The organism is Pseudomonas sp. 9.1(2019) (genome assembly GCF_009910445.1).
Taxonomy (GTDB): domain Bacteria; phylum Pseudomonadota; class Gammaproteobacteria; order Pseudomonadales; family Pseudomonadaceae; genus Aquipseudomonas; species Aquipseudomonas paraversuta.
In genome coordinates this window covers 400831-514722 of the sequence record NZ_VBWF01000011.1, presented here as the reverse complement: position 1 = coordinate 514722, position 113892 = coordinate 400831, and the positions used below count along the sequence as shown (strand labels likewise).

Annotated in this window: 104 protein-coding genes and 1 pseudogene (2 of these 105 cut by a window edge); 75 read left to right on the top strand and 30 right to left on the bottom strand. The window is 58.6% G+C overall.

Annotated elements, in window-relative coordinates:
- From nagA to FEZ21_RS21275, 4 genes are all read right to left on the bottom strand, one after another.
- Positions 1–722, bottom strand: the 5' portion of a protein-coding gene (nagA, locus tag FEZ21_RS21290; RefSeq protein ID WP_003440214.1) for an N-acetylglucosamine-6-phosphate deacetylase. It extends 376 nt beyond the left edge of the window; 722 of the gene's 1098 nt are visible here — the first part of the coding sequence; the start codon lies at positions 720–722; its stop codon lies off the left edge, out of view.
- Between the two features lie 27 nt (positions 723–749).
- Positions 750–1481, bottom strand: a complete 732-nt coding sequence (locus tag FEZ21_RS21285) for a GntR family transcriptional regulator (protein WP_003440215.1) — start codon at positions 1479–1481, stop codon at positions 750–752.
- Between the two features lie 282 nt (positions 1482–1763).
- Positions 1764–2330, bottom strand: coding sequence for a murein L,D-transpeptidase family protein (locus FEZ21_RS21280; RefSeq protein ID WP_003440216.1), 567 nt, complete (start codon positions 2328–2330; stop codon positions 1764–1766).
- Between the two features lie 35 nt (positions 2331–2365).
- Complete coding sequence (locus FEZ21_RS21275; RefSeq protein ID WP_003440217.1) at positions 2366–2923, bottom strand: NUDIX hydrolase; 558 nt, start codon at positions 2921–2923, stop codon at positions 2366–2368.
- Between the two features lie 144 nt (positions 2924–3067).
- On the opposite strand from FEZ21_RS21275, the gene FEZ21_RS21270 reads away from it, so the two are divergent.
- The 5 genes from FEZ21_RS21270 to purT all read left to right on the top strand — a co-directional run bounded on the left by FEZ21_RS21270 (position 3068) and on the right by purT (position 6375).
- Positions 3068–3670, top strand: coding sequence for a CoA pyrophosphatase (locus FEZ21_RS21270; RefSeq protein ID WP_003440220.1), 603 nt, complete (start codon positions 3068–3070; stop codon positions 3668–3670).
- A gap of 40 nt (positions 3671–3710) precedes the next feature.
- Entirely contained in the window at positions 3711–4232 is a 522-nt protein-coding gene (locus tag FEZ21_RS21265; protein ID WP_003440222.1) for a gamma carbonic anhydrase family protein, read from the top strand.
- Positions 4232–4438 (top strand): DUF1289 domain-containing protein, encoded by a 207-nt coding sequence (locus tag FEZ21_RS21260; protein WP_003440224.1) that lies wholly within the window; start codon positions 4232–4234, stop codon positions 4436–4438. Before FEZ21_RS21265 ends, FEZ21_RS21260 begins: the two co-directional genes overlap by 1 nt.
- A gap of 204 nt (positions 4439–4642) precedes the next feature.
- Positions 4643–5119, top strand: a complete 477-nt coding sequence (locus tag FEZ21_RS21255; protein ID WP_003440227.1) for a VUT family protein — start codon at positions 4643–4645, stop codon at positions 5117–5119.
- Positions 5120–5193: 74 nt separating this feature from the next.
- Positions 5194–6375, top strand: a complete 1182-nt coding sequence (gene purT, locus FEZ21_RS21250; RefSeq protein WP_003440230.1) for a formate-dependent phosphoribosylglycinamide formyltransferase — start codon at positions 5194–5196, stop codon at positions 6373–6375.
- A gap of 71 nt (positions 6376–6446) precedes the next feature.
- Here the strand turns inward: purT and FEZ21_RS21245 are convergent, their stop codons facing one another.
- From FEZ21_RS21245 to FEZ21_RS21235, 3 genes and pseudogenes are all read right to left on the bottom strand, one after another.
- Complete coding sequence (locus FEZ21_RS21245) at positions 6447–7763, bottom strand: MFS transporter (RefSeq protein ID WP_003440231.1); 1317 nt, start codon at positions 7761–7763, stop codon at positions 6447–6449.
- A 278-nt stretch (positions 7764–8041) separates the two neighbouring features.
- A pseudogene (locus FEZ21_RS21240) lies at positions 8042–8731 on the bottom strand (transporter associated domain-containing protein); the annotation flags it as partial.
- Positions 8732–8932: 201 nt separating this feature from the next.
- Entirely contained in the window at positions 8933–9745 is an 813-nt protein-coding gene (locus FEZ21_RS21235; protein WP_003440240.1) for an inner membrane protein YpjD, read from the bottom strand.
- A gap of 208 nt (positions 9746–9953) precedes the next feature.
- Between FEZ21_RS21235 and ffh the strand changes: the two genes are divergently transcribed.
- The 6 genes from ffh to FEZ21_RS21205 all read left to right on the top strand — a co-directional run bounded on the left by ffh (position 9954) and on the right by FEZ21_RS21205 (position 14044).
- On the top strand, positions 9954–11330 hold the full coding sequence (gene ffh, locus FEZ21_RS21230) for a signal recognition particle protein (protein WP_003440242.1): 1377 nt from the start codon (positions 9954–9956) through the stop codon (positions 11328–11330).
- Positions 11331–11579: 249 nt separating this feature from the next.
- Positions 11580–11831 carry a 30S ribosomal protein S16 gene (gene rpsP / locus FEZ21_RS21225; protein WP_003440261.1) on the top strand — a complete coding sequence of 84 codons (252 nt, stop codon included), beginning with the start codon at positions 11580–11582 and terminating at the stop codon, positions 11829–11831.
- A 5-nt stretch (positions 11832–11836) separates the two neighbouring features.
- Positions 11837–12376, top strand: coding sequence for a ribosome maturation factor RimM (gene rimM / locus FEZ21_RS21220; RefSeq protein ID WP_003440264.1), 540 nt, complete (start codon positions 11837–11839; stop codon positions 12374–12376).
- A gap of 2 nt (positions 12377–12378) precedes the next feature.
- Positions 12379–13131, top strand: a complete 753-nt coding sequence (trmD, locus tag FEZ21_RS21215; protein WP_003440270.1) for a tRNA (guanosine(37)-N1)-methyltransferase TrmD — start codon at positions 12379–12381, stop codon at positions 13129–13131.
- A gap of 45 nt (positions 13132–13176) precedes the next feature.
- Positions 13177–13527 carry a 50S ribosomal protein L19 gene (gene rplS, locus FEZ21_RS21210; protein ID WP_003440273.1) on the top strand — a complete coding sequence of 117 codons (351 nt, stop codon included), beginning with the start codon at positions 13177–13179 and terminating at the stop codon, positions 13525–13527.
- Between the two features lie 94 nt (positions 13528–13621).
- Positions 13622–14044 (top strand): acyl-CoA thioesterase, encoded by a 423-nt coding sequence (locus FEZ21_RS21205; protein ID WP_003440275.1) that lies wholly within the window; start codon positions 13622–13624, stop codon positions 14042–14044.
- 38 nt (positions 14045–14082) lie between these two features.
- On the opposite strand, the gene FEZ21_RS21200 is transcribed toward FEZ21_RS21205, so the two are convergent.
- Positions 14083–15882 carry a sodium:proton antiporter gene (locus tag FEZ21_RS21200; RefSeq protein WP_010655981.1) on the bottom strand — a complete coding sequence of 600 codons (1800 nt, stop codon included), beginning with the start codon at positions 15880–15882 and terminating at the stop codon, positions 14083–14085.
- Between the two features lie 120 nt (positions 15883–16002).
- Between FEZ21_RS21200 and xerD the strand changes: the two genes are divergently transcribed.
- From xerD to FEZ21_RS21175, 5 genes are all read left to right on the top strand, one after another.
- Complete coding sequence (gene xerD, locus FEZ21_RS21195) at positions 16003–16899, top strand: site-specific tyrosine recombinase XerD (protein WP_003440282.1); 897 nt, start codon at positions 16003–16005, stop codon at positions 16897–16899.
- A 147-nt stretch (positions 16900–17046) separates the two neighbouring features.
- Positions 17047–17778, top strand: a complete 732-nt coding sequence (locus FEZ21_RS21190) for a thioredoxin fold domain-containing protein (protein WP_003440287.1) — start codon at positions 17047–17049, stop codon at positions 17776–17778.
- 136 nt (positions 17779–17914) lie between these two features.
- Positions 17915–19219 carry a homoserine dehydrogenase gene (locus tag FEZ21_RS21185; protein ID WP_003440289.1) on the top strand — a complete coding sequence of 435 codons (1305 nt, stop codon included), beginning with the start codon at positions 17915–17917 and terminating at the stop codon, positions 19217–19219.
- Positions 19220–19325: 106 nt separating this feature from the next.
- On the top strand, positions 19326–20735 hold the full coding sequence (thrC, locus tag FEZ21_RS21180) for a threonine synthase (protein WP_003440291.1): 1410 nt from the start codon (positions 19326–19328) through the stop codon (positions 20733–20735).
- Between the two features lie 189 nt (positions 20736–20924).
- The gene (locus FEZ21_RS21175) at positions 20925–21329 is read left to right on the top strand and encodes a response regulator (protein WP_238840046.1); all 405 of its coding nucleotides are present in this window, start codon (positions 20925–20927) and stop codon (positions 21327–21329) included.
- Between the two features lie 262 nt (positions 21330–21591).
- On the opposite strand, the gene FEZ21_RS21170 is transcribed toward FEZ21_RS21175, so the two are convergent.
- A complete protein-coding gene (locus FEZ21_RS21170) occupies positions 21592–22374 on the bottom strand; it encodes a TIGR02285 family protein (protein ID WP_160628346.1) in 783 nt (260 codons plus the stop codon).
- A gap of 38 nt (positions 22375–22412) precedes the next feature.
- Entirely contained in the window at positions 22413–23612 is a 1200-nt protein-coding gene (locus FEZ21_RS21165) for a CaiB/BaiF CoA-transferase family protein (protein ID WP_003440296.1), read from the bottom strand.
- A gap of 172 nt (positions 23613–23784) precedes the next feature.
- Between FEZ21_RS21165 and FEZ21_RS21160 the strand changes: the two genes are divergently transcribed.
- The 18 genes from FEZ21_RS21160 (at position 23785) to FEZ21_RS21075 (ending at position 43882) form a co-directional block, all read left to right on the top strand.
- Positions 23785–24327, top strand: coding sequence for a YaeQ family protein (locus FEZ21_RS21160; protein ID WP_003440298.1), 543 nt, complete (start codon positions 23785–23787; stop codon positions 24325–24327).
- Between the two features lie 178 nt (positions 24328–24505).
- Positions 24506–26215 (top strand): single-stranded-DNA-specific exonuclease RecJ, encoded by a 1710-nt coding sequence (gene recJ, locus FEZ21_RS21155; protein WP_003440300.1) that lies wholly within the window; start codon positions 24506–24508, stop codon positions 26213–26215.
- 144 nt (positions 26216–26359) lie between these two features.
- The gene (locus FEZ21_RS21150) at positions 26360–27466 is read left to right on the top strand and encodes an NADH:flavin oxidoreductase/NADH oxidase (protein ID WP_003440303.1); all 1107 of its coding nucleotides are present in this window, start codon (positions 26360–26362) and stop codon (positions 27464–27466) included.
- 36 nt (positions 27467–27502) lie between these two features.
- A complete protein-coding gene (locus FEZ21_RS21145) occupies positions 27503–28222 on the top strand; it encodes a tellurite resistance TerB family protein (RefSeq protein ID WP_010655980.1) in 720 nt (239 codons plus the stop codon).
- Between the two features lie 177 nt (positions 28223–28399).
- Positions 28400–30022: a methyl-accepting chemotaxis protein gene (locus tag FEZ21_RS21140; RefSeq protein ID WP_003440311.1), complete on the top strand. Its 1623-nt coding sequence runs from the start codon at positions 28400–28402 to the stop codon at positions 30020–30022.
- Positions 30022–30537, top strand: a complete 516-nt coding sequence (locus FEZ21_RS21135) for a chemotaxis protein CheW (RefSeq protein WP_003440313.1) — start codon at positions 30022–30024, stop codon at positions 30535–30537. Before FEZ21_RS21140 ends, FEZ21_RS21135 begins: the two co-directional genes overlap by 1 nt.
- The gene (locus FEZ21_RS21130) at positions 30534–31802 is read left to right on the top strand and encodes a protein-glutamate O-methyltransferase CheR (protein WP_127196022.1); all 1269 of its coding nucleotides are present in this window, start codon (positions 30534–30536) and stop codon (positions 31800–31802) included. Before FEZ21_RS21135 ends, FEZ21_RS21130 begins: the two co-directional genes overlap by 4 nt.
- Positions 31799–32485, top strand: a complete 687-nt coding sequence (locus FEZ21_RS21125; RefSeq protein WP_003440318.1) for a chemotaxis protein CheW — start codon at positions 31799–31801, stop codon at positions 32483–32485. Before FEZ21_RS21130 ends, FEZ21_RS21125 begins: the two co-directional genes overlap by 4 nt.
- Positions 32482–34770 carry a hybrid sensor histidine kinase/response regulator gene (locus FEZ21_RS21120; protein WP_010655978.1) on the top strand — a complete coding sequence of 763 codons (2289 nt, stop codon included), beginning with the start codon at positions 32482–32484 and terminating at the stop codon, positions 34768–34770. The genes FEZ21_RS21125 and FEZ21_RS21120 overlap by 4 nt, the downstream gene beginning before the upstream one ends.
- The gene (locus FEZ21_RS21115; protein WP_160628344.1) at positions 34767–35777 is read left to right on the top strand and encodes a chemotaxis response regulator protein-glutamate methylesterase; all 1011 of its coding nucleotides are present in this window, start codon (positions 34767–34769) and stop codon (positions 35775–35777) included. The genes FEZ21_RS21120 and FEZ21_RS21115 overlap by 4 nt, the downstream gene beginning before the upstream one ends.
- Before the next feature lie 52 nt (positions 35778–35829).
- Positions 35830–36831 carry a PleD family two-component system response regulator gene (locus FEZ21_RS21110; protein ID WP_003440323.1) on the top strand — a complete coding sequence of 334 codons (1002 nt, stop codon included), beginning with the start codon at positions 35830–35832 and terminating at the stop codon, positions 36829–36831.
- Positions 36832–37031: 200 nt separating this feature from the next.
- Positions 37032–38127 (top strand): peptide chain release factor 2 gene (gene prfB / locus FEZ21_RS21105; protein ID WP_100917176.1). Its coding sequence is split into 2 segments (ribosomal slippage): positions 37032–37103 and positions 37105–38127, totalling 1095 coding nucleotides; the frame shifts between segments, so codons are not numbered across the junction.
- A gap of 116 nt (positions 38128–38243) precedes the next feature.
- A complete protein-coding gene (gene lysS / locus FEZ21_RS21100; RefSeq protein ID WP_003440329.1) occupies positions 38244–39746 on the top strand; it encodes a lysine--tRNA ligase in 1503 nt (500 codons plus the stop codon).
- Positions 39747–39940: 194 nt separating this feature from the next.
- Complete coding sequence (locus tag FEZ21_RS21095; protein ID WP_003440331.1) at positions 39941–40657, top strand: TetR/AcrR family transcriptional regulator; 717 nt, start codon at positions 39941–39943, stop codon at positions 40655–40657.
- Positions 40658–40669: 12 nt separating this feature from the next.
- Positions 40670–41218: a hypothetical protein gene (locus FEZ21_RS21090; RefSeq protein WP_003440333.1), complete on the top strand. Its 549-nt coding sequence runs from the start codon at positions 40670–40672 to the stop codon at positions 41216–41218.
- Positions 41219–41249: 31 nt separating this feature from the next.
- Complete coding sequence (locus FEZ21_RS21085; RefSeq protein ID WP_003440336.1) at positions 41250–42527, top strand: flavohemoglobin expression-modulating QEGLA motif protein; 1278 nt, start codon at positions 41250–41252, stop codon at positions 42525–42527.
- A gap of 126 nt (positions 42528–42653) precedes the next feature.
- Positions 42654–43565 (top strand): alpha/beta hydrolase, encoded by a 912-nt coding sequence (locus FEZ21_RS21080; RefSeq protein WP_160628342.1) that lies wholly within the window; start codon positions 42654–42656, stop codon positions 43563–43565.
- Complete coding sequence (locus tag FEZ21_RS21075; protein WP_010655975.1) at positions 43562–43882, top strand: hypothetical protein; 321 nt, start codon at positions 43562–43564, stop codon at positions 43880–43882. The genes FEZ21_RS21080 and FEZ21_RS21075 overlap by 4 nt, the downstream gene beginning before the upstream one ends.
- Before the next feature lie 101 nt (positions 43883–43983).
- Here FEZ21_RS21075 and FEZ21_RS21070 read toward each other — a convergent pair whose 3' ends face one another.
- Both FEZ21_RS21070 and FEZ21_RS21065 read right to left on the bottom strand, forming a co-directional pair.
- Positions 43984–44763: an OmpA family protein gene (locus tag FEZ21_RS21070; protein WP_003440342.1), complete on the bottom strand. Its 780-nt coding sequence runs from the start codon at positions 44761–44763 to the stop codon at positions 43984–43986.
- A gap of 64 nt (positions 44764–44827) precedes the next feature.
- Positions 44828–45241 carry a DUF4398 domain-containing protein gene (locus FEZ21_RS21065; protein WP_003440344.1) on the bottom strand — a complete coding sequence of 138 codons (414 nt, stop codon included), beginning with the start codon at positions 45239–45241 and terminating at the stop codon, positions 44828–44830.
- A gap of 271 nt (positions 45242–45512) precedes the next feature.
- Here FEZ21_RS21065 and ppc point away from each other — a divergent pair, with 271 nt between their 5' ends.
- From ppc to FEZ21_RS21040, 5 genes are all read left to right on the top strand, one after another.
- Complete coding sequence (gene ppc, locus FEZ21_RS21060) at positions 45513–48143, top strand: phosphoenolpyruvate carboxylase (RefSeq protein WP_010655974.1); 2631 nt, start codon at positions 45513–45515, stop codon at positions 48141–48143.
- Positions 48144–48428: 285 nt separating this feature from the next.
- Entirely contained in the window at positions 48429–49076 is a 648-nt protein-coding gene (gene adk / locus FEZ21_RS21055) for an adenylate kinase (protein ID WP_003440349.1), read from the top strand.
- 94 nt (positions 49077–49170) lie between these two features.
- Entirely contained in the window at positions 49171–49848 is a 678-nt protein-coding gene (gene tsaB / locus FEZ21_RS21050; protein ID WP_010655973.1) for a tRNA (adenosine(37)-N6)-threonylcarbamoyltransferase complex dimerization subunit type 1 TsaB, read from the top strand.
- A 144-nt stretch (positions 49849–49992) separates the two neighbouring features.
- The gene (locus FEZ21_RS21045) at positions 49993–50289 is read left to right on the top strand and encodes a hypothetical protein (protein WP_003440351.1); all 297 of its coding nucleotides are present in this window, start codon (positions 49993–49995) and stop codon (positions 50287–50289) included.
- 4 nt (positions 50290–50293) lie between these two features.
- Positions 50294–51157: a DUF72 domain-containing protein gene (locus FEZ21_RS21040; protein WP_160628340.1), complete on the top strand. Its 864-nt coding sequence runs from the start codon at positions 50294–50296 to the stop codon at positions 51155–51157.
- On the opposite strand, the gene FEZ21_RS21035 is transcribed toward FEZ21_RS21040, so the two are convergent.
- A complete protein-coding gene (locus FEZ21_RS21035; protein WP_160628338.1) occupies positions 51154–51774 on the bottom strand; it encodes an energy transducer TonB in 621 nt (206 codons plus the stop codon). The genes FEZ21_RS21040 and FEZ21_RS21035 overlap by 4 nt on opposite strands.
- Positions 51775–51867: 93 nt before the next feature.
- On the opposite strand from FEZ21_RS21035, the gene FEZ21_RS21030 reads away from it, so the two are divergent.
- Positions 51868–52650 (top strand): class I SAM-dependent methyltransferase, encoded by a 783-nt coding sequence (locus FEZ21_RS21030; RefSeq protein WP_003440357.1) that lies wholly within the window; start codon positions 51868–51870, stop codon positions 52648–52650.
- An 89-nt stretch (positions 52651–52739) separates the two neighbouring features.
- Here FEZ21_RS21030 and FEZ21_RS21025 read toward each other — a convergent pair whose 3' ends face one another.
- Entirely contained in the window at positions 52740–53378 is a 639-nt protein-coding gene (locus FEZ21_RS21025; protein WP_037001390.1) for a TetR/AcrR family transcriptional regulator, read from the bottom strand.
- 90 nt (positions 53379–53468) lie between these two features.
- On the opposite strand from FEZ21_RS21025, the gene FEZ21_RS21020 reads away from it, so the two are divergent.
- Complete coding sequence (locus tag FEZ21_RS21020) at positions 53469–54569, top strand: efflux RND transporter periplasmic adaptor subunit (RefSeq protein ID WP_003440361.1); 1101 nt, start codon at positions 53469–53471, stop codon at positions 54567–54569.
- 5 nt (positions 54570–54574) lie between these two features.
- A complete protein-coding gene (locus tag FEZ21_RS21015) occupies positions 54575–57634 on the top strand; it encodes an efflux RND transporter permease subunit (protein WP_003440364.1) in 3060 nt (1019 codons plus the stop codon).
- An 87-nt stretch (positions 57635–57721) separates the two neighbouring features.
- Here FEZ21_RS21015 and FEZ21_RS21010 read toward each other — a convergent pair whose 3' ends face one another.
- Entirely contained in the window at positions 57722–58123 is a 402-nt protein-coding gene (locus FEZ21_RS21010) for a YbaY family lipoprotein (protein WP_003440366.1), read from the bottom strand.
- Between the two features lie 86 nt (positions 58124–58209).
- Complete coding sequence (gene plsB, locus FEZ21_RS21005; RefSeq protein ID WP_003440367.1) at positions 58210–60723, bottom strand: glycerol-3-phosphate 1-O-acyltransferase PlsB; 2514 nt, start codon at positions 60721–60723, stop codon at positions 58210–58212.
- 240 nt (positions 60724–60963) lie between these two features.
- Between plsB and FEZ21_RS21000 the strand changes: the two genes are divergently transcribed.
- A complete protein-coding gene (locus tag FEZ21_RS21000) occupies positions 60964–61173 on the top strand; it encodes a cold shock domain-containing protein (protein ID WP_003440369.1) in 210 nt (69 codons plus the stop codon).
- Between the two features lie 110 nt (positions 61174–61283).
- Here the strand turns inward: FEZ21_RS21000 and FEZ21_RS20995 are convergent, their stop codons facing one another.
- From FEZ21_RS20995 to FEZ21_RS20980, 4 genes are all read right to left on the bottom strand, one after another.
- A complete protein-coding gene (locus tag FEZ21_RS20995; RefSeq protein ID WP_003440371.1) occupies positions 61284–61664 on the bottom strand; it encodes a hypothetical protein in 381 nt (126 codons plus the stop codon).
- 80 nt (positions 61665–61744) lie between these two features.
- Positions 61745–62554 (bottom strand): putative RNA methyltransferase, encoded by an 810-nt coding sequence (locus tag FEZ21_RS20990; protein WP_010655967.1) that lies wholly within the window; start codon positions 62552–62554, stop codon positions 61745–61747.
- Positions 62554–63705 carry a succinyl-diaminopimelate desuccinylase gene (gene dapE / locus FEZ21_RS20985; protein WP_003440376.1) on the bottom strand — a complete coding sequence of 384 codons (1152 nt, stop codon included), beginning with the start codon at positions 63703–63705 and terminating at the stop codon, positions 62554–62556. The genes FEZ21_RS20990 and dapE overlap by 1 nt, the downstream gene beginning before the upstream one ends.
- A gap of 98 nt (positions 63706–63803) precedes the next feature.
- Entirely contained in the window at positions 63804–66395 is a 2592-nt protein-coding gene (locus FEZ21_RS20980; RefSeq protein WP_003440388.1) for a glycosyltransferase, read from the bottom strand.
- A 275-nt stretch (positions 66396–66670) separates the two neighbouring features.
- Between FEZ21_RS20980 and tcdA the strand changes: the two genes are divergently transcribed.
- Positions 66671–67480, top strand: a complete 810-nt coding sequence (tcdA, locus tag FEZ21_RS20975) for a tRNA cyclic N6-threonylcarbamoyladenosine(37) synthase TcdA (RefSeq protein ID WP_160628337.1) — start codon at positions 66671–66673, stop codon at positions 67478–67480.
- 176 nt (positions 67481–67656) lie between these two features.
- Here the strand turns inward: tcdA and FEZ21_RS20970 are convergent, their stop codons facing one another.
- The 4 genes from FEZ21_RS20970 to FEZ21_RS20955 are packed head-to-tail and all read right to left on the bottom strand — an operon-like array spanning position 67657 to position 70756.
- Positions 67657–68061, bottom strand: coding sequence for a SufE family protein (locus FEZ21_RS20970; protein WP_003440394.1), 405 nt, complete (start codon positions 68059–68061; stop codon positions 67657–67659).
- On the bottom strand, positions 68058–69263 hold the full coding sequence (locus FEZ21_RS20965) for an aminotransferase class V-fold PLP-dependent enzyme (RefSeq protein ID WP_160628336.1): 1206 nt from the start codon (positions 69261–69263) through the stop codon (positions 68058–68060). Before FEZ21_RS20965 ends, FEZ21_RS20970 begins: the two co-directional genes overlap by 4 nt.
- Before the next feature lie 59 nt (positions 69264–69322).
- A complete protein-coding gene (gene dapD / locus FEZ21_RS20960) occupies positions 69323–70357 on the bottom strand; it encodes a 2,3,4,5-tetrahydropyridine-2,6-dicarboxylate N-succinyltransferase (protein ID WP_003440400.1) in 1035 nt (344 codons plus the stop codon).
- A 36-nt stretch (positions 70358–70393) separates the two neighbouring features.
- Positions 70394–70756 (bottom strand): ArsC family reductase, encoded by a 363-nt coding sequence (locus tag FEZ21_RS20955; protein WP_127196014.1) that lies wholly within the window; start codon positions 70754–70756, stop codon positions 70394–70396.
- A gap of 229 nt (positions 70757–70985) precedes the next feature.
- Here FEZ21_RS20955 and FEZ21_RS20950 point away from each other — a divergent pair, with 229 nt between their 5' ends.
- Complete coding sequence (locus FEZ21_RS20950) at positions 70986–72629, top strand: Na+/H+ antiporter (protein ID WP_003440407.1); 1644 nt, start codon at positions 70986–70988, stop codon at positions 72627–72629.
- Between the two features lie 77 nt (positions 72630–72706).
- Here FEZ21_RS20950 and dapC read toward each other — a convergent pair whose 3' ends face one another.
- From dapC to map, 3 genes are all read right to left on the bottom strand, one after another.
- Positions 72707–73906, bottom strand: a complete 1200-nt coding sequence (gene dapC, locus FEZ21_RS20945) for a succinyldiaminopimelate transaminase (protein ID WP_160628335.1) — start codon at positions 73904–73906, stop codon at positions 72707–72709.
- A gap of 26 nt (positions 73907–73932) precedes the next feature.
- Positions 73933–76635 carry a [protein-PII] uridylyltransferase gene (locus FEZ21_RS20940; protein ID WP_160628334.1) on the bottom strand — a complete coding sequence of 901 codons (2703 nt, stop codon included), beginning with the start codon at positions 76633–76635 and terminating at the stop codon, positions 73933–73935.
- A gap of 67 nt (positions 76636–76702) precedes the next feature.
- Positions 76703–77566, bottom strand: coding sequence for a type I methionyl aminopeptidase (gene map / locus FEZ21_RS20935; RefSeq protein WP_083912784.1), 864 nt, complete (start codon positions 77564–77566; stop codon positions 76703–76705).
- Between the two features lie 291 nt (positions 77567–77857).
- On the opposite strand from map, the gene rpsB reads away from it, so the two are divergent.
- The 22 genes from rpsB to ispD all read left to right on the top strand — a co-directional run bounded on the left by rpsB (position 77858) and on the right by ispD (position 103252).
- Positions 77858–78601: a 30S ribosomal protein S2 gene (rpsB, locus tag FEZ21_RS20930; RefSeq protein ID WP_003440422.1), complete on the top strand. Its 744-nt coding sequence runs from the start codon at positions 77858–77860 to the stop codon at positions 78599–78601.
- Positions 78602–78807: 206 nt separating this feature from the next.
- Entirely contained in the window at positions 78808–79677 is an 870-nt protein-coding gene (gene tsf, locus FEZ21_RS20925; RefSeq protein WP_003440424.1) for a translation elongation factor Ts, read from the top strand.
- A 205-nt stretch (positions 79678–79882) separates the two neighbouring features.
- Positions 79883–80626, top strand: a complete 744-nt coding sequence (pyrH, locus tag FEZ21_RS20920; RefSeq protein WP_003440426.1) for a UMP kinase — start codon at positions 79883–79885, stop codon at positions 80624–80626.
- The gene (gene frr, locus FEZ21_RS20915) at positions 80623–81180 is read left to right on the top strand and encodes a ribosome recycling factor (protein WP_003440428.1); all 558 of its coding nucleotides are present in this window, start codon (positions 80623–80625) and stop codon (positions 81178–81180) included. Before pyrH ends, frr begins: the two co-directional genes overlap by 4 nt.
- 15 nt (positions 81181–81195) lie before the next feature.
- A complete protein-coding gene (uppS, locus tag FEZ21_RS20910) occupies positions 81196–81951 on the top strand; it encodes a polyprenyl diphosphate synthase (RefSeq protein ID WP_003440430.1) in 756 nt (251 codons plus the stop codon).
- Positions 81951–82757: a phosphatidate cytidylyltransferase gene (locus FEZ21_RS20905; protein ID WP_127196010.1), complete on the top strand. Its 807-nt coding sequence runs from the start codon at positions 81951–81953 to the stop codon at positions 82755–82757. Before uppS ends, FEZ21_RS20905 begins: the two co-directional genes overlap by 1 nt.
- Positions 82754–83941: a 1-deoxy-D-xylulose-5-phosphate reductoisomerase gene (gene ispC, locus FEZ21_RS20900; RefSeq protein ID WP_003440436.1), complete on the top strand. Its 1188-nt coding sequence runs from the start codon at positions 82754–82756 to the stop codon at positions 83939–83941. The genes FEZ21_RS20905 and ispC overlap by 4 nt, the downstream gene beginning before the upstream one ends.
- 44 nt (positions 83942–83985) lie before the next feature.
- Positions 83986–85338 carry a sigma E protease regulator RseP gene (gene rseP, locus FEZ21_RS20895; protein ID WP_003440439.1) on the top strand — a complete coding sequence of 451 codons (1353 nt, stop codon included), beginning with the start codon at positions 83986–83988 and terminating at the stop codon, positions 85336–85338.
- A gap of 75 nt (positions 85339–85413) precedes the next feature.
- On the top strand, positions 85414–87762 hold the full coding sequence (gene bamA / locus FEZ21_RS20890) for an outer membrane protein assembly factor BamA (RefSeq protein WP_003440442.1): 2349 nt from the start codon (positions 85414–85416) through the stop codon (positions 87760–87762).
- A gap of 45 nt (positions 87763–87807) precedes the next feature.
- Complete coding sequence (locus FEZ21_RS20885; protein ID WP_003440444.1) at positions 87808–88311, top strand: OmpH family outer membrane protein; 504 nt, start codon at positions 87808–87810, stop codon at positions 88309–88311.
- Positions 88312–88313: 2 nt separating this feature from the next.
- Positions 88314–89369, top strand: a complete 1056-nt coding sequence (gene lpxD, locus FEZ21_RS20880; RefSeq protein WP_003440447.1) for a UDP-3-O-(3-hydroxymyristoyl)glucosamine N-acyltransferase — start codon at positions 88314–88316, stop codon at positions 89367–89369.
- A 109-nt stretch (positions 89370–89478) separates the two neighbouring features.
- Positions 89479–89919: a 3-hydroxyacyl-ACP dehydratase FabZ gene (gene fabZ, locus FEZ21_RS20875; RefSeq protein WP_003440450.1), complete on the top strand. Its 441-nt coding sequence runs from the start codon at positions 89479–89481 to the stop codon at positions 89917–89919.
- Complete coding sequence (gene lpxA, locus FEZ21_RS20870) at positions 89916–90692, top strand: acyl-ACP--UDP-N-acetylglucosamine O-acyltransferase (protein WP_003440454.1); 777 nt, start codon at positions 89916–89918, stop codon at positions 90690–90692. The genes fabZ and lpxA overlap by 4 nt, the downstream gene beginning before the upstream one ends.
- Positions 90693–90694: 2 nt before the next feature.
- Positions 90695–91825, top strand: coding sequence for a lipid-A-disaccharide synthase (lpxB, locus tag FEZ21_RS20865; protein WP_160628333.1), 1131 nt, complete (start codon positions 90695–90697; stop codon positions 91823–91825).
- A gap of 11 nt (positions 91826–91836) precedes the next feature.
- Positions 91837–92460, top strand: coding sequence for a ribonuclease HII (gene rnhB / locus FEZ21_RS20860; protein WP_003440459.1), 624 nt, complete (start codon positions 91837–91839; stop codon positions 92458–92460).
- Between the two features lie 78 nt (positions 92461–92538).
- Positions 92539–96060 carry a DNA polymerase III subunit alpha gene (gene dnaE, locus FEZ21_RS20855; RefSeq protein WP_003440462.1) on the top strand — a complete coding sequence of 1174 codons (3522 nt, stop codon included), beginning with the start codon at positions 92539–92541 and terminating at the stop codon, positions 96058–96060.
- Positions 96061–96244: 184 nt separating this feature from the next.
- Positions 96245–97192, top strand: coding sequence for an acetyl-CoA carboxylase carboxyltransferase subunit alpha (locus FEZ21_RS20850; protein ID WP_003440465.1), 948 nt, complete (start codon positions 96245–96247; stop codon positions 97190–97192).
- A 78-nt stretch (positions 97193–97270) separates the two neighbouring features.
- Complete coding sequence (gene tilS, locus FEZ21_RS20845) at positions 97271–98587, top strand: tRNA lysidine(34) synthetase TilS (protein ID WP_160628332.1); 1317 nt, start codon at positions 97271–97273, stop codon at positions 98585–98587.
- A gap of 272 nt (positions 98588–98859) precedes the next feature.
- On the top strand, positions 98860–100491 hold the full coding sequence (locus FEZ21_RS20840) for a CTP synthase (RefSeq protein ID WP_003440470.1): 1632 nt from the start codon (positions 98860–98862) through the stop codon (positions 100489–100491).
- Between the two features lie 328 nt (positions 100492–100819).
- Positions 100820–102109: a phosphopyruvate hydratase gene (eno, locus tag FEZ21_RS20835; protein WP_003440481.1), complete on the top strand. Its 1290-nt coding sequence runs from the start codon at positions 100820–100822 to the stop codon at positions 102107–102109.
- Positions 102110–102272: 163 nt separating this feature from the next.
- Positions 102273–102551, top strand: a complete 279-nt coding sequence (gene ftsB / locus FEZ21_RS20830; protein ID WP_003440483.1) for a cell division protein FtsB — start codon at positions 102273–102275, stop codon at positions 102549–102551.
- Positions 102548–103252, top strand: coding sequence for a 2-C-methyl-D-erythritol 4-phosphate cytidylyltransferase (gene ispD, locus FEZ21_RS20825; protein WP_003440486.1), 705 nt, complete (start codon positions 102548–102550; stop codon positions 103250–103252). Before ftsB ends, ispD begins: the two co-directional genes overlap by 4 nt.
- Positions 103253–103331: 79 nt before the next feature.
- Here ispD and FEZ21_RS20820 read toward each other — a convergent pair whose 3' ends face one another.
- Positions 103332–104228: a LysR substrate-binding domain-containing protein gene (locus FEZ21_RS20820; protein ID WP_003440489.1), complete on the bottom strand. Its 897-nt coding sequence runs from the start codon at positions 104226–104228 to the stop codon at positions 103332–103334.
- A 108-nt stretch (positions 104229–104336) separates the two neighbouring features.
- Here FEZ21_RS20820 and FEZ21_RS20815 point away from each other — a divergent pair, with 108 nt between their 5' ends.
- The 8 genes from FEZ21_RS20815 (at position 104337) to rpoS (ending at position 111499) form a co-directional block, all read left to right on the top strand.
- On the top strand, positions 104337–105449 hold the full coding sequence (locus FEZ21_RS20815) for an S-(hydroxymethyl)glutathione dehydrogenase/class III alcohol dehydrogenase (protein WP_010655958.1): 1113 nt from the start codon (positions 104337–104339) through the stop codon (positions 105447–105449).
- A gap of 87 nt (positions 105450–105536) precedes the next feature.
- A complete protein-coding gene (gene fghA / locus FEZ21_RS20810; RefSeq protein WP_003440495.1) occupies positions 105537–106382 on the top strand; it encodes an S-formylglutathione hydrolase in 846 nt (281 codons plus the stop codon).
- A 43-nt stretch (positions 106383–106425) separates the two neighbouring features.
- Positions 106426–106899, top strand: coding sequence for a 2-C-methyl-D-erythritol 2,4-cyclodiphosphate synthase (gene ispF, locus FEZ21_RS20805; RefSeq protein ID WP_003440497.1), 474 nt, complete (start codon positions 106426–106428; stop codon positions 106897–106899).
- Positions 106896–107954, top strand: a complete 1059-nt coding sequence (gene truD / locus FEZ21_RS20800; protein ID WP_010655956.1) for a tRNA pseudouridine(13) synthase TruD — start codon at positions 106896–106898, stop codon at positions 107952–107954. Before ispF ends, truD begins: the two co-directional genes overlap by 4 nt.
- Complete coding sequence (surE, locus tag FEZ21_RS20795; protein WP_003440501.1) at positions 107942–108691, top strand: 5'/3'-nucleotidase SurE; 750 nt, start codon at positions 107942–107944, stop codon at positions 108689–108691. Before truD ends, surE begins: the two co-directional genes overlap by 13 nt.
- A gap of 41 nt (positions 108692–108732) precedes the next feature.
- Positions 108733–109368, top strand: a complete 636-nt coding sequence (locus FEZ21_RS20790) for a protein-L-isoaspartate(D-aspartate) O-methyltransferase (RefSeq protein WP_003440502.1) — start codon at positions 108733–108735, stop codon at positions 109366–109368.
- A 192-nt stretch (positions 109369–109560) separates the two neighbouring features.
- On the top strand, positions 109561–110388 hold the full coding sequence (locus FEZ21_RS20785; RefSeq protein WP_003440517.1) for a peptidoglycan DD-metalloendopeptidase family protein: 828 nt from the start codon (positions 109561–109563) through the stop codon (positions 110386–110388).
- Positions 110389–110494: 106 nt separating this feature from the next.
- A complete protein-coding gene (gene rpoS, locus FEZ21_RS20780; RefSeq protein WP_010655953.1) occupies positions 110495–111499 on the top strand; it encodes an RNA polymerase sigma factor RpoS in 1005 nt (334 codons plus the stop codon).
- A 626-nt stretch (positions 111500–112125) separates the two neighbouring features.
- Here rpoS and FEZ21_RS20775 read toward each other — a convergent pair.
- A complete protein-coding gene (locus tag FEZ21_RS20775; RefSeq protein WP_160628331.1) occupies positions 112126–113175 on the bottom strand; it encodes an alkene reductase in 1050 nt (349 codons plus the stop codon).
- A gap of 20 nt (positions 113176–113195) precedes the next feature.
- A protein-coding gene (locus FEZ21_RS20770; protein ID WP_003440525.1) for an MFS transporter crosses the window boundary here: on the bottom strand, positions 113196–113892 show its 3' portion. The gene runs 470 nt beyond the window's last position; 697 of the gene's 1167 nt are visible here — the last part of the coding sequence; its start codon lies off the right edge, out of view — the gene reads right to left on this strand; the stop codon is at positions 113196–113198.

Genomic DNA, 113892 nt, shown 5'->3' with positions numbered 1-113892 from the left:
GGATGTACGTGGAGCAAGTCGGGGATCAGTTCGGCAAAACGCGCATGGGCCAGGGCGGCACCCAGAATGCCGGGCTCGCGGTGATGCAGCGGGCTCATGGCGTTATACAAATGGGTGAAGCTGGTGGCGCCCGCATCCAGTGCGGCCACGCCTTCTTCATAACTGCCCAGGGTATGCCCCAGCTGCATGCGAATGCCCCGGGCGCTCAGGGCGCCGATCAATTCGATATGGCCGGCGATTTCAGGGGCGATGGTGATGACTTTGATCGGCGCCAGACTCAGGTAATCCTCGACTTCGGCCATCAGCGCGGTATGGGCGAAGTTGGGTTGAGCGCCGAGTTTGCCGGGGTTGATAAACGGACCTTCGAGATGCACCCCCAGTACCCGGGCGCAGCCGGCCGGCCGTTGCTGACAAAACTCGCCGAGGGCACCGAGTACGCGGCTGATCTCGTGATTCGGCGCGGTCATGGTGGTGGCCAGCATTGCCGTGGTGCCGAAGCGCAAGTGGGTGCGGGCGATGGTGTCGAAGGCCGGTGCGCCTTGCATGATGTCTTTACCGCCGCCGCCGTGCACATGCAGGTCGATAAAACCGGGCAGCAGGTAAGGCAAGTCGTTGTCGGCCGGGTCACAAGGGCTGCCCTGGATGCCGAGGACTTTGCCGTTCTCGTGCAGCAGGCGGCCGCGGACCCAGCCTTGGGGCGTGAGGATGTTGTCTTCGGACATGTACAGCCCTCCGGGCGTGTTGTCGGGTCAGCGGCGCAGTTCGGCCACAAAATCGTAGAAATCGTTACGGCAGTAGGTATCGGTGACTTCGATGGGGGTGTTGTCTTCGAGGTAGCCGACCCGGGTCATCAGCAGCATGGCGGCCCCGGGTTCGATCCCCACCAGGGCGGCAAACTCTGCGCTGGCGTTGATCGCCTGAATATGTTGCAGGGCGCGGACCACCGGTTTGCCGATGCTGTCCAGATACTCGTAGAGCGAGTCGCCAAGCACCTGCGGCTGCGGGATCAGGGAAGCGGGCAGGGCGCTCATTTCGATGGCCATGACCGTGTCATCGGCTTTGCGCAGGCGCTTGAGGCGCGCGACTTTATCCGTGGGGGACAGCGCCAGGCGGATCAGCTCTTCATGGGTCGGCTGGGTGATTTCCCGCTGTAACCACTGAGAGCCAGGTACGAAGCCCTTGAGCCGGAGCATTTCGCTGAAACTGGACAGCCGCGACAAGGGTTGCTCAAGGCGCGGGGTGATGAAGGTTCCGGAGCCCTGGCTGCGGCGGATCAGGCCTTGTTCGAAGAGAATTTCCAGGGCTTTGCGGGCCGTGACGCGAGACAGGCCCAGTTGTTCGCTCAGGCTGCGCTCCGAAGGCAGCGCCTGCTCGGCTTTCCAGACCCCGGCATGGATCGCGGACTCCAGGTTGCGGGCCAGTTGCAGGTACAACGGCGTGGCCAGACGGTCATCCGGGCGCAGGTCGGCGAGGGTGGTCATAGGGCTGTTCATGGTGGTGGATCCGATGCGGTTATTGGAGTTTTGTCGCCCGGTAATGGCGCGAAAGTAATACCACTTCAATACCAAGTCAACGCATGCACAGGCGTGTTTCCCGCCGAAAACAGGGTGTTTGGCCGTTGTGATTTTATTTGGTGTTTAAGTGGTATTGGGAGTGCGCTGAAGGCGCCGAGATGCTGCGGGCCCGTTCGGGCCCGGCGACAGGTAAAGGTATTAGGAGTAGGCGGGAGGGCGTAACGGGGACAAAAGGTAATTTATTTTTGCTTAAGGCCGGATTTCAACCAGAGTGCCGTCCTTGACCAGGCTCCAGACTTCACGCATTTCGTAGTTTTTCATCGCGATACAGCCATCGGTCCAGTCCAGGGTATGGAACAGCTCTTCGGGATTCTCTTCGGAGTCCGGCGTACCGTGGATCATGATCATCGACCCGGGGTTCAGGCCTTGGCGCCGTGCTTGGGCCGCGTCACTGACGTTGGGGTAGTTGATATGCATCGCCAGGTTGAACTTGTCGCTTTTTTTGCGCCAGTCGACCCAGTAAAGGCCCTCCGGGGTGCGTTTGTCGCCCTCTTGCAGTTTTGGCCCCTTGGGTTGTTTGCCCAATGAAATGCGGTAGCTCTTGATCGGTTTGCCATCGCTGATCAGCTGCAGCTTGCGGGCCGACTTGAGCACCAGGATTTTTTCGATTTTTTGCCCGGCTTTGATCGTCTGTGTTGACTGGGCCGGTTTGAGGACCTGATTTTTATCGACGGGTTTGCCATTCACGGTAATGACAACGGAAGCTTGGCAAGTAACAGCAAACGACAGGCAGAGGGCAGCGAGCAACCAACGCATTAGAGGGATATTCCTGAATTACACGGCAAACAACATTATTGTTGGGGTTTGGTCAGGCCGGCCAGAGGCGCCACGGCCTCGCTGCGTACCGGGTAGAGGTTACCCGGGCGGTCGGCGAAAAAGCATTCTAAGGTACGGCTGACCGTGCGAAAAGCCAGCTCTGACCAAGGGATGTCGGCTTCATCGAAAAGCCGCACCTCAAGGCTTTCTTCACCTGCGGCAAAGTCCGGGGTCAGCAGCTCGGCGCGGTAGAACACATGTACCTGGTTGATGTGGGGTACATCGATCAGGGTATAGATAGCCAGGTTTTCGACCTTGGCACAGGCTTCCTCGAGGGTTTCGCGGCGAGCGGCCTGTTCAACGGTCTCGCCGTTTTCCATAAAGCCGGCAGGCAGTGTCCAGTACCCTTTGCGCGGCTCGATGGCGCGTCGGCACAGCAGCACCTGAGTGCCCCAGGTGGGCAGGCACCCGGCAACAATATTGGGGTTCTGATAATGAATGGTCTGGCAGTGGTCGCAGACATAGCGCAGGCGCGAATCGCCTTGCGGGATATGCTGGCTGACAGAATGACCGCACTGGCTGCAAAATTTCATGCTGGGTTCTCTGATAAGGCGCTTATCTTGAGGCTGAGTCGGGCTGGCGGCAAGTGCCGCGGTGGTTGCTGCGACACTGCGGGGCTTGGGTGCCCGGTGCGATTTGGTGCATGATGCCCGATAAGTGACGGATCGAGATGACCTATGCTGGACGAGCTGCTTGGCCGTGTGAGCCGCTATACCCCACGGACTCTGGAAACAGATCGGCATTTTCCCGAGGCGGCAGTATTGCTGCCGGTGACGCGCAGTGCTGAACCCGAACTGATTCTGACCCTGCGTGCCAGCGGGCTGTCGACCCATGGTGGTGAGGTGGCTTTCCCAGGCGGGCGGCGCGATCCTGAAGACCCGGATCTGATCTTTACCGCTCTGCGTGAGGCCGAAGAAGAGATCGGCCTGCCGCCGGGCCTGGTGGAGGTGATCGGTCCCCTCAGCCCCTTGATCTCGTTGCACGGTATTCGCGTAACCCCCTATGTCGGACTGGTACCTGACTACGTTGAGTATCTGGCCAACGATGCCGAGATCGCTGCGGTGTTCAGCGTGCCGCTGGAGTTCTTCCGCCAGGACCCGCGCGAGCATACCCACCGCATCGATTACCAGGGCCGCAGCTGGTATGTGCCGAGTTACCGTTTTGGCGTGTACAAGATCTGGGGGCTGACGGCGATCATGATCGTCGAGCTGATGAACCTGCTCTACGACGACGTCAATATCAGCCTGCATACTCCGCCTGAACGCTTTATCAATATTTAGAGCTGTCAGCAGACAGCCGCTCAGCCTTGAGGACACTCCCATGAAATATCGCTTGGGCGACTCGCTCGTCGAAACCCATCCCGACAGCTGGACGGCCCCCAACGCCACCCTGATCGGCAAGGTACGGCTGCAAGAGGGTGCCAGCGTCTGGTTTAACGCTGTGTTGCGTGGCGACAACGAACTGATCCTGATCGGTAAAAACAGCAACGTGCAGGATGGCGCCGTCATGCACACCGACATGGGCTACCCATTGACCCTGGGCACCGGTGTGACCATTGGCCATAACGCCATGCTGCATGGCTGCACTGTGGGTGACTACAGCCTGATCGGTATCAACGCGGTGATCCTCAATGGCGCAAAAATCGGCAAGCATTGCATCATCGGCGCCAATTCGCTGATCGGTGAGGGCAAGGAAATCCCCGATGGTTCGCTGGTCATGGGCTCGCCCGGCAAAGTGGTGCGCGACCTCACCGATGAGCAGAAAAAACTGCTGGAAGCCAGTGCGGCGCACTATGTGCACAACGGCCAGCGTTATGCCCGTGACTTGCAGGTGCAAGAATAATGAGTGATACAGAACGCCCGGTGGCCTCACCCTGCGTGAATATTTGCGCGCTGGACGACGATGATCTGTGCACCGGCTGCCAGCGTTCGGTGGCCGAAATTACCCGTTGGAGCCGCATGACCAATCCTGAGCGCCGTGAGGTGCTGGCGTTGTGTCATGAACGCGCGAAATCCAGTGGCATGGTGTGGACGGTGGGCAGCCTGTAGCCCCTGCCGCAGGCTGCGATATACCCTGTGGGCGCTGGCTTGCCCGGGATGCAGGCAATGGGCACTTCGAGGCTGGCTGCGGGGCTGTAAATCCCCGGCAAGCCGGCTCCCGCGGTCGAACTGTCCAGCCTCGGTGTACACGCTACAAAATCAGGCATGACTCAAGTACCCTGTGCGCCTTATTCAGAGGTATCACCAGGTCCCATGTTGTTTCTAATCGCTTATATCGCCAGCGTCGTGCTGATCAACTACGCGTTTTCGACGGCGCCGCACCTCGATATCATCTGGTCGGCCTGGGGCGGGCTGGTGTTCGTGCTGCGGGACATGGTGCAAATCCGCTTCGGCCACGGCGCCATTCTGGCCATGCTGGCGGCGCTGGTGCTGTCGTACGTCACCTCTGATCCCTCTATTGCCCTGGCCAGCGCTACCGCGTTCGCTGTATCGGAGTGTATTGACTGGCTGGTGTTCTCCATCACCAAGCGCCCGTTGCATGACCGGTTGTGGATCAGCTCTGCGCTGAGCATCCCCCTCGATACCTTTATCTTTTTCGGCATGATCGACGCCTTTACCCCGGGCGTGATCCTCACTGCCATGGCCTCCAAGTTCGCCGGTGTCACCTGCGTATGGCTGGCCATGGCCTGGCGTCTGCGCAAAGCCGCTGAGCGCTCGCGGATCATGTAAAATGCCGGCCTTTCTTCCCAGCAGGCGCAAGCGTTGCGAGCGCCTTCGATGATTTGCTTCCTTGAGGACCTGAAATGACCCGTATCGGAACTCCACTGTCGCCTACCGCGACCCGCGTAATGTTGTGTGGCTGCGGCGAGCTAGGCAAGGAAGTCGTCATCGAATTGCAGCGTCTGGGGGTCGAAGTCATCGCTGTCGATCGCTACGCCAACGCCCCGGCCATGCAGGTGGCGCACCGTAGCCACGTGATCAACATGCTGGATGGTGCTGCCCTGCGTGCCGTGATCGAGCTGGAAAAGCCGCATTTTATCGTTCCGGAAATCGAAGCCATCGCCACTGCGACCCTGGTCGAGCTGGAAGCTGAAGGCTTTACCGTGATCCCTACGGCCCGTGCGACCTCGCTGACCATGAACCGCGAAGGCATTCGCCGTCTGGCGGCTGAAGAGCTGGACCTGCCAACTTCGCCGTACCACTTTGCCGACACCTTCGAGGATTACAGCAAAGCGGTGCAGGATCTCGGTTTCCCGTGTGTGGTCAAGCCGGTCATGAGCTCGTCGGGTAAAGGCCAGAGCCTGCTGCGCAGTGCCGACGATGTGAAAACCGCCTGGGACTACGCTCAGGAAGGCGGACGGGCGGGCAAGGGTCGGGTCATCATCGAGGGCTTTATCGACTTCGATTACGAAATCACCTTGCTCACCGTACGCCATATCGGCGGCACCACGTTCTGCGCCCCGGTTGGTCACCGCCAGGAGAAGGGCGATTACCAGGAGTCCTGGCAGCCCCAGGCCATGAGCCCGATTGCACTGGCTGAGTCTGAGCGTGTGGCCAAGGCCGTTACCGAGGCGCTGGGTGGTCGTGGTCTGTTTGGAGTCGAGCTGTTCATCAAGGGCGATCAAGTGTGGTTCAGCGAAGTTTCGCCGCGCCCCCATGACACAGGTCTGGTGACCCTGATTTCGCAGGATTTGTCGCAGTTCGCGCTGCATGCGCGGGCGATTCTGGGGTTGCCGATTCCGTTGATCCGTCAGTTCGGACCCTCGGCTTCGGCAGTGATTCTGGTGGAAGGGCAGTCGACCCGCACCGCGTTCTCCAACCTGGGAGCGGCCCTGAGCGAGCCGGATACCGCCTTGCGTCTGTTCGGCAAGCCCGAGGTCAATGGCCAGCGCCGCATGGGCGTGGCACTGGCCCGGGATGAGTCGATTGAAGCGGCACGGGCCAAAGCGACCCGTTCGTCCAAGGCGGTTGTCGTAGAGCTATAACCCCCCCCGCAACAACCTGCTGTAGGAGCGAGCTTGCTCGCGAGCTTTTTGCACAGCTCGCTCCTACAGGTTTAGATGACCTTGTTCAGGTCTGCCTCTCTGGTTTCCTTCAAGCACAGTACAGCGATCAGGCTGAGCACCGCTGCGCCTGATACATAGCCGCCAACCCAGCTCAGACCGCCCATGCTCACCAGTTTCTGGGCGAAGAACGGTGCGGCCGAGGCGCCGACAATGCCCCCCAGGTTGTAGGCCGCCGATGCGCCGGTATAGCGCACGCGGGTGGGAAACAGTTCAGGCAGCAGGGCTCCCATCGGAGCAAAGGTCACCCCCATCAAGAACAGCTCGATGCACAGAAACAGTGCCACCCCCCAGGTCGTGCCATGGGTGAGCAATGGCTCCATCAGAAACCCGGACAAAACTGCCAGTATGCCGCCGACAATCAATACCGGTTTACGTCCGTAACGGTCGCTGGCCAGGGCTGACAGTGGGGTGGCCGCGGCCATGAACAGCACGGCAAAGCACAGCAGGCCGAGGAACGTTTCGCGGGTGTAGCCCAATGTCGAAACGCCATAGCTGAGTGAAAATACGGTCGAGATGTAGAACAGTGCATAACACACCACCATCGACGCAGCGCCCAGCAGCATGGGTGCCCAGTACTGGCTGAAGAGCTCGACGATCGGCATCTTCACCCGTTCGTGCTGGGCTACGGCCTTGGCGAAGACCGGTGTTTCTTCCAGCTTGAGACGCACATACAGGCCGACCATCACCAGGGCGGCACTCAGCAGGAACGGGATGCGCCAGCCCCAGGAGCGGAACTGTTCATCACTCAGGGTCAAGGCCAGTGCCAGAAACAGGCCGTTGGCTGCGAGAAAACCAATCGACGGACCCAGTTGCGGAAACATGCCGAACCAGGCGCGCTTGCCTTTGGGGGCGTTTTCGGTGGCCAGCAAAGCTGCGCCGCCCCATTCCCCGCCGAGCCCAAGCCCTTGGCCAAAGCGCAGCACGCAGAGCAGGATCGGTGCCCAGGCACCAATGGTGGCGTAGCCCGGCAAAACGCCGATCAGGGTGGTACACACCCCCATCAACAGCAGGGAAGCGACGAGGGTGGACTTGCGTCCTACCCGGTCACCGAAATGGCCAAACAGAAATGAACCCAGCGGGCGTGCGAGAAAGGCTATGCCGAAGGTCAGGAACGCCGACAGCATCTGTGCTGTGCCGGATGTCTGCGGGAAAAAGACCGGGCCGATAACCAGCGCGGCGGCGGTGGCATACACATAAAAGTCGTAGAACTCGATGGCGGTGCCAATAAAGCTGGCTGTAGCGACACGGGCTGTGGAGTTGGCCGGCTTCTCGGGCGAGGCTTCGCTGTAGGTGGTGCTGGTGGTCATGCGCATATCCCTGACAGTTATAAGCTCGTTGACCTTTATCAGCCTTGGCGGCGGACAGGGCAGAGCGTTTTTTATGGTCGTTTGGCCAGTGGGGGCAAATGCCAGTCAGTCAGGCGAGCGCAGTCTCAAGCGGGGAGATAAACCGGTGGGAACTGCTCAGCCAGCTCCCACTGAAGATATGCGGTGTTTTAATCGACTGGCTTTACCCCGCAAGCGGGGTGTAAGCGGAAATGATTATAGGGAGGCCTGTTCGAATGTAACAAGACCTTACGCGGCGATTAAACCGCGGGTTTGACGCTGTTGTGCCAGATCAGTACGCGGCTGACGCGGTTTTCTTCGGTTTCGAGAATTTCCAGGCGATAGCGGCCGATCTTCAGGCAAACAGTGGTTTCGGGAATGGTTTCCAGTGCTTCGGTGACCAGCCCGTTAAGGGTTTTCGGACCGTCGCAAGGCAGGTGCCAGCCCAGGGCCTTGTTCAGTTCGCGGACCGAGACTGCGCCATCAACCACAAAGCGGCCGTCGGGCAGGGGATCGATCAGCGGGTTATCGATGTTTTGCTCGTCCTCGAACTCACTGACAATCTCTTCGAGGATGTCTTCCAGGGTCACGATTCCCAGTACTTCTCCGTACTCATCGACCACGACGCCCAGTCGGCGTTGTTGCTTGTGGAAGTTGAGCAGCTGCAGCTGCAGGGGCGTGCTTTCAGGAACGAAGTAGGGCTCGGTACAGACGGCCAGCAGCGCTTCCTTGGTGAGGCTGGCATCCGTCAGCAGGTGCTGGACGTGGCGGGTATTGAGGATGGCTTCGACCTGGTTGATGTCGTTATGAAACACCGGCAGGCGTGTGCGCTTGGTCTGGCGCAGTTGCTCGATCAGATCTTCGATGGAGTCGTCGAGGTTCAGGCCTTCGACTTCGCTGCGCGGGATCAGGATGTCGTTGACCGTGATGTTGTCCAGCGCATGGATGCCGGAGAGCAGTTGCGGCCGGCTGGCGGAGAGTTCGTCATCTTGCTGGGCAGGTGTGTGGCGCGTCTGCGGCACCTCGGCACGAAGGACCTTCCTGTTGTTTGTGCCCCATAGAAAACCGGCGAACAGCCCGGCTGCTGCGATCAAAAATGCCAGAACTGCCAGCATCGGCCCGGGGGGCAAGCTATCCATAATCATCGCCCGTCAGATATGCAGAATGTATTCACGAACCAGCTTGCTGCCAAAGTAGGCCAGCATCAGCAGGCAGAAACCGGCAAACGTCCAGCGTATGGCTTTGTGTCCGCGCCAGCCGAGGTGGTGACGCCCCAGCAGAAGTACGCTGAATACGATCCATGCCAGGCAGGCCAGCAAGGTTTTATGGACCAGATGCTGGGCAAACAGATTGCCCAAAAACATCCAGCCGGAGATCAATGACAGTGACAGCAGCGACCAGCCGGCCCACAGGAAGCCGAACAGCAGGCTTTCCATGGTTTGCAGGGGCGGGAAGTTCTTGATCAGGCCTTTGGGGTGCTTGTTCTTGAGCTGGTAGTTCTGCAGGGTCAGCAGCAACGCCTGAAACACCGCGATGGTGAACATGCCATAGGCCAGGAGCGATAACAGGATGTGGGCGAGGATGCCGGGTTCTTCATCTATTACCTGAACCGTACCGGGCGGGGCGAACTGCGACAGCAGCACCGTGAGCATTCCCAGCGGGTATAGAAGCAGCAACAGGTTCTCGACGGGGATCCGCACACATGCCACCAGCGTTACGCCAATGACTGCTGCGGCAATCAGGCTGGCAGCACTGAAGAAGTCCAGTTCAAGACCCGCCGGGGTCATCAGGTGGGTGAACAGGCTCATGGCGTGGGCGATTACGGCGAGAATGCCGAGTGTCACCAACAGGCGTTTGTTCGCCTTTGCGCCTTGGCGCAGGCAAGTGCCTTGATAGAGGGTCGCAGCGGCATATAAACAGGCGGCGGCGAGGCTGGGTAGCAAACTCGGTGACAAGGGGAGCATAAATCCTGTTAGGCAAGCCCGAAAGGGCTGAGTTTGGCATACAACCGCCCATGCACGAAAGACTACATAAGCCGACGGCAAGGTGTCGTATGCGGCCAGTCTTCGCTATAATCCGCGACCTGCCCACGCCGCAGGCTCGCCGAGCATCAGTTTTACACGGGCTGGGCCGCAATAACCCCGGTCTACTTTGGGCCTGAAAGGATCGCGCATGTTTGAAAATTTAACCGATCGTCTCTCGCAGACGCTGCGCCATGTTACCGGCAAGGCCAAGCTGACCGAGGACAACATCAAAGACACCCTGCGTGAAGTGCGCATGGCGTTGCTGGAAGCCGACGTGGCTTTGCCAGTGGTCAAGGACTTCGTCAACGCGGTCAAAGAGCGCGCTGTCGGCACTGAAGTGTCGCGCAGCCTGACGCCGGGCCAGGCGTTTGTGAAGATCGTCCAGGCCGAGCTTGAAAGCCTGATGGGTGCTGCCAACGAGGACCTGGTCCTCAATGTCACGCCGCCTGCAGTAGTTTTGATGGCCGGTTTGCAAGGTGCGGGTAAAACCACCACCGCCGGCAAGCTGGCGCGCTTCCTTAAAGAGCGCAAAAAGAAAACAGTGATGGTGGTCTCGGTCGACGTTTATCGTCCTGCGGCAATCAAGCAGCTGGAAACCCTGGCGGCGGAAGTGGGGGTTACGTTCTTCCCGTCCGATATCAGCCAGAAGCCGGTGGCCATCGCGCTGGCGGCCATTGCTGAAGCCAAGCTCAAGTTCATTGATGTAGTCATTGTCGATACCGCGGGTCGTTTGCATATCGACGCCGAGATGATGACCGAAATCCAGGAACTGCACGGCGCCGTCAAGCCGGCAGAAACCCTGTTTGTGGTCGACGCCATGACCGGCCAGGATGCCGCCAATACGGCCAAGGCCTTTGGCGATGCGCTGCCGCTGACCGGTGTGATCCTGACCAAGGTTGACGGCGATGCCCGTGGCGGTGCGGCATTGTCCGTGCGCTCGATCACCGGCAAGCCGATCAAGTTTATCGGTATGGGCGAGAAGAGCGACGCTCTGGAACCGTTCCACCCGGATCGTATCGCTTCGCGCATTCTGGGCATGGGCGACGTGCTCAGCCTTATCGAACAGGCCGAACAGACCCTCGATAAAGACAAAGCCGACAAACTGGCGAAGAAACTCAAGAAAGGTAAGGGCTTCGATCTCGAAGACTTCCGCGATCAGCTGCAACAGATGAAGAACATGGGCGGCCTTGGCGGCCTCATGGACAAGCTGCCGAACATGGGTGGCGTGAATCTGGCGCAAATGGGCAACGCCCAGGGCGCGGCAGAAAAGCAGTTCAAGCAAATGGAAGCCATCATCAATTCCATGACTCCGGCCGAGCGCCGTGACCCTGACCTGATCAGTGGTTCGCGCAAACGTCGTATTGCCATGGGTTCCGGCACCCAGGTGCAGGACATCGGTCGCTTGATCAAGCAGCACAAGCAGATGCAGAAAATGATGAAGAAGTTCTCCGCAAAAGGCGGAATGGCCAAAATGATGCGCGGCATGGGCTCCATGATGCCTGGTGGCGGCATGCCGAAAATGTAAATTACCTGCCTGAGCGCTCGCGCTTGGGCGACTCGCAGTGATGCGAGATACCCGGCAAACCCGCACGTGCGGGAGCCGACCTGTCGCCATTCGTGGCGGCCTTATAGCAAATCTTTATGGCATGTCGACTAGGCGCCAGAAAAAGACATTTGCAAAAGTCCGGATATTCCTTAGAATATGCGGCCTTTCGGGCACCTATGCCCGCTGTGCATTTAGATTTGCAGCACCGACTACAGGAACGATGTTCACATGCTAACAATCCGTCTTGCCCTTGGCGGCTCCAAAAAGCGCCCGTTTTACCACTTGACCGTTACCGATAGCCGTAACCCACGTGACGGTTCCCACAAGGAACAAATTGGCTTCTTCAACCCGGTTGCCCGTGGTCAGGAAGTTCGTTTCTCCATTAAAGAAGACCGCCTCGCCTACTGGTTGGGTGTTGGTGCACAAATGTCTGAGCGCGTTGCTCAGCTTGTGAAAGAAAACGCTAAGGCTGCGGCCTGAGCAATATGAGCGTGACGCCTGATCTTGCTGATGATTTGATCGTTATCGGCAAAATTTATTCAATTCATGGCGTTCGCGGCGAAGTGAAGGTTTATTCCTTTACGGATCCAATTGATAACCTGTTGGACTACAAAAAGCTGACGCTTCGGCGCGGTAATGAAGTACGACAGGCAGAGCTGGTCAGTGGCCGTTCTCATAACGGCAAGTTTCTGGTCGTGAAGCTCAAAGGTCTTGATGATCGTGACGAAGCTGGTCTTCTGCGCGAATTCGAGATCTGCGTGCCACGCAACCTGTTTCCTGAACTGACCGATGGCGAGTACTACTGGTACCAGCTGCAGGGTCTTAAAGTGACCAACCTCGAAGGGCAATTGCTCGGCAAGGTTGTTGATCTGATGGAAACTGGCTCGAACGATGTCATGGAAGTCAAACCTTGCCCAGGCAGCCTGGATGATCGTGATCGCTTGTTGCCCTATACAGAGCAATGCGTGTTGAGCATCGACCTGGAAGCGGGCGAGATGAAGGTGGATTGGGATGCGGACTTCTAAGCGTGGCTAAATTGCGCGTAGAAGTGATCAGTTTGTTTCCCGAAATGTTTTCCGCCATCAGCGACTACGGCATCACTAGTCGTGCGGTGAAACAAGGGCTGTTGCAGCTCACCTGTTGGAACCCGCGTGACTACACAACGGACCGACATCACACTGTGGACGATCGCCCATTTGGCGGTGGTCCGGGCATGGTGATGAAGATCAAGCCTCTGGAAGATGCACTGGTTCAGGCCAGAGAAGCAGCCGGAGAGGCGGCGAAGGTAATTTACCTGTCGCCCCAAGGCCGTCAACTGAATCAGTCGGCGGTACGCGAACTGGCGAATGAGGAAGCATTAATCCTCATTGCAGGTCGCTATGAAGGCATTGACGAGCGTTTTATAGATGCTTATGTCGATGAAGAGTGGTCGATTGGTGACTATGTACTTTCCGGTGGCGAGCTGCCGGCGATGGTTCTGATTGATGCGGTTACACGACTGCTGCCTGGAGCTTTAGGGCATGCGGACTCCGCGGAGGAAGATTCCTTCACGGATGGTTTGCTGGATTGCCCGCACTACACCCGACCGGAGGTGTATGCGGATCAGCGTGTTCCCGACGTATTGCTTAGTGGCAATCATGCACATATCCGGCGTTGGCGTTTACAGCAGTCCCTTGGGCGGACCTTTGAACGACGCGCCGATCTTCTGGAAAGCCGCTCGCTTTCTGGAGAAGAGAAGAAGCTGCTCGAGGAATATATCCGCGAGCGGGACGATAGTTAACAACGTATCGATGGTAGATCAGACGATCTACCTTAGGAGCACAGCATGACTAACAAAATCATCCTTGCACTCGAAGCAGAGCAGATGACTAAAGAGATCCCTCCTTTTGCCCCGGGCGACACCATTGTCGTTCAGGTGAAAGTGAAGGAAGGCGATCGTTCGCGTCTGCAAGCTTTCGAAGGTGTAGTGATTGCCAAGCGTAACCGTGGCGTGAACAGTGCTTTCACTGTTCGTAAAATCTCCAACGGTGTTGGCGTAGAGCGTACTTTCCAGACCTACAGCCCGCAAATCGACAGCATGGCAGTCAAGCGTCGCGGTGACGTTCGTAAAGCCAAGCTGTACTACCTGCGTGACCTGTCCGGTAAAGCAGCTCGCATCAAGGAAAAACTGGCTTAAGTCCAGCTTCCCGATGCAGAAAAAAGCAGCCTTCGGGCTGCTTTTTTGTGCCTGAAATTTGTCAGTTTTTTGTTTGGTTGCAGGTAGTAAAATCATGGCTTCGCGTGAGCAAGAGATTCAACGTCGTACCGAATTGTCCGTAACCCGTATTACTAAAGCGGTATTCCCGTCCACCACCAATCATCACAACACCTTGTTCGGCGGCACTGCACTGGCCTGGATGGACGAGGTCTCGTTTATCGCCGCGACCCGTTTCTGCCGTTTGCCGCTGGTGACTGTGTCCACCGACCGGATCGACTTCAACCACCCGATTGCGGCCGGCTGCATAGTCGAGCTGATCGGGCGTGTGGTTAAAGTCGGCAATACCAGCCTCAAGGTTGAGGTTGAGGTGTATGTCGAAAGCATGAGCTGTGATGGTCGCGAGCTGGCGATCCAGGGCCTGTTCAGCTTTGTCGCCATTGATGATGACAAGCGCCCGGTACCGGTATTGCCAGGCTTTGCCCGGCAAGGCGAGTAATAACCAACACAGGTTGGAGCCAGCCTGGCTCCAACAGGCTAGGCGTCCTGCCTGATCAAGGCCAATAGCGTCCAGCCGGCTCCCGGCTTCAAATCGCTGTCTGGCGTCACCACATGCACCCAACTGTTGTGGTCGCGGGCAAACAGCAGTGTGGCGCGCTCGCCATGCAGGGCCTGGTAATCCTCCCAAGTGAAGTTTTCAGTCAGCTGAGTGCTGTATATCTCGGCACCGTTGTGCAGTTCACTGGCCAGTTGGGTATAGGTCAGGACCGGGTTGCCCAGTGATTGCCCACGATGCTCATGACTGGCGCGATGTTTGTCGGTGCGGCGGATTTCCTGACCACTGGCCAATGTATACAGGCGCCTGGGGCCAAATTCATGGCGAAAGCGGATTGCGGCCAGGGTATTGAGCTCACCCGATGGCGACAGCGCAAGCAGGTGCCCGAGGCCCACCAGGTCCAGATGCACCTCGGCGTGTTGCGAGGCCGGGTTGCCAAAGTAGGTCGGCAGATTCTCCATGCGCGCTGCGCGGATATTTTCCCAGTTGGAGTCGGTCAGCAATACGCGACTGCCCAGCTGTTGCAGGGCTTTGCCAATGGCCCGGGCCGGACCGTTGGCGCCGACGATCAGAAAGCCGCTGGGGGCTGGCTCGGCGACCTTGAGCAGGCGTGCCAGGGGGCGAGCAGTAGCACTCTGCAGCACAACGGTGCCAATGATCACGGCAAACGTCAGTGGCACCAGCAACAGCGCCCCTTCATGTCCGGCCTGATCCAGGCGAATTGCAAAAATGGCCGACACCGCCGCCGCAACAATGCCCCGCGGTGCGATCCAGGCCAGTAGCGTGCGCTCACGCCAGTTGAGTTTTGAGCCGAAAGTCGATAGCAGTACGTTCAGCGGGCGAGCAATGAATTGAATGATCAGCAGCAACACCAGCACCACGGGCCCCAGCGCGATCATGGCATGCAGGTCCAGGCGTGCCGCCAGCAAAATGAACAGGCCCGAAATCAGGAAAATACTCAGGTTTTCCTTGAAGTGCAGAATGTTGCGTACATCAACGCCCTTCATATTCGCCATCCATATGCCCATCAGCGTGACGGCCATCAGTCCTGACTCATGCATCACCGTATTGGAGGCAATGAATATGGCCAGCACTGTCGCCAGTGTGGCCAGGCTGTGCAGGTATTCGGGCAGCCATTGCCGGCGCAGGATATGCCCCATGACCCAGCCGCCCACGATGCCAAACAGGCTGCCGCACACAATCACTCCGCCAAAGGTCAGCAGGCTGTGGCTCAGGCCTTCGCCTGAAGCGCGGGTAATGATGAAGCTGTACACCACCACTGCCAGTAATGCGCCAATGGGGTCGATGACAATGCCTTCCCAGCGCAGGATATTGGCGATCGATGCCTTGGGTCGCACCACGCGCAGCATTGGCACAATCACCGTTGGCCCGGTAACCAGTGTCAGGGTGCCGAACAGCAGCGCCAGCAGCCAGTCAAAGCCCAGCAGCCAATGCGTGGCCAGGGTAATCACCGCCCAGGTCGAGAGGGCCCCGATGGTAACCAGGCGGCGCACTACGCTGCCTATTTCGCCCCATTCGGACAGGTGCAGGGTCAGGCTGCCTTCAAACAGGATCAGCGCCACTGACAGCGAAACCAGAGGCATCAGCAGAGGGCCGAACAGCTCTTGCGGATCAAGCCAGCCCAGAACGGGCCCTACGAGAATCCCGGTCAGGAGCAAAAACAGGATGGCTGGCAGTTTCAGGCGCCAGGCCAGCCACTGAGAGCCCAGGGCGGCGATGCCGATTCCTCCCAACGCCAGCAGAATCTGTTGTTCATTCATAAGGGGCTCCTGTGAGAACCTGTGGTTTATGGCATCAGCCGGCCATGAAAGACTAGCGGCCACTTTTGCAGTTCACCTTTTATTTATGCGCGGCCTGCGGGCTGCGCTTTTCGAGCGCCAATGCCTGCTATAGACAATCCACTTATCGACCGTTTCCTGGATGCCCTGTGGCTGGAAAAGGGGCTGTCGGACAACACTCGTGACGCTTATCGCAGCGATTTGGCGTTATTCAATGGCTGGTTGCAGGAGCGCGGTCTTGAGCTGGCCGGTGCCGGCCGCGAGCTGATTCTGGATCACTTGGCATGGCGCCTGGAGCAGGGTTACAAGCCTCGCTCCACAGCGCGTTTTCTTTCCGGAGCCCGTGGCTTCTATCGCTATTTATTGCGTGAAAAGCTGATTGCAGTCGATCCGACCTTGCAGGTCGATATGCCGCAGTTGGGCAGGCCGCTGCCCAAGTCCCTGTCAGAGGCGGATGTCGAGGCGTTGCTCGCCGCCCCGGATCTGGCAGAAGCCATTGGTCAGCGTGACCGGGCGATGCTCGAGGTGCTTTATGCCTGCGGCCTGCGGGTTACCGAGTTGATCAGCCTGACTCTGGAGCAGGTCAACCTGCGTCAAGGGGTGTTGCGGGTAATGGGCAAGGGCAGCAAGGAGCGGCTGGTGCCAATGGGGGAGGAGGCGATTGTCTGGGTTGAGCGCTACATGCGCGATGCCCGCCATGAGCTGCTGAACGGCCGCCCCAGCGATGTCATGTTCCCCAGTCAGCGCGGTGAGCAAATGACCCGTCAGACCTTCTGGCACCGTATCAAGCATCAGGCTCAAGTGGCCGGGATCGACAAATCCCTGTCGCCCCACACCTTGCGTCACGCCTTCGCGACCCACTTGCTCAACCATGGTGCCGATTTGCGGGTGGTGCAGATGCTGCTGGGCCATAGTGATCTGTCCACCACCCAGATTTACACCCATGTGGCGCGTGCCCGCCTGCAAGAAATGCATGCCCTTCATCACCCCCGTGGCTGAGCTGTTTATAGATGCTTGCGTCGGCTGGAGTCGGCCACGCAAGCCAACTGTGGTAGGCTTTGCCGGTTAATAAAGCGCGCCACCGGAATCCTTTTTTTCAGATCGTGATTTTCCGGTTTGGCCGCTTGTCCGCCCTCAGGAGTTCCCATGCGCGTGACCCGAATTTTTGCCGCCGCAGCCATTGCGTTGGTCAGTACCTTTTCTTTTGCCGATAGCGGTGCCGAACAAGCGATTCGCAAGAGCCTGGAAACGCTGCAACTGGATGTTCCGGTCGAGAGCATCAGCGCCAGCCCAATGGCCGGCCTGTACGAAGTCAAACTCAAAGGCAGTCGCGTGCTGTATGCCAGTGCCGATGGACAGTTCATCGTCCAGGGCTATATGTTTCAGCTCAAGGACGGCAAGCCGGTCAATCTGACCGAGCAGGCCGAACGCATTGGCGTCGCCAAGTTGATCAATGGTATCCCGGTGGCAGAAACCGTGGTTTACCCGGCAATCGGTGAAACCAAGTCGCATATCACGGTCTTTACCGACACCACTTGTCCGTACTGCCACAAATTGCACGCCGAAATCCCTGAATTGAACAAAATGGGGATTGAAGTGCGCTATGTTGCTTTCCCGCGTCAGGGCCTTGGCTCGCCGGGTGACAAGCAACTGCAGGCGGTCTGGTGTTCCACGGACAAGAAAGCTGCCATGGACAAGATGACGGATGGCAAGACGGTAGAGGCGCCTAAATGTGCCAATCCGGTTGCCAAACAGTTCGCCATGGGCCAGTCCATTGGTGTAAATGGTACGCCGGCGATTGTTTTGGCAGATGGCCAGGTCATTCCGGGCTATCAGCCTGCTGCGCAGGTTGGCAAGCTGGCACTCAGTGTTAAATAATCCTGCATCGTCACGGTAAGCCTTTGACGATCATGGCGGGGCGGTTCAGTGGCCCGGCTATTAATAGAGAACCGTGGCAGTCCACGGTTGTTTTCCACGGCCGACCTTGAGTCGGCCGTTTTATGGGGAGTTCAACGTGAATCCGGTCAAAGTAGGTATCTGTGGGCTCGGGACCGTCGGTGGCGGCACCTTCAACGTACTAAAGCGTAACGCCGAGGAGATTGCCCGCCGTGCCGGGCGTGGTATCCAGGTTGCGCAAATTGCCATGCGTACGCCAAACCCTCAGTGCGACATTACCGGTACCCCCATTACCAACGATGTATTCGCTGTTGCGACCAACCCTGAGATCGACATCGTTATCGAGCTGATTGGTGGTTACACCATCGCTCGCGAACTCGTACTCCTGGCCATCGAAAACGGCAAGCACGTGGTTACTGCCAACAAGGCGCTGATTGCGGTTCACGGCAACGAAATTTTTGCCCGGGCACAAGAGAAGGGCGTGATCGTTGCGTTCGAAGCGGCAGTTGCTGGCGGGATTCCGGTGATCAAGGCCATCCGTGAAGGCCTGTCGGCCAACCGCATCAACTGGGTTGCGGGCATCATCAACGGTACGGGCAACTTTATCCTCACCGAGATGCGTGAGAAGGGTCGCACCTTTGAAGACGTGCTGACTGAAGCCCAGGCCCTGGGTTACGCCGAAGCCGATCCGACGTTTGACGTCGAAGGCATCGACGCCGCACACAAATTGACGATTCTGGCTTCGATTGCGTTCGGCATCCCGCTGCAATTCGACAAGGCCTACACCGAAGGCATCACCAAGCTGACCACGGCTGACGTGAATTACGCCGAGGCGCTGGGCTATCGCATCAAGCACCTGGGTGTGGCACGCAGTACTGCCAGCGGTATCGAGTTGCGGGTGCACCCGACACTGATCCCGGCTGACCGTTTGCTTGCCAACGTCAACGGTGTAATGAACGCAGTCATGGTCAATGGTGACGCAGCAGGCTCAACCCTGTTCTACGGCGCCGGCGCCGGCATGGAGCCAACCGCTTCGTCGGTGGTGGCAGACCTGGTGGACGTGGTGCGTGCGATGACCTCCGATCCCGAGAATCGCGTACCGCACCTGGCCTTCCAGCCGGATTCGCTGTCCGATCACCCGATTCTGCCAATCGAAGCCTGCGAAAGCGCTTATTACCTGCGCATCCAGGCCAAGGACCATCCGGGCGTACTGGCCCAGGTGGCCAGCATCTTGTCGGAGCGCGGGATCAACATCGAATCGATCATGCAGAAAGAAGTTGAAGAACATGACGGTCTGGTGCCGATGATTCTGCTGACCCACCGTGTGCTCGAGCAGCACATGAACGATGCGATCGCAGCGCTTGAAGCACTGCAGGGCGTTGTGGGTCCGGTGGTTCGCATCCGCGTTGAGCATCTTATTTAATTAAGCAGCGGCAAGCGCCAGGCTGCAGGCTGCAAGTCAAGCCAATGCGCTTTTACTTGCAGCTTGTCGCCAGACGGCTTGCCGCTCAAACCGAAGGTTTGAAACCATGCGCTATATCAGCACCCGTGGCCAGGCACCGGCCCTGAACTTTGAAGATGTCCTGCTGGCCGGTCTGGCCAGCGACGGCGGTTTGTACGTACCGGAAAACCTGCCGCGCTTTACCCAGGAAGAAATCGCTTCCTGGGCCGGCCTGCCGTATCACGAACTGGCTTTTCGGGTCATGCGCCCGTTTGTCACCGGCAGCATTCCTGACGCCGATTTCAAAAAGATTCTCGAAGAGACCTACGGCGCGTTTTCCCACGCAGCTGTAGCACCACTGCGCCAGCTCAATGGCAACGAGTGGGTTCTGGAGCTGTTCCATGGTCCTACGCTGGCGTTCAAGGACTTTGCCCTGCAACTGCTCGGACGCTTGCTCGACTATGTGCTGGAAAAACGTGGCGAGCGCGTGGTTATTGTCGGCGCTACTTCCGGAGACACCGGGTCTGCGGCCATTGAAGGCTGCAAGCACTGCGAAAACGTCGACATCTTTATCCTGCACCCTAACAACCGGGTGTCCGAGGTACAGCGTCGCCAGATGACCACGCTGTTCGGCGACAACATCCATAACATCGCCATCGAAGGCAACTTCGATGACTGCCAGGAGATGGTCAAGGCCAGCTTTGCCGATCAGGACTTCCTCAAGGGCACACGCCTGGTGGCAGTGAACTCGATCAACTGGGCGCGGATCATGGCCCAGATCGTTTACTACTTCCACGCAGCCCTGCAACTGGGCGGCCCGCACCGCTCGGTTTCGTTCTCGGTGCCTACCGGTAACTTCGGCGATATTTTTGCCGGCTACCTGGCGCGCAACATGGGTTTGCCGATCAATCAGTTGATCGTTGCCACCAACCGTAACGACATTCTGCACCGCTTCATGAGCGGCAATCAGTACGCCAAGGACACCCTGCACGCGACCCTGTCGCCGTCGATGGACATCATGGTGTCCTCCAACTTCGAACGCCTGCTGTTCGATCTGCACGGCCGTAATGGCGCGGCGGTTGCGGGTCTGATGGAAGCCTTCAAGCAAACCGGCAACTTCAGCGTTGAAGATGATCGCTGGACCGAAGCGCGTCGTTTGTTCGATTCGCTGGCAGTCGATGATGAGCAAACCTGCGAAACCATCGCCCAGGTGTTTGCCGAAACTGGCGAAGTGCTGGACCCGCATACCGCTATCGGGGTCAAGGCCGCTCGTGAGTGCCGTCGCAGCCTGGATATTCCGATGGTTATTCTGGGCACTGCGCATCCGGTCAAGTTTCCTGATGCGGTAGAAAAGGCCGGTGTCGGGAAGGCGCTTGAGCTACCAGCGCATCTTGCTGATCTGTTTGCGCGGGAAGAGCGCTACACCGTTCTGGCCAATGACTTGAAAGCCGTACAAGCTTTTGTCAGCCAGCATGGCAATCGCGGCAAGCCACTCTAAGTCTTGCGTATGTTGAAGCCCGTCATTTGACGGGCTTTTTTATTTGTGGCCGATAACGTGCTGCCGGCCCGGTCTGCCACCAAGAAGTTTCCTGTCGGTATTTAGGAATCATCCGATGTTTATTGCTGGCCATCCGCTCTAGAGTCGACTCCCCTGCGCCAAGTACGCGTTATGCTCCAAAGGCCCATGATGCGCTCCCTGAAAGTTTTGATTGTTGACGACAACCCTTTCCAGCTGATGTCGTTGCATCAGATGTTGAATGCCTATCACATATTCGATGTCCTGGCGGCTGACAACCTAGAGTCTGCCCGGGGCTCGCTGGCCAGGCGCGGGGCCATCGATGTGGCCATTTGTGATTTGTATCTGGAAGCCGCCGACGCACTGCAGCTGATCCATGAAATGTCCGCCAAACCTGAGGCGCCGGCACTGATTTTTGTCGGCGGGGCCGAGTCCCATGTCCTGGAAAGTGCGGTAAGCACAGCCCGCAAGGATGGTCTCAGGGTGTTGGGATATTTGCCCAAGCCGGTGACTGTAACCGGCTTGGGGCTTTTGCTGGACTCCTATCAGCAGAGCCGCGCAGTGGCCGGGGCTTGATAGTGCGAATTGATTGCATATGCCGGGGAACCTTTCCCGCAGGTGCTATGTCAGATTCAGCATCAACAGGATCAAGCTTATTGCTCCGATGCTTGTAGCCTGTTGAGTGGGTCTTCATGACCTTGTTAAATCCCGGGTTGTCTCCCCACTGCCCGGGATTTTTTTTGTGCTTTTTTTGTCATTGCCCCTGGCCGTCCCGGGGTTCTGGCAGTCGCCGGTGTGGCCGGCCCCGGGGCATATCCCCGCCGGGGCGCGCAGTCTCTCATGGCCGATCAGCCAGTATGGCGTTGACTCTGCGAATGACTTCGCGCCCTTCAGGGGTATTGGTACAGCCGATGTAAATGGGCTGGTAGGCGGGGGCACCGAGGATGCGGTAGAAAATCAGCGACTCAGGATTGAGCCCTTGTTGTCTTGCCTTGGATTGAATCTCCGGCCAATAGCCCAGCAGTGCCTGAACCCGGCCGGCACTCTGCATGTGCAGCAAACTGCCCAGCGGATCGTTGCCGTAGTGGATGAAAAGCTGGTGTTTGCGGCCCTGTGACACTTGAGCATCAATCCATGGTCCGTAGCTGCGCTTGGCGATGACGCCGAGCTTCAAGGTTTGAGCGTCGAGCATGGCCGTCAGGTCTACCGCCTTGTCGCGGACAAAGGGCTCAATCAGTTTTTGATCTTCGCGTCGAATCACCAGGCCATTGCCATGCAAGCCGATGACCGGGCTGGAATAGACAATTGAGTGGGCGCGCCTGGGGTTCCATACCAGTGCCGGGTCGCAGGCCAGCGAAGCTTCTTCGAGCATCCGAATGGCCCGGGCCCGATTGACCGGCAAGATGACGTGCTGATATTGCGGCATGCCTGTCATCAATGCGGGCATCAGCTGGTCAATCAGCCCCTGACCTTTTTGCGGGCCATCGCGCACCGTCAATGGCGGCAGATCGCGCATCAACCAGATGAACTTTGGTGCCGCCAGAGTCTCTGGGGGCCAGGCAAGCAATGCCAGCGTGACCAGACCTGCGCAAATGCCGCGCCACTTTGAGTGCCGGGTCATGGTGCTGATCTTTTCCCGTAGCAACTAACAATCACCGGTCAAATGGCACCTGCCAGCTTGAGCTCAGCGATGGCTGCAGCGTCGTAGCCCAAACCGCTCAGCACTTCATGATTGTGTGCACCCAGCTCCGGGCCCACCCAGTCGGCGGAACCCGGGGTCTCGGATAGCCGCGGTACGATCCCCGGCATCTTGAAGTCTTTACCGTCAGGCAGTTTGGCTTGCAGAAACATTTCACGGGCCAGAAATTGCGGGTCGGTGAACATGTCTTCTGCCGAAAAAATGCGACTGGCCGGGACCTGGGCAGAGCTCAGTTGTTCGAGCACGGTCTGCAGCGGCAATGAGGCCACCCAGCGATCAATCACGCCGTACAGCTCGTCACGGCGGGCGTCGCGTCCGTCGTTGCCGGCAAGTTCAGGGTCATTGGCCAGGTCATCCCGGCCGATGATGAGCATGAACCGTTTGAAGATGGCATCGCCGTTGGCGCCAATTTGTACGTGCTTGCCGTCCTGGCTGGTGTGGATCGAGGAGGGGGTAATGCCGGGCATGATATTGCCGGTGCGCTCGCGAATAAAACCGAACACATCGAACTCGGGCACCATGCTTTCCATCATTGCGAAAATCGCCTCGTACAGTGCGACGTCAACCACTTGCCCCTGGCCGCCGTTAACCTCGCGATGACGCAACGCCATCAGGGCGCCAATCACACCCCACAGCGCGGCAATCGAGTCACCAATGGAAATGCCGGTACGTACCGGAGGGCGATCCTCAAAGCCGGTGATATACCGCAGCCCGCCCATGGATTCACCGACGGCACCAAACCCCGGCTGGTCTTTCATCGGCCCTGTCTGGCCAAAGCCCGAGAGGCGCACCATCACCAGCTTCGGGTTCAGGGCATGCAGTACATCCCAGCCCAGGCCGAGTTTTTCCAGAACCCCGGGGCGGAAGTTCTCGATCAGGATATCGGCGTCTGCCAGCAATGCCTTGAGCACGTTGAGGCCGTCAGGATGCTTGAGGTTCAAGGTCAGGGATTTTTTGTTGCGGGCCTGGACGAACCACCACAACGAGGTACCTTCGTACAGCTTGCGCCATTTGCGCAGCGGATCACCGCCGTCGGGGGATTCAACCTTGATCACCTGGGCGCCAAATTCGGCGCAGATGCGCGACGCAAAAGGCCCCGCTATCAGGGTACCCAGTTCGACGACTTTGAGGCCTGAAAGGGGTTTGGTGGCGAGTGGCATGGGTAGTCCTTGTCCAGGGCGAGCGAGTAGAGCCTTTTAACATAGGTGGCAGCACCTGTCTTATCTGTGCGTTTAGCCCTCTTGCACAAGCGTGCTCTTACAGTTGAATTGAGCGCAGGCGGGGGTGTATCGGTTAGACTTGGCGCCTTTCTCCGTATCAAGAAGCCCGTTCATGGCCCAGCCGTCCACGACTTACAAGTTTGAACTGAATCTCACCGATCTCGATCGCGGGGTGTATGAAAGCGTCAAGCAGACCATCGCCCGTCACCCGTCTGAAACTGAAGAGCGCATGACCGTGCGTCTTCTGGCGTATGCCTTCTGGTACAACGAGCAGCTGGCTTTTGGTCGTGGTCTTTCGGATGTCGACGAGCCGGCACTGTGGGAAAAAAGCCTGGACGACCGCGTTCTGCACTGGATCGAAGTCGGCCAGCCCGATGCCGATCGTCTGACCTGGTGTTCGCGCCGTACTGAACGTACCAGTCTGCTGGCCTATGGCAGCCTGCGCGTTTGGGAAGGCAAAGTGATCCCGGCCATCAAGAACCTGAAGAACGTCAATATCGCGGCCGTTCCGCAAGAGATTCTTGAAGTCCTGGCCAAAGACATGCCGCGCGTTATCAAGTGGGACGTGATGATCAGCGAAGGCACGATTTTCGTGACCGACGATCGCGGCCAGCACGAAGTCCAGTTGCAGTGGCTGCAGGGCGATCGCGGTTAACAGAGCACATGAAAACTGCTGCGCTCGACAATACTGGGTTAAAGGCAGGCCCGGACTGCTCATTTTCACCCCGTAAACTGCGCGTCCTCGCCTGCTTTTGCCTTGTCTTGCCTTCGCTCGCGACGTTTTCAAGCGACCTGTACAAGTACATTTTTCAATAAGAGCCTCCATCCAGCTTATGCGCATCGAACCTCGTCCACTGCCCGAAATCCTGCCTTTTCTGGGCGAAATGCCGACATTGCTGACGCGTCTTTACGCCGCCCGTGGCGTGCAGTCGCAAGCGGAACTGGACAAGAGCCTGGCGCGGCTGATTCCGTATCAGCAGCTCAAGGGCATCGATGCCGCCGTGGATTTGCTGGTGGTGGCCCTTGAACAGCGCCAGCGCATCCTGATAGTCGGAGACTTTGACGCCGACGGCGCCACGGCCAGTACCGTCGGCATGCTCGGTTTGCGTCTGCTGGGCGCGGCCCATGTCGATTACCTGGTGCCTAACCGTTTCGAATATGGCTACGGCCTGACCCCGGAAATCGTCAAAGTCGCATTGACCCGCACGCCACAGTTGCTGATCACCGTCGACAACGGCATCTCCAGTATCGAGGGTGTGGCCGCGGCGAAAGAGGCCGGGTTGAGCGTTCTGGTTACCGACCACCACTTGCCGGGCAACGAGCTGCCGGCGGCTGATGCCATCGTCAATCCCAACCAGCCGGGCTGCGAGTTTCCGAGCAAGGCACTGGCGGGTGTCGGGGTGATCTTCTATGTGCTGATCGCTTTGCGTGCTCGCCTGAACAGTCTGGGCTGGTATCAAAACAGCAAGGCGCCAAACATTGCCGAGCTGCTGGACCTGGTGGCCCTGGGCAGCGTGGCGGACGTGGTGCCGCTGGACGCCAACAACCGGATTCTGGTGCATCAGGGGCTCGAACGCATTCGGGCCGGGCGTGCGCGGCCGGGGCTCAAGGCCATTCTTGAAGTGGCCAAGCGTGACCACTCGCGTATTACCTCCACCGATCTTGGATTTATTCTTGGGCCGCGCCTGAATGCCGCCGGTCGTCTGGACGACATGAGCCTGGGTATCGAATGCCTGCTCACCGACGACGCCAATGCCGCGCGGGAAATGGCCGCGCAGCTCGACGAAATGAACCAGGATCGCAAGTCCATTGAGCAAGGCATGCAGCGTGAAGCGCTGGCCCAACTCAAGGAGCTGCCGGTTGAAAGCATGCCGTTTGGTTTGTGCCTGTTCGATCCGGAGTGGCACCAGGGGGTGATCGGGATTCTGGCTTCGCGCCTCAAGGAGCGTTACTTCCGCCCGACGTTCGCGTTTGCCGATGCGGGTGACGGCATGCTCAAGGGCTCCGGTCGTTCGGTGGCGGGCTTTCATATCCGCGATGCGCTCAGCGTGGTGGCTGCCCAGCACCCGGACCTGATCAGTAAATACGGCGGCCACGCCATGGCCGCAGGCCTGACCCTGCCCGAAGCGAACTTCGCGGTGTTTTCCCGTGCGTTCGATGCCGAAGTGCGGCGTCAACTGCGTGAAGAAGACCTGACGGGGCGATTGATGTCGGACGGCAGTCTGGCGGTAGAAGAGTTCCATCTGGAACTGGCGCGGGCCCTGCGCAATGCCGGGCCATGGGGGCAGCACTTCCCCGAGCCGCTGTTTCATGGGGTGTTTCAGTTGGTGGAGCAGCGAATTGTCGGGGAGCGCCACTTGAAAGTGGTGCTCAAAACCGAGTGCGGCAGCGTCAAGCTGGACGGCATTGCCTTCGGAGTTGACCGCGAAGTGTGGCCGAATCCGACCATTCGCTGGGTTGAACTGGCCTACAAACTCGACCTCAACGAATTTCGCGGCAACGAAACCGTACAACTGATGATTGCCCACATCGAACCGCGTTAACCCCGGCGCTCAACCCTTGCGGGAGCTGGCAAGCCAGCTCCCGCAATCTGTACAAAAGATGAACCCCACCTCTTGCAGGGTTGTCGACTAGGCTCTAGGTACGCTTGTTCCCTGGAGCCTGCCCACTGTCATTAGAGGTGACCCATGAGTCTGCTGCTAGAGCCCTATACCCTGCGTCAACTGACCCTTCTCAACCGCATTGCGGTCTCGCCAATGTGTCAATACTCCAGCGTTGACGGGCTGGCCAATGACTGGCATCTGGTGCATCTGGGCAGCCGTGCTGTTGGCGGCGCCGGTCTGGTTTTTACTGAAGCTGTGGCGGTAACCCCTGACGGGCGTATCACCGCGCAGGACCTTGGCTTGTGGAACGACGAACAGATCGAGCCCCTGCAGCGCATTACCCGCTTTATCCGGGCCCAGGGTGCCGTGGCCGGTATTCAGCTGGCCCATGCCGGGCGCAAGGCCAGCACCTATCGTCCCTGGCTGGGCAAGCAGGGCAGCGTCAAAGTGGAAGAGGGCGGCTGGGTGCCGGTCGGTCCTTCGCCCATAGCCTTTGACCCGCGGCACACTGCCCCGACCCAGCTCGACGAAGCCCAGATCAACGACCTGATTCAAGCCTTTGTCGATGCCGCCAGGCGGGCACTTGTGGCTGGTTTCTCGGTGGTTGAAATTCACGCTGCCCATGGCTACCTGCTGCATCAATTCCTGTCCCCGCTGAGCAATCAACGGCGCGACCAGTACGGTGGCTCCTTCGACAACCGTATTCGCCTGGTGCTGCAAGTCACCAAGGCCGTACGTGACATCTGGCCTGAAGAGCTGCCGCTGTTTGTCCGGGTATCGGCGACCGACTGGGTGGAAGATGGCTGGAACCCGGACGAAACCGTGGAGCTGGCGCTGCGCCTCAAAGCGCTGGGGGTCGATCTGGTGGATGTGTCTTCGGGGGGCACCGCCGCCAATGCCGAGATCCCGGTCGGGCCGGGGTATCAAACCCGTTTTGCCGAGCGTGTACGCAAAGAGGCAGGCATCGCCACCGGCACTGTAGGCATGATTACCGAGCCGGCTCAGGCAGAACATATTCTGCGTACCGGTCAGGCCGATTTGATCCTGCTGGCCCGCGAGCTATTGCGTGACCCCTACTGGCCGCTGCACGCCGACGATGATCTGGGCGGCCAGAAGGCGATTTGGCCAGCCCAGTACCAGCGTGCCACTCACCGCGACCAACCGATACACGAGTCGGATCTGCGCGACTGAGATTCTCCCCTGCCACCCATTTACGAGAGGTGTTTAATGAATACGCGTGGATTGCTCGATCAGTTGCTCAAGTCCGGTCAACAGATGTTGCAGAATAAAACCGCGGGGCAAAGCACCCCCTCCGGCTCAGACAAAGGTGGACTGGGCGGCCTGCTGGGAGGCTCCGGCGGGTTGGGCGGGTTGCTTTCAGGTGCCGGTGGCGGTGCGCTGGCGGCAGGCGTGCTGGGGATGTTGCTGGGCAACAAGAGTGCCCGCAAATATGGCGGGCAGGCCCTGAGCTATGGCGGTCTGGCCGCGTTGGGGGTACTGGCCTACAAAGCCTACGGCAACTGGCAGGCCAACCAGGGTACGGCGCCGCAAACAGAACCGCAGACGATCGACCGGGTAGCGCCCCAGCAGGTAGAGCAACACAGCCAGGCGATTCTCAAGGCGCTGGTTGCAGCGGCCAAAGCTGATGGTCATATCGACGAGCGTGAGCGCCAGCTGATTGATGGCGAGTTCAGCAAGCTGGACGGTGACCCGGCCCTGCAGCAATGGCTGAAAACCGAAATTGACAAGCCACTGGACCCGGCTGAAGTGGCGAGTGCTGCCAGCACCCCGGAAATCGCTGCCGAAATGTACATCGCCAGCCTGCTGCTGGTGGATGAAGAGAGCTTTATGGAAAAGGCCTATCTGCAAGAACTGGCCAAGCAACTCAAGCTCGATCCGGGCCTGAAGGCTGAGCTGGAGTCCCAGGTTAAACAGGCGGCGGAGTAACCCTTTACTGCAGGAGCGGGCATTTTCAAATGCCGGACAGCTCGCGATCAAGCTCGCTCCTGCAGCTTTATGAATATTTTTGCAGATTGCTGTGAGATCAGTCTCAGCGCCCATACGAATCCTCGCGTACCCTCGGCTATACTCCCCATCATTTGAATGGCTCCCCGAGGATTGACTGTGAAGAACTGGACGTTGCGCCAACGCATTTTGGCGAGCTTTGCGGTAATCATCGCCATCATGTTGTTGATGGTCGTCGCGGCTTATTCTCGCCTGCTTTCAATCGAAAGCAGCGAAGAGACAGTCCGCGCCGACTCGATTCCCGGGGTCTATTACAGCTCGATGATTCGCAGTGCCTGGGTGGACAGTTACGTCTTGACCCTGCAACTGGTGGGGTCGTCCAACCAGCGCGACCTGAACAATGAAGACCGCAAACTGTACGCCAGCTACGAAGAACGCCTGAAGCTTGAGCTGGAGAACTATCGCGGCACCATTTTCGATAAAAACGATCGCGCCGCGTTCGATGAGTTTGAGCGGCTGCATCAGCAATACGCGCAGATTCTGGCGAACGTGCTTGAGCTGTACCAGGCCAAGCAATTCGCCCAGGCCCATACCATGGTCACCGAGCAATTGGCGCCGGCCTGGATGGCTGGACGCAAACAGCTCAACAGCGTAATTGACGCCAATCGCTCCTCGGCTTCCGAAGCCACCGAAAACATTGCTCATTCAGTCATGACCGCCAAAGTCAGCATGCTGGTCTCGCTGCTGATTGCCGTACTCGCCGCCGCCCTCTGCGGCTATCTGTTGCTAAAAGCGATCATGTCGCCCATGAAACGTATTGTTTCGATTCTGGAAGTGATGCGTTCCGGTGACCTGAGTTCACGCCTGAACCTGGAGCGTAAAGACGAGTTCGGCGCGGTAGAAACCGGCTTCAACGACATGATGACCGAGCTGACCTCTTTGGTGTCACAAGCCCAGCGCTCCTCGGTGCAGGTCACCACCTCGGTCACCGAAATTGCCGCGACCTCCAAGCAGCAACAAGCCACCGCGACTGAAACCGCGGCCACCACCACGGAAATTGGCGCGACTTCCCGCGAAATCGCAGCCACTTCCCGTGATCTGGTACGCACCATGACCGAAGTCACCTCGGCTGCCGATCAGGCGTCGATCCTGGCCGGCTCCGGGCAGCAGGGTCTGGCCCGCATGGAAGAAACCATGCATCAGGTCATGGGCGCCGCCGATCTGGTCAACGCCAAACTGGCGATCCTTAACGAAAAGGCCGGCAACATTAACCAGGTGGTAGTGACCATTGTTAAAGTGGCCGACCAGACCAACCTGTTGTCTCTGAACGCTGCCATCGAAGCAGAGAAGGCCGGTGAGTATGGCCGTGGCTTCGCCGTGGTCGCCACTGAAGTCCGCCGCTTGGCCGATCAGACCGCCGTGGCCACTTACGATATCGAACAGATGGTGCGCGAGATTCAGTCAGCGGTCTCGGCTGGCGTAATGGGCATGGACAAATTTTCGGAAGAAGTCCGCCGCGGCATGTTCGAAGTGACCCAGGTGGGTGAGCAGCTATCGCAGATCATCCATCAGGTTCAAGCGTTGGCCCCGCGGGTGCTGATGGTCAATGAGGGCATGCAGGCCCAGGCCACAGGCGCGGAGCAGATCAACCTTGCACTGGTACAACTGGGGGATGCCAGCAGCCAGACCGTCGAGTCTCTGCGTCAGGCCAGCTTTGCGATCGATGAGCTCAGCCAGGTTGCCGTCGGGCTGCGCAGCGGCGTTTCGCGTTTTAAAGTCTGATGAGCGATCCTCGGGCCAAATCCAGCGGTGGGGGAGCGCCGAACAATCGCCTGTTCCTGGTGTTTCATATCGGCGATGAACGTTATGCCTTGCCGGCCACCGATGTGGTCGAAGTGCTGCCGCTTCTCCCGCTAAAACCTATTGCCCATGCCCCGGCATGGGTGGCTGGCGTGTTTACCCATCGCGGGCAGGTGGTGCCGGTGATCGATATCAGCGCCATGACGTTCGGCCAGGCCGCTGTGGCCCGCACCAGCACCCGGCTGGTGCTGGTCAACTATCGCGGGCAAGTACTGGGTTTGATGCTTGAGCAGGCCAGCGACACGTTGCGCTGCAACCCCGCGGACTTTCAGCCCTATGGCCTGGATAACCGCGATGCGCCGTATCTGGGCCCGGTGCGCAGTGACCAGCATGGGCTTGTGCAATGGATCAGTATCGATGAACTGCTGAGCCCGGCGGTTTCTGCGCTGATCTTCGCCGCGCACCCGGATGACACCGGCCCACAGGTGTACCCATGAATGCCGATCAGCGGTTTTTCGATTTTTTGAAGAAATGCATCGGTCTGGATGTGGCTTCAGTAGGTCCGGCCATCATCGAACGTGCTGTTCGTCAGCGCTGCATGGCGTTGAACATGCTTGACCATGATGATTACTGGCAGCGTTTGATCAGCTCCCAGGATGAACAGCAAGCCCTGATCGAATCGGTGATCGTGCCCGAAACCTGGTTCTTCCGTTACCCCGAATCATTTTCCACCCTGGGGCGCCTGGCCAGAAAGCGCCTGGCCGAAATCGGCAGTCGCCGGACCCTGCGTATCTTGAGCCTGCCCTGTTCAACCGGTGAAGAGCCCTATTCGATTGCAATGGCGCTGTTTGATGCCGGTTTTGCCGCGTATCAATTCAAGGTGGACGCGCTGGATGTCAGCCCGCTTTCGGTGCAGCGGGCTCAGTCTGCGCGGTACGGAAAAAACTCATTTCGCGGGCAGCAAACGGATTTCCGCGAGCGCTATTTCAGCCTTGTGGACGACGCTTATCAACTGTCGAGCAGGGTCTGCGAGCAGGTCAGTTTTCACGTCGGTAACTTGCTGGACCCGGCCCTGCTGGCCAGTTACCCACCCTATGATTTTGTGTTTTGTCGCAACCTGCTGATCTATTTCGACCTTAAAACCCAGCAGCAGGCACTGGATGTGCTCAAGCAATTGACCCGTACCGATGGCGTGCTGTTTATCGGTCCGGCCGAGGGCAGCCTGCTGGGCCGGATGGGCATGCGCTCGATCGGTGCGCCGCAGTCGTTTGCTTTTTGCCATAGCCACGAGCCATTACCCGCGGCCCGCCCGGTGCTGGCCGAATTCAAGCCGCTGGTCCGTCCGCAACCGCCAGCGGCGCCACCGGTCATCCGGCCATTTGCCCCGCGCCCCCAGTCCTTGGCCCCGCGCCAAACGGACTCGCAGGCTGCTGAGCCCAAGGCCCTGCTTGAACAAATTGCACTGCTGGCCAATGCCGGCAAGAGCAGCGAGGCCCGTGCTGCCTGCGAGCAATTACTGCAATTGCATGGCCCGCAGGCCCAGGGCTATTACTGGCTGGGTTTGCTCAGTGACGTCCAGGGCCAGACGGCCCAGGCCCAGGGGTTTTATCGCAAGGCGTTGTACCTGGAGCCCCAGCATGCAGAAGCCCTGGCACACCTGGCGGCCTTGCTGGCCTCACAGGGTGATGTAACAGGCGCTCAACGCTTGCAGGAGCGCGCGGCCCGTAATGAGCGATCCGTTCACAGTGAGCGTAAACAATGAGCGGTTTAACAGCCCAGAACTTGATCCACTCCGAAGCGCAGGACATTGATGACTGCTGGAACCGTATCGGCATCTTCGGCGATAAATCCTGTGCGCTGCTGGCTGAACATATCCATTGTCGTAACTGTTCGGTGTATTCGGCTGCGGCCACCCGCTTGCTGGACCGCTACTCGTTTGAGCAGGAACATGTGGCCCAATACTCCCCCCGGGAGCTTGAGCGAAAAGTGGCGACCCGCTCGCTGATGATTTTTCGTCTGGGGGATGAATGGCTGGGACTGGCGACGCGCTATCTGGATGAAGTGGCCCCGCTGCAGTCGATCCATTCACTGCCGCACCAGCGTTCACGTGCGCTGTTGGGGGTCGCCAATGTGCGCGGCGCCCTGGTGCCCTGTTTGTCCCTGGTCGAGCTACTGGGCCTGGACCCGACATTGGCGGGGCCGGCATCGCTGCGGATCATGCCGCGCATGCTGATCCTGGCCGCACAAGGCGGGGCAGTGGTATTGCCGGTGGATGAAGTGGATGGCATCCACAACATTGAAGAGTCTGTTTTGAATGGCGCGTCACTCTCGGGCGAGCAGGCCAGTGCCAAGTACACCCGTGGCGTATTGCTGTGGAAAACCCGCAGCCTGCGCTTGCTTGACGAAGAGCAATTACTGGGCGCGATCGCCCGGAGCCTGACATGACCCCCGAGCAAATGCGTGACGCCTCGTTGCTTGAGTTGTTCAGTCTTGAGGCCGAGGCCCAGACCCAGGTCCTGAATGCCGGCCTGTTGGCGCTGGAGCGTAACCCGACTCAGGCCGACCAGCTCGAAGCCTGCATGCGCGCGGCCCACTCCCTCAAGGGGGCGGCGAGAATTGTCGGCGTGGATGCCGGGGTCAGCGTTTCCCATGTCATGGAGGATTGCCTGGTCAGTGCCCAGGAAGGCCGTCTGTACCTGCAGCCCGAGCATATTGATGCCTTGTTGCAGGGCACTGACTTGTTGATGCGTATTGCCACACCAGGCAGTGCCAATGTCGGCCCGGCCGACATTGATGCCTATGTCGGGCTGATGAACCGCTTGCTTGATGGCGGCGACAGCCATGTCTCGGTGGCGCCCCCGGCGTTCGACGTGTCGCAGCTGTTGCTGCCCCCGGAGCCGGCCGTGCCTGTGGTTGAGCTGGCGCTCGAGGCTGACACCGCTCCGGAGCCTGGTCTTCGGTCCCGGCGCCGTACTGATACTGGCGAACGGGTGTTGCGGGTCACCGCCGAGCGGCTCAACAGTTTGCTCGATCTGTCCAGCAAGTCATTGGTCGAAACCCAGCGGCTCAAGCCTTATCTGGTGACGTTGCAGCGCCTCAAGCGCATGCAAAACAGCGGTCTGAAAGCATTGGACTACCTGCGCGACCAGCTCAAGGTGCTGGATCTGAGCCATGAAGCGCAAGAGGCCTTGTCTGATGCGCGGCGGATACTGGCTGAGTCCCAGCACTTGCTGAGTGAGCAGACTGCCGAACTCGACGAATTTGGCTGGCAGGCCGGCCAGCGCGCGCAATCGCTGTACGACACCGCGCTGGCGTGCCGCATGCGGCCATTTGCCGATGTGCTGGTCGGTCAGGAGCGCATGGTCCGTGATTTGGGGCGCGCCCTGGGCAAACAGATCCGCCTTGAAATCGATGGCGAGAAAACCCAGGTCGACCGTGATGTACTGGAAAAACTCGAAGCGCCGCTCATCCATTTGCTGCGCAATGCCGTCGATCACGGGATAGAAACGCCGGAACAGCGGCTGCTGGCCGGCAAGCCTGCCGAAGGCCTGATTCGTTTGCGCATCTCCCATCAGGCAGGTTTGCTGGCGCTGCAGTTGAGCGATGACGGCGCGGGTGTTGATCTTGAACGTTTACGCCAGACCATCGTCGAGCGCCAGTTGTCGACGGCTTCCACCGTGGCACAGCTGAGCGAAGAGGAACTGCTGGCCTTTCTCTTTCTGCCGGGCTTCAGCCTGCGCGACACCGTGACCGAAGTCTCCGGACGCGGCGTCGGGCTGGATGCGGTGCAACACATGGTGCGCCTGCTGCGGGGCGCAATCGTCCTGGAGCAGACTTCGGGGCAGGGCAGTCGTTTCAGTCTGGAAGTGCCGCTGACCCTGTCCGTGGTACGCAGTCTGGTGGTTGAAGTGGCCGACGAAGCCTATGCCTTTCCACTGGCGCACATCGAGCGCATGCGCGACTTGATGCCCGATGAAATCGTGCAGCTCGAAGGTCGCCAGCATTTCTGGCACGAAGGGCAGCACGTGGGGCTGGTGGCTGCCAGCCAACTGTTGCAGCGCCCTCCAAGCCAGAGCGAGGATGAAACCCTCAAGGTGGTGGTCATTCGCGAGCGTGATGTGGTGTATGGCGTGGCCGTCGAGCGTTTTATCGGTGAGCGCACGCTGGTGGTTCTGCCCCTCGATCCGCGCCTGGGCAAGGTGCAGGATATTTCGGCCGGAGCCTTGCTCGACGACGGGTCTGCGGTACTGATTGTGGATGTCGAAGACATGCTGCGATCCGTGGACAAACTGCTCAATACCGGGCGTCTGGAGCGAATTGACCGGCGTAACCGCCACGCCGCGCAACTGACCCGCAAACGCATTCTGGTGGTGGATGACTCGCTGACGGTACGCGAGTTGCAGCGCAAACTGCTGATCAACCGGGGCTACGAAGTGGCCGTGGCCGTTGATGGCATGGACGGCTGGAACGCCTTGCGGGCCGAGCACTTCGATTTATTGATCACCGACATCGACATGCCGCGCATGGATGGCATCGAACTGGTCACGCTGTTACGACGTGACAACCGTTTGCAATCAATGCCGGTGATGGTGGTTTCGTATAAAGATCGGGAAGAGGACCGCCGGCGCGGACTGGATGCCGGGGCCGACTATTATCTAGCGAAAGCCAGTTTCCATGACGATGCTCTGCTTGATGCAGTGGTTGAGCTCATTGGAGGAGCTCAACCATGAAAATTGCCATCGTTAACGACATGCCCATGGCAGTTGAAGCCTTGCGCCGGGCGCTGGCTTACGAGCCTGCCCATCAAGTGCTCTGGGTGGCCGCCAACGGCCTGGAAGCCGTGCAACGCTGTGCCGAGAACACCCCGGACCTGATCCTGATGGACCTGATCATGCCGGTGATGGACGGCGTCGAGGCTACGCGGCGGATCATGGCTGAAACCCCGTGCGCCATCGTCATAGTGACGGTTGACCGTGAACAGAATGTCCATCGCGTGTTCGAGGCCATGGGCTTTGGCGCGATGGATGTAGTGGACACTCCCGTGCTGGGAGGAAGTAACCCCAAGGAAGCGGCCGCGCCCTTGCTGCGCAAGATCCTCAATATTGGCTGGTTGATCGGGCAAAGTGAAAAAAGCGTCACCCCGGTTTCTGCCCAGCCCCGGATCTCGGGTGTTCGGGGCGGGCTGGTGGCTATCGGTTCGTCGGCAGGCGGCCCGGCCGCCCTCGAAAGCCTGCTCAAGGGGCTACCGAGGAACTTTGCGGCGGCCATTGTGCTGGTCCAGCATGTTGATCAAGTCTTTGCGGCCGGGATGGCCGAGTGGTTGAGCAGCTCGTGCGGTCTGGACGTGCGCCTGGCGCGACACGGTGAGACGCCACAGGCGGGGACGGCTCTGCTGGCCGGGACCAACCACCACATCCGGTTGTTGAAGAACGGCACCCTGGCCTATACCGCCGAGCCGGTAAACGAGATTTATCGACCCTCGATCGATGTATTTTTTGAAAGTGTTGCCAGGCACTGGCATGGTGATGCGGTGGGTGTTTTGTTGACCGGCATGGGGCGTGACGGGGCTCAAGGGCTCAAACTCATGCGCCAGCAAGGTTTTCTCACCATCGCCCAGGATCAACTGAGCAGTTCGGTGTATGGCATGCCCAAAGCGGCAGCCGCCATCGATGCCGCGGTTGAAATTCGCCCCTTGGACATGATTGCGCCACGCTTGCTGGAGATATTTGCCAAATGACTGGTAAAACCCCGCTGGACTGGCTTGAAGGTGGTAATTCAGGTGAACGCGCATGAGTGACTTGCAGTTGGACGACGTTAAAACTGACGAAAACTCGGCCATGGTGTTGCTGGTAGACGATCAGGCGATGATCGGCGAAGCCGTACGTCGCGGGCTGGCGCTGGAGCAGAACATAGATTTCCATTTCTGTGCCGATCCCCATCAGGCCATTGCCCAGGCGATCCGCATCAAGCCGACGGTGATCCTGCAGGATCTGGTCATGCCGGGGCTTGATGGCTTGACCTTGGTGCGCGAATACCGCAACCACCCGGCCACGCAGAATATCCCGATCATCGTGCTTTCCACCAAAGAAGACCCGTTGATCAAAAGTGCGGCCTTCGCGGCCGGGGCCAATGACTATCTGGTGAAACTGCCCGATAACATTGAGCTGGTGGCCCGTATTCGCTACCACTCGCGCTCTTACATGACGTTGTTGCAACGTGATGCTGCATACCGGGCGTTGCGGGTCAGTCAGCAGCAATTGCTGGATACCAATCTGGTATTGCAGCGGCTGATGAACTCCGACGGCCTGACCGGGCTGTCCAATCGCCGGCATTTCGATGAGTACCTGGAGCTGGAGTGGCGCCGCGCCTTGCGTGAGCAGACCCAGCTGTCCTTGTTGATGATCGACGTCGACTATTTCAAGTCCTATAACGATAGCTTCGGTCATCTGGATGGCGACGAAGCATTGCGCAAAGTGGCCGCGGCCATTCGCGATGCCAGTAGCCGTCCTTCCGACTTGCCGGCCCGCTATGGGGGTGAAGAGTTTGCCATTGTGTTGCCCAACACCTCCCAGGGCGGTGCCCGGCTGGTGGCGGAAAAACTGCGCCAGGCGGTGCAGGGGCTAATAATCCCGCATATATCGCCTGCTCCCGGCAGCAGCCTGACCATCAGCATTGGTCTGGCTACCCTTACCCCGCAGCAGGGCGGCACCTGCCGTGAGCTGATTTCCGCAGCGGACAAAGGGCTGTACCTGGCCAAGAACAACGGTCGTAACCAGGTAGGAATCTCGTAGCCGCTGCCGCAGGCTGCCAAGGGTTGCGTAGCAACCCGTTTCCTTGAGGCCCACCGCGGCCTCGTCGCAGCCCGACAGCGACTACAGATGATCCAGAGCTGAATTCATCGAGCCTTAACCCCGCCAGACGGGCTGCTGATACGGGCTGTTTCCGGTATACTCCCCGGCTTTGTAAAAATCGCCTACGAGTGCCGCCAGCCATGGAAATCAACCCGATCCTTAACAGCATCAAGGACCTGTCAGAGCGCTCCGAAACTATTCGGGGGTATCTTTGACTACGATCAAAAGCATGAGCGTCTGACCGAAGTCAATCGCGAGCTTGAAGATCCGAGTGTCTGGAACAACCCTTCGTACGCCCAGGAGCTGGGGCGCGAGCGCTCCCTGCTGGCGCAGATCGTTGAAACCCTCGATGAGATGCACACAGGTCTGGCCGATGCCAAAGACTTGCTGCTGATGTCCGCCGAGGAAGAAGATCAGGCCGCTGTCGATGACGTTGCCGCAGAAGTCGAGCGTCTGCGCGAAGCCCTTGAAAAACTCGAATTCCGCCGCATGTTCAGTGGTGAGATGGACGCCAACAACGCTTACCTGGACATTCAGGCAGGCTCTGGCGGTACCGAAGCGCAAGACTGGGCCAATATCCTGTTGCGGATGTATTTGCGCTGGGCCGACAAGCGCGGCTTCGATGCCACCATCATGGAACTGTCTGCCGGTGAAGTGGCCGGGATCAAAGGCGCAACTGTACACATCAAGGGCGAATACGCATTTGGTTGGTTGCGCACCGAGATTGGCGTCCATCGTCTGGTCCGTAAAAGCCCCTACGATTCGGGCAACCGTCGTCATACCTCGTTCTCGGCCGTATTCGTATCGCCGGAAATCGACGACAACATCGAAATCGACATCAACCCGTCAGACCTGCGGATCGATACCTATCGTTCCTCCGGTGCCGGTGGTCAGCACGTAAACACCACCGACTCGGCCGTTCGTATTACCCACGTTCCGAGCAACACCGTGGTGTGCTGCCAGAACGAACGATCCCAGCATGCGAACAAAGACACCGCGATGAAAATGTTGCGGGCGCGTCTTTACGAGCAGGAAGTGCAGAAGCGTAATGCTGCCTCTCAGGCCCTGGAAGATACCAAGTCGGATATCGGCTGGGGACACCAGATCCGCTCGTACGTACTCGACGCCTCGCGGATCAAGGATTTGCGTACCAACATCGAGCGCAGCGATTGCGACAAGGTACTCGACGGCGATATCGACGAATACCTGATTGCCAGCCTGAAACAAGGGCTGTAAGTCGCGCAACAACACGTAAAGTGCGCAGCCGGTGCGATGCCTTCAAGGCGCGCCAAAGCCCGCTTCCCCCTGTCGCAAGGCGGGGGCAACGAACCTGTGATGGAATTTTTTAAGACATGAGCGACCAACAACTCGACCCGCAAGACCTGCAACAGGAAGAAAATACCCTGATCGCCCTGCGCAAGGAAAAACTTGCAGCCGAGCGCGCCAAGGGCAATGCCTTCCCGAATGACTTCCGTCGCGACAACTACTGCGCCGATCTGCAGAAGAAGTACGCCGACAAGACCAAGGAAGAGCTGGCTGAAGCCGGTATTCCGGTCAAGGTTGCCGGTCGCATCATGCTTAACCGTGGCTCGTTCATGGTGATCCAGGACATGACCGGGCGCATCCAGGTCTACGTCAACCGCAAGACCCTGCCGGAAGAAACCCTGGCCGCCGTGAAGACCTGGGACCTGGGCGACATCATTGCCGCCGAAGGCACCCTGGCCCGTTCCGGCAAAGGCGACCTGTACGTTGAAATGACCAATGTGCGCCTGCTGACCAAATCCCTGCGCCCGCTGCCGGACAAGCACCACGGTCTGACCGACACCGAGCAGCGCTACCGCCAGCGTTACGTTGACCTGATTGTCAACGAAGAAGTGCGCCACACCTTCCGTGTGCGTTCCCAGGTGATTGCGCACATTCGCAGCTTCCTGATGCAGCGCGACTTCCTTGAAGTGGAAACGCCGATGCTGCAAACCATCCCGGGTGGTGCAGCGGCCAAGCCGTTCGAGACCCATCACAACGCTCTGGACATGGACATGTTCCTGCGCATCGCGCCTGAACTGTTCCTCAAGCGTCTGGTGGTTGGCGGTTTTGAAAAAGTGTTCGAGATCAACCGCAACTTCCGTAACGAAGGTGTCTCGACTCGTCACAACCCAGAATTCACCATGCTGGAGTTCTACCAGGCTTACGCCGATTACGAAGACAACATGGACCTGACCGAAGAGCTGTTCCGTGAACTGGCTCAGCTGGTTCTCGGGACTACCGACGTGCCGTACGGCGACAAGGTGTTCCACTTCGGCGAGCCGTTCGTGCGTCTGTCGGTGTTCGACTCGATTCTCAAGTACAACCCCGAGCTGACCGCCGATGACCTGAACGACATCGACAAGGCTCGCGCCATTGCCAAGAAAGCCGGGGCCAAGGTGCTGGGCTTTGAAGGTCTGGGCAAGCTGCAGGTAATGATTTTCGAAGAGCTGGTCGAGCACAAGCTGGAACAGCCGCACTTCATTACCCAGTACCCGTTCGAAGTGTCGCCGCTGGCCCGTCGTAACGACGACAACCCGAACGTGACTGACCGTTTTGAACTGTTTATCGGTGGCCGTGAAATCGCCAACGCTTACTCCGAGCTCAACGATGCAGAAGACCAGGCCGAGCGCTTCATGGCCCAGGTAGCTGACAAGGACGCGGGCGATGACGAAGCCATGCACTACGACGCCGACTTCGTACGCGCACTGGAATACGGCATGCCGCCGACTGCCGGTGAAGGTATCGGCATTGACCGTCTGGTGATGCTGTTGACCAACTCACCGTCGATTCGCGATGTCATCCTGTTCCCGCACATGCGGCCACAGGCGTAACGCTAGAAAATAAAAAGCCGCCGACTGAGGCGGCTTTTTATTGCCTGACACCCGGTGATGCGCCGATTCTGGGAGCTGGCTTGCCAGCGATGCAGGGAACATGGTGTTTAGTTGATGTAATCGCCGGCAAACCGGCTTCCACAGCCATCCAGTCTCGTCAGTGGCACCATTGTCTTCAACACAAGGAGTCTTTCGTGAACCTAGCCAGGGCTCAAGAAGGGGCGGCGCATGTCGCTACGGCGGTAGCCGAAAGTGTTCAGTATCAAGGGCGCAAGGCCAGTCGCCACGGCAGTGAGCAGCGCCGCCAGCAGATTCTCGATGCGGCCATGCGCATTGTTGTGCGTGACGGCGTGCGTGGCGTGCGGCACCGGGCGGTTGCGGCTGAAGCAGGGGTGCCGTTGTCGGCGACCACCTATTACTTCAAAGACATCGATGACCTGCTTAATGACACCTTCGCCCAATATGTCGAACGCAGCGCAGCCTTTATGGCCAAGCTGTGGCTGAGCACTGAAGGCCAACTGCGTGAACTGGTGGCCTATGGCGATGGCAGCCCGCAATCGCGCGCGCAACTGGCCGATGAAATCGCCCGCATGGCCGCCCACTATATCCAGCACCAGTTGCTTACCCGTCGCGAGCACCTCATGGCGGAACAGGCTTTCCTCCAGGCGGCGTTGCTCAACCCGCGCCTGGCGGTTCTGGTCAGGGCTCATCAACAGATTTTATGGCAGGGTACGTGCCAGATATTACAGGTACTGGGCTCGAAACAACCGCAGCAGGACGCCAATGTCTTGACGGCGATAATCGGTCGGATGGAATATCAGGACCTGCTTAACGGTGCGCAGCCAGAGGCCGATGCTGGCCGACTCGCTACTCTCACGCGTTACATGCACTTGGTACTGGCCGCTCTATAGAAGGATGCAGGCATGAAAGCTTGGCGCGTAATGCTTATGGCACTGTCGTTTTTAATGTTGAACGGTTGTCTGGTGACCTTTAACGAGGCACCGCTGGTGGCCGAGACAGCGCCCCGGCAGTTGCTGGGAAAATGGGTCAGCAAGGATGCCTGGGGGCAGGCGCGCAACCTGTTGATCAGCGCCATCGACAAACAACACTATCAGGCAGTGGTCTACCCCGCGGGTGAGCCCAAGGCCCAGGAACGCTACAGGTTCATCGTCGCTCGTCATGGCAGCCGCTGGTACGCATCGGCCGCGCTGCCGGCAAAGCTGGGTGGCCACTACACGCTGAGCGGTTTTGAACTGACCGACAGCAATGAACTGGTGGTCTACGATCTTGATCTGGACCAGATCAAACAGGCCATTGGCCAGTCGGCGCTGAGCGGTGACGCCATCGAAACCGCCGAAGGCCCCGGCGCATTGATCAACAGCCCGTCGGCCAAGGTCTTTGCCTACCTGGATGATCCGGCCAACTCCGACGTATTCGTGGAAGCTGCCCGCTATCAACGTGTGGTCAAGTAACCCAACATTCAGCCCATTCAAGGAGCACCGGGTGGACGACTACCAGCGCACGATTCGCACATTGTCAGACCGTATCGTACTGGCGCAAACACCGATCCGCGTACTGGATGCGGTGAAGTGGGACGACAGCATCCGTCAGGGTTTCTTCAAGGCCAAGGGCAAGGAAATGCCGGCGGTCAATCGCGACTATTACCTGGGGCGGCCGCTGTCCTTTGACTCCGGGGCGGTAAAGCTGGAGTTCCAGAACATCGAGCGCGATATCACCCGCCAGCTGGGGCAATTCAACCCGGTCGGGCAGATCATGCGCCGCATGTGCAAAGAGTACCGCATGGTGGTGCGCATGCTCGAAGCCCGTGGCACTGAAGACTTCGGGCTGATTTCCCAGGAGCTGTACGGGGCTGCGTCCGACGCCTTCCATGCCGGCGACCCGACGCTGGCCGATCTGGGGCTGATGATGTCCGATTACCTGGACAACATCGACGGGCGCGGCGACCTCAAGGACGAAGCCAAGACCCTGACCGCCAAAGATGCCGTGGGCCTGCTGCAAAGTCGCTTGAACAAGGTGTTTGGCGAGGCCGAGGAAACCATCCGGGTATTTGAGTCCGACGGTATTGTTGCGGACGCCGCGGCGGGGGCGGATTACATCAAGATTCGCGCCGACGCGATGTTCAACGAGCGCGACGTGCGGGCGCTGGAGGTGCATGAGGGGCTGGTGCATGTGGGCACTACGCTCAACGGGCAGAACCAGCCGATATGCACCTTCCTCGCCAAAGGCCCGCCATCCTCGACGGTGACCCAGGAAGGCCTGGCGATCTTGATGGAAATCATCACCTTTGCCTCCTACCCGAGCCGCCTGCGCAAACTGACCAATCGCACCCGCGCTATCCATATGGTGGAAGAGGGCGCCGACTTCATGCAGGTTTACGAGTTCTTCCGTGAGCAAGGCTTTGAAATGTCGCAAAGCTATGGCAATGCCAGTCGGGTTTTCCGCGGCTCGGTGCCAAATGGCCTGCCATTTACCAAAGACTTGTCCTACCTCAAGGGCTTCATCATGGTTTACAACTACATTCAGCTGGCCGTGCGTAAAGGCAAGCTGGAGCAAGTACCGTTGTTATTCTGTGGCAAGACCACCCTGGAAGACATGCGAACCCTGCGCCAACTGGTGGATGAAGGCCTGGTGGTAGCGCCCAAGTACCTGCCCGAACAGTTCCGTGACATGAACGCACTGGCGGCCTGGATGTGCTTCTCCAACTTCCTCAACCATCTGAGCCTGGACCGGATTGAAGCGGATTACTCCAACATCCTGTAACCCTTGAACAGCCGGTAGTCGCTGACCCAGGCTGCGAAGGAGTGCGAAGCAATCCGTTATTCTGAAAACCATACGCACGGACCTCATCGCAGCCTTGGGCAGCGACTACAAATGGTGACTTGTTAGATGAAAATCCTGGCTGCCCTCTGCCTGCTGTTGACCCTCAGCGGATGCAGCTCATTGCTGTTCTACCCCGAACCCGGCCAGCCGATTACGCCAACTGCCGCGGGTTTGAAATATCGTGATGTAACCCTCACCGCCGCCGATGGCACGCGCCTGCATGGCTGGTGGCTGCCCGCCAAAGCCGGGGTGCCGCTCAAGGGCACGGTGCTGCACCTGCATGGAAATGGCGGCAACCTGGCCTATCACCTGGGCGCCACTGCCTGGTTACCCGAGCAGGGTTATCAGGTGTTGATGCTCGATTATCGCGGCTACGGCCTGTCCGCGGGCGAACCCGGTTTGCCTGCGATCTATCAGGACATCGACGCCGCTTTCGAGTGGTTACAGCAACAACCCGAAACCCGGGATCAGCCACTGATCGTGCTGGGGCAAAGCCTGGGCGGGGCGATGGGTGTGCATTACCTGAGCCGGCACCCTGAGCAGCGGGCCCGGATCAAGGCCATGGTGCTCGATGGAGTACCGGCCAGCTATCGTGAAGTGGGGCAATTTGCCTTGAGCACTTCGTGGCTGACCTGGCCCCTGCAAGTCCCTTTGTCATGGCTGGTGCCCGATGCAGACAGCGCCGTGTATGCCATGCCGGAAATGGGCGGGGTACCGATGCTGATCTTCCACAGCATGGATGACCCGATCGTGCCGCTTTCCAATGGTCTGCGACTGTATCAAGCTGCGCCCCCGCCCAAGGTGTTGCAACTGACGCGCGGCGGTCATGTACAGACGTTTGCCGACCCGACCTGGCGTCAAGTGATGCTGCGTTACCTGGATGACCCGCAACACTTCAATGGCGTACGGCGCTTGGGCGAAATCCCCAATTACCCCGCCTCACCCGATTCGATTAATGCTGCAGAGAGCCCGCAATGAGTGAAGAACGCAACGCCATCCCCCTGATCATTACCGGTATTTGCACCATCATCGGCACCGTGGGGGCCCTGTGGTACTACGGTTACCTGCACTTTGCCAAACCCGAAGACGCACTGCTGCTCAGCGACTTCACCATGCTCAAGACTATCCCCGGGGAGGACTACAAGGTGTCCCTGACGCCGGCCAATCAGGTGGCGCAGTGCATCGATGGCATCGTCGTACTGTTCGACACCGAGCAAAAAGGTCTGACCGGGGTGCTGGTCAACAACAAGAAACAAGCGGTGCACTGTCTGGTCCAGAAGGCCCCGCAACCCTAAGAGCGAACGCTTGAACAGCCTGCTCCTGCAGGATTGCAGTTGCTCACAAAAAAGCCCCGCCTGATTGCTCAGGCGGGGCTTTTTATTTTGCGCTTACAGACTTACTTCATCGACGAGCGCGGAGCTACCGGCTGGTTGTCGTTGGAGATGGTCACTTCAACCCGGCGGTTCTGGGCACGGCCCGAGTTGCTGTTGTTGTCAGCCACCGGATATTCCTTGCCGTAGCCCTGGGCGACGATGCGCGTAGGATCTACCCCGGCACGCACCAGCGCCGCCTTGACGGCGTTGGCACGACGTTCAGACAGGTTCTGGTTGTACGAAGCCGAACCCTTGCTGTCGGTATAACCTTCAACAATCACCTTGCGGTCCGGGTTTTTGATCAGGTAGTTGGACAGTGTGGTGATGCTGTCACGGCTATTGGGCTTGAGGCTTGCCTTGTCGAAATCAAACAGCACGTCACCGAAGGTCACCAGAGTGCCGCGTTCGGTCTGCTTGGCGTTCATGCCTTGCAGTTGCTTGATCTGCGCATCACGGGCGTCCAGCAGTGCTTGAGAACGGGCCGCTGCGGAGTTGTTCAACTGGTTTTCAGCAGTACGCAACGCGATGGTCTGCTTGGCCACTTCAACCCGCTGGTTGGTCAGGTAGGCCAGCTGGTCCACTTTGCTGTCATCCTCTTTGTCCATGTAGGCCTTTTGCGCCTTGTCCAGCCATTCGCTGGCATCCTTGGTTTCCAGCGCGGCTACCTTGGTGGCTTGCGGGTTGGCCTGCAGGGCCGAGAAATTGGTCTGGGCATTTTCCAGGTTGACGTTCGGCTGGTGGGAGCATGCAGCCAGGCCAACGCTTAGAGCCAGCAGGGCGGGGATCAGTACTTGATTACGCATAATGTTTGTCCTTTATTTCGATTAGGAATGCTGTGTCTGGGCCAGAGGCAAAAAGGGGCAGCGCTTATTGAACGCTGCGCATACCTTCCTGACGCAGTTCCTGGACGGCTTTCTGAGCATCCTGTACGGCCTTCTCGGCTTTTGCGGCCTGGGCTTTGCGCTCTGCTACGCGGGCATCCCATTCCGCTTGTTCAGACAGACGACGGGCGTCTTTGTAGTTCTTGTCATGCATGGCCATCTCGGCCTGCTTGAGCTTGTCCTGTGCCGACTTCATTTCTACCGGAGCGTATTCAGTGCCACCAGCGCTTACGGCGTTGTTGACCGCCGCCTGGGTCACTGCGTACTGCTCCGACGGAGGATTGCCAGCGCAACCGGCCAGAACGAAGCTGGCACCGAGTGCCAGCGCGGCCAGTTTTAGCCCGCGCAGGCGAGGCGAGTTGGTTTTGACAGTGCGGGTCATCATGGTCTTCGACTCCATTGGGAAGCTCCTTATAAAAATCAAGTTCCATCACGACTAAGGCATCACACGGGAGTGTTGGAACACAGGTGCAAGAGGTGATGGTTATTGGCTGTGACCCGAACGATTTTTGAATAGTTCAAATTAAATGGTGGCGCATTGCCTAAAAAATTCTGACCGTTTGGTCAGGCGTTTTTTACAGGCTTTGGCACGGGATCTCTTGTCAAAAGCAGTCCTCGCAACGCACTCTTGGGCAGGAGCTGGTCCCCGGAATCTGCTGGAGAAATTGCTGATGACCGATATTGATGCACGCTTGCGCGATGATGTTCACCTGCTGGGTGAACTGTTGGGAAATACCATTCGTGACCAGTACGGCGAAGCATTTCTCGCCAAGATCGAGCGTATCCGCCAAGGGGCCAAGGATGACCGGCGCGGCACCACGGGCGAGGAGCTGAGTGCCATTCTGGATGCCCTGGGCGACGATGAAGTTCTCCCCGTTGCGCGGGCGTTCAACCAGTTTCTGAACCTGGCGAACATCGCCGAGCAATACCAGCTGATTCACCGTCGCGAAGAAGGCCAGCCGCAACCGTTCGAGTCGCTGGTGCTGCCCACCTTGCTGACCCGGCTGCTGGACGAAGGGCATGACCCTGACACCCTGGCGCGGCAAATCGGTCGTCTCGACATCGAGCTGGTGCTCACGGCCCATCCCACTGAAGTCACGCGCCGTACCCTGATCCAGAAGTACGATGCCATTGCCGAACAACTCGCAGCCCAGGACCATCGCGACCTGACCCAGGCCGAAAAGTCCCGGATCGAGCAGCGTCTGCAACGCTTGATAGCCGAGGCCTGGCACACCGAAGAAATCCGCCGTACCCGACCCACCCCGGTGGACGAGGCCAAGTGGGGCTTCGCGGTCATTGAGCACTCCTTGTGGCAAGCCGTACCGCATATGCTGCGCAACGCCGATCAGGCGCTGCACGCGGCCACTGGCCTGCATTTGCCTTTGGAAGCGGCGCCTGTACGTTTTGCTTCCTGGATGGGCGGCGACCGTGACGGCAACCCCAATGTCACCGCCAGTGTGACTCGCGAAGTGCTGTTGCTGGCGCGCTGGATGGCGGCTGACCTGTACCTGCGTGATATCGACAAACTGGCTGCCGATCTGTCGATGCAGCAAGCCACTGCCGAACTGCTGGCGGTAGCCGGGGATGGCGCCGAACCGTATCGCGCGGTCCTCAAGCAGTTGCGTGAGCGGCTGCGGGCGACCCGCAACTGGGCGCATAACGCCTTGAGCAGCGCCCAGCCTGCACCGGACGGGGTGTTGCAGGACAACCGCGATCTGCTGGCACCGTTGCAACTGTGCTACCAGTCGTTGCATGCCTGCGGCATGGGGGTAATTGCCGACGGGCCGCTACTTGATTGCCTGCGTCGTGCGGTGACGTTTGGCTTGTTTCTGGTGCGCCTCGATGTACGCCAGGATGCGGCCCGCCACGCCTCGGCCATGACTGAAATCACCGATTATCTGGGCCTGGGCCGCTATGAAGACTGGGACGAAGATGCACGTCTGACCTTCCTCAACCGCGAACTGGCCAACCGTCGACCGCTGTTGCCGGGTTACTTCAAACCCGGGGCCGACACCGCCGAAGTGCTGGCCACCTGTCGCGAAGTGGCTGCAGCACCGCAGGCTTCGCTGGGCTCCTATGTAATCTCGATGGCGGGGGCTGCCTCTGACGTGCTGGCGGTGCAACTGCTGCTTAAAGAAGCAGGGCTGGAGCGCCCGATGCGCGTGGTGCCGTTGTTCGAAACCCTGGCCGACCTCGACAATGCAGGGCCGGTGATCGAACGCCTGCTGCTGTTGCCGGGGTACCGCGCACGCCTGCATGGCCCGCAGGAAGTGATGATCGGTTATTCCGATTCGGCCAAGGATGCGGGCACCACCGCAGCGGCCTGGGCGCAATATCGGGCCCAGGAAAAACTGGTCAATATCTGCCGCGAGCAAGAGGTTGAACTGTTGTTGTTCCATGGTCGCGGTGGCACCGTGGGCCGTGGCGGCGGTCCTGCCCATGCGGCGATTCTGTCGCAGCCGCCGGGCTCTGTGGCGGGGCGATTCCGTACCACCGAGCAGGGCGAAATGATTCGCTTCAAGTTCGGTTTGCCGGACATCGCCGAGCAAAATCTCAACCTCTATCTGGCCGCAGTGCTGGAAGCCACTTTACTGCCGCCGCCGTTGCCCGAGCCGGGCTGGCGGGTGCTGATGGACGAGCTGGCTGGCGATGGGGTCGAGGCTTACCGCGCAGTGGTGCGGGACAATCCGCAGTTCGTTGAATACTTCCGCCAGTCCACCCCCGAGCAGGAGCTGGGCCGCTTGCCGCTGGGCAGTCGTCCGGCCAAGCGCCGGGCAGGGGGGATTGAAAGCCTGCGTGCCATTCCGTGGATTTTTGGCTGGACCCAGACCCGTCTGATGTTGCCCGCATGGCTGGGTTGGGAGACCGCATTGAGCCGGGCGCTGGAACGGGGGGAGGGCGAACAGCTGGCACAAATGCGCGAGCAGTGGCCGTTCTTTCGGACCCGTATCGACATGCTGGAAATGGTCCTGGCCAAGGCCGATGCCGACATCGCACGGCTCTATGACGAGCGTCTGGTAGATCAGGAACTACTGCCATTGGGTGCGCATTTGCGCGACTTATTGTCGCAGGCGTGTTCGGTGGTGCTAGGTTTGACCGGTCAATCGCAATTGATGGCGCACAGCCCGGACACTCTGGAGTTCATCCGTTTGCGCAACACCTATCTGGATCCCCTTCATCTATTGCAGGCAGAACTTCTGGCCCGTTCAAGGCGCCAGCAAGCGGCCCAGGACAGCCCTCTGGAACAAGCGTTGCTGGTAACTGTGGCCGGGATTGCTGCCGGCTTGCGTAACACCGGTTAAGCCAAAAGCAAGACGGGTTGTCGTGCAACGGGCCCGGGAGCTCTGAAGATTTGCTGCGGATCCCCGGGCTCGCACGACACTTTATTGTAGGGTTGCGAGCTGCGACACCTGGCCGCAAGTGCGCGTTTGCTAGAGATTATTCCTGGTTTGGCCTGCTTGTGTGGGCCGGGCCTGCTGTGTATCTTGATCAGCCCTTGGCCGTTTTGACGGCCATAACCCGATTTTGAGATTGGCCCAAAGAGGCGAGTCTGTTGTCATTTAAATAAAAATTTGAGGAGCATATCGATGCGCGTAATTCTGCTGGGAGCTCCCGGGGCCGGTAAAGGTACTCAGGCAAAGTTCATCACTGAAAAATTTGGCATCCCGCAAATCTCCACCGGCGACATGTTGCGTGCAGCGGTAAAGGCCGGCACCGAACTGGGTCTGATCGCTAAGAGCGTGATGGACAGCGGTGGTCTGGTATCTGATGACCTGATCATCAATCTGGTTAAAGAGCGTATCAGCCAGCAAGACTGCAAAAACGGTTTCCTGTTCGACGGTTTCCCGCGCACCATTCCGCAAGCCGAAGCACTGGTTAAAAACGGCGTCGAGCTGGATCACGTGATTGAAATCGCGGTTGACGATGAAGAAATCGTTCAGCGCATTGCCGGTCGTCGTGTTCACGAAGCCTCTGGCCGGGTTTACCACACCATCTACAACCCGCCAAAGGTTGAAGGCAAGGACGACGTAACTGGCGAAGAGCTGATCCAGCGCAAGGACGACACTGAAGAAACAGTTCGTCATCGCCTGTCGGTTTACCATTCGCAAACCAAGCCGCTGGTAGCCTTCTACCAGAACCTGGCTGAGACTCAAGGCAAGCCGAAGTACAGCCACATCGAAGGTGTAGGCTCGGTTGAAGCCATCACCGGCAAGGTACTTGAAGCGCTGAGCTGATCGTCGAATTGCTCTGATACAACAGCCCGCTTGCGGGCTGTTGTTGTTTATACTGCTGCACTTTTTTCAATTCTCAATTCTGACGGGAACACCGATGAGCACCTTGCTGGCCCTGGATACCGCGACTGAAGCTTGCTCTGTTGCCCTGCTGCATGATGGCAAGGTCACGAGCCACTACGAGGTGATCCCGCGCCTGCATGCGCAAAAGTTGTTGCCGATGATTAAAGACCTGCTGGCTGAGGCCGGGGTTGAACTGTCAGCGGTCGAAGCCATTGCTTTCGGGCGCGGGCCGGGAGCCTTTACCGGGGTGCGGATTGCCATTGGCGTGGTGCAAGGTCTGGCCTTTGCCCTGGAGCGCCCGGTGTTGCCGATCTCCAACCTGGCGGTATTGGCCCAGCGTGCCCATCGCGAGCATGGCGCGACCCAGGTGGCGTCGGCCATTGATGCGCGCATGGACGAAGTGTATTGGGGTTGCTACCGCGAGCAGGCGGGTGAAATGCGTCTGGAGGGTGCTGAAGCCGTATTGCCACCGGAAGTGGCCGCCTTGCCTGCCGGTGCCGGCGGTGACTGGTTTGGCGCGGGGACCGGTTGGGGTTATGCCGAGCGTTTGAACGTCAAACCCTACGCGATGGATGCGGGCATGTTGCCCCATGCTGAAGACCTGCTGACCCTGGCCCGCTTTGCCTGGGAGCGCGGTGAAGCCATCGCCGCCGACCTGGCGCAGCCGGTGTACCTGCGTGACAAGGTAGCCACTCCAAAAGCAGAGCGTTGATCGGGACAGGCAGCACAGCCCATTCCCTGTAGGCGCTGGCTTGCCAGCGATACAGGCAACGCGGTTTATCAGGCAGGGCGGCGGGGATTTGCTTACTTGGCCCAACGTCGCTAAATTGCCTTTATCGCTACCGAGCAAGCAGCCATGCGCATAGACGGCTTTTCCTCCCGGTCCTACCCCGTCAAGCGCAAGCAGCGTAAAGATCAGGCGCTGGTTGATGAGTCGGTGGAGGACAGCGAAACCACGTTCGAAAGCGCCCCCCAAACTGCTCGCACGCCACCCTCAGGTGAGCGTATCAACTCGTTCCCCGTCCGTTCTCAAGACATGATCTTCCAGCGCTCCATGAGCAAAAGTGCGGCCAGCGCCCTGGCCAGCTATTTGACGACTGCCGGCTTCGTCGATTGGGAAATAGAAGAGCAGGTGCTGGACCTGTACATTTGAGCCCATGAAAGATCTTCCTTACTACCTGGGTTGCCCGTCCTGGAGCGAAAGCGCCTGGCGCGAAGGGCTGTACCCGCAGAATGCCCGGCCAGCGGAATTTCTGGGCCTGTACGCTCAGGTCTTCAACGCTGTCGAAGGCAATACCACTTTCTATGCCCGTCCCGCGCCAGCCACTGTCGAGCGCTGGGCACAAAGCCTGCCCGGACATTTTCGCTTTACTGCCAAGTTCCCCAGGGATATCAGCCACGGCGGTGATCTGCGTGAACAAAATCATGCGGCCGAAGATTTCCTGCAGTTGTTGCGACCTCTTGGGGCGCGCGTAGCGCCACTTTGGCTACAACTCCCGGCCAGCTTCGGGCCTCAGCGTCTGGCAGAGCTGGCGAGCTTCATGGACGCTCTGGAGCGCCCGTTAGCGGTGGAAGTGCGCCACCCTGAGTTCTTCGCCAAAGGGGATAGCGAACGCTTGCTCAATCGCTTGCTCAAAGATCGCGGGGTGGAGCGTATTTGCCTGGATCCGCGGGCGCTGTTCAGCTGCAATTCGACCGATCCGGCGGTGCTCCACGCCCAGGCGAAAAAGCCCAGGGTGCCGCCCCGTCCGGCAGCCTTCACTCAATTCCCGCAAGTGCGTTTTATTGGCCGGCCGGAGCTGCAAGCCAACGACCCGTATTTAGTGCCCTGGATTGACAAAGTCGCGGGCTGGATCGAGGAAGGGCGCACGCCTTACGTGTTTCTTCATACGCCGGACAATCACCGCGCTCCGGAACTGGCGCGGCGCTTTCATCAACAGTTGAGCGAAAGGTTACCGGGGTTGCCCGCATTACCCGAGTTGCACCAACCCCAGGCGACAGAACAACTGGGACTGCTTTAAGCCGCCAGGCGCATATTGTTGATGACCAATGGTCTGGCCCAGCCAAGATCGAAGTCCATGGCCCGTTGTTGCTCGATCAGGGTCAGGGGGTCGAACGGCTCGGCAGGCTTGTCGAGCAAGTCCATTTCAAACTCGGCAATCGGCAGATGCAACGGCCGTGGTTCAGGCCCCGGGCCCGGAACAGGCAGCGGATGGCCGAAAGCCATAACCCTCGGGCGTACCCAGGTGGTTTCGAAGTCCTGTTGATGCTGCTGTGCACTCACTTGTTCTGCGGCAAAGGGTGTGGCGGGCGGTGGCAGCAAATCCGGATCGAACTCGGCAATCGGTAAAAACAACGCTTCAGGGGGCTGCAGTTCGGTGTCCTGCACCTGGCAATGTCGCTGGGTCACGATATTGCCCAGCAGGTCGCTGCCACCCCGGGGCTCAACCTGCTCCTCCACGGCCTGCGGGGTTGCTTCAATCGCAGGGAACTCTGACGTCGCGCATTGTTCGGCCAATGCCTGGGCGTAAAAGTCCTTCCACAGGTGGTTGACGCTACCCGTGATCTGCGAATTGTGCCGGCCAAAGTCGCCAATTGGGGCGATAAAGCCGATGGATGTGCAATGAATGTCTGACATAGCTCTCGGTCGACGCCCGGCTCTGGCAAAATGCCGGATATTTCATTTATCGGCAGCCTTTGCCGATCATTAAATTTTTGAGCGTGTTTTTAGATGAGTGAGCAAGCAGCAGGCTGTCGTATCAAAGTCGAAGCATTGGGCGAGGCCTATCAGGCCCTGGCCGGGCAATGGGCTGAACGTCTGGGTCTGCCTCTGGCCGAGCCCGAGGCTGAGTTCGCCTTGCAAGTGGGCGCGCAGGGGTTGCAGCTGCAACAACTGGGGCCGGACGCCCCGGGCCCGGTGCGGGTCGACTTTGTAGAGGGAGGGGCGGCCCATCGACGTTTGTTTGGTGGCGGTACGGGGCAGATGATTGCCAAGGCGGTCGGCGTACAGCAGGGCGTGCGTCCGCGGGTACTGGACGCCACGGCGGGTTTGGGCAAAGACGCGTTCGTGCTGGCGAGCCTGGGTTGTGAAATGAGCCTGATCGAACGTCAGCCGCTGATCGGAGCGCTACTTGAAGATGGCCTGGCCCGCGGCCTGGACGACTTTGAGGTGGCGCCGATCGTGTCACGCATGCACTTGCTCAAGGGCAACTCGATTGAGGTGATGCGCAACTGGGAAGGCGAGCCGCCGCAAGTCATCTACCTCGACCCTATGTTTCCGCACCGTGAGAAAACAGCCTTGGTGAAGAAGGAAATGCGCCTGTTCCGGCCATTGGTGGGTGATGACAATGATGCTCCGGCCCTGCTTGAAGCGGCGTTGGCACTGGCCAGCCACCGGGTAGTGGTCAAGCGCCCGCGCAAGGCACCGTGCATTGCCGGGCCCAAGCCGAGCCATGCGCTGGACGGCAAGTCGAGCCGTTACGATATTTATCCGAAGAAAGCGCTAAAGCCCTGACCCCGATCTTCCTGCAGGAGCGAACTTGCTCACGATCTTTCAAGCGCAAGAGATCGCGAGACAAGCTCGCGCCTACAGGGGCGGTGTGATCAGAGCGGGCGATACGCACGCATGAAAACCCCCACCACTTCCTGCACGTGCGCCTCGGCGCCCGCATCGTCCAGCGGCTCGCCGCAGCCATAGAGCAGGCGAAAATTGGGTGAGCCCTTGAGCATGCAAAAGAAGTGCTCCGCTGCGTAGTGCGGCTGATCAATCTGCAATTCACCGGTGCGGTGGATTTTTCCCAGCAGACGCTCCATCTCCAGCACCACTCGCTCCGGCCCCGCCTCAAAGAAAATTTGCGACAACTTAGGGTCCTGGCTGCCTTGGGTCATCATCAGCCGATGCAGGTTGAGTGACTCCTGGCTGTTTATCAGGCTGTGGAAACCCCGGGCAATGTTCAGCAGCACCGCCTCGACCGGTGCGCCGCCAGGCAATTCAAAAAACAATTCCGGCAACTGATCTGTGCACTTGGCCATGATCGCCGAAGAAAAGAGCGTCTCTTTGTCGGTGAAATGGCTGTAGACGGTGAGTTTTGACACGCCTGCCAGGCCTGCGACCGCGTCCATGCTGGTGCTGGCATAGCCCTTGGTCAGAAACAGGGTTTTCGCCGCGTCAAGGATCGCCTGGCGTTTTGCCATGTCCTTGGGACGCCCGAGCGCATTGGGGGGTAAAGGATTGTCAGACATTCTCGTTTATTACTGGACTGGTGAGTTTGGTATTAATAACATGCCGCCCAGTATAAATATTCCAAGCCCTATTAGCGAAAGGTCATCTCCATGTTGCGCCATGCCTTGCCCCGCGCTGTGCCTGTGTGTCTGGTGTTTTTGTTATCCGCGTGCGGCCATGAAGAGCCTGCTCAAATCAGCATCAGCCCGGCAATGGTGGAGCAGCCACAGCCTTCTGCGCTGGCGAGCCAAAGCTATCCGGGTGAAGTCCGGGCCCGGTTCGATCCGCAACTGGCGTTCCGCATTGGTGGCAAAGTGACCCGACGCCTGGTGGATGAAGGTGAGCGGGTCAAGGCCAATCAGCCGCTGGCTGAGCTGGACCCGCAAGATGTGCGCCTGCAACTGGAGGCGACCCGGGCCCAGGTTGCAGCGGGGCAGGCCAACCTGAATCTGGTGCGAGCGGAACGTGACCGCTACAAAACCCTGCTCGACCGGCAGATGGTCAGCCGTTCGCAGTTCGACAATGCCGAAAACCTCTATCGCTCGGGTGAAGCCCGGCTCCAGCAGCTCAAGGCCGAGCAGGACGTGGCCAGCAATCAGGCCAGCTACGCCGTGTTGCGCGCGCCCCAGGACGGGGTGATCGCCCAGCGCCAGGTTGAGGTCGGCCAGGTCGTGGCCGCAGGGCAAACGGTGTTTACCCTGGCTGCCGACGGCGAGCGTGAAGTGCTGATCAGCTTGCCGGAGCAAGCCTTCGGCCGTTTCAAGATTGGCCTGCCGGTTTCGGTTGAACTGTGGTCGCAGCCCGATCAACGCTTCAGCGGGCGCATTCGCGAACTGTCGCCTGCGGCTGATCCCCGGTCGCGGACCTTTGCCGCCCGTATCGCCTTCACTTCCGGCAAGGTGCCGGCCGAGCTGGGGCAAAGTGCCCGGGTCTTTATCCAAAGCGAAGGCGTGAGCCCGTTGTCGGTGCCGCTGTCGGCATTGAGCGCTGAAAATGGCGCGACCTATGTCTGGCGTGTCGGCCCGGGCAACAAGCTGGAGCAGGTTCCCGTGCGTACCGGGCCCTTTGGCGAGAAAAACGTGCCGGTGCTTGAAGGTCTCAAGGCTGACGACTGGATTGTCTCGGCCGGGGTGCACGTGTTGCATCCTGGGCAGCAAGTGCGGCCGGTTGATCGCTCCAACCGAACGATCAATGTTGCGGTGAAGGAGTAATCCCGATGGGTTTCAACCTTTCCGCCTGGGCGTTGCGCAATCGTCAAATCGTACTGTTTCTGATGTTGTTACTCGCTATCGTCGGTGGGCTTTCCTACACCAAGTTAGGGCAAAGTGAAGACCCGCCGTTCACCTTCAAGGCCATGGTGATTCGCACGTTGTGGCCGGGTGCCAGCGCCGAGGAAGTCTCGCGCCAGGTGACCGAGCGCATCGAAAAGAAGCTGATGGAAACCGGCGATTACGAGCGGATTGTTTCGTTCTCGCGACCTGGCGAGTCACAAGTGACCTTCATGGCCCGTGACTCAATGCCTTCGGCGCGGATTCCGGAGCTGTGGTATCAGGTCCGAAAAAAAATCAGCGATATTCGTCAGAATCTGCCGCCGGATATTCAGGGACCATTTTTCAACGATGAGTTCGGCACTACTTTCGGCAATATCTACAGCCTGAGTGGCGAAGGCTTCGACTACGGGGTGCTTAAAGATTACGCCGACCGCATCCAGATCCAGCTGCAACGGGTCAAGGATGTGGGCAAGGTCGAGCTGCTGGGGCTGCAGGACGAGAAAATCTGGATCGAACTCTCCAACCTCAAGCTCGCCACTCTGGGCCTGCCGCTGGCGACTGTGCAACAAGCCCTCAAGGAGCAGAACGCAGTCTCTACCGCCGGTTTCTTCGAGACCCCGACCGAGCGTGTTCAATTGCGCGTGAGCGGCAATTTCAAAACCGTTGAACAGATCGAGGGGTTCCCGATCCGGGTGGGGGAGCGCACCTTGCGGATCAGTGATGTGGCGGACGTACACCGCGGCTTTAATGATCCTCCGGCACCGCGCATGCGCTTCATGGGGCAGGATGCCATTGGCCTGGCCGTGGCGATGAAAGACGGCGGCGATATTCTGGTACTGGGCAAGGCGCTGGAAACAGAGTTCGAACGACTCCAGAAAAACCTCCCCGCCGGGATGCAACTGAGCAAGGTGTCGGATCAACCGGCGGCGGTGAAAAGCAGCGTCGGTGAATTCGTCCAGGTGCTGGTGGAAGCACTGGCAATCGTGTTGCTGGTGAGCTTCTTCTCGCTTGGGGTGCGCACCGGCCTGGTGGTGGCGCTGACGATCCCGCTGGTGTTGGCGATGACATTTGCCGCCATGTACTACCTGGGCATAGGCCTGCACAAAATCTCCCTGGGTGCGCTGGTGCTGGCGCTGGGGCTGTTGGTGGATGACGCGATCATCGCCGTGGAAATGATGGCGATCAAAATGGAGCAGGGCTACGACCGGCTCAAGGCGGCGAGTTTTGCCTGGACCAGCACCGCGTTCCCGATGTTGACCGGCACCCTGATTACGGCAGCGGGTTTTCTGCCGATTGCCATGGCGCAGTCGAGCACCGGTGAGTACACCCGCTCGATCTTCCAGGTGGTGACCATTGCGCTGCTGGCATCCTGGATTGCCGCGGTGGTGTTCGTGCCGTATCTGGGGGCATTGCTGCTGCCGGATCTGGCGAAGATCCATGGGGCCAAACACGGCAGCGCGACGCCCGACCCCTACGGCACCCCGTTTTATCAACGGGTACGACGGCTGGTGGAGTGGTGTGTGCGTCGGCGCAAGACCGTGATTGTACTGACGGTGCTGTTGTTTTTAGGGTCGGTGGTGCTGTTCCGGTTCGTTCCGCAGCAGTTTTTCCCGGCTTCGAGCCGCCTGGAATTGATGGTCGATTTGAAACAGGCAGAAGGTGTCTCGCTGAGCAACACCAACGAGCAAGTCAAACATCTGGAAAGCTTGCTCAAGGATCATCCCGGGATTGCCAACTATGTGGCTTACGTGGGGACCGGTTCGCCACGTTTTTACTTGCCACTGGATCAGCAGTTGCCGGCGGCCAGCTTCGCCCAGTTCGTGGTGCTGGCCAAGAGCATCGAGGAGCGTGAAACCCTGCGCACCTGGTTGATCGAGACCCTTGATCAACAGTTTCCGGGGGTTCGCTCGCGGGTTACCCGCCTTGAAACAGGCCCGCCGGTTGGATACCCGGTGCAGCTTCGGGTGACTGGCGAGCATATAGAAGAGGTACGGGCCCTGGCGCGCAAGGTAGCGGCCAGGGTTCGGGAGAATCCCCACGTGGTCAATGTTCACCTGGACTGGGAGGAACCGAGCAAAGTGGTGTACCTCAATGTCGACCAGGACCGGGCGCGGGCTTTGGGCGTGAGTACGGCGAACCTGTCGCACTTCCTGCAGAGCACCTTGCTGGGCTCCTCCGTCAGCCAGTACCGGGAAGACAACGAGTTGATCGAAATCCTGTTGCGCGGCACCCCCCATGAGCGCACCGAACTTTCGTTGCTGCCGAGCCTGGCGGTACCGACCGACAATGGTCAGAGTGTCGCCCTGTCGCAAATCGCGACCCTGGAATATGGCTTTGAAGAAGGCATTATCTGGCACCGCAACCGCCTGCCGACCGTGACCGTGCGCGCCGATATTTATGGCAAGGAACAACCGGCCACGCTGGTGCAGCAGATTCTGCCGACATTGCAGGATGTGCGGGCAGAGCTGCCGGACGGTTACCTGCTGGAAGTGGGCGGCACGGTTGAAGACTCCAGCCGTGGGCAGGACTCGGTGAAAGCCGGTGTACCGTTGTTTATTGTGGTGGTGCTGACCCTGTTGATGGTGCAGCTGCGCAGCTTCTCGCGCATGGTGATGGTGTTTTTGACCGCGCCGCTGGGGTTGATCGGGGTGACCCTGTTCTTGCTGGTGTTCGGCAAACCTTTCGGCTTTGTTGCGATGCTGGGCACCATTGCCCTGTCCGGGATGATCATGCGCAATTCGGTGATCCTGGTGGACCAGATCGAACAGGACAAAGCCGCAGGGATGGACCCCTGGCAGGCGATTATCGAAGCGACGGTACGCCGGTTCCGGCCGATTGTGCTGACTGCCCTTGCCGCGGTGCTGGCGATGATCCCGCTGTCCCGTAGCGTGTTCTTCGGGCCGATGGCGGTAGCGATCATGGGCGGGCTGATAGTGGCGACGGCCCTGACTCTGCTGTTCTTGCCGGCGCTGTATGCGGCGTGGTTCAGGGTGAAGAAGGTTTAACCCTGGCCTGAGGTGGGGCATTGTTGAAGTGGGGGCTGGCTTGCCGGCGATGCAGGCAACTCCAGCCCCTACAGGATCATGCGCTGTTTATTGTTGAACCTGATCAACCCGCAGGCGAATCGGTTGCTGGGTTTTGGCATTCAGGTCGACGCTGTTGCGCTCAGTGGTGATGAACAACAACTGACCGTTATCTTCAATCCGTGCACTGACTGCATAGGTGTGGCCCGGTTTGACTTCAGCCGGGTCATAGCTCAGGTGGAAAGGCAGCGGAACCTGGCCTTTGACCGGGCCGCTTTGTTTGGCCAGGGTGACTGCCGGAGCGTCGGCCAGTGACACATCCTGCAGGCTCACTTCAAGGGTGGCGCCAGGCGGCAGGGCGATACGTTGCAGGTAAAACACTTCGCCATCGAGAGCGGCTTGCGGGGCAGGTGTCATAGAGCTGCAGGCTCCGAGCAGGGCAGTCAGGCTGAGTAAAAGGACTTTTTTCATGCGGGAGGCTCCATAGGGCAGGCATTAACGCCATGCGTTGAGAGGGCGCCTGCCAGACAAATGTTCAATCTGGCAGGCGCTTTTGCTTATTTAAGCGGTTTTTCCAAAGACAGCGGCGCTTGATCTGCCGGGTCTTCGCTGCGGTGCAAGGCCACCTGACGGATCGACAGGCGGATCTCGGCGGGCAGCACGCGTTTGGCCGCGCCTTCAGCCAGTTCGCCAAGCAGCTCGTGATAGCTCAACTTGCCGTTGGCGTCGCGACGCAAGACGTCTTCTTCGAGCAAGCTCTGGATAAAGTGGCGGAACAGGCTCTTGTCGAAGAACTCCGGGGCATTGAGGCCATGCAGGATCGACAGGCGCTGGGCCATCATGGTGCACAGGTCTTCCAGCTCTTCGGCGCTCAAGGTGTTCTGGCCGCTGTTGAGCAGCAACGAGATGGCCATGTAGAAGCGCTGCAGGGTTTGCGCAATGCTCCTGGACAGTAGCGTCAGCAGCACAAAATGCCGCGAGCTCGGGGCCGGGCGCAGGTACACAGCGTTTTCAAAGCGCAGCAAACCCTGTTCGACAAACGCCTCCAGCCACTGATCCACCACGCCGTCCAGCTCATCCTCGGACCAGCGGATAAACAGTTCCGATTGCAGGTACGGATACAGGGCGTGGGTGTAACGCAGGATTTGCTCGCGGGTCATGCGCGAGCTGCTCTGGAAGAAGCTGGCCAGCAACGCCGGCAGGGCAAAGATATGCAGCACGTTGTTGCGGTAGTAAGTCATCAGGACGGCGTTTTGCTCATCCAGATACAGGACCTTGCCCAGTGCATCGCTCTGCTCGGAGAGCAGGTCCATGCTTTTCACGTGTTCGATCAGTGCCTGACCGTCACCTTCAGGCACGGTGGTGTGGGGTGAATAGGGGACGCGGCGCAGCAGGGCCAGATACAGGTCCAGCACGCGGGCCATGGCCCGGTCATCCAGCGCCAGTTTGCTGGTGGACAGGAGCACCAGCGCCACCAGGTTGACGGGGTTGATGGCTGCGGCTTCGTTCAGGTGCCGGGCGACTTTCTCCCCCAGCCGGTTAGTAGCCCCGTGCAACCACTCAGGCCGGTACGACGGAGCCAGTTCCTGCTGGCGCCAGCCCGGTTGTTCCCCATCGAGAAACTCGGCGAGTTTGATCGGCTCGCCGAAGTTGACCGCCACCTGGCCAAACTTCTGTTTCTTGAGTGCGCCGATGACTTTGAAAATATCGAATACCGATTCTTTTTTCTTGCTCGCCCCGCGCAGCTCTCCGAGGTAGGTGCGGCCCTCCAGCACCCGCTCGTAACCGATGTACACAGGTACAAAGACGATCGGCATGCGCGATGAGCGCAGGAAGCTGCGGACGGTGATGGCCAGCATGCCGGTTTTCGGTTGCAGCATGCGCCCGGTGCGCGAGCGGCCGCCTTCGACGAAATACTCCACCGGGAAGCCTTTGGTGAACAGGGTATGCATGTATTCGTTGAACACCGAGGTGTACAGCGGGTTGCCCTTGAACGTGCGGCGCATGAAAAAAGCCCCGCCACGGCGAAGCAAGCGCCCCATCAGCGGCATATTGAGATTGATCCCGGCAGCAATGTGCGGCGGAGTCAGGCCGTTGCGAAACAGTAGATAAGACAGCAGCAGATAATCGATATGGCTACGGTGGCATGGCACGTAGACGATTTCATGGCCCTGGGCCACGTTCTGCACGCCCTCGATGTTGTGGATTTTGACCCCGTCGTAAATCTTGTTCCAGAACCAGCTCAGTATCACTTCAAAAAAACGGATTGCCGTGTAGGTGTAATCCGAAGCGATTTCGTTGGCGTAGCGCAGCGCCAGGGCTTTGGCTTTGTCCGCAGAGATATTCTCGCGCTCGGCTTCATCCACAATCGCCTGGCGTACGGCCGGCTCCTTGATCAGACCTTTGACCAGGTTGCGGCGGTGGGACAGGTCGGGGCCGATGGTGGCGGTTTTGAGGTTGCGAAAGTGCACCCGCAAAATGCGCTGGGCCATGCGTACCGTGCGCTCATGGCCCTTGTTGTGGTCAATCAGTTCGCGCAAATGAATCGGCGCGGAAAACTGCACGCGGGTCTTGCGCCCCAAAATAAGAATGCGCAGCAAGCGGCGCAGGCGCCCGGTGACTGCCCAGCTGTCGGCAAACAGCAGCTTCCAGGGGCTGGACTCGCTGTCGGGGGACTGGCCCCAGAACACGCTGACCGGGATGATTTGCGCGTCCTCGCCCGGGTTGAGGGTCAAGGCGTCTACCAGGCGGGTCAGCGCAGGAGGGGCGCCGCGCTTGTCCTGACGTCCCAGCCAGTCGGGCTCGGGGGTCAGGTAAAAGAACGCTTCGGGCTCGATCATGCTGCCAACGGCGACCGGCAGCACGGGGCGCGGCAAGCCGGCCTTGGTGCACTCGGCGTCGACCACTGCCAGTTCGGTCAGTGAGGGCGATTGCAGCACGTAGAACACCGGCCGGCTGCGATCCAGATTCAGTGTCAAGGACGACTGATTGATCGTTTCCGAGCGCACCCACAGGTACAGCAAGCGACGCAGCGCGCCAAATACAAGACGACGGAATGGGGAGCGGGTCATACGGCTTCTGCGTTAGTGGATTAAAACGAGTGTTTACTCGTGCCGGTAGTGTGCCGTATCTCTGGAAAATCGGCAAAAAAGCAGCGAACTAATATTGATTGAGTGTTTTTTTTGCTGACTTATACTCGGGGGTCTTTCGCCATGCTGCACAAGACCCAGTCTGCAAAAACCAGGTTCGAGCGAAAGTTCTCAAAGGGCTGATGGTAGAGCCCGATCAATAATAAAAAGGGGGAAGGATTCATGAGTACGCGCGTAACAGGCAGTGTGAAGTGGTTCAACGACGCCAAAGGCTACGGCTTTATTCAGTGTGCCGATGGTGCCGATGTGTTCGTGCATTACCGTGCCATTCGCGGCGAGGGGCATCGTTCCCTGGCCGAGGGACAGCAGGTCGAATACACCCAGGTCAAGGGTGACAAGGGCTTGCAGGCTGAGGATGTGGTGGGGTTGTAGGCAGGCCCTGTAGCCGCTGTCGCAGGCTGCGATAAGGGCCGCCGGCCCTTCGAACAGCAGGGGTGCTGCGCACCCCGTCGCAGCCTGTGTCAGCGGCTACATGTTTCACTTCAGGCCCCGGTTTTCCAGGTGATTTCTTCCTGACCGTCTTCGCTGATACGAATCCAGCGATCAGCGTCAGCTTCGCCCTGTTCCTCTTCCCACGTGCCCGGTGCGCAACGCACTTCGACGTTCAGCGCTTTGAAAGCGGCCTGGGCGCAGGCAATGTCGTCATCCCACGGGGTTTTATCGCTGTCCAGAAACAGGCTGTTCCATTTGCCGACGGCATTTGGCATCCAGGTCACAGGTATGTCGCCGGCGGTGCATTTCCACACCTGGCCTTTCTTCACCCAGGGGGTGCAGGGGCCCAGGGCCTCGCTAAGCCATGTAACGACGTGTTCATGACCGGCTTTGGCTTCTTTCAGGTAAATCTCAATATCGGGCTGGCGCATGGATGTCCTCACTGCGTATCTGAAAAATCCATTCGCGGATTAGTCGGGCCAGGGGCGGCTGCCCCTGGCCGTAAAGTGGGTTATTGAAGAATGAAGTAATCGTAGCGCATCGACACAGTGACCACTAAAGGCTGCGGGTGGTCGATGACCTGGGCCCGACGTTCGGCACTGGCACGCCAGCCATGGGGGGTCATGGCCAGCAGGTTGGCGCGGTCCTTGGGTTCACTCAGGCTGAGCACGAACTCCAGGGTTTCACTGTGCTGCAACTGCATGCCTTCAGGCACCAGCGCCAGGTGTTTGTCGTCAGCGTAGTCGCGTACTTCGTCGTACAGCCGTTCACGCAGTTCCATCAGGTGTCCGCGGGTCGGGCCTACGCGCATCAGGCCGCCGCCGGGGCTGAGCAGGCGTTTGGCTTCGAGCCAGTCCAGCGGGCTGAACACGCTGGCCAGAAACTGGCAGCTGGCATCGGCCAGTGGCACCCGGGCCATGCTGGCGATCAACCAGGTCAGGTGCGGGTTGCGCTTGCAGGCACGCTTGACGGCTTCGCGGGAGATGTCCAGCGCGTAGCCGTCGGCGTTGGGCAGCGCCTCGGCGATTTGCGCGGTGTAGTAACCCTCGCCGCAACCGATGTCGAGCCAGCGCTGGGGTGCGCGTTCGGCGGCCAGTTCAGCCAGTCGCTTGGCCACAGGCGCGTAGTGACCCGCGTTGAGGAAATCGCGACGGGCTTCAACCATGGCCTGGTTGTCGCCAGGGTCGCGGCTGTTTTTGTGCTGCACGGGCAACAGGTTCAGGTAGCCCTGACGGGCGCGGTCAAAGCGATGGCCCGTCGGGCAGGCCACGCCATTGTCGACTGCGCTGAGGGGTTGCGAACAGATAGGGCAGGCAAGCATCAGGCAAGCAACCTGATCAGGGTCTGGTAGTAGATTTCGGTCAGCACGTCGAGATCGCTGGCCAGAACCCGCTCGTTGACCTGGTGGATGGTCGCGTTGACCGGGCCCAGTTCAACCACTTGGGTACCCAGGGTCGCGATGAAGCGTCCGTCCGAGGTGCCGCCGCTGGTGGAGGCTTTGGTTTCGCGGCCGGTCACCTGTTTGATGCTCGACGACACCGCATCCAGCAGTGCGCCCGGCTCGGTCAGGAATGGCAGGCCGGACAGCGCCCAATCGATGTGCCAGTCCAGGCCGTGCTTGTCGAGGATGTCTGCGACACGCTTTTGCAGCCCTTCAACAGTGGACTCGGTGGAGAACCGGAAGTTGAACACCGCCACCAGATCGCCGGGAATCACGTTGGTGGCGCCGGTGCCGGAGTTCAGGTTGGAGATCTGGAAGCTGGTTGGCGGGAAGAAGGCGTTGCCGTTATCCCAATGCTCGGCGGCCAGTTCGGTCAGTGCGGGCACGGCCAGGTGAATCGGGTTTTTGGCCAGGTGCGGGTAGGCCACGTGACCCTGTACCCCGCGCACGGTGAGTTTGGCGCCCAGGGAGCCGCGACGGCCGTTTTTAACCACGTCGCCCACCAGAGTGGTGCTCGACGGCTCACCGACGATGCACCAGTCCAGACGCTCATTGCGGGCCTTGAAACGCTCGATCACGGCCTTGGTGCCGTGATGGGCCGGGCCTTCTTCGTCACTGGTGATCAGAAACGCCACCGAACCCTTGTGGTCCGGGTAGTCGGCGACGAAGCGTTCGGCGGCAACCAGCATGGAAGCAAGACTGCCTTTCATGTCTGCAGCGCCACGGCCGCAGAGCATGCCGTGCTCATCGATCAAGGCGTCGAATGGATCGTTTTGCCAGGCCTGCACCGGGCCGGTGGGTACCACATCGGTATGGCCAGCGAAGCACAGCACCGGGCCTTCGTTTTTACCGTGGGTGGCCCAGAAGTTGTCTACGTCTTCGATGCGCATGGGTTCCAGCTTGAAGCCGGCATCACCCAGGCGCTGCATCATCAGCTTCTGGCAATCGGCATCGATCGGGGTCACTGAAGGGCGACGGATCAAATCGCAGGCAAGTTGCAGGGTCGGCGAAAGGTCGGCGTGGGCCGTCATGGGGTGGACTCCGAAGCTGAGCGTGGCAGGGCACAAAAGGGCGGTTATCTTAAAGCAAAACGGCGACCAGAGGCCGCCGTTTAGTGGTTGCAGTCAATTTATACAGCCGGGTGCTCTTCTGGCGCTTCCACCGGTTTGGGCAGTGAAGACAAGAAGGCCATGATCAGCGCCGCCAGATACGGCAGCGACTGCACCAGCAGCATGACCACCCAGAAACGCATGTCGTTGCTCGGCAGGCCCTGGACCAGGAAGATCCCCAGTGCCGCGCCCCAGAGCAGCAGCATGATGAACACCTCTTCGCGGGCTTCCGAGATGGCGACCCAGAATCCGTGATTGTCGGCGTTTTTCGGGGTACGGAAGAACGGAATGCTGGTGGTGAAAAATCCGTACAGCACCGCTTTGGCGATGGTATGGGACAGGGCCAGACCTGCCAGGGCCGCGGCAAACGCGTCCTTGAGGTTGACCCCCACGGCGCGGCGGTACAGGAAGATGATCTTGCCTACCTTGAACACAAACAGGGCCAATGGCGGGATGGCGAAAATCAGCAGCGGCGGATCAACCCGCGTCGGCACAATGATCATCGCCGCCGACCACAGCAGGGCGCCCACGGTGAAGAAGATGTTCATGCCGTCGGCTACCCACGGCAACCAGCCCGCGAGGAAGTGATAACGCTGGCCACGGGTCAATTGCGTATCTTTGCCGCGCAGCAGGCTGGAGGCGTGACGCTTGATAATCTGAATCGCACCGTAGGCCCAGCGGAAGCGCTGTTTCTTGAAGTCGATAAAGGTGTCGGGCATCAGCCCTTTGCCGTAGCTATTGTGGGAGTAGGCAGCGGAATAGCCTTTTTCGAACACGCGCAGACCCAATTCGGCATCTTCACAGATACACCAGTCTGCCCAGCCAAGCTCCTCGAGCACGGAACGCCGGGTCATGGTCATGGTGCCGTGCTGAATGATCGCGTCGCGGTCATTGCGGGTGACCATGCCGATATGGAAGAAGCCCTTGTACTCCGAGTAGCAGAGCTTCTTGAAGGTGCTTTCGTTCTGATCACGGTAGTCCTGGGGCGACTGCACGATGGCGATTTTCGGATCGGCAAAGTGCGGCACCATGTGCTTGAGCCAGTTGCGATCGACACAGTAATCGGAGTCGATCACGGCAATCACTTCGGCATCCGGCGCGGTGTGCGGGATCAGATAGTTCAGCGCGCCGCCCTTGAAGCCGGCCAGCGGGGCAACATGGAAGAACTTGAAGCGCGGGCCAAGGGTTGCACAGTAGTCGCGCACCGGCTCCCAGACCGCCGGATCCTTGGTGTTGTTGTCGATAATCAACACTTCGAAGTCCGGGTAGTCGAGGTTCGCCAGTGCATCGAGGGTCTGTTTGACCATCTCTGGCGGCTCGTTGTAGCACGGCACGTGGATCGACACTTTTGGCCGGTAGGCGTCCTCGTGTTCAACCGGCAGAAACTCGCGCCGCCGCTTGCGAATCCATACGGCCTCGGCCAGTTCATGGGCCTCGGTCAGCAGTACGATAAACACCCCGAACGCACCGAGCCCGAGCAGGATGCCTACGGTCAGACTGAACCAGGTGCTGTATTGCTGGCTGTAGTCGTAACCGATCCACACCAGCACCGACCCGCACAGGAACGCGGTGAAGGTCAGGAAAGTGCGGCCACGCTGACGCAGGGCGGAACCGTCGATCAGCAGCAAGGCCAGCGACAGCAGGCCCATGACTACTGAGCCAATGGCCAGTACCCGCCACTGCGGGATAGCCACTACCGGGCCTTCAAAGTTGAATTTTTGCTGGCGCGCGGCGTTGTACACGCCCCAGTACGCGCCTACCGAGCCTTCGTCACTGGCTTTCCAGGGTTGGTCGAAGGCTTCGATCACAAAGTAGTTGTAGCCGCGACGGTTAAGCGTATTGACCAATGTGCGCAGGTAAATGGCCTGGTCGGCCGGGGTCGCATCGGCGCCACCGCGCATGCGGCCGTTGCTCGGCCAGCCAACCTCCGAGAGCAGCAGCGGTTTTTTCGGGAACATTTTTTTCAGGTCGCGGGCACGGTCCAGGACGAACTCCCCGGCCTTGTCCACGGGGATAAACTCCCAGTACGGCAAAATGTGCGCAGCGATCAGGTCAACGTGCTTGGCCAGTTGCGGGTATTTCTCCCAGATATGCCACTGCTCGGAGGTGGTGACCGGCACCTTGACGGCTGCCCGCACCCGGTCCAGCAACACGATCAAGTCTTCCGGGGTGATCTCTTCACGGAACAGGGCTTCGTTACCCACCACAACCCGCACTACGCTGCGCGAGTTATTGGCCAGTTCGATGGCTTTCTGGATTTCGCGCTCATTGCGCTCAAGGTCCGGACTGATCCAGATCCCGATGGTGACCCGCAAGCCGAACTCTTCCGCCAACTTGGGAATATCGCCCAGGGTGCCGTCGACCGAGTAAGTCCGGATGTTGTCGGTCAGCTTGCTGATGATTTCCAGATCGCGACGCATTTCGTCGTCGGTCGGGTACTGGTCTTTCTGCGGGTACTGGCCTTGCTGAAACGGCGAGTAGGAAAAGCCCGAGATTTGCTCGGGCCAGTTAGGCGCAGAAACCGGGCGATTGATCAGCGCCCAGAAGCCGGTGAACAGGGCGGCGATGGCCAGCACCACCACCAGGTTGAGTCCAAATTTACGCGATGACATAACTATTTCGGGTTCCAAAGGGAGTGGAACGAAGATCGTTCGGCAGTTACCAAGCGGCGCGCATCCTACACCGCGCTCTGACCTACCGTACAGCGCACGGAATCAGGTCCGGCGTTTGGCAGCGGCGGCCGATTTAAGTTCTTGCATTATTATTTGCAGCTCTTGCCTCGTTGTACCTCCAGGTATTAAAGCAGGCTTGGTCGCGCAGCCTCCAGGAAAGATACAAAACCCCGGGTCATGCCCCTATAATGCGCGCCGGTTTCAGGGTGATGGTCATGAGTACAGAAGATCCACGGTTTGCCGGTGTAGCCCGGTTATATGGCATAGAAGGCCTGGAGCGGCTGCGCGCGGCCCATGTAGCAATCGTCGGTGTGGGCGGTGTCGGGTCGTGGGCGGCAGAAGCCATTGCCCGTTGTGGCGTAGGTGAAATCTCGCTGTTTGATCTGGATGACGTGTGCGTCAGCAACAGCAATCGCCAGTTACACGCCTTGAGCACGACCATTGGTCGAGACAAGGTGGAAGTGATGGCCGAGCGTCTGCGTCAGATCAATCCTGACTGCAAGGTGCATGCAGTGGCTGACTTCGTGACTCGCGAAACCATGGCCGAATACATCACCCCCGATATCGATTGCGTGATTGACTGTATCGATAGCGTGAATGCCAAGGCAGCGCTGATTGCCTGGTGCAAGCGGCGCAAGATCCAGATTATCACTACCGGTGGTGCGGGGGGGCAGATTGACCCGACGCTGATCCAGGTCTGCGATTTGAACCGCACCTTCAATGATCCGCTGGCTTCAAAAGTGCGTTCGACCTTGCGCCGCGATTATGGCTTCTCGCGCACCATGACCCGTCATTACAGCGTGCCTTGCGTATTTTCCACCGAGCAGCTGCGCTATCCGAAGCCTGACGGCAGCATTTGCCTGCAGAAAAGCTTTGTGGGTGACGGGGTCAAGCTTGATTGCGCCGGTGGATTTGGCGCGGTGATGATGGTGACGGCCACTTTTGGCATGGTCGCGGCCACCAAGGCCGTGGACAAGATCGTGGCGGGCGTGCGGCGGCCCTCGGAGCGGGTGAAGCCTACCTGATCGGCCCCGTTAATCGTCCCGAAGCCATCGCTGGCAAGCCAGCTCCCACACTGTTTTTGTAGGCGCTAATACCCCGTGGGAGCTGGCTTGCCAGCGATGGGGGTTTAGCCTGCCAGCTCCCACACTGTTTTGTAGGCGCTAATGCCCTGTGGGAGCTGGCTTGCCAGCGATGGGGTTTAGCCTGCCAGCTCGCGCATCCGCTGCAATACGGCATTCAGCCCATTACTGCGCGACGGTGACAGCTGCCGGCTCAAGCCCAGCTGGTTGAACCACTCGGGCAAATCCACCTGTTGCAGCTGTTCGCCGGACAAGCCATTGACCCGTGCCAGCAATAGGGCGACCAGCCCGCGGATCAATCGTGCATCGCTACTGGCTGCAAACTGCCAGTGACCGTCGCGCAGCTCACCCAGCAACCACACCTGACTTTCGCAGCCATGCACGCGGTTGGCTTCGTTTTTGTCTGCCAGGTCAAGCTCGGGCAGGCGTTGCCCCCATTGCATCAGCAAGCGCGCGCGTTGTTCCCAGCCTGTGCAGTGTTCAAAACTGTCGAGGGCAGCCTGTGCATCGGCGGGCAAGGTCATTGCAGCAACTCCAGCGCCTGGTCCAGCGCCTCGAAAAAACGCTGTAAATCGTCGGAGTCGTTGTACAGCGCCAGCGACACGCGGATAGCTCCGGCCAGACCGAAGCTTTTGAGCAGCGGCATGGCACAGTGATGACCGGCCCGCACAGCGATGCCTTGCTCAGTCAGCAGATGTGCCAGGTCGGCATTGTGCACGCCATCGACCACAAAGCTCACCAGCGCCAGCTGTGGCGAACCCAGCAGGCGAACCCCCTGGCGTTGCGTCAAGCCGTCGATCAGCAGGCTGTGCAATGCGGCTTCGTGGGCTTCGACGGCTGCTTGATCCAGAGTGGACAGATAGCTGAGGGTTGCGCCCAGACCGATCACGCTGGCAATCGGCGGAGTACCGGCTTCAAAGCCCAGCGGTGCCGGGCGAAAGGTTGCGCTCTGGTAGTCAGCGTCTTGCACCATCTCGCCACCGAACTGCCAGTGCTGCAGGCGGGCCAGCGCGGCGTGGCGGCCAAACAGCACGCCCAGCCCGTCCGGGCCGTACAGTTTGTGGCTGGAGAAGACGTAAAAGTCGCAGCCCAGCGCGTTCACGTCATGCCGGCCATGGACGATGCCCTGGGCGCCATCAACCACGGTCAGCGCATTTTGCGCTTTAGCCAGAGCCAGCAGCTCAGGTAACGGCTGCCATACACCGAGCACATTGGATAACTGGCTGACAGCCAGCAGGCGGGTGCGGGGGGTGATCAGGCGGGCGGCGGCATCGAGGTCGATCACGCCGTCGGCATCCAGCGGCAGTATCACCAGAGTCAGTTTTTTACGCTTGGCAAGCTGTTGCCACGGCAGCAGGTTGGCATGGTGTTCCAGGGCGCTGATAACGATCTCGTCGCCCTGGGTAAATTGGTGTTCCAGCCCATAGGCCAGAAGGTTCAGCGCCGAGGTGGCGCCGTGGGTGAAAACAATTTGCCCGCAGTCGCTGGCGTTGAGCCATTGCGTCACTTTCTGACGGGTGTTTTCAAACGCCTGGGTCGCATGGGCGCCCGGCAGATGCTGGGCGCGGTGCACATTGGCTGCGCCATTGGCGTAGTAATGCTGCAGTGCGTCGAGCAGGGCCTGGGGTTTTTGTGTGGTTGCAGCGTTGTCCAGATAGGTCTGGTCCTGACGTTGCATGGCGGCGATGGCAGGGAAGTCAGCGCGCCAGGGGGAAGGCAAAAGCATGGTGTTCAGGGCTCTGTTGACGGGACCAGAGGCTGGCCCCGTCAGTGGCAGACAGACGCTTAGTTGTGAGCGTGCAGTGCTTCGTTCAGCTCGATGGCCGACTTGTGGGTTTTGCATTCCACAGCGCCGGTTTCCGAGTTGCGGCGGAACAACAGGTCTGGCTGGCCGGCCAGGTCACGGGCCTTGACCACTTTGACCAGCTGGTTGTTCTCGTCCAGCAGCGCGACCTTGGTGCCGGCGGTTACATAAAGGCCGGACTCAACGGTGTTGCGGTCGCCCAGCGGGATACCGATACCGGCGTTGGCGCCGATCAGGCAGCCTTCGCCAACCTTGATCACGATGTTGCCGCCGCCCGACAGGGTGCCCATGGTGGAGCAGCCGCCGCCCAGGTCCGAGCCCTTGCCGACGAATACGCCCGCCGAGACGCGGCCTTCGATCATGCCCGGGCCTTCGGTGCCTGCGTTGAAGTTGACGAAACCTTCGTGCATCACGGTGGTGCCTTCGCCGATGTAGGCGCCCAGACGGATCCGCGCGCTGTCAGCGATACGCACGCCGGCCGGAACCACGTAGTCGGTCATTTTCGGGAACTTGTCGACCGAGAACACTTCCAGCAACTCGCCACGCAGGCGGGCTTCGAGCTGGCGCTCGGCCAGTTCGCCCAGGTCGATGGCACCCTGGCTGGTCCATGCCACGTTCGGCAGCAGCGGGAACACGCCAGCCAGGCTCAGGCCGTGGGGCTTGACCAGGCGATGGGACAGCAGGTGCAGCTTGAGGTAGGCCTCGGGGGTGGAGGTCAGGGCTGCATCTTCGGCCAGCAGGGTGGCGACCAGCGGCTTGTGGCTTTCAGCCAGACGGGTCAGCAGGGCGGCCTGGGCGGTGTCGATCGGTTTGGCGATTTCGGCCATTTGTGCAGCTTGCGCGGTGCTGAAGGTGATTGCCTGGTTGCCGCCGGTGTAGCCCAGGATCGGGGCGATGGCTGCGATCAGCTCGGCCGACGGGTTAAGCAACGGTTGGGCGTAAAACACTTCCAGCCATGCGCCTTGACGATTCTGGGTACCAACACCAAAGGCCGCGCTGAATAGGGTAGTAGACATGCAATTACCTCTTGAACATAAATAAATGGGCGGGCTTTAAAGAAGGGCCGCCGCATAAAGATCTGGCTTGAAGCCAATCAGGGTTTTGTCTCCGAGATCGAGCACCGGGCGCTTGATCATCGAGGGTTGGGCAAGCATCAGTTCAATGGCTTTCGCCTGGTCGAGATCGGCTTTGCGTTCGTCGTCGAGTTTGCGAAAGGTTGTACCGGCGCGATTGAGTACCACTTGCCAGCCGTGCTCGTTGCACCATTGGGTCAGGTGCTCGCGGTCAATACCGCTGGCTTTGTAATCGTGGAAGTCGTAGCGCACGGCATGCTCATCCAGCCAGGTGCGAGCCTTCTTCATGGTGTCGCAGGCCTTGATGCCGAAAAGGTGCAACGTCTTGTTCGAATCGGTCACTGGATTGCCCCTCCTTTGAATACGCCGGGAAATGATCGGTGGCGGATTATGCCATGAGCAGCGGCCTTGGGCTCGGCCGGGTGCAAGCTTGGCATGTACGTGTGACAGGTCGTCGCATTGCGACTTTTGTTCAGCGGTCAGAGCCCGGGCTTAAAGGCTACTATGGTACGCAATGGGGAAATTGTTGCCTCATATGTTTTAAGGCTTATTGTTCGGGAATCCTGTTGATATGCAAACTGCCTATACCGTCCTCATCTTGCTGATGCTGGTGGGCGTCTCGCGTTTATTGGGGCGCGTGATTCCGCTGCCTCTGCCCCTGGTGCAGATTGCTGCCGGTGCAGTGCTGGCGTGGCCAACCCTGGGCTTGCACGTGGCGCTGAACCCCGAGTTATTCCTCTTTTTGTTTTTGCCGCCGTTGTTGTTCTCGGACGGTTGGCGTATGCCAAAGCGCGAATTCTGGCGCCTGCGGGGGCCCATTCTGACGCTGGCCGTCGGCTTGGTGCTGTTCACTGTCGTGGGGGCCGGCTACTTCATTCATTGGCTATTACCGAGCATTCCTCTACCCGTTGCGTTTGCCCTGGCCGCCGTACTGTCGCCGACGGATGCGGTGGCGGTATCGGCCATTGCCCAAAACCGGCTGCCGGCACCCCTGATGCATATGTTGCAGGGCGAGGCGTTGATGAATGACGCGACCGGCCTGGTGACCTTCAAGTTCGCCCTGGCGGCAGCCATCACCGGGGTATTTTCCCTGGCCAATGCCAGCGTGACTTTTTTGCTGGTGGCTTGTGGCGGCCTGGCGATAGGTGTGGCATTGAGCTGGGTTGTAGGGCGCATGCGCTCGTGGATGATCACGCGGGGCTGGGATGATCCGGCCACGCATGTGGTGTTCATGCTTCTGCTGCCGTTTGCCGCTTATGTACTGGCCGAGCGCCTGGGGGCTTCGGGTATTTTGTCGGCGGTAGCGGCGGGGATGATGCAGAGCTGGCTGGATTTGTTGCCGCGGCAAACCAGTACCCGGTTACTGAACCGCAGCGTGTGGTCGCTGCTGGAATTTGCCTTCAATGGCCTGATTTTCTTGCTGTTGGGCCTGCAGTTGCCGGACATCATCAAAGCCGTCGTCAGACTGGAGCCCACACTGTGGCCGACCCTGATGTATCGCTGCCTGGATGTAGTGGTGATCTTTCTGGTGCTGTTGGCGTTGCGTTTTATCTGGGTGCAGAGCATCTGGCGCTTGTCCGGCCTGTTGCGCCGCTGGCGCGGCAAGGGCGAGTTGACCATGGTGCCGACTGCACGTTCCTGCTGGTTGCTGACGGTGGGCGGGGTGCGTGGGGCCGTGACGCTGGCGGGTGTGATGTCGGTGCCGCTGTTGATCAGCGAAGGCCTGGATTTTCCGGAGCGCGAACTGTTGATCTTCATTGCCGCCGGGGTGATTTTGCTGTCGTTGATCGTGGCCTGCATTGCCTTGCCCCTGTTGTTGCGCGGTATCCCCAAGAGTCAGGACGATGCCATGCGGGCTGAAGTGCGCGAAGCGTGGCGGCGCACGGCGGAAGCGGCGATTCATGCGCTGGAGGCTGAAGAGGTGGTCGAGCCCGAGAAACAGGATGCTGCGCTGGCGGCATTGGCGGCTGAATTGAAGGCGCGGATCATGTCCGAGTACCGGCATCAGCTTGAGGTGTTCAATGACTCGGCGGAAGCTCAGGCGCTGGCTTCGCAGATGGACCATCTGGAAAGCCGTTTGCGGCTCAAGGCGCTCAGGGCGCAGCGGCTGGAGCTGTACAGCTTGCGTCGCCACCATGAAATCGGTGATGACGTACTCAGTGAAGTCCTGCGGGATCTGGACTTGAGCGAGGCCAACCTGGGAACCGTGAAGTAGCCCGACATCTGCAGCAGCGAGCTCGCCTCATGATCTTTAAAGATCGCGGGGCAAGTTCGCTGCTGCAGGTCTGGAGGTTATTTGCGGCGCAGAATGAACTCGCGAATCCGTTCTGCGGCTTCTACGCATTCTGCCAGCGGCGCTACCAGTGCCATGCGCACGCGGCCGGCGCCGGGGTTGAAGCCGTCGACTTCGCGGGACAGGTACGAGCCCGGGACCACAGTCACCTGTTCTTCGGCGAACAGGTCGCGGCAAAAGTCTGCGTCATCCCCTTCAACTCTGGGCCACAGGTAAAAGCCGCCGTCCGGGCGCTGTACGTCGAGGACCGGGCCCAGAATTTCCAGCACCGCATCGAACTTCTCGCGATACAGGTCGCGGTTGGTGCGCACGTGGGCTTCGTCGTTCCAGGCCGCAATGCTGGCCAGCTGGGTTTGAACCGGCATGGCGCAGCCGTGGTAGGTGCGATACAGCAAAAATGCCTTGAGGATCTCGGCGTCACCGGCCACGAAACCCGAGCGCAGGCCCGGCAGGTTGGAGCGCTTGGACAGGCTGTGGAATACCACGCAGCGTTTGAAATCTTCACGACCCAGGTCTACGCAGGCGCTCAGCAGGCCGACGGGCGGTGTCTGCTCGTCGAAGTACAGTTCGCTGTAGCACTCGTCGGCGGCAATCACGAAGTCATGTTTGTCAGCCAGGGCGATCAGTTTTTTCAGGGTGTCGAGGGGGATCAGCGCGCCCGTCGGGTTGCCCGGTGAGCACAGGAACAGGATCTGGCAGTTGTCCCAGGTCTCGGCCGCTACGGCGTCGAAGTCCGGGTTGAAGCCATGCTCTGCCAGGCACGGCAGGTAGTGCGGTTTGGCGCCGGCGAGGAACGCCGCGCCTTCGTAGATCTGGTAGAACGGGTTCGGGCTGATCACCAGCGCGTCGTCGCCACGGTTGACCACGGTCTGGGTGAAGGCAAACAGCGCTTCACGGGTACCGTTGACCGGCAGGATGTTGCGCGCCGGGTCGAGCCAGCCTTTTGGCACCTGGAAACGTCGCTCGGCCCAGCCGCCAATGGCTTCGCGCAGGGCCGGGATGCCGAGGGTGGTCGGGTAGACCGCCATCTGGTCCAGGTTGTCGGCAAGGGCCTTGGCCACGAAATCCGGCGAGCGGTGTTTGGGTTCGCCAATGGACAACGCAATCGGGCGTTTGTCGGTGTTGGGCTGCACGCTGCCAAGCAGGGCGCGCAGTTTTTCGAACGGATAAGGCTGAAGCTGGTTTAGAGCGTTGTTCATTGGATGCGGGTCTCGCTCGGCGGCGCTTAAATGCTCAGGCGCCACGGTTCAGGGGTTGAGTCTTTGTCGACGGTCAGCTGTTCAACGATGGCTTCCTGCAAACGCATGCACAGCTGCGGATCGGACAGCGGCTGATTGTTTTCGTCAGTAACGAAAAACACGTCTTCGACGCGCTCGCCCAGGGTGGCAATTTTGGCGTTCTGCAACGACAGGTCGAACTCCAGAAAAATCATCCCGATACGGGCCAGCAGCCCGGGCCGGTCGGGTGCGCTGAGTTCCAGTACGGTCACCGGGCGCTGCGCGTCATTGTGAATCGTCACCTGGGGCGGGAAAGCAAAATGCTTGAGCTGGCGGGGAACCCGGCGCTGGATGATGTTGGGGTAGTCATCGGGGTTGCGCAGCGCTTCAGTCAGGCCCTTGCGGATTCTCTCGACGCGGGCCGGGTTATTGCCGATCGTTTCGCCGTCGTTGTCGAGCACGATGTAGGTATCGAGGGTGAACTTGCTGCTGGAGGTGATGATTCGCGCGTCATGAATGTTCAGGTTGAGCTGATCCATCGCGGCCACGGTTACGGCAAAGAAGTCATGCTGGTCGGGCGCGTAGATGAAAATCTGGGTGCCGCCTTCGAACTCACGCTGGGTGGTTTCCTTGATCAGTACCAGCGGGCCGCCATCGGCCGGTTGTTGCAGGATGGCCTCGGTGTGCAGGGCCACATCGGCCGAGGTATGGCGCAGGAAGTAGTCGTCGCCAAGCTGGGACCAGAGTTGTTCCACGTCGTCCTGGTCGTTGCCGTTGCGCACCAATATGTCCAGCGCGGCACTCTGGGTCTGGCGGATCTGCTCTTCGCGATCAACCGGGTTTTCCAGGCCGCGACGCAGTGCGCGCTTGGTTTCGGTGTAAAGCTGGCGCAACAGGCTGGCGCGCCACGAGTTCCACAGGGTCGGGTTGGTGGCATTGATATCGGCCACGGTCAGGACGTACAGGTAGTCGAGACGGGTTTCGTCGCCCACGATCTGGGCGAAGTCATGGATGACCTGGGGGTCGGACAGATCCTTGCGCTGGGCGGTGGTCGACATTACCAGGTGATTTTGCACCAGCCACACGATCAGGCGTGTATCCCACTGCGGCAACTGGTGGCGGATGCAGAACGCCTCGGCATCTTCCGCGCCAATCTCGGAGTGGTCGCCATGCCGGCCTTTGCCGATATCGTGATACAGGCCGGCCAGGTAAATCAGTTCGGGCTTGGGCAGCTTGGCCATCAGCTTGCTGGCCAGCGGGAATTTCTCTGACACCTGGGTGTACTGCAATTTACGCAGATGTTTGATCAGGTTCAGGGTGTGGGCATCGACGGTATAGATGTGGAACAGGTCGTGCTGCATTTGCCCGACGATAAAGCCGAATTCGGGCAGGTAGCGTCCGAGAATGCCGTAGCGGTTCATCCGGCGCAGGTTGCGATGGATGCCGATCTTGCACTTGAACAGCTCGATAAACAGGCTGGTGTTGCGGATGTCTTTACGGAAGTCGTCGTCGATCAGGTAGCGGTGTTCGCGCAACAGACGAATGGTATCGGCCCGCACGCCCTTGATCTCGGGGTGCTGGGCCATCAGCAGGAAAATTTCGAGCATGGCAAACGGCGTGCGTTTGAACACATGGTCGCTGGTGGCCTCGATGTAGCCATCGTGCAGCTGGAAGCGCGAGTTCAGCGGGGCAGGCGGCGCGGCGTCGTCGGGGGCCAGAATCACTTCTTCGAAGTGCTGGATGATCAGGTCGCTGAGCTGGGCGATGCTCATGACCACCCGGTAGTACTGCTGCATGAAGTTTTCGATGGTCTGTTTGGTATCTTCGCCGGTAAAGCCGAGCAACTCGGCGATGCTGCGTTGATGATCAAACAGCAGGCGGTCTTCAGCGCGGCCGGCGAGCATGTGCAGGGCGTAGCGGACTTTCCACAGGAACTCTTGCGAGGATGCCAGCAGGGCGTGCTCGCTCTCGACCAGGAAACCTTCACCCGCCAGGGCGCGCAGATTGAGGGTGCCGTACTGACGTCGGGCCACCCACAAAATGGTCTGGATATCGCGCAGGCCGCCCGGTGAGCCTTTGACGTTGGGCTCCAGGTTGTATTCCGTGTCGTTGTATTTGTGGTGACGAGCTTTCTGCTCGGCACGCTTGGCCAGAAAGAAATCCTTGCTGGGCCACATGTGGGCGGTATTGGTGACGTCCAGCATGCGCTGGCGCAGGCGCTCAGGGCCGGCCACGGTACGGCTTTCCATCAGGTTGGTGATGATGGTCAGGTCGGCGCGGGCCTGCTCGGCGCATTCGTCCACCGAGCGTACGCTCTGGCCAACTTCGAGACCGATGTCCCAGAGCAGGGTCAGAAAGCGTTCGATGGAGTCGCGGAAAATTTCGTGATCGGCGTTGTCCAGCAGGATCAGCAAATCGATGTCGGAGTAGGGGTGCAGTTCGCCACGGCCATAGCCGCCGACGGCAACCAGGGCGATATCGGCCTGGTTGCTCCAGCTGAACTGATCCCACGCCTGTTGCAGGATATTGTCGACGAACCAGGCGCGATCTTCGATCAGGCGTCGAATATCGCGGCCACTGCGAAAGCGTTCGTCCAGAGCCTCTCGCGCCTGGCGGATGGCCTTTTTGAAAGCGGCAATGGGGCTTGCCTTCAACGCCAGTTCGGCCTGGAACTGGCCGCGGTCAAAAAGTTCGGGATCCACCTGCGGCATCGATTGGCTTTCCTATCGCTGTAAAGCTTTTATATAGGGAGAATCTATATAGAGACTGCTTGAGGTATCAGGCCGAAACGCGAGGGATGGTGTCATCGCTGCGCAGGGTGAAGATCTCGTAGCCCGTCTCGGTCACCAGCAGGGTGTGTTCCCACTGCGCTGACAGCTTGCGGTCCTTGGTGATTGCGGTCCAGCCATCACCCAGAACCTTGGTATCGGCTTTGCCCTGGTTGATCATCGGCTCGATGGTGAAGGTCATGCCTGCTTTGAGTTCCATGCCGGTGCCGGCGCGACCGTAGTGCAGGATTTGCGGCTCTTCGTGGAAGACCTTGCCGATGCCGTGGCCGCAGAACTCGCGAACTACCGAGAAGCCGTTCTTTTCAGCGTGCTTCTGGATCACTTCGCCGATGTCGCCCAGGCGGCAGCCCGGTTTGACGATTTCGATGGCCTTGTACATGCATTCCTGGGTCACTTGCGACAGGCGCTCGGCCCAGACCGGTACCTTGCCGACGTGGAACATGCGGCTGGTATCGCCGTGGTAACCGTCCTTGATGACGGTAACGTCGATATTCAGGGTGTCACCGTCTTTCAGCACCTTGTCGCCCGGGATGCCGTGGCACACCACATGGTTGATCGAGGTGCAGATGGACTTCGGAAAGCCTTTGTAGTTGAGCGGAGCGGGGATGGCCTGCTGCACGTTGACAATATAGTCATGGCAGATGCGGTCCAGCTCTTCGGTGGTAACGCCGGGCTTGACGTGCTCGGCAATCATTTCCAGGACTTCGGCGGCCAGTTTGCCGGCGATACGCATTTTTGCGATGTCCTCGGGGGTTTTGAGGGTGACGGTCATTCGGGCTCTCTTCGCGCGTTGGCGCTCATCATCAGGATTGCGGGGGTGCTTTGCTGCTGCACACCGCCATAAAAATGCGATTCTAACAGACGGTCGGCGATAATCATGGGCCTCTCGCCATCGCTTCTCTTAATAGAATGGGGCATTCTGGCTCTATTCCAGACCCTGCGCAAAAGGGCGAGGAAGAAAGTCTGATTCCGTGTTTCGTTTTTTGCGCATCTTGTGGTATAAAATGCGCCGCTTTCCGGGTATAGCCCGCTAAGCACAAACCCACACACGTATCGACACGATGACCTGGGTGCCTTCAGCTCGAAGCTGCTGGTTGGTCGTTGGGATACGTGGAGGCCTAACCCGACTTACTAAGGAACTACCATGTCCCAAGTCAACATGCGCGATATGCTGAAGGCCGGTGTGCACTTCGGTCACCAAACCCGTTACTGGAACCCGAAGATGGGTAAATACATCTTTGGCGCGCGTAACAAGATCCACATCATCAACCTTGAAAAAACCCTGCCAATGTTCAACGAAGCTTTGACTTTCGTAGAGCGTCTGGCCCAGGGCAAAAACAAGATTCTGTTCGTCGGCACCAAGCGTTCCGCTGGCAAGATCGTTGCTGAAGAAGCAACCCGTTGCGGTTCGCCGTACGTTGATCACCGCTGGTTGGGCGGCATGCTCACCAACTTCAAAACCATCCGTGCTTCCATCAAGCGTCTGCGTGACCTTGAAATCCAGGCCGAAGACGGTACTTTCGCCAAGCTGACCAAGAAAGAGGCGCTGATGCGTACTCGCGATCTGGAAAAGCTGGATCGTAGCCTGGGTGGTATCAAGGACATGGGCGGTCTGCCAGACGCACTGTTCGTTATCGACGTTGATCACGAGCGTATCGCGATCACCGAAGCTAACAAGTTGGGTATCCCGGTTATCGGCGTTGTCGATACCAACAGCAGCCCAGAAGGTGTTGACTACATCATCCCGGGTAACGATGACGCAATCCGCGCTATCCAGCTGTACATGGGTGCGATGGCTGATGCTGTGATCAAAGGCCGTAACCACGTTGCTGGCGGCACCGACGTTTTCGTCGAAGAAGCTCCGGCTGCAGCGGTAGTTGAAGGCTGAGTAATTAACGCCTAGCGTTTACTCAGTACGCAAAAAGGGGGCTTGGCCCCCTTTTTGCCACCTCGAAATCCATTTGTTGGAAGTTGCCCTGGCGTTGCTGTATCAGATTACGGCTGGCAGGGTTGTATCGAGGCATGCTTCACACGAATTGAACGCCCGTTCGGTCGGGTGGAATGGTTGAAAACCTATCCAAGAGGAATTTTGAAATGGCAGAGATTACTGCAGCGTTGGTTAAAGAACTGCGTGAGCGTACCGGCGAAGGCATGATGGATTGCAAGAAAGCCTTGACCAAGGCTGGCGGCGACATCGAAAAAGCCATTGATGACATGCGTGCTTCGGGCGCCATCAAGGCTGCCAAAAAAGCAGGCAACGTTGCTGCTGAAGGCGCTATCGCAGTTAAAGTTGCTGAAGATGGCAAATCTGCCGTTATTCTTGAAGTTAACTCGCAAACCGACTTCCTGGCTCTGCAAGACGACTTCAAAAAATTCGTTGCTGACAGCGTAGAAAAAGCTTTCGCTGAGAAGCTGACCGACGCAGCTCCGCTGATCGCTTCGCAAGAAGCTGATCGTCTGGTTCTGGTTGGTAAAGTAGGCGAGAACGTAAACATCCGTCGCCTGGCCCGCATCGAAGGCGACGTTGTTGATGCTTACCTGCACGGCAACAAGATCGGTGTTGTAGTAGCTCTGAAAGGCGGCAACGCCGAGCTGGCACGTGACATCGCCATGCACGTAGCTGCAAGCAACCCTGAGTTCCTGCTGCCATCGCAAGTTTCCGCTGACGCTATCGAACGCGAAAAAACCGTGTTCATGAGCCTCAACGAAGACAAGATCAAAGGCAAGCCAGCAGAAATCGTTGAAAAAATGGTTGCCGGTCGTATCAGCAAGTTCCTGGCTGAAGCCAGCCTGGTTGAACAAGCTTTCGTTAAGAACCCGGAAATCAAGGTCGGCGAACTGGCCAAGAAAGCCGGCGCTGAAATCGTTTCCTTCACCTACTTCAAAGTAGGCGACGGTATCGAGAAGCCAGTTGATGACTTCGCTGCTGAAGTTGCTGCACAAGTGGCTGCAAGCAAGCAATAAGACGGTTCTAAACTGTCGACCCGAAGAGGCTGCCCGCTCACGCGCGCAGCCTCTTTTCAAATGGGTGGGGATTTTCCCTTCCCGGCGGAACCGGTTTACAAAATAGTGTTCCGATGGTGCTGCTGTGCAGTGCCAGCTAGAGTAAGCGCGGGCTGTAAACAGCCTCGCACAGATTTTTTATAAAACGCGGCAGGAGAGATTCGCAATGGCTCAGCAGGGCAGTGGTTATCAAGCTCGCTATAAACGCATTCTACTCAAGCTAAGCGGCGAAGCCCTGATGGGCTCTGAAGAGTTCGGGATCGATCCCAAAGTTCTCGACCGCATGGCGCTGGAAGTCGGCCAGTTGGTTGGTATCGGTGTTCAGGTAGGGTTGGTGATTGGTGGTGGCAACCTGTTCCGTGGGGCTGCGCTGAGTGCTGCAGGTATGGATCGCGTTACAGGCGACCATATGGGCATGCTGGCAACCGTGATGAACGCCCTGGCCATGCGCGACGCGCTGGAACGTGCGAATATCTCCGCCATCGTAATGTCGGCCATTTCCATGGTGGGCGTGACTGATCATTACGATCGTCGCAAAGCCATGCGTCACCTGAACGCCAAGGATGTGGTGATTTTTGCTGCAGGTACTGGTAATCCATTCTTCACTACGGATTCGGCTGCCTGTTTGCGTGCCATTGAAATTGACGCTGATGTGGTGCTCAAGGCAACCAAGGTCGACGGCGTGTACACCGCAGATCCATTCAAAGACCCGCATGCCGAGAAGTTCGATCATCTGACTTACGATGAAGTACTGGATCGCAAGCTGGGCGTAATGGACCTGACGGCTATCTGCTTGTGCCGCGACCATAAAATGCCATTGCGTGTATTTAACATGAACAAGCCCGGCGCCCTGCTTAATATTGTCCATGGCGGCGCTGAAGGCACTCTGATCGAGGAAGGTCAACAATGATCAACGAAATCAAAAAAGACGCTCAAACGCGCATGCAGAAATCGCTGGAATCTCTGTCCCATGCATTTGGCCAGATCCGTACCGGCAAGGCTCACCCGAGCATTCTGGGTAGCGTGATGGTGCCTTACTACGGCTCGGATACTCCGATCAGCCAAGTGGCCAACATCACTGTCAAAGACTCCCGTACCCTGCAAGTCGTAGCGTTCGAGCGCAATATGCTCGGTGCGGTAGACAAGGCAATCCAGAGCGCCGGTCTGAACCTCAATCCGACCAACCTGGGCGAATTGCTGCTGATCTCCATGCCTGCCCTGACTGAAGAAACCCGCAAGGTGTTCGCCAAGCAGGCCCGTGACGCAGCTGAAGATGCCCGCATTGCTGTGCGTAATATTCGTCGCGATGCGTTGAGCCAGTTGAAAGATCTGGTCAAGGAAAAAGAAATCAGCGAAGACGAAGAGCGTCGTGCTGCTGATGATATTCAGAAGCTGACCGACAAGGCTGTAGCTGATATCGAAACTGCCACCAAGCAGAAAGAAGCTGACCTGATGGCCGTATAAGGGTCTGGGCGTTTTATGGAAATGACCAAGCAGGCTGAGCCGTCATCGGTGCCGCGACACGTCGCCATCATTATGGACGGTAATAATCGCTGGGCGAAAAAACGCTTTATGCCGGGTGTTGCCGGGCATAAAGCGGGAGTGGATGCGGTTCGCGCAGTGATTGAAGTGTGTGCCCAGGCCAAGGTCGAGGTACTGACGCTGTTCGCGTTCTCCAGTGAAAACTGGCAGCGCCCGGCAGCAGAAGTCAGTGCCTTGATGGACTTGTTCTTCCGGGCACTGCGTCGTGAGGCCAAGCGCCTCAATGAAAACAACATCAGTCTGCGGATCATTGGCGACCGCTCACGCTTTCATCCCGATTTGCAAATGGCGATGCGTGAAGCGGAAGCAATGACTGCGGGTTCTGAGCGCTTTGTGCTGCAGATCGCCGCTAACTACGGCGGTCAGTGGGACATCGCCCAGGCCGCTCAGCAGTTGGCGCGTCAGGTGCAGGCAGGGCATTTGCAGCCTGAAGACATCACCCCTGACGTGTTGCAAGCCTGTCTGGTAACGGGTGATCTGCCTTTGCCTGATCTGTGCATTCGCACCGGTGGCGAGCATCGCATCAGCAATTTTCTGCTGTGGCAGCTGGCCTATTCCGAGTTGTACTTCTCCGACCTGTTCTGGCCGGACTTCAAACACGAAGCCATGCGTCATGCATTGGCTGATTTCGCTTCTCGCCAGCGCCGCTTCGGTAAAACGAGCGAGCAGGTTGAGGCTGGAGCCCGGGTTTAATGCTTAAACAACGAATCATTACTGCTCTTATCTTGCTGCCAATTGCCCTGTGCGGTTTTTTCCTGCTTGAGGGGGCCGGCTTTGCGCTGTTTATTGGCCTGGTCGTGACCCTGGGGGCCTGGGAATGGGCACGCCTGGCGGGCTTTGAAGCTCAGCCGGCCCGCGTTGCCTTTGCTGCGGTTGTAGCCTTGCTGCTGTTTGGCCTGCACATATTCCCTGATCTGGCGCCATGGGTGCTGGGTGCTGCGGTTCTATGGTGGGCAGTGGCAACTTACCTGGTGCTGACCTTTCCGCAATCATCGGTGCACTGGTCAACGACTGCGACCAAACTGGTCATCGGCCTGTTGATTCTGTTGCCGGCCTGGCAGGGTCTGGTGCTGATCAAGGCGATGGCGCTGGGTAACTGGTTGATCATGGCAGTGATGGTTCTGGTGTGGGGTGCCGATATCGGCGCCTATTTCTCGGGGCGTAAATTCGGCAAGCGCAAGCTCGCACCGAAAGTCAGTCCGGGCAAAAGCTGGGAGGGTGTATTTGGCGGCTTGTTGCTGAGCTTGCTGATCACCGCTGCGGTCGGTGTGGTGCGTGGCTGGAGCGCCTCCGAGATGTTTGCCGCACTGGTCGGTGCTGGCGTGATCGTATTGATTTCGGTGGTGGGTGACCTCACCGAAAGCATGTTCAAACGCCAGTCCGGGATCAAGGACAGCAGTAACCTGCTGCCTGGCCATGGTGGTGTTCTGGACCGCATCGACAGTTTGACTGCGGCGATCCCGGTATTTGCTGTATTGCTGTGGATGGCGGCGTCATGAGCCGTCCACAACAGATTACTGTTCTGGGGGCTACGGGTTCGATTGGCCTGAGCACCCTGGATGTTGTTGCCCGTCACCCTGATCGCTATCAGGTGTTCGGTTTGAGCGGTTACAGCCGTCTCGCCGAGCTGCTGGCGTTGTGCATTACCCACAAGCCAAAGGTTGTGGTCGTGCCGGATGATCGTGCGGCCAGCCAGTTGCTGGCCGGCCTGCGCTCGGCAGGGCTCGGTGTCGAGGTCCTGGTGGGTGAGGAAGGCCTGTGCCAGATTGCTTCGGCGCCCGAGGTTGATTCGGTCATGGCGGCGATTGTTGGTGCTGCGGGCTTGCGTCCGACACTGGCAGCGGTCAATGCAGGCAAAAAAATCCTGTTGGCGAATAAAGAAGCGCTGGTGATGACCGGCGACCTGTTTATGCAGGCTGTTCGCCGCAGTGGTTCGGTGCTGTTGCCCATTGATAGTGAGCACAACGCCATTTTCCAGTGTCTGCCGCAGGATTTCGCCCGAGGCCTGACTAATGTTGGCGTTCGCCGGATTCTGTTGACGGCGTCTGGCGGACCTTTTCGCCAGACCCCCCTGGCGGAGCTTGAGCACGTTACGCCGGATCAGGCCTGTGCCCATCCCAACTGGTCGATGGGGCGCAAGATTTCCGTAGACTCTGCCAGCATGATGAACAAGGGCCTGGAGTTGATCGAGGCTTGCTGGCTGTTTGACGCCAGACCGGACCAGGTCGAGGTGGTCATCCATCCGCAAAGCGTGATTCATTCGCTGGTCGATTATGTGGACGGTTCGGTGCTTGCCCAGCTGGGTAATCCGGATATGCGCACTCCGATTACCAATGCCCTGGCATGGCCTGAGCGCATTGATTCGGGGGTCGCGCCGCTGGATCTGTTTGCAGTTGCGCGTCTTGATTTCCAGCGCCCGGATGAGCAGCGCTTTCCCTGCTTGCGCCTGGCCCGTGAAGCGGCCATGGCGGGCAACAGTGCGCCGGCGATGCTGAATGCGGCGAACGAAGTAGCGGTTGCGGCCTTTCTTGATGGCCGAATCCGTTACCCGCAAATTGCCCGTATCATCGAAGACGTTTTGAACAGTGAGCCAGTGGTTGCAGTAGACGAGTTAGAGGCGGTCTTCGCCGCCGATACCAAGGCGCGAATGCGGGCTGAACAGTGGTTGAGTCGTAACGGCTGATAAGTGGTGCTTGCCGGAACCGGACAGGATCGCGGAGAAAGTAGATGAGTGCGCTATATATGATTGTTGGCACCCTGGTGGCATTGGGTGTGCTGGTCACTTTTCATGAATTCGGTCACTTTTGGGTGGCGCGCCGTTGCGGCGTCAAGGTTCTACGTTTCTCCGTGGGTTTCGGTACGCCTTTGCTGCGCTGGCATGACCGCAAGGGTACCGAGTTTGTCATTGCAGCCATCCCGTTGGGTGGCTACGTGAAAATGCTCGACGAGCGCGAAGGCGAGGTTCCCGCCGATCAGCTGGATCAGTCCTTCAATCGCAAGACCGTTGGTCAGCGCATAGCCATTGTCGCCGCCGGGCCGATCGCTAACTTCTTGTTGGCGATGGTGTTTTTCTGGGTGCTGGCGATGATGGGCAGCCAGCAGGTGCGGCCTGTAATCGGTGCCGTAGAAAGCGCCAGCCTGGCAGCTCAGGCCGGCCTTGTGGCCGGCCAGGAAATCGTTGCCATCGACGGCGAGCCGACCGTTGGCTGGTCGAACGTAAACCTGCAACTGGTCCGCCGTCTGGGTGAAAGCGGTTCTATCCAGATCGCAGTACGCGGGCCGGGCTCGGATGTCGAGACTTCGCATCAGTTGATCCTGCATGACTGGCTCAAGTCTGCTGACGAGCCGGATCCGATCAAGTCGCTGGGTATTCGCCCGTGGCGCCCCGAGTTGCCGGCAGTGCTGGCAGAGCTTGACCCGAAAGGCCCGGCACAGGCTGCCGGACTTAAAATCGGTGACAAGCTGTTGGCCATCAACGATCAGGCCATCAACGACTGGCAGCAGGTGGTTGACTGGGTTCGCGTGCGGCCGGACTCCCGTGTTGTGTTGCATGTCGAGCGCGACGGGGTTGCGCTTGATGTCCCTGTTACCCTGGCGGCTCGCGGCGAAGGTAAGGCGGCAACCGGCTATCTGGGGGCGGGGGCCAAAGGTGTCGATTGGCCACCGGCAATGATTCGTGAGGTCAGTTACGGCCCGCTCGCCGCAATCGGGGAGGGTGCAAAGCGTACGTGGACCATGAGCGTATTGACTCTCGATTCGCTGAAGAAAATGTTGTTCGGTGAGCTCTCGGTAAAAAACTTGAGTGGACCGATAACCATTGCTAAAGTGGCGGGCGCTTCTGCCCAGTCGGGCGTCGTGGATTTCCTGAGTTTCCTGGCTTATCTGAGTATTAGCCTTGGGGTTCTGAATTTGTTGCCCATCCCTGTACTGGATGGGGGGCATTTATTGTTTTATCTGATCGAGTGGGCGCGTGGTCGTCCCTTGTCGGATCGGGTGCAGGGTTGGGGGATGCAGATCGGTATCAGTTTGGTGATCGGGGTGATGTTGCTTGCTCTGGTCAACGATCTGGGACGTCTGTAAACACTTCGCTGAATTGCGAATCTGCCGCATTTTGCGGCAGTTTGTTTATTGCCAGTTGGAATAAGAAAGGACTTCATGAAACGTCTGCTGCTAACTGCGGTTCTCGCCGTACTGATGATCGCCGAAGTTCACGCCGAGTCCTTCACTATCTCTGATATTCGTGTCAACGGGCTGCAGCGGGTTTCCGCCGGTAGCGTGTTTGGTGCGTTGCCTCTGAACGTGGGTGAAGTAGCGGATGACCGCCGTTTGGTGGAATCCACTCGTGCGTTGTTCAAAACCGGTTTCTTTCAGGATATCCAACTGGGTCGTGATGGCAATGTGCTTGTCATTACGGTTGTCGAACGTCCATCCGTCTCCAGCATCACCATCGACGGTAACAAGGCGATCTCCACTGATGACCTGATGAAAGGGCTCAAACAGTCGGGCCTGGCCGAAGGTGAAATCTTCCAGCGTGCAACCCTTGAGGGTGTACGCAACGAGCTGCAACGCCAGTATGTTGCCCAGGGCCGCTACTCGGCCACGGTTGACACCGAAGTGGTGCCCGAGCCGCGTAACCGCGTTGCCCTGAAGGTCAACATCAATGAAGGCACGGTTGCTGCTATCCAGCACATCAACGTGGTGGGCAACACCGTCTTCCCTGAAGAAGATCTGGTTGACCTCTTCGAACTGAAAACCACGAACTGGCTGTCGTTCTTCAAGAATGACGACAAGTATGCTCGTGAAAAACTGTCGGGTGACCTTGAGCGTCTGCGCTCTTACTACCTCGATCGCGGCTATATCAATATGGATATCGCTTCGACCCAGGTATCGATCACCCCCGACAAGAAGAACGTCTACATCACGGTCAACGTGAATGAAGGCGAAAAATACAATGTCGGCGAAGTGAAACTGAGCGGTGACCTCAAGGTTCCTGAAGATCAGATCAAATCGCTGTTGCTGGTTCAGCCAGGGCAGGTGTTCTCGCGCAAGCTGATGACCACTACCTCCGAACTGATTACCCGTCGTCTGGGTAACGAGGGCTACACCTTCGCCAACGTGAACGGTGTGCCTCAGCCAAACCCTGAAGATCACACGGTAGCCATCACTTTTGTGGTTGATCCGGGCAAGCGTGCTTACGTGAACCGCATCAACTACCGCGGCAACACCAAGTCTGAAGACGTGGTTCTGCGTCGCGAAATGCGCCAGATGGAAGGTGGCTGGGCTTCGACTTACCTGATTGACCAGTCCAAGGTTCGCCTTGAGCGTCTGGGCTTCTTCAAGGAAGTGAACGTTGAAACTCCGGCTGTGCCAGGCACTGACGACCAGGTTGACGTGAACTACGCCGTAGAAGAACAGGCTTCGGGTTCGATCACTGCCAGCGTCGGTTTTGCCCAGAGCGCCGGTTTGATCCTGGGTGGCTCGATCACGCAGAACAACTTCCTGGGTACGGGTAACAAGGTCAGCATTGGCCTGACCCGCAGCGAATACCAGAGCCGCTACAACTTCAGCTACGTTGATCCGTACTGGACTGCAGATGGCGTAAGCCTGGGCTACAACGTGTTCTACCGCACCACTGACTACAAAGATCTGGACGTTGACGTTGCCAACTACTCCGTTGACAGCCTGGGTGCAGGCGTCAGCATGGGCTACCCGATCAGCGACACCTCGCGTCTGACCTATGGTCTGACCGTGCAGCAGGATGAAATCAGTACCGGTCAGTACACCGTTGACGAGATTTTCGACTTCGTAAACCGTGAAGGCACCAAGTACCTCAACTTCAAGGCATCGGTCGGCTGGTCTGAATCGACCCTGAACAAAGGTGTACTGCCAACACGCGGCAGCTCGCAGAGCCTGGTGCTTGAAAGCACGATTCCTGGCAGCGACCTGCAGTTCTACAAGCTGGACTACCGTGCCCAGTTGTTCCAGCCGTTGACCGACACCTACACCATGCGTCTGCACACAGAGCTGGGCTATGGCGACGGTTACGGTTCGACTGAAGGCCTGCCGTTCTACGAGAACTACTACGCCGGTGGTTTCAACTCGGTACGTGGTTTCAAGGACAGCGCTCTGGGCCCTCGCAGCACGCCTAGCTCGGGTAAAAACCCGGGCACCATCGCTGACCCTGATCAGGATCCGCTACCATTTGGTGGTAACGTGCTGATCCAGGGCGGTGTGGAAGTTCTGTTCCCGATGCCGTTCGTCAAAGATCAGCGCTCCCTGCGGACCTCTGTGTTCTGGGATGTTGGTAACGTGTTCGACACCAACTGCAAGGGCGATACCAAGGATTGCGACATCAGCTTTAGCAATATGGCCAGCTCTGTCGGTGTTGGCGTGACCTGGGTGACTGCACTTGGCCCGCTAAGCTTCAGCTTGGCAATGCCGGTCAAGAAACCGGATGACGCAGATACCCAGGTATTCCAGTTCTCCCTCGGCCAGACTTTCTAAAAGCCTGACTTTAGACACAGACAACAGATTTTTTAGGAGTGCATCGTGCGCAAGTTGACTCAATTGGTTCTCCTGGCTTCGGTCCTGGTCGCTGGCCCAGCCTTTGCTGATATGAAAATTGCCGTACTGAACTATCAGATGGCATTGCTGGAATCTGACGCTGCCAAGCGTTATGCCGTGGATGCCGAGAAGAAATTTGGCCCGCAACTGACCAAGCTCAAAAGCCTGGAAAGCAGCGCCAAGGGTATTCAGGATCGTCTGGTAAAAGGCGGCGACAAAATGCAGCAGGGCGAGCGTGAGCGTCTGGAGCTTGAATTCAAGCAAAAGGCCCGCGATTTCCAGTTCCAGTCCAAGGAACTGAACGAAGCCAAAGCAGTTGCTGACCGTGAAATGCTGAAACAGCTCAAGCCAAAACTGGACAGCGCTGTTGAAGAAGTCATCAAGAAAGGTGCCTTTGACCTGGTATTCGAGCGTGGTGCTGTGATTGATGTCAAACCTCAGTACGACATCACTCGCCAGGTTATCGAGCGCATGAATCAGCTGAAGTAATTATGACTGCGACTATAAAACTCGGCCAATTGGCCGAGTTCCTCGGTGCCACCTTGCGTGGCAGCGCGGAGAAAGAAATTACTGGGCTAGCCACTTTACAAGAGGCTGGCCCAGCTCAGTTGAGCTTTCTGGCCAATCCCCAGTACCGAAAATTCCTTGTCGACTGTCACGCGGGAGCTGTATTGCTCAAGCCGGACGATGCCGAGGATTATGTCGGTGATGCGCTATTGGTACCTGATCCTTATCTGGCATATGCCCGAATTTCCCACTTGTTCGATCCCAAGCCCAAGGCGGCGCCCGGCATTCACCCGACGGCAGTCATTGCTGTTGATGCGGTGATTGATCCGCTGGCCAGCATTGGTGCTTTTGCAGTGATTGAAAGTGGTGCTCGAATCGCTGCCGGCGTCACGGTCGGTCCCCACTGCTTTATCGGGGCCCGTTGTGAAATCGGCGAGGGCGGCTGGCTGGCACCGCGGGTAACGCTTTATCACGACGTACGCATCGGCAAGCGCGTGGTGATTCAGTCGGGTGCTGTGCTGGGCGGTGAGGGTTTTGGTTTCGCCAACGAGAAGGGTGTCTGGCAAAAGATCGCGCAGATCGGTGGGGTAACCATCGGTGATGATGTCGAAATTGGCGTCAACACCGCCGTCGACCGCGGTGCTTTGGCCGACACGGTGCTGGGTAATGGCGTCAAGCTGGATAACCAGATCCAGATCGCCCATAACGTTCAGGTCGGTGACCATACGGCCATGGCTGCCTGTGTGGGTATTTCCGGTAGCACTAAAATCGGCAAGCACTGCATGTTGGCGGGTGGTGTCGGTTTGGTGGGGCACATTGAAATTTGTGACAACGTGTTCTTGACTGGTATGACGATGGTGACTCACTCGATTACCAAACCAGGCGCCTATTCTTCAGGGACCGCCATGCAGCCGGCGGCCGAATGGCGCAAGAGCGCGGCACGTATTCGTCAGTTGGACGATATCGCCAGACGGCTTAAACATCTGGAAAAGCACGTCGGGGAAGTGACCCCGGACGGTAAAGCTTCTTCAGAGGGCTAATACATTTTCCATATCAAGTGTGCATAGCCACTGGTTTGCTTCCTTGATTTGCTAGAGGAGCGCGCCTTAGTCGCGCGCGCCCAATCTTTATTACAGGCTTCCCCACGAAATGATGGACATCAACGAGATTCGCGAATATCTGCCCCACCGTTACCCGTTCCTGCTGGTGGATCGCGTAGTGGATCTGGATATCGAGAACAAGCGCATTCGTGCCTACAAGAATGTCAGCATCAATGAACCTTTTTTCAACGGTCACTTTCCGGCGCACCCAATCATGCCCGGCGTTTTGATCATTGAAGCGATGGCTCAGGCAGCTGGTATCCTTGGCTTCAAAATGCTCGACCTCAAGCCTGCCGACGGCACGCTTTACTATTTCGTGGGCTCCGACAAGCTGCGCTTCCGTCAACCGGTCACCCCGGGTGATCAACTGATTCTTGAAGCCAAATTTCTAAGCTGCAAGCGTCAGATCTGGAAGTTCGAGTGCCAGGCGTCGGTTGATGGAAAGCCGGTTTGCTCGGCTGAAATTATCTGTGCGGAACGCAAACTATGAGTTTGATTGACCCTCGCGCAATCATCGATCCGACGGCCATATTGGCCGACGACGTCGAGGTCGGCCCATGGTCGATCATCGGCGCAGGTGTGGAAATCGGCGAGGGGACAGTGATTGGGCCGCATGTGATTCTCAAGGGCCCAACCAGGATCGGTAAGCACAATCGTATCTACCAGTTCTCTTCGGTAGGCGAGGACACACCTGATCTGAAGTACAAGGGCGAAGAAACCCGCCTGGTGATCGGTGACCACAACGTCATTCGTGAAGGGGTCACCATTCATCGCGGTACCATTCAGGATCGCGCCGAAACAACCCTGGGCGATCACAATCTGGTCATGGCTTATGCCCACATCGGCCATGACAGCGTGATCGGCAATCACTGCATTCTGGTCAATAACGCTGCCCTGGCGGGCCATGTGCACATGGGTGACTGGGCGATCCTGTCCGGTTTTACTCTGGTTCATCAGTTCTGCCATATCGGCGCCCACAGCTTCTCGGGCATGGGCACCGCCATTGGCAAGGACGTACCGGCATTTGTGACGGTGTTTGGCAGCCCTGCGCAAGCCCGCAGCATGAACTTCGAAGGCATGCGCCGTCGCGGTTTCAGTGAAGACGCCATTCACGCGTTACGCCGCGCCTATAAAGTGGTGTACCGCCAGGGCCTGACCGTTGATCAGGCCCTGGCCGAGCTGGCTGAGCCTGCTGCGCAATTCCCTGAAGTTGCAATGTTTGTTGAGTCGATTCAATCCTCCACCCGCGGCATTACGCGCTAGTCATGGCTAGATTGCGTATCGCGCTGGTGGCAGGGGAGGCTTCGGGCGACATTTTGGGCTCGGGGCTGATGCGGGCACTCAAGGCACAGCATCCGGATGTCGAATTTATCGGCGTCGGCGGCCCATTGATGGAAGCTGAGGGCATGAGCTCTTACTTCCCGATGGAGCGACTGTCGGTCATGGGGCTGGTTGAGGTGCTGGGTCGTTTGCGCGAATTGCTCAAGCGCCGCAAGCTTCTGGTCCAGACCCTGATCGCAGAAAGGCCCGATGTCTTTATCGGCATCGATGCGCCTGACTTCACGCTCAATATCGAACTCCAGTTACGTCGTGCCGGGATCAAAACCGTGCACTACGTCAGCCCTTCCGTGTGGGCGTGGCGTCAGAAGCGAGTGCTGAAAATCCGCGAAGGCTGCGATTTGATGCTGACCTTGCTGCCGTTTGAAGCCAGGTTCTATGAAGAGCACGGTGTACCTGTGCGTTTCGTCGGACACTCTCTGGCAGACACCATCCCGCTTGAGGCCGACAAAGCCGGTGCGCGTGCCGAGCTGGGGTTGCCTGAGGGGCCGCTGGTCGCTTTGATGCCGGGCAGTCGCGGTGGCGAAGTGGGTAAGCTGGGCGGGCTGTTTCTGGATGCTGCGCAAAAAATTCTTGAAGCACGACCTGATGTGCGGTTTGTCCTGCCTTGCGCCAATGCGGCGCGCCGGGCGCAAATCGAACAGTTGCTGGTCGGGCGTGATCTGCCCCTGACCTTGCTCGACGGCCGCTCGCATCTGGCCTTGGCGGCATGTGATGCGGTATTGATTGCATCCGGTACGGCCACCCTGGAAGCGCTGCTGTACAAGCGCCCGATGGTGGTGGCTTATCGTCTTGCAGGTCTGACCTACTGGATTCTCAAGCGTCTGGTCAAAAGTCCCTACGTGTCATTGCCCAACCTGCTGGCTCAACGGATGTTGGTGCCTGAACTGTTGCAGGATGCGGCTACCCCGCAAGCATTGGCGCAAACCCTGCTGCCCTTGCTGGACGGTGGCGAAGAGCAGACCCGGGGCTTTGACGAGATTCACCGTACATTGCGTCTCGACGCTTCCAATCAGGCCGCCAAAGCGGTGCTGGATCTGATTGCGCAATCCAAATGAGTAAAGTAACCATGCAAATCGGGCTGGACTTCAATCTGGTCGATCTGGCCGAAGACCTTGTGGCCGGAGTCGATGAGGTGGGCCGCGGGCCGTTGTGCGGCGCGGTAGTGACCGCAGCGGTAATTCTTGACCCTGCGCGTCCCATCGCCGGGCTCAATGATTCGAAAAAGCTCACCGAAGCGCGGCGTGAAAAGCTTTACGACGAAATCTGCGAAAAAGCCCTGAGCTGGTGTATTGCCCGGGCCGAAGTTGAAGAAATCGACGAGCTGAATATTTTGCACGCCACCATGCTGGCCATGCAGCGGGCTGTCGAAGGCCTGAGCATTACCCCCAAGCTGGCCATGATCGATGGCAACCGCTGCCCTAAACTGGCGATGCCGGCTGAGGCCGTGGTTAAAGGCGACAGCAAGGTTCCGGCGATTGCAGCGGCTTCGATTCTGGCCAAGGTCAGTCGTGACCGGGAGATGGCCGCCTTTGAGTTGATCTATCCCGGCTATGGCATCGGCGGACACAAGGGTTATCCGACCCCGGTACACCTCGAGGCGCTCGAACGCCTTGGTCCCACACCGATACACCGGCGTTCGTTTGGTCCGGTGCGTCGGGCCTGGGAAGCCCGCGAGGCGACCGAGATTTAGCCCCAAGGCTGATGTTTTTGCCAAGGCCCGGTACAATCCGGGCCTTGTTGTTTCTCAAAGCTTAAAGACAGGATCACCATGCCGGCTTCATTCGTTCACCTGCGCCTGCACACTGAATACTCCCTGGTCGATGGCCTGGTGCGGATCAAACCGCTGATCAAAACCCTGGCCGGGATGAATATGCCCGCCGTGGCGGTGACCGACCAGAACAACATGTGTTCTTTGGTCAAATTCTATAAAGCGGCCATGGGCGGCGGGATCAAGCCGATTTGCGGGGCTGACCTGTGGTTGTCGAACAAAGACCCGGAAAACCCGGTGAGTCGCCTTAGCCTGTTGGCGATGAATGGCGTCGGCTACCGCAATCTGACTGAACTGATCTCCCGTGGCTTTATTGATGGCCAGCGTAACGGCCAGGTCATTATCGAGCGCGAATGGGTAGCCGAGGCTGCGGAAGGCCTGATCATGCTTTCGTCAGCCAAGGAGGGTGAAATCGGCATCGCGCTGATCAGTGGCAACACTGAAGAGGCCGAGGTTCTGGCCCGCGAATGGATGACCGTATTCCCTGACCGGTTCTATCTCGAGGTTCAACGCACCAAACGTCCCAATGACGAAGAGCACCTGCATGCAGCGGTAGCGCTGGCAGAGACAGTCGGCGCGCCACTGGTGGCGACCAACGATGTGCGCTTCATCAGGCAAGAAGACTTCGAAGCCCACGAAACCCGTGTCTGCATCGGTGAAGGCCGGGCGCTGGACGACCCGCGTCGCTCGAAAAACTACAGCGACCAGCAGTACCTGAAAAGCGCCGAAGAAATGGCCGAGCTGTTCAGTGATTTGCCAGAGGCGCTGGTGAACTCGGTTGAAATCGCCAAGCGCTGCAACATCGAAGTAAAACTGGGCAAACACTTTTTGCCCAACTTCCCGATTCCCGATGGCATGACCATCGATGAGTATTTCCGCAAGGTGTCCTTTGACGGTCTGGAAGATCGCCTCAGCGTTCTGCTGCCTAAAGACACCACCGAAGACTATGACGCCAGGCGCCAGGTGTATGTCGACCGGCTGAATTTCGAGCTGGATATCATCATCCAGATGGGGTTCCCCGGTTACTTCCTGATCGTAATGGACTTTATCCAGTGGGCTAAAAGCAACGGCGTACCCGTTGGCCCGGGTCGAGGGTCGGGTGCCGGGTCACTGGTGGCCTATGTGCAGAAGATCACCGACCTTGATCCGCTGGAATACGACCTGCTGTTTGAACGATTCCTTAACCCGGAACGGGTATCGATGCCCGACTTCGACGTCGACTTCTGCATGGATGGTCGAGACCGGGTCATTGAGTATGTAGCCGAAAAGTATGGTCGCAACGCGGTAAGCCAGATCATTACCTTTGGTTCGATGGCTGCCAAGGCGGTAATCCGTGACGTGGCCCGGGTCCAGGGCAAGTCCTACGGCCTGGCGGACCGTCTGTCGAAGATGATTCCGTTCGAAGTCGGCATGACCCTGGAAAAAGCCTACGAGCAGGAAGAAATCCTGCGCGACTTCATCAAGGTCGATGAAGAAGCGGCCGAGATCTGGGACATGGCCCGCAAGCTCGAGGGCGTAGTCCGTAACGTTGGCAAGCACGCGGGTGGCGTTGTAATCGCGCCGACCAAACTTACCGACTTTTCGCCGATTTACTGCGACGAAGAGGGCGGCGGCCTGGTAACCCAGTTCGACAAGGACGACGTTGAGTCGGCCGGTCTGGTGAAGTTCGACTTCCTGGGGCTACGGACCCTGACAGTCATCGACTGGGCGCTGAAAACCATCAACCGTGATCGCGCCAAGGTAGACGAGCCGCCTCTGGATATCGCCTTCATTCCGCTGGATGACAAGCCGACCTATCAGCTGCTGCAAAAGGCCGAAACCACTGCAGTGTTCCAGCTTGAGTCGCGGGGCATGAAGGAGCTGATCAAAAAGCTCAAGCCCGACTGCCTGGAAGACTTGATCGCACTGGTGGCCCTGTTCCGTCCGGGGCCGCTGCAGTCAGGCATGGTTGATGACTTTATCAACCGTAAACACGGTCGTGCCGAACTGGCGTACCCGCACTCGGACTACCAGTACGAAGGGCTCAAGCCGGTATTGGCCCCGACATACGGCATCATTCTGTATCAAGAACAGGTGATGCAGATTGCCCAGGTCATGGCCGGCTACACCCTGGGTGGTGCCGACATGTTGCGCCGGGCCATGGGCAAGAAAAAGCCCGAAGAAATGGCCAAGCAACGCGGCGGCTTTATCGAGGGTTGTGCCAACAACAATATCGATGGCGACCTTGCCGGTAACATTTTCGACCTGGTAGAGAAATTTGCCGGTTATGGCTTTAACAAATCCCACTCTGCCGCCTACGGTCTGGTGTCGTACCAGACGGCATGGCTGAAAACCCATTACCCGGCGCCGTTCATGGCTGCGGTACTGTCGGCGGATATGCACAACACCGACAAGGTCGTGACCTTGATCGAAGAAATTCGCACCATGAAGTTGCGTCTCGACGCACCGGATGTGAATGCTTCGGAGTTCAAGTTCACGGTTAACGATGAAGGGCGGATCATTTACGGTCTGGGTGCGATCAAGGGCGTAGGCGAGGGGCCAGTAGAGGCCATCACCGAAGCTCGCCAGGACGGTCCGTTCACCGATTTGTTCGATTTCTGCGCCCGGGTCGACCTCAAGCGCATCAACAAGCGAACCCTGGATGGTCTGATCCGTAGCGGTGCGCTGGACCGTCTGGGGCCGTTTTTCCATGATGAACCCAAGGCCTGGCAGGCGAGTATCGACCAGAATCGCGCGGTATTGCTGGCTGCGATGGAAGAGGCGATCAAGGCTGCCGAACAAACTGCCCGCACCCACGACAGCGGGCACGCCGATCTGTTTGGCGGCCTGTTTGTCGAGGCGGATGCCGACGTCTACGCCAATCACCGCAAGGCCAAGGAACTAACGCTCAAAGAGCGTTTGAAGGGCGAAAAAGACACCCTGGGCCTGTACCTGACCGGCCATCCGATTGACGAGTATGAAGGCGAGATCCGCCGTTTTGCCCGTCAGCGGATCATTGATCTCAAGCCGGCCCGGGATACTCAAACGGTCGCCGGCATGATCATCGCTTTGCGGGTCATGAAGAACAAAAAAGGCGACAAGATGGGCTTCATCACCCTCGACGACCGGTCGGGACGGATTGAAGCCTCACTGTTTGCCGAGGCATTCCATTCGGCGCAATCGCTGTTGCAGACGGATGCGATGGTGGTGGTCGAAGGTGAGGTCAGCAATGACGACTTCTCCGGCGGCCTGCGCCTGCGGGTCAAGCGTGTGATGAGCATGGAAGACGCCCGAACCAGCCTGGCCGAAAGCCTGCGTCTGAAAGTTGTACAGTCCGCGCTCAAAGGTGATCAACTGCGCTGGCTGGGCGATTTGTTCAAGAAACACCGCGGCGCATGCCCGATCACCATGGAATACACCGGAGTGGGGGCCAAGGCGACGCTGCAGTTTGGCGAGACCTGGAGAATCGATCCGGCTGACAGCTTGATTCAAGCCTTGCGTGACCAGTTTGGGCGAGACAACGTCTTCCTCCAATACCGTTGACGGTCAGGGGTGCGAGAAGCGCCCTGACCTCGACCCGAATTTTTAATCTCGACCTGAGAGCGCCTGTCCCTTAAGGTAGGCGCGATACAGATCAACCGGCTGCCCCAGTTCGGTTAAAAGCACCAGCAAATGCTGGGTTTTAACTCTTCTGGCATGCTTTGCCGCCGACCCAAGACGGATGCTTATGAACCCGAATTTTCTTGATTTCGAACAGCCGATTGCTGACCTGCAAGCCAAAATCGAAGAGTTGCGCTTGGTTGGTAACGACAATTCGCTGAACATCAGCGATGAAATCTCTCGTCTGCAAGACAAAAGCAAAACGCTGACTGAAGATATTTTCGGCAAGCTGACCAGCTGGCAAATTGCCCGTCTGGCCCGTCACCCGCGCCGTCCTTACACCCTGGACTACATCGAGCACATCTTCACCGAGTTCGATGAGCTGCACGGCGACCGCCATTTCTCGGACGACGCTGCCATTGTTGGCGGTATTGCCCGTCTGGACGATCAGCCAGTCATGGTGATTGGTCACCAGAAGGGCCGTGAAGTGCGTGAAAAGGTACGCCGCAACTTCGGCATGCCGCGCCCGGAAGGCTACCGCAAGGCTTGCCGTCTGATGGAAATGGCCGAACGTTTCAAGATGCCGATCCTGACCTTCATCGACACCCCTGGCGCTTACCCGGGGATTGACGCTGAAGAGCGCAACCAGAGTGAAGCAATCGCCTGGAACCTGCGGGTGATGTCGCGCCTCAAAACCCCGATCATTGCCACTGTTATCGGTGAAGGTGGTTCGGGTGGTGCGCTGGCAATCGGCGTCTGCGATCAGTTGAACATGCTGCAGTACTCGACCTATGCGGTGATTTCGCCGGAAGGTTGTGCATCGATTCTGTGGAAAACCGCCGAAAAGGCGCCGGATGCTGCCGAAGCGATGGGCATTACTGCCGAGCGTTTGAAAGGTCTGGGTATTGTTGACAAGGTCATCACCGAGCCATTGGGTGGCGCGCACCGTGATCCGGTGGCGGCTTCCGCTTCGATTCGTGCCGAGCTTGCCTCCCAGCTGGACATGCTCAATAAACTCGATCACGAAGCGTTGCTCAAGCGTCGCTATGAGCGACTGATGAGCTACGGTCTCTGACAGGGGCATTGTAGGAGCCAGCTTGCGCGCGAGCTCTTCGTTGCTGCGTTGTAAGGCTAGCTCCTACAGGATTGTGCGATGTCCAACCTCTCAATCCTGCTCCTCAAAGCCCTCGAGCCCTGGCGCAATGCCAGGGCCTGGCATGTAGCGCTCTCCGGCGGTCTCGATTCGACCGTGTTGCTGCATGTTCTCGCTCAACTTCGTCAAACCCGTTCTCTGCCTCCTCTGAGCGCCATCCATGTCCATCATGGTCTTCAGGCTGCGGCAGACGCGTGGCCGGCCCACTGCCAGGCACTCTGTGATGCGCTGGGGGTGCCGCTGCAGGTTGTACACGTGCATGTGCAGGCCGGAGCAAGTCTTGAGCGTGCGGCCCGTGAGGCTCGCTATCAGGCGTTCGTGACGCTTACGCGAGCGCAAGAGGTGCTGCTTACCGGTCAGCATCGCGACGACCAGGCGGAAACCCTGCTGTTTCGTCTGCTGCGCGGGGCCGGAGTGAGCGGCCTGGCTGCGATGCCGCGTCAGCGTCGGCTGGGTGAAGGCAATTTATGTCGACCTTTGCTGGATGTGTCGCGCACCGACCTGGAGGCCTACGCGCGGGAACACAGCCTGAGCTGGATTGAAGATCCGTCCAATCAGCAGACCGACTTTTCGCGAAATTATTTGCGCCATGAGATTTTTCCGCTGCTGACCCGGCGCTGGCCGCAAGCAGCCGCCAGCATGGCGCGCAGTGCGGCCCACTGTGCCGAGGCGCAGGGCCTGCTCGATGACCTGGCCCGGCAGGACCTGCAAGCTGCGGGGGCGGTCAGCGAGTTCGACTGGCTCGGCTTGCCCTCGCTGGAGCTTGCGCCGATCACCTGCCTGTCACCGGCCCGGCAACGCAATGCGTTGCGTTACTGGCTGGCGGCATTCAGTCAATTACCGGATACCGATCATTGGGCCGGTTGGGATGCCTTGCGCGATGCCCGGGGCGACGGGCAACCGCTCTGGAAACTTGCCGAAGGCGAGTTGCACCGTTCAGGCGGGAGGATCTGGTGGCTGGCCGGTGACTGGTTGTGCCAGCCGCCAGCTTCTGTGCAATGGCACAACCCGCATCAGCCACTGATATTGCCCGGCAACGGTCAGTTACGTCTGTCGGGGGATATACCCGATGGCTCCGTGCAAGTGAGCTATCGTCAGGGGGGCGAGGTGATGACGGTGAAAAACCGTGGTCATCGTGACCTGAAGCGACTGCTCAACGAGCAGGGGTTGCCATTATTTGTCCGTGGCAGATTGCCGCTTTTGTATGTAAACGGGCAGTTATTGGCAGTGGCAAACCTCCCGGGACTGGACTGCGGCCCCTGTGGACGCTGGCAATTGCACTGGCTGCCAACTAAGAGCGATCAAGGTTTGAGCTGAAAGGGTGTTTCCGGTAGACTACGCTCCCTTCTTGATACAACTTCTGTAGATTCACCAGAATTGCAGATGTTGCCGATTACCAAGCAGTCTTTGCTGGGCGATTTTAAAAAAATGTGTGGCTTGTATCGAACCGTTGGTTTCCATCGGTCTGTTTCAACGCAGCAGTTTTTCGAAAGGTGCACTGTGACTAATGCTGGTGATTGGGGGCTTCGGCCTTCCTTCGCTTTCCCCGGCGGCTCTGACCGCTTTAACGCAGACTTCTAGGGTTTTTCATGACGCGCTACATCTTCGTCACGGGCGGTGTTGTTTCTTCATTGGGGAAAGGCATTGCCTCGGCTTCATTGGCAGCCATCCTGGAGGCGCGGGGACTTAAGGTCACCATGCTGAAGCTGGACCCCTACATCAACGTTGATCCGGGCACCATGAGCCCGTTCCAGCACGGTGAAGTGTTCGTCACACACGACGGCGCAGAGACCGACCTGGACTTGGGTCATTACGAGCGGTTTATCCGCACGACCATGACCCAGAACAACAACTTCACCACGGGCCGTGTCTACGAACACGTCCTGCGCAAGGAGCGCCGTGGTGATTACCTGGGTGCAACCATCCAGGTAATTCCGCACATCACCGACGAGATCAAGCGTCGAATCATCAAGGGCGCCGGCGATGCCGACGTAGCGATGGTTGAGATTGGCGGCACTGTGGGTGACATTGAGTCGCAACCGTTCCTCGAGGCAATCCGTCAGCTGCGCATCGAAGTAGGCGCCAAGCGCGCCATGCTGATGCACCTGACTCTGGTTCCGTATATCGCCACTGCTGGCGAAACGAAAACCAAACCAACGCAACACTCGGTTAAAGAATTACGTTCCATCGGCCTGCAGCCAGATGTTCTGATCTGCCGTTCCGATCACCATGTCGATATTTCCTCGCGTCGCAAAATCGCGTTGTTCACCAACGTTGAAGAGCGTGCGGTGATTTCGCTGGAAGACGCCGACACCATCTACCGTATCCCGGGCATGCTGCACGCTCAGGGTCTGGATGATTTTGTCGTTGAGCGTTTCGGTCTGGAATGCAACAGCGCCGACCTGTCCGAATGGGAACAAGTGGTCGACGCCAAGCTCAATCCTGAGCACGAAGTCACCATCGCCATGGTCGGCAAGTACATGGAACTGCTGGATGCGTACAAGTCGCTGATTGAAGCGATGAGCCACGCCGGTATTTCCAACCGTACCAAGGTCAACCTGCGTTATATCGATTCTGAAGACATCGAAAACAAAGGTACTGAACTGCTGGAAGGTGTCGATGCCATTCTGGTCCCGGGCGGCTTCGGTCTGCGCGGCGTAGAAGGCAAGATCACTGCGGTTCAATATGCTCGCGAAAACAAGGTGCCATACCTGGGTATCTGCCTGGGCATGCAAGTGGCGGTTATCGAGTTCGCACGTAACGTGCTGGGCTGGAAAGACGCCAACTCCACCGAGTTCGATCGCAACAGCGGCCACCCGGTTGTGGGCCTGATCACTGAGTGGGAAGACGCCACCGGTGCTGTTGAAACCCGTACCGAAACTTCGGATCTGGGCGGCACCATGCGTCTGGGTGCACAGGACTGCCAGCTTACCGCCGGCTCTCTGGTTCACGACTGCTATGCCAAGGACGTGATCGTTGAACGTCATCGCCATCGCTATGAAGTGAACAACAACCTGCTGCCTCAACTGATGGAAGCCGGCCTGAAAGTAACCGGTCGTTCCGGTGACGGCGCGCTGGTAGAAGTGGTTGAAGCACCGGATCATCCTTGGTTCGTTGCTTGCCAGTTCCACCCGGAGTTCACCTCCACGCCACGTGACGGTCATCCGTTGTTCACGGGTTTCGTCAAGGCTGCACTGGCTCAGCACGAAAAAAACGCTTAAGCAGCAGGGTGTAATGGAAAGTCCGCGCAGGTTCTGGCGGACTTTCCAGAAGATCACCCTGGTTTTTGCGTGCTACCGACTACCGACGACCACGTGTTTGCCTTGGCAGCCGCGGTCGCCGATGTCCGCGGCAGACACTTCTGTGAAGAGTTTTCCGACAATAGAAACCGCATCACCCTCGTTTCTCCGGTAAAGTACCGCACGATTTCTCGGACCCCTGGCTCCGAACCTTATCGTCCTCAAGGCTGCCTGCAGATTGGCCCTTGTCGATGATGACAAAATTTCCCTCAGCTGCGTCGTTTTCGTCAACTTTGGAGTGTTTACAACAATGGCAAAAATCGTCGACATCAAAGGTCGTGAAGTTCTCGACTCCCGTGGCAACCCCACCGTGGAAGCGGACGTGCTTCTCGACAACGGCATCATCGGCAGTGCTTGCGCGCCTTCCGGTGCTTCCACCGGTTCCCGTGAAGCGCTGGAACTGCGTGATGGCGACAAGAGCCGTTACCTGGGCAAAGGCGTTTTGAAAGCCGTTGCCAACATTAACGGCCCGATTCGCGATTTGCTGCTGGGTAAAGACCCGGTTGATCAAAAAGCGCTGGACCACGCGATGATTGCGCTGGACGGCACTGAAAACAAAGGTTCCCTGGGCGCTAACGCCATCCTCGCTGTATCCCTGGCAGCTGCCAAGGCTGCGGCTCAGGACCAGGACCTGCCGCTGTACGCACACATCGCCAACCTGAACGGCACCCCGGGTGTTTACTCGATGCCGGTACCGATGATGAACATCATCAACGGTGGCGAGCACGCAGATAACAACGTCGACATTCAAGAGTTCATGGTGCAGCCGGTTGGCGCCAAGACCTTTTCCGACGCGCTGCGCATGGGTACTGAAATCTTCCATCACCTTAAAGCTGTACTCAAGGCTCGTGGCCTGAGCACTGCAGTGGGCGATGAGGGTGGTTTCGCACCTGACCTGGCTTCCAACGAAGATGCACTGAAAGTGATCTCCGAAGCTGTCGCCAATGCCGGTTACACCCTGGGCACTGACGTGACCCTGGCTCTGGACTGTGCGGCCAGCGAATTCTACGAAGACGGCAAGTACAACCTGTCTGGTGAAGGCCAGGTGTTCAACTCCGAAGGTTTCGCCGAGTACCTCAAAGGTTTGACTCAGCGCTACCCGATCATCTCCATTGAAGATGGCCTGGACGAGTCTGACTGGGATGGCTGGAAAATCCTGACCGACAAAGTCGGTGAGAAAGTTCAGTTGGTAGGGGACGACCTGTTCGTAACCAACACCAAGATCCTGAAAGAAGGCATCGATAAGAAGATCGCCAACTCGATCCTGATCAAGTTCAACCAGATCGGCACCCTGACCGAAACCCTGGAAGCTATCCAGATGGCCAAGGCCGCTGGTTACACTGCAGTGATTTCGCACCGTTCCGGCGAAACCGAAGATTCCACCATTGCCGATCTGGCAGTGGGTACTTCGGCTGGCCAGATCAAGACCGGCTCTCTGTGCCGTTCGGATCGCGTGTCCAAGTACAACCAATTGCTGCGTATCGAAGAGCAATTGGGCGCAAAAGCCAAGTACAACGGTCGCAGCGAGTTTCGCGGCTAAGCAGTTGGTGGTAAAAAGACAGCAGGTTGTGTCGGAATTTTCGCTTAGACGAGTTTTTTGACACTAATCTGAATCTGTACAAGCCTGGGTTCTCCAGGCTTTGTACTATTGGTTGTTTACGTTTTTCGGCATGGCTGTCTTTTCACTGGATACCTGATATTCGATGCGCAGTCCTAATTGGTTGTTTCTCATCTTGCTCTTGCTGCTGGCTGGCCTACAGTATCGCCTGTGGGTGGGGAATGGCAGTTTGGCGCAGGTTACCGACCTGACCCAGCAAATCGCCGATCAGCATGCTGAAAACGAAGTATTGCTGGAGCGCAACCGTGTGCTGGATGCGGAAGTTCTGGAGTTGAAAAAAGGCATGGAGACCGTTGAAGAACGCGCTCGCCATGAGTTGGGCATGGTCAAGGAGGGCGAAACCCTCTACCAGTTGGCCCAATGAGTTCCCTGTCACCGGCCTTCTGGGCCGTGATTCCTGCCGCGGGCGTTGGTGCCCGTATGGCCGCAGACCGTCCCAAGCAGTATTTGCAGTTGGGCGGGCGCAGTATTCTGGAACACAGCCTCGGCTGTTTTCTTGACCATCCGGGCCTCAAGGGGCTGGTGGTCAGCATTGCTTCTGATGACCCTTTTTGGCCTTCCTTGCCCTGTGCCGCCGATCCACGGATCGCCCGGGTAGAGGGCGGGCGCGAGCGTGCCGATTCGGTGCTCAATGCGTTGCTGCATCTGCATGCACTGGGCGCGTCTGATGACGATTGGGTGTTGGTTCACGATGCCGCACGCCCGAACCTGTCCCGTGAAGATCTGGACAAATTGCTGCGCGAACTGGCCCTCGACCCGGTCGGTGGCTTGCTGGCGGTTCCTGCGCGGGACACGCTCAAGCGCGTCGACAAGCATGGCCGGGTGGTTGAAACCGTCGATCGCAGTCTGATCTGGCAGGCGTACACGCCGCAGATGTTCCGTCTGGGAGCATTGCACCGGGCCCTGGCTGATAGCCTGGTGGCAGATGCCAAAATCACTGATGAATCCTCAGCCATGGAGTGGGCGGGCCTCGCGCCGCGCCTGATCGAGGGTCGCTCGGACAACATCAAGGTGACCCGCCCCGAGGACCTCGAGTGGCTGCGGTTGCGCTGGGTCAATCGTTGATCCCTCTGTAGCAGCGAGCTTGCCTCGCGATCTTTTAAAAGATCAAAAGATGGCGAGGCAAGCTCGTTGCTACAGGTTTCTAACCCAAATACTCCTCACGCTTTGCCAATCCTTCCTTCAGATAGTCCACCAGCTTCCTGACCTTTGGCGACAAGTGCCGTTGCTGCGGATAGAGCGCCCAAACCGCGGTATTGGGTGGCTGATGAGTTTCTAGCAAAGACACCAGAGCCCCGGTCTTCAAATGCTCCAGCACATAATAGTCCGGTAGCTGGCACAGCCCGACCCCCAGCAGGGCTGCATCCAGTACTGCCTGCCCGCTGTTGCAGCGCCAGTTGCCTTGCACCCGCTGCGAAAATTCGCGCCCGTCCTGCTGCAATTGCCATAGATCTGAGCTGCCAATCAAACAGTTGTGACGGCTCAATTCCGACAGGCTATGGGGGCGGCCGTAATGTTCCAGGTATGACGGCGATGCACACAGATACATACGTCGTGGTGCCAGGCGGGTGGCCACCAGTCGTGAGTCCTGCAGCCGGCCCAGGCGGATGGCCAGATCAAGGCTCTCGTGCACCAGATCCAATGGACGATTGCTCAGTTCGATATCGACCCGTAACTGCGGGTACAACCCCATAAAACGTGTCACCAGCGGCACGATAAAGCGTTCGCCGTAGGCCACTGCGCAGGTCATTCGCAGCATGCCTTTGGGTTCGCTGGCCAGGTCGCCGACTGCACGCAGGGCTTCTTCGCGGCCGTCTTGCAAGCGCTGGCAGTGCTGTAAAAATGTCTGACCGGCCTCGGTCAGGGTTACCCGGCGCGTACTGCGATAAAACAGTCGGGTTTGCAGGCGTTCTTCGAGTCGGGCGACCTGGCGGCTTATGTGCGATGACGACACGCCAAGGCGTTCTGCAGCAGCGGTGAACTGGCCGCATTCGGCCACCGCAACAAACTCATCAATGCCTTCCCAGCGGCTCTCATTCACAGTTGATTATCCCTGTATGGCAATAATGTTTTGCTTTTGTCCGGATTATTAATCAGTCAGCGCTGATTTACACTTCTGGTCTTGTTTTAACTTTGCTGGAGTCGATTGATGATCAAGTCACGTGCTGCCGTAGCCTTCGAGGCCAAGAAACCGCTGGAAATCGTCGAAGTTGACGTTGCGATGCCCAAGGCGGGTGAAGTGTTGCTGCGGGTGGTGGCTTCGGGTGTATGCCATACCGATGCCTACACCTTGTCGGGGGCCGATCCGGAGGGCATCTTTCCGTCGATTTTGGGCCATGAAGGCGGCGCTGTAGTCGAGGCGATCGGCGAAGGTGTTACCTCCGTCGCAGTGGGCGATCACGTCATCCCGCTGTACACGCCGGAATGCCGCAAGTGTAAATTCTGCCTGTCAGGCAAAACCAACCTGTGTCAGGCGATTCGTGCCACCCAGGGTAAAGGCCTGATGCCGGACGGCACCACGCGCTTCTCCTACAAAGGGCAGCCAATTTTCCATTACATGGGCACCTCTACCTTTTCGGAATACACCGTGTTGCCGGAAATCTCGGTGGCCAAGATTCAAAAAGACGCACCGCTGGAGAAGGTCTGCCTGCTGGGTTGTGGTGTCACCACGGGTATTGGTGCCGTGATCAATACTGCCAAGGTCAAGCCGGGCGACACCGTAGCCATCTTCGGCCTGGGCGGCATTGGCCTTTCAGCGGTGATCGGCGCAGTAAAGGCCAAGGCCGCGCGGATCATTGCCATCGATATCAACCCGGGCAAGTTTGAAATCGCCAGGCAACTGGGCGCGACCGATTGCGTCAACCCGAAGGACTTTGATCGCCCGATTCAGGAAGTGATAGTCGACATGACTGACGGCGGCGTCGATTTTTCTTTCGAGTGCATAGGTAATGTGCAACTGATGCGTGCGGCACTGGAGTGCTGCCACAAAGGTTGGGGCGAGTCCGTCATCATCGGTGTCGCCGGTGCCGGTCAGGAAATTTCGACCCGTCCGTTCCAGTTGGTCACCGGCCGAGTCTGGCGTGGATCGGCCTTTGGTGGCGTGCGTGGGCGCACTGAGTTGCCAAGCTATGTCGACATGGCGCAAACCGGTGAAATCCCGCTGGACACTTTCATTACCCACACCATGGGCCTGGAAGACATCAACAAGGCTTTCGACCTGATGCACGAAGGCAAAAGCATTCGTACTGTAATCCACTTCTGACGAAGAGCTGCAAGCTACAAGCTATAAGCGGGAGAAACACATGCCCGCTTCTACTTGTGGCTTGCAGCTGAAAGCTTGGAGCTGTCCATGACACTGGAAAATATTTCCTGCCAGAAAAGCTTCGGTGGCTGGCACAAGCGCTACCGGCACCGTTCTGAAGTACTGGGTTGCGACATGGTATTTGCCGTGTACTTGCCGCCCCAGGCCGAGCAGGGCGCCAGGCTGCCGGTGTTGTACTGGCTGTCGGGTTTGACCTGTACCGATGAAAACTTCATGCACAAGGCCGGCGCTATGAAAATGGCCGCCGAGCTGGGGCTGATTATCGTGGCGCCGGACACCAGCCCCCGTGGCGACGGGGTTCCGGATGATCCGGATGGCGCCTGGGATTTCGGCCTGGGTGCAGGTTTTTACCTGAACGCAACGCAGCAGCCTTGGGCTCAGCATTACCGCATGCATGATTATGTGGTGCAGGAATTGCCGGCATTGGTTGAAGCGCATTTTCCTGCCTCGCAAAAACGCGGGATCAGCGGACACTCCATGGGTGGCCACGGAGCTTTGGTTTGTGCGCTGCGCAATCCGGGGCGCTATCAGTCGGTGTCCGCTTTTGCGCCGATCAGCAACCCGATGGATTGCCCGTGGGGGCAAAAGGCCTTCTCCCATTACCTGGGGGATGAGCGCTCGCGGTGGCGTGAATGGGACGCGTGCATTTTGATCAGCGAGGCCCGTGAAAAGCTGCCGCTATTGGTGGATCAGGGAGATCGGGACGACTTTCTGAGTGTGCAGCTCAAGCCCGAGGCACTGCAGCAGGCTGCGAAACTGGCGGGTCATCCGTTGAACTTGCGTCTGCAGCCGGGCTACGACCATAGCTATTTTTTCATCGCCAGCTTTATTGACGACCACTTGCGTCACCACGCGAGCGCACTAAGCGCTTAATAGTGGGTAGAATCACGCCCTGACTTAATCGGGGCGTTTTTTTATGCGTATTGGCCACGGCTATGATGTGCACTGTTTTGCTGAAGGCGATTTTATAACCCTGGGCGGCGTGCGGATCTCCCACAAATTCGGGCTGTTGGCCCATTCTGATGGCGACGTGCTGTTGCACGCACTCAGCGATGCTTTGCTGGGCGCTGCGGCGCTGGGCGACATCGGCAAGCACTTTCCTGATACCGACCCGACTTTCAAGGGCGCAGACAGCCGCGTCCTGTTGCGTCATGTCGTCGGGCTGATCCATGCCAAAGGTTGGAAAGTCGGCAATGTCGACAACACCATCATTGCCCAGGCGCCAAAAATGGCGCCGCATATTGAAACGATGCGCGCGCTGATTGCGGCGGATCTAGAGGTTGATTTGGACCAGGTAAACGTAAAAGCCACCACCACCGAAAAGCTCGGCTTTGTCGGTCGTGAAGAAGGCATCGCTGTGCATTCCGTCGCGTTGTTGGTTCGCGGATGAACGAGTTTGATCTGCTGGGGCCGCTGGCTTACGGCGAGCCTTTGGGGACCGCGGTGCTCAAGGCCACGGCTGAAGACTTCCAGGTTGATGAAGTGCTGGATATTCCGTTGTCCGGTGATGGCGAGCATCTGTGGTTGTGGGTCGAGAAGCGGGGGCTGAACACTGAAGAAGCCGCACGGCGGATCGCCAAGGCCGCAGGCGTGCCGCTGCGTACGGTCAGTTACGCAGGCTTGAAAGACCGTCAGGCCCTGACGCGCCAGTGGTTCAGCGTGCAGTTGCCGGGCAAGGCCGATCCTGACATGTCGGGCGCTGAAAACGACACCCTGCGAATTCTCAAAAGCACACGCCACAAACGCAAGTTGCAACGCGGCGCCCATGCTGCCAACGGTTTCACCCTGCGCCTGACGCAACTGGCCGGGGACAAGGAAGCGTTGGCGCAACGTCTTGAACTGATCGCCAAACAGGGCGTACCGAACTATTTCGGCACCCAGCGTTTCGGCTGGCAGGGCGGTAATTTGGGTGAGGCCCGTGACTATGCGGCGCGCAAAGCCTTGCCGGAGCAGCGCAATGTGCGCTCGCGGCTGTTGTCCACCGCTCGCAGTTATCTGTTCAATCAGGTGCTGGCGGCGCGGGTAGCCGATGGTAGCTGGCAACGTGCACAGGTTGGCGATTTACTGGCCTTTACCGACAGTCGCAGTTTCTTTGCGGCGGGTGAGGCTGAATGCAGCGACCCGCGACTGAGCATTCTCGACCTTCATCCCACCGGTCCCTTGTGGGGCGAGGGCGAGTCGCCGACCACCGGTGCAACCCATGAACTGGAACAGTCCATTGCCGGGCGCGAAGCTGATTTGCGTGACTGGCTGGTTCGAGCAGGCATGAGCCATGAACGGCGTATCCTGCGGCTGCCCATTGGCCGGTTGACGTGGCATTATCCGGAGCCTGACATTCTGCAACTGGAATTTGTTCTGCCGGCCGGATGCTTCGCTACTGTCCTGGTGCGAGAACTTGTTGATCTGGTGCCTTTGGGTCAAACGGACAGCCTATGCGTATTCTGATTTCAAACGATGACGGGGTCACTGCCCCGGGTCTGGCCGCGCTTTATGGCGCGCTGGCCGATTATTGCGAGTGCGTGGTGATTGCGCCCGAGCAAGACAAAAGCGGGGCGAGCAGTTCACTGACGCTGGATCGGCCCTTGCATCCGCACACCCTGGCCAATGGCTTTATCAGCATTAATGGCACGCCGACCGATTGCGTTCACCTGGGCCTTAATGGTCTGTTGGAGCAGCAGCCGGACATGGTGGTCTCGGGAATTAACCTGGGTGCCAATCTGGGTGACGATGTGCTGTATTCAGGGACTGTGGCTGCGGCGCTTGAGGGGCGTTTTCTCGATCACCCTTCGTTCGCGTTTTCGTTGGTGTCGCGTCAACTGGACAACTTGCCGACAGCGGCCTATTTCGCCCGCAAGCTGGTTGAAGCGCACGGGGTGCTGGACTTGCCGCCGCGTACGGTCCTGAACGTGAATATTCCCAATCTGCCGCTCGATAAAATTCGCGGTATTCAACTCACGCGTCTGGGGCATCGTGCCCGTGCTGCGGCGCCGGTTCGGGTTGTGGATCCGCGTGGCAAGGCCGGCTACTGGATTGCGGCTGCCGGCGATGCAGAGGATGGCGGCCCGGGAACGGACTTCCATGCCGTGATGCAGGGCTATGTCTCGATCACGCCGCTGCAACTTGACCGCACTTTTGGCGATGGTTTCAAAAGCCTCGGTGTCTGGCTGGAGGGTCTGGGGTGATGGGGCGTGAACAGGATGGCCTGATGCATCGCGGCATTGGCATGACCTCCGAGCGTACCCGGGAGCGGCTGATTCAGCGCCTGCGGGAAGAGGGCATCGTTAACCAGAAAGTGCTTGAGGTTATTCGGCGTACGCCACGGCATCTGTTCGTGGACGAAGCACTGGCGCACCGGGCCTATGAAGACACGGCGCTGCCCATAGGCAACAACCAGACCATCTCCCAGCCTTATATGGTCGCCCGCATGAGCGAGTTGCTGCTTGAGGACGGCCCGCTGGACAAGGTCATGGAGATTGGGACCGGGTCGGGTTATCAGACCGCGGTTCTCTCGCAGCTGGTCGAGCGAATATTTTCCGTAGAACGGATCAAGGTGTTGCAGGATCGGGCCAAGGAGCGACTGCTCGAGCTCAACCTGCGTAACCTGGTGTTCCGATGGGGCGACGGTTGGGAAGGCTGGCCTGCGCTGGCGCCTTATAACGGCATTATCGTGACCGCGGTGGCGACCGATGTACCCCAGGCGCTGCTGGATCAATTGGCCCCCGGCGGGCGCCTGGTGATTCCGGTGGGTGCAGGCGAGGTTCAGCAATTGATGCTGATCGTACGTGAAGAGCACGGTTTTGCCCGGCGGGTGATCGGCAATGTGCGCTTTGTGCCGCTGCTCAACGGGCCCTTGGCCTGAGTCTTTGTTCGGCCCTGCTGAATTATGGGGCCGGGTGCAGGTCATACTGCGCAGCGGTCGGGCTCTGTCGTTGCCTGAATTTTTTATGATTTGGCTTTGCCGTCTGTAAAGCTGTGTTGCCAGTTATACTTGCGCCAAACCATGGCCAATACTGGCGTACTAATATTTAGCCATCTACAAAGGGAGCGGCGGGTGAGTCTCACAGTCATTGCGCAGCGTATGGGAACCAAAAGCTATCACAGACTGGTAGTCGGTCTATGCCTGAGTGCCGTCCTGGTTTTGTTGGCCGCGTGCTCCAGCACACCCAAGAATGGCGTGCGTGTGGTTGACCGCAACGGGGTCGCTCAGCGTCCGGCGGTAACAACCGGGCAATACGTGGTGCGACGTGGCGACACGTTGTTCTCCATTGCTTTTCGCTACGGCTGGGACTGGAAGGCTCTAGCGGCGAAAAACAATATTGCGGCTCCTTTCACTATTGTCCCAGGTCAAACAATTCGCTTTGACGGACGTGCCGGAACCCTGCCCGCAGGTGGCACCACCACGACTGTCGTCTCGAATTCTGCAGGCAGCAAAACCACGGTAATCAAACGCGCGAGCACCGCAGCAGCTGCGCCAGCGGCCGTTGCGGCACTGCCTGCAGGCCCTGCTCCCAAAGGCTGGGGATGGCCTTCTAATGGCATTTTGATTGGCAAATTTTCTTCAAACGGTAGTTTGAATAAAGGTATTGATATCGCCGGAGATTTGGGACAGCCTGTTTTGGCTGCGTCTGATGGGTCAGTTGTTTACGCCGGCAGTGGATTGAGGGGCTACGGCGAATTAGTCATCATCAAGCACAGCGATACCTACGTCAGTGCTTACGGCCACAACCGTAGGCTGTTGGTTCGGGAGGGGCAGCAGGTCAAGGTCGGACAGACAATTGCCGAAATGGGGTCAACTGGTACAGACCGGGTGAAACTTCACTTTGAGATTCGCCGTCAGGGTAAACCTGTAGATCCACTGCAATTCCTTCCACGCCGTTGATCGCTTACCAGCCTGTTCCTGATGTAGTTAAGGAACAGGCTCCAGCATTGCCAAGGATATAGGCGAAGCTTGAGCTTGAGGTCGAACTCACCAAAGGACTACAACAATGGCTCTCAGTAAAGAAGCCCCGGGGTTTGACATCGACGATGAGGTGCTCCTTATGGACTCCGGCATCGACAGCGACTTGATGTCAGAAGACGACGAATCAACCCCTACTGCCCGCACCAAGTCCAAAAAAGCGACCGCTACAAAACAGCACAAGTACATTGACTACACCCGGGCGCTCGATGCGACCCAGCTGTATCTCAATGAAATTGGCTTTTCTCCGTTACTCTCCCCAGCAGAAGAAGTTCATTTTGCGCGCTTGTCGCAAAGTGGCGATCCGGCCGGGCGCAAGCGCATGATTGAAAGCAACTTGCGTCTGGTGGTGAAAATCGCCCGTCGCTACGTCAATCGTGGGCTCTCGCTACTGGATCTGATTGAAGAGGGCAACCTGGGACTGATTCGCGCAGTAGAGAAGTTTGACCCCGAGCGCGGTTTCCGTTTCTCGACTTACGCCACCTGGTGGATCCGCCAGACGATTGAACGGGCGATCATGAATCAGACCCGCACCATTCGTTTGCCGATTCATGTCGTCAAAGAGCTCAATGTCTACTTGCGGGCTGCACGCGAACTTACGCAAAAGCTCGATCACGAACCTTCCCCTGAAGAAATTGCCAATCTGCTCGAAAAACCCGTCGCAGAGGTCAAGCGCATGCTTGGACTGAATGAGCGGGTGTCCTCGGTGGATGTTTCTTTAGGCCCTGATTCCGATAAAACCCTGCTCGATACCCTGACAGATGATCGACCTACAGATCCTTGCGAGCTGCTTCAGGACGATGACTTGTCGCAAAGTATCGATCAGTGGTTGTCTGAACTTACAGACAAGCAGCGTGAGGTGGTGATTCGCCGCTTCGGGTTGCGTGGTCATGAAAGCAGTACCCTTGAAGATGTTGGTCTGGAGATTGGTCTGACACGCGAACGTGTTCGGCAGATTCAAGTCGAGGGGCTCAAGCGTTTGCGCGAGATCCTTGAGCGCAACGGTTTGTCCAGTGAGTCGCTGTTTCAGTAACAGGCATCCTGCTAGCTAAAAAGCCCCGAAATATTCGGGGCTTTTTTGTGCCCGCAGAATCTGGACCGCTGCTGCCAAGGCGTTTTTTTGAGTGCGTGCGGGTGACCGGTCAGTCTCAAAAGTGCAGTCAGGCAGGGGTTGGAACTTTATCTGTCATGGGCTGTAAGCCTTTGCTTACCTTTCATGTAAGCCAAGGGCGAAAACAGGCTTGCGGATAGTCTGCTTCTGACTTTCATAAGTTGTAACTAATTGAATTTAAACATTTTTATTGTTTTGTTAAGTCTGCTCCGGATTTAAAAACCCTAACTGATGCGCTTGCAGCCATTCTTAAAGTCTTTAGTATCTCAACTGTGCCGACGGATCGACACAGTGCTCAAGGATGAGTGCTCAGGGACAATCGCAGGACGTGATTCATCAGGATGATGAAAGGGACAAAAGGGAATAGGGAAAAAATGTGGGCGGGTCAAACCGCCCCTTTTTTTGCCTTGAAAAAAGTGGCTGCAGCGGCGATTCATCGTTGAGCCGGTTACCCGAATCAAACGCAAAACGCCCAGGGCAATGGCCCTGGGCGTTTTGCGTTACAGACAGAAAACAGATGCAGTGTGCGCCTGTTCCCGGGTCAGGCGTTACAGCGCTGGATAGTCGATGTACCCGGTAGGGCCTTTAGCATAGAAGGTCTGCGGGTCTGCTTCATTGAGCGGTGCATCGGCCTTCAGGCGTGCTGGCAGGTCCGGGTTGGCAATGAATGGCACACCGAACGCGACAGCATCGGCTTTACCCGCTGCGATCCAGGCATTGGCACTGTCTTTTGTGAAGCTCTCATTGACGATGTACGGGCCGCCAAAGGCTGCCTTGAGCTGTGGGCCGAGGCTGTCTGGCGCTTCATGCTCGCGGGCACAGATATAAGCGATACCGCGCTTGCCGAGTTCACGGGCGACATAGCCAAAGGTTTCAGCCAGATTGTCATCACCCATGTCGTGCAGGTCGGCACGTGGTGACAAGTGCACGCCAACCCGGCCGGCACCCCAGACATCAATGGCGGCATCGGTGACTTCGAGCAGCAGACGGGCGCGGTTCTCGATCGAGCCGCCGTACTGGTCGGTGCGCTTGTTGGTGCTGCTTTGCAGGAACTGATCGAGCAAGTAACCATTGGCACCATGGATTTCTACGCCGTCAAAGCCTGCGGCCTTGGCGTTCTCGGCGCCGGCACGGTAAGCCTCGACAATGTCTGCAATCTCGGCAGTTTCCAGTGCGCGTGGGGTGGGGAAATCCACCTTTGGACGCACCAGGCTTACATGGCCTTTAGCTGCAATGGCACTTGGTGCAACAGGGGCTTCGTCGTTCAGATACATCCCGTGGGAGATCCGGCCAACGTGCCACAACTGCAGCGCGATACGGCCACCGGCCGCGTGGACCGCCTTGGTGATGTTGCCCCAGCCGCGAACCTGGTCGGCAGACCAGATGCCGGGGGTGTCAGGGTAGCCGACGCCCATTGGCGTTACCGAAGTGGCTTCGCTCAGGATCAGCCCTGCCGACGCGCGCTGAACGTAATACTCAGCCATCAGCGCGTTTGGAACCCGCCCTTCATCGGCGCGGCAGCGGGTGAGGGGGGCCATGATGATGCGGTTAGGCAGTTCAAGGTCGCCCAGCTTGATCGGATCGAAAATCGTGGTCATTTATGCAGCCCTCTCAAGGATCAATGTGTGGCAGTGGCCAGTTCGGGATTGCCGTTCTGGCGAAAAGTAATCAGGGTGACCAGCAATGCCAGAACCGCCAGAACCGCGGCAGCCAGTGGCACGCTGGTGAGGCCGAAGCCGTGGGCAATCACGCTGCCGCCAACCCAGGCGCCCAGCGCGTTGCCGATGTTGAAAGCACCGATGTTCAGGGTGGATACCAGATTGGGGGCGGCCTTGCCGAAGGTCACGACGTTCACTTGTAGTGCGGGCACGGCGGCAAACGAAGCGGTGGCCCAGAGGAACAAAGTGATCTCGGTCGGAATCAGCGCGACACTGGTCCAGCTAAGAACGGTGGAAATAACCGCCATCGAGATGAACACGCCGATCAAGGTCGCGGCCAGACGCTTGTCAGCCAGCTTGCCGCCGATGATATTGCCCACGGTCAGGCCCAGGCCGATCAGCAACAAGGTCCAGGTCACACCGTTGGGCGAGACGCCGGTGACATCGCCCAGCAAGGGCGCGACATAGGTGAACAGAGTGAACATCGATGCGGAAAACAGCGCCGTCATGCTCAGAGAGAGCCAGATGCCAGCGCCCTTGAGTGCGGCCAGTTCGGCACGCATGTCGAGTTTCTCTTCGTCACGCTTGGCAGGCAGGAAGCGGATCAGGCCAATCAACGCCACCACGCCAATCACGGTCACCGCGAAAAACGTCGAA

What these genes read in the sequence shown, in the direction of transcription:
- FEZ21_RS21120 (WP_010655978.1), top strand. Translation starts at nt 32,482, where the DNA reads ATGACCCCCGAGCAAATGCGTGACGCCTCGTTGCTTGAGTTGTTCAGT.
- rplS (WP_003440273.1), top strand. Translation starts at nt 13,177, where the DNA reads ATGACTAACAAAATCATCCTTGCACTCGAAGCAGAGCAGATGACTAAA.
- purT (WP_003440230.1), top strand. Translation starts at nt 5,194, where the DNA reads ATGACCCGTATCGGAACTCCACTGTCGCCTACCGCGACCCGCGTAATG.
- tcdA (WP_160628337.1), top strand. Translation starts at nt 66,671, where the DNA reads ATGAGTACAGAAGATCCACGGTTTGCCGGTGTAGCCCGGTTATATGGC.
- dapD (WP_003440400.1), bottom strand. Translation starts at nt 70,357, where the DNA reads ATGTCTACTACCCTATTCAGCGCGGCCTTTGGTGTTGGTACCCAGAAT.
- FEZ21_RS21025 (WP_037001390.1), bottom strand. Translation starts at nt 53,378, where the DNA reads ATGTCTGACAATCCTTTACCCCCCAATGCGCTCGGGCGTCCCAAGGAC.
- FEZ21_RS21205 (WP_003440275.1), top strand. Translation starts at nt 13,622, where the DNA reads ATGGCTTCGCGTGAGCAAGAGATTCAACGTCGTACCGAATTGTCCGTA.
- truD (WP_010655956.1), top strand. Translation starts at nt 106,896, where the DNA reads ATGAACGAGTTTGATCTGCTGGGGCCGCTGGCTTACGGCGAGCCTTTG.
- tsaB (WP_010655973.1), top strand. Translation starts at nt 49,171, where the DNA reads ATGAGCACCTTGCTGGCCCTGGATACCGCGACTGAAGCTTGCTCTGTT.
- tilS (WP_160628332.1), top strand. Translation starts at nt 97,271, where the DNA reads ATGTCCAACCTCTCAATCCTGCTCCTCAAAGCCCTCGAGCCCTGGCGC.
- adk (WP_003440349.1), top strand. Translation starts at nt 48,429, where the DNA reads ATGCGCGTAATTCTGCTGGGAGCTCCCGGGGCCGGTAAAGGTACTCAG.
- FEZ21_RS21070 (WP_003440342.1), bottom strand. Translation starts at nt 44,763, where the DNA reads ATGCGTAATCAAGTACTGATCCCCGCCCTGCTGGCTCTAAGCGTTGGC.
- FEZ21_RS21020 (WP_003440361.1), top strand. Translation starts at nt 53,469, where the DNA reads ATGTTGCGCCATGCCTTGCCCCGCGCTGTGCCTGTGTGTCTGGTGTTT.
- ffh (WP_003440242.1), top strand. Translation starts at nt 9,954, where the DNA reads ATGTTTGAAAATTTAACCGATCGTCTCTCGCAGACGCTGCGCCATGTT.
- FEZ21_RS21035 (WP_160628338.1), bottom strand. Translation starts at nt 51,774, where the DNA reads ATGTCAGACATTCATTGCACATCCATCGGCTTTATCGCCCCAATTGGC.
- FEZ21_RS21125 (WP_003440318.1), top strand. Translation starts at nt 31,799, where the DNA reads ATGAGCGGTTTAACAGCCCAGAACTTGATCCACTCCGAAGCGCAGGAC.
- FEZ21_RS20940 (WP_160628334.1), bottom strand. Translation starts at nt 76,635, where the DNA reads ATGCCGCAGGTGGATCCCGAACTTTTTGACCGCGGCCAGTTCCAGGCC.
- eno (WP_003440481.1), top strand. Translation starts at nt 100,820, where the DNA reads ATGGCAAAAATCGTCGACATCAAAGGTCGTGAAGTTCTCGACTCCCGT.
- FEZ21_RS21280 (WP_003440216.1), bottom strand. Translation starts at nt 2,330, where the DNA reads ATGCGTTGGTTGCTCGCTGCCCTCTGCCTGTCGTTTGCTGTTACTTGC.
- FEZ21_RS21160 (WP_003440298.1), top strand. Translation starts at nt 23,785, where the DNA reads ATGGCCCAGCCGTCCACGACTTACAAGTTTGAACTGAATCTCACCGAT.
- ppc (WP_010655974.1), top strand. Translation starts at nt 45,513, where the DNA reads ATGACCGATATTGATGCACGCTTGCGCGATGATGTTCACCTGCTGGGT.
- FEZ21_RS20965 (WP_160628336.1), bottom strand. Translation starts at nt 69,263, where the DNA reads ATGCTTTTGCCTTCCCCCTGGCGCGCTGACTTCCCTGCCATCGCCGCC.
- lysS (WP_003440329.1), top strand. Translation starts at nt 38,244, where the DNA reads ATGAGCGACCAACAACTCGACCCGCAAGACCTGCAACAGGAAGAAAAT.
- FEZ21_RS21135 (WP_003440313.1), top strand. Translation starts at nt 30,022, where the DNA reads ATGAGCGATCCTCGGGCCAAATCCAGCGGTGGGGGAGCGCCGAACAAT.
- FEZ21_RS21000 (WP_003440369.1), top strand. Translation starts at nt 60,964, where the DNA reads ATGAGTACGCGCGTAACAGGCAGTGTGAAGTGGTTCAACGACGCCAAA.
- FEZ21_RS21190 (WP_003440287.1), top strand. Translation starts at nt 17,047, where the DNA reads ATGCGCGTGACCCGAATTTTTGCCGCCGCAGCCATTGCGTTGGTCAGT.
- FEZ21_RS20905 (WP_127196010.1), top strand. Translation starts at nt 81,951, where the DNA reads ATGCTTAAACAACGAATCATTACTGCTCTTATCTTGCTGCCAATTGCC.
- FEZ21_RS20840 (WP_003440470.1), top strand. Translation starts at nt 98,860, where the DNA reads ATGACGCGCTACATCTTCGTCACGGGCGGTGTTGTTTCTTCATTGGGG.
- FEZ21_RS21235 (WP_003440240.1), bottom strand. Translation starts at nt 9,745, where the DNA reads ATGCTCCCCTTGTCACCGAGTTTGCTACCCAGCCTCGCCGCCGCCTGT.
- FEZ21_RS21075 (WP_010655975.1), top strand. Translation starts at nt 43,562, where the DNA reads ATGAGTGAAGAACGCAACGCCATCCCCCTGATCATTACCGGTATTTGC.
- FEZ21_RS20970 (WP_003440394.1), bottom strand. Translation starts at nt 68,061, where the DNA reads ATGACCTTGCCCGCCGATGCACAGGCTGCCCTCGACAGTTTTGAACAC.
- rpsB (WP_003440422.1), top strand. Translation starts at nt 77,858, where the DNA reads ATGTCCCAAGTCAACATGCGCGATATGCTGAAGGCCGGTGTGCACTTC.
- FEZ21_RS21200 (WP_010655981.1), bottom strand. Translation starts at nt 15,882, where the DNA reads ATGAATGAACAACAGATTCTGCTGGCGTTGGGAGGAATCGGCATCGCC.
- FEZ21_RS21115 (WP_160628344.1), top strand. Translation starts at nt 34,767, where the DNA reads ATGAAAATTGCCATCGTTAACGACATGCCCATGGCAGTTGAAGCCTTG.
- dapE (WP_003440376.1), bottom strand. Translation starts at nt 63,705, where the DNA reads ATGACGGCCCACGCCGACCTTTCGCCGACCCTGCAACTTGCCTGCGAT.
- FEZ21_RS21175 (WP_238840046.1), top strand. Translation starts at nt 20,925, where the DNA reads ATGCGCTCCCTGAAAGTTTTGATTGTTGACGACAACCCTTTCCAGCTG.
- FEZ21_RS21255 (WP_003440227.1), top strand. Translation starts at nt 4,643, where the DNA reads ATGTTGTTTCTAATCGCTTATATCGCCAGCGTCGTGCTGATCAACTAC.
- FEZ21_RS21015 (WP_003440364.1), top strand. Translation starts at nt 54,575, where the DNA reads ATGGGTTTCAACCTTTCCGCCTGGGCGTTGCGCAATCGTCAAATCGTA.
- FEZ21_RS20775 (WP_160628331.1), bottom strand. Translation starts at nt 113,175, where the DNA reads ATGACCACGATTTTCGATCCGATCAAGCTGGGCGACCTTGAACTGCCT.
- FEZ21_RS20950 (WP_003440407.1), top strand. Translation starts at nt 70,986, where the DNA reads ATGCAAACTGCCTATACCGTCCTCATCTTGCTGATGCTGGTGGGCGTC.
- rpsP (WP_003440261.1), top strand. Translation starts at nt 11,580, where the DNA reads ATGCTAACAATCCGTCTTGCCCTTGGCGGCTCCAAAAAGCGCCCGTTT.
- thrC (WP_003440291.1), top strand. Translation starts at nt 19,326, where the DNA reads ATGCGCTATATCAGCACCCGTGGCCAGGCACCGGCCCTGAACTTTGAA.
- FEZ21_RS21270 (WP_003440220.1), top strand. Translation starts at nt 3,068, where the DNA reads ATGCTGGACGAGCTGCTTGGCCGTGTGAGCCGCTATACCCCACGGACT.
- FEZ21_RS21110 (WP_003440323.1), top strand. Translation starts at nt 35,830, where the DNA reads ATGAGTGACTTGCAGTTGGACGACGTTAAAACTGACGAAAACTCGGCC.
- fabZ (WP_003440450.1), top strand. Translation starts at nt 89,479, where the DNA reads ATGATGGACATCAACGAGATTCGCGAATATCTGCCCCACCGTTACCCG.
- rimM (WP_003440264.1), top strand. Translation starts at nt 11,837, where the DNA reads ATGAGCGTGACGCCTGATCTTGCTGATGATTTGATCGTTATCGGCAAA.
- ispF (WP_003440497.1), top strand. Translation starts at nt 106,426, where the DNA reads ATGCGTATTGGCCACGGCTATGATGTGCACTGTTTTGCTGAAGGCGAT.
- lpxB (WP_160628333.1), top strand. Translation starts at nt 90,695, where the DNA reads ATGGCTAGATTGCGTATCGCGCTGGTGGCAGGGGAGGCTTCGGGCGAC.
- FEZ21_RS21165 (WP_003440296.1), bottom strand. Translation starts at nt 23,612, where the DNA reads ATGCCACTCGCCACCAAACCCCTTTCAGGCCTCAAAGTCGTCGAACTG.
- FEZ21_RS21040 (WP_160628340.1), top strand. Translation starts at nt 50,294, where the DNA reads ATGAAAGATCTTCCTTACTACCTGGGTTGCCCGTCCTGGAGCGAAAGC.
- uppS (WP_003440430.1), top strand. Translation starts at nt 81,196, where the DNA reads ATGGAAATGACCAAGCAGGCTGAGCCGTCATCGGTGCCGCGACACGTC.
- FEZ21_RS20990 (WP_010655967.1), bottom strand. Translation starts at nt 62,554, where the DNA reads ATGCTTGCCTGCCCTATCTGTTCGCAACCCCTCAGCGCAGTCGACAAT.
- plsB (WP_003440367.1), bottom strand. Translation starts at nt 60,723, where the DNA reads ATGACCCGCTCCCCATTCCGTCGTCTTGTATTTGGCGCGCTGCGTCGC.
- dapC (WP_160628335.1), bottom strand. Translation starts at nt 73,906, where the DNA reads ATGAACAACGCTCTAAACCAGCTTCAGCCTTATCCGTTCGAAAAACTG.
- recJ (WP_003440300.1), top strand. Translation starts at nt 24,506, where the DNA reads ATGCGCATCGAACCTCGTCCACTGCCCGAAATCCTGCCTTTTCTGGGC.
- FEZ21_RS20980 (WP_003440388.1), bottom strand. Translation starts at nt 66,395, where the DNA reads ATGTCATCGCGTAAATTTGGACTCAACCTGGTGGTGGTGCTGGCCATC.
- FEZ21_RS21065 (WP_003440344.1), bottom strand. Translation starts at nt 45,241, where the DNA reads ATGGAGTCGAAGACCATGATGACCCGCACTGTCAAAACCAACTCGCCT.
- tsf (WP_003440424.1), top strand. Translation starts at nt 78,808, where the DNA reads ATGGCAGAGATTACTGCAGCGTTGGTTAAAGAACTGCGTGAGCGTACC.
- lpxD (WP_003440447.1), top strand. Translation starts at nt 88,314, where the DNA reads ATGACTGCGACTATAAAACTCGGCCAATTGGCCGAGTTCCTCGGTGCC.
- dnaE (WP_003440462.1), top strand. Translation starts at nt 92,539, where the DNA reads ATGCCGGCTTCATTCGTTCACCTGCGCCTGCACACTGAATACTCCCTG.
- FEZ21_RS21275 (WP_003440217.1), bottom strand. Translation starts at nt 2,923, where the DNA reads ATGAAATTTTGCAGCCAGTGCGGTCATTCTGTCAGCCAGCATATCCCG.
- FEZ21_RS21145 (WP_010655980.1), top strand. Translation starts at nt 27,503, where the DNA reads ATGAATACGCGTGGATTGCTCGATCAGTTGCTCAAGTCCGGTCAACAG.
- ispD (WP_003440486.1), top strand. Translation starts at nt 102,548, where the DNA reads ATGAGTTCCCTGTCACCGGCCTTCTGGGCCGTGATTCCTGCCGCGGGC.
- frr (WP_003440428.1), top strand. Translation starts at nt 80,623, where the DNA reads ATGATCAACGAAATCAAAAAAGACGCTCAAACGCGCATGCAGAAATCG.
- FEZ21_RS21245 (WP_003440231.1), bottom strand. Translation starts at nt 7,763, where the DNA reads ATGACCACCAGCACCACCTACAGCGAAGCCTCGCCCGAGAAGCCGGCC.
- FEZ21_RS21090 (WP_003440333.1), top strand. Translation starts at nt 40,670, where the DNA reads ATGAAAGCTTGGCGCGTAATGCTTATGGCACTGTCGTTTTTAATGTTG.
- fghA (WP_003440495.1), top strand. Translation starts at nt 105,537, where the DNA reads ATGACACTGGAAAATATTTCCTGCCAGAAAAGCTTCGGTGGCTGGCAC.
- xerD (WP_003440282.1), top strand. Translation starts at nt 16,003, where the DNA reads ATGCCTGCTATAGACAATCCACTTATCGACCGTTTCCTGGATGCCCTG.
- ispC (WP_003440436.1), top strand. Translation starts at nt 82,754, where the DNA reads ATGAGCCGTCCACAACAGATTACTGTTCTGGGGGCTACGGGTTCGATT.
- FEZ21_RS20790 (WP_003440502.1), top strand. Translation starts at nt 108,733, where the DNA reads ATGACCTCCGAGCGTACCCGGGAGCGGCTGATTCAGCGCCTGCGGGAA.
- rseP (WP_003440439.1), top strand. Translation starts at nt 83,986, where the DNA reads ATGAGTGCGCTATATATGATTGTTGGCACCCTGGTGGCATTGGGTGTG.
- surE (WP_003440501.1), top strand. Translation starts at nt 107,942, where the DNA reads ATGCGTATTCTGATTTCAAACGATGACGGGGTCACTGCCCCGGGTCTG.
- FEZ21_RS21130 (WP_127196022.1), top strand. Translation starts at nt 30,534, where the DNA reads ATGAATGCCGATCAGCGGTTTTTCGATTTTTTGAAGAAATGCATCGGT.
- FEZ21_RS21150 (WP_003440303.1), top strand. Translation starts at nt 26,360, where the DNA reads ATGAGTCTGCTGCTAGAGCCCTATACCCTGCGTCAACTGACCCTTCTC.
- FEZ21_RS21010 (WP_003440366.1), bottom strand. Translation starts at nt 58,123, where the DNA reads ATGAAAAAAGTCCTTTTACTCAGCCTGACTGCCCTGCTCGGAGCCTGC.
- FEZ21_RS21265 (WP_003440222.1), top strand. Translation starts at nt 3,711, where the DNA reads ATGAAATATCGCTTGGGCGACTCGCTCGTCGAAACCCATCCCGACAGC.
- FEZ21_RS20995 (WP_003440371.1), bottom strand. Translation starts at nt 61,664, where the DNA reads ATGCGCCAGCCCGATATTGAGATTTACCTGAAAGAAGCCAAAGCCGGT.
- FEZ21_RS20850 (WP_003440465.1), top strand. Translation starts at nt 96,245, where the DNA reads ATGAACCCGAATTTTCTTGATTTCGAACAGCCGATTGCTGACCTGCAA.
- FEZ21_RS21045 (WP_003440351.1), top strand. Translation starts at nt 49,993, where the DNA reads ATGCGCATAGACGGCTTTTCCTCCCGGTCCTACCCCGTCAAGCGCAAG.
- rpoS (WP_010655953.1), top strand. Translation starts at nt 110,495, where the DNA reads ATGGCTCTCAGTAAAGAAGCCCCGGGGTTTGACATCGACGATGAGGTG.
- lpxA (WP_003440454.1), top strand. Translation starts at nt 89,916, where the DNA reads ATGAGTTTGATTGACCCTCGCGCAATCATCGATCCGACGGCCATATTG.
- bamA (WP_003440442.1), top strand. Translation starts at nt 85,414, where the DNA reads ATGAAACGTCTGCTGCTAACTGCGGTTCTCGCCGTACTGATGATCGCC.
- ftsB (WP_003440483.1), top strand. Translation starts at nt 102,273, where the DNA reads ATGCGCAGTCCTAATTGGTTGTTTCTCATCTTGCTCTTGCTGCTGGCT.
- pyrH (WP_003440426.1), top strand. Translation starts at nt 79,883, where the DNA reads ATGGCTCAGCAGGGCAGTGGTTATCAAGCTCGCTATAAACGCATTCTA.
- rnhB (WP_003440459.1), top strand. Translation starts at nt 91,837, where the DNA reads ATGCAAATCGGGCTGGACTTCAATCTGGTCGATCTGGCCGAAGACCTT.
- FEZ21_RS21285 (WP_003440215.1), bottom strand. Translation starts at nt 1,481, where the DNA reads ATGACCACCCTCGCCGACCTGCGCCCGGATGACCGTCTGGCCACGCCG.
- FEZ21_RS21170 (WP_160628346.1), bottom strand. Translation starts at nt 22,374, where the DNA reads ATGACCCGGCACTCAAAGTGGCGCGGCATTTGCGCAGGTCTGGTCACG.
- FEZ21_RS21080 (WP_160628342.1), top strand. Translation starts at nt 42,654, where the DNA reads ATGAAAATCCTGGCTGCCCTCTGCCTGCTGTTGACCCTCAGCGGATGC.
- FEZ21_RS20815 (WP_010655958.1), top strand. Translation starts at nt 104,337, where the DNA reads ATGATCAAGTCACGTGCTGCCGTAGCCTTCGAGGCCAAGAAACCGCTG.
- FEZ21_RS21260 (WP_003440224.1), top strand. Translation starts at nt 4,232, where the DNA reads ATGAGTGATACAGAACGCCCGGTGGCCTCACCCTGCGTGAATATTTGC.
- FEZ21_RS21030 (WP_003440357.1), top strand. Translation starts at nt 51,868, where the DNA reads ATGAGTGAGCAAGCAGCAGGCTGTCGTATCAAAGTCGAAGCATTGGGC.